The 115,343-nt window shown below is 60.6% G+C and carries 91 protein-coding genes, 1 tRNA gene, 1 pseudogene and 2 riboswitches (2 of these 95 cut by a window edge); of the genes and pseudogenes, 51 read left to right on the top strand and 42 right to left on the bottom strand.

Features of this window, described 5'->3' with window-relative positions:
- Both F7R06_RS00750 and F7R06_RS00745 read right to left on the bottom strand, forming a co-directional pair.
- Positions 1-675 carry the 5' end (the start) of a sensor domain-containing phosphodiesterase gene (locus tag F7R06_RS00750; protein ID WP_090322606.1) on the bottom strand. The gene continues 2,220 nt to the left of window position 1, outside the view, so the window shows 675 of its 2,895 coding nt (coding positions 1-675); it begins with the start codon at positions 673-675; its stop codon lies beyond the left edge, outside the window.
- Between the two features lie 241 nt (positions 676-916).
- Positions 917-1,888, bottom strand: a complete 972-nt coding sequence (locus F7R06_RS00745) for an isopenicillin N synthase family dioxygenase (RefSeq protein ID WP_090322607.1) — start codon at positions 1,886-1,888, stop codon at positions 917-919.
- A 416-nt stretch (positions 1,889-2,304) separates the two neighbouring features.
- On the opposite strand from F7R06_RS00745, the gene hutH reads away from it, so the two are divergent.
- From hutH to hutC, 9 genes are all read left to right on the top strand, one after another.
- Positions 2,305-3,834 (top strand): histidine ammonia-lyase, encoded by a 1,530-nt coding sequence (hutH, locus tag F7R06_RS00740; protein ID WP_090322610.1) that lies wholly within the window; start codon positions 2,305-2,307, stop codon positions 3,832-3,834.
- Between the two features lie 77 nt (positions 3,835-3,911).
- Positions 3,912-5,108 carry an alpha-hydroxy acid oxidase gene (locus F7R06_RS00735; protein WP_090322613.1) on the top strand — a complete coding sequence of 399 codons (1,197 nt, stop codon included), beginning with the start codon at positions 3,912-3,914 and terminating at the stop codon, positions 5,106-5,108.
- Between the two features lie 4 nt (positions 5,109-5,112).
- Positions 5,113-6,489: an FAD-binding oxidoreductase gene (locus F7R06_RS00730; RefSeq protein ID WP_090322615.1), complete on the top strand. Its 1,377-nt coding sequence runs from the start codon at positions 5,113-5,115 to the stop codon at positions 6,487-6,489.
- Between the two features lie 130 nt (positions 6,490-6,619).
- The gene (locus F7R06_RS00725) at positions 6,620-7,456 is read left to right on the top strand and encodes a transporter substrate-binding domain-containing protein (RefSeq protein ID WP_090322617.1); all 837 of its coding nucleotides are present in this window, start codon (positions 6,620-6,622) and stop codon (positions 7,454-7,456) included.
- 73 nt (positions 7,457-7,529) lie between these two features.
- Positions 7,530-8,189, top strand: a complete 660-nt coding sequence (locus F7R06_RS00720) for an amino acid ABC transporter permease (RefSeq protein ID WP_090322620.1) — start codon at positions 7,530-7,532, stop codon at positions 8,187-8,189.
- Positions 8,186-8,857 (top strand): amino acid ABC transporter permease, encoded by a 672-nt coding sequence (locus F7R06_RS00715; RefSeq protein WP_090322622.1) that lies wholly within the window; start codon positions 8,186-8,188, stop codon positions 8,855-8,857. Before F7R06_RS00720 ends, F7R06_RS00715 begins: the two co-directional genes overlap by 4 nt.
- A gap of 104 nt (positions 8,858-8,961) precedes the next feature.
- Positions 8,962-9,762 (top strand): amino acid ABC transporter ATP-binding protein, encoded by an 801-nt coding sequence (locus F7R06_RS00710; RefSeq protein WP_162842391.1) that lies wholly within the window; start codon positions 8,962-8,964, stop codon positions 9,760-9,762.
- Positions 9,759-10,895, top strand: coding sequence for a histidinol-phosphate transaminase (gene hisC, locus F7R06_RS00705; protein WP_090322628.1), 1,137 nt, complete (start codon positions 9,759-9,761; stop codon positions 10,893-10,895). The genes F7R06_RS00710 and hisC overlap by 4 nt, the downstream gene beginning before the upstream one ends.
- Positions 10,895-11,632: a histidine utilization transcriptional repressor HutC gene (hutC, locus tag F7R06_RS00700; RefSeq protein WP_090322630.1), complete on the top strand. Its 738-nt coding sequence runs from the start codon at positions 10,895-10,897 to the stop codon at positions 11,630-11,632. The genes hisC and hutC overlap by 1 nt, the downstream gene beginning before the upstream one ends.
- 24 nt (positions 11,633-11,656) lie before the next feature.
- On the opposite strand, the gene F7R06_RS00695 is transcribed toward hutC, so the two are convergent.
- A complete protein-coding gene (locus tag F7R06_RS00695) occupies positions 11,657-12,607 on the bottom strand; it encodes a LysR substrate-binding domain-containing protein (protein ID WP_090322633.1) in 951 nt (316 codons plus the stop codon).
- A 212-nt stretch (positions 12,608-12,819) separates the two neighbouring features.
- On the opposite strand from F7R06_RS00695, the gene F7R06_RS00690 reads away from it, so the two are divergent.
- The 3 genes from F7R06_RS00690 to F7R06_RS00680 all read left to right on the top strand — a co-directional run bounded on the left by F7R06_RS00690 (position 12,820) and on the right by F7R06_RS00680 (position 15,881).
- Entirely contained in the window at positions 12,820-13,596 is a 777-nt protein-coding gene (locus tag F7R06_RS00690) for an ABC transporter substrate-binding protein (RefSeq protein WP_090322635.1), read from the top strand.
- A 70-nt stretch (positions 13,597-13,666) separates the two neighbouring features.
- Complete coding sequence (locus F7R06_RS00685; protein WP_090322637.1) at positions 13,667-14,740, top strand: aromatic ring-hydroxylating dioxygenase subunit alpha; 1,074 nt, start codon at positions 13,667-13,669, stop codon at positions 14,738-14,740.
- Between the two features lies 1 nt (position 14,741).
- On the top strand, positions 14,742-15,881 hold the full coding sequence (locus tag F7R06_RS00680; RefSeq protein WP_090322640.1) for an FAD-binding oxidoreductase: 1,140 nt from the start codon (positions 14,742-14,744) through the stop codon (positions 15,879-15,881).
- Between the two features lie 399 nt (positions 15,882-16,280).
- Here F7R06_RS00680 and F7R06_RS00675 read toward each other — a convergent pair.
- The 6 genes from F7R06_RS00675 to F7R06_RS00650 form a co-directional block, all read right to left on the bottom strand.
- Positions 16,281-16,356: transfer RNA gene (locus tag F7R06_RS00675), tRNA-Gly, on the bottom strand.
- Positions 16,357-16,419: 63 nt separating this feature from the next.
- Entirely contained in the window at positions 16,420-16,980 is a 561-nt protein-coding gene (pgsA, locus tag F7R06_RS00670; RefSeq protein ID WP_047529703.1) for a CDP-diacylglycerol--glycerol-3-phosphate 3-phosphatidyltransferase, read from the bottom strand.
- Positions 16,981-17,012: 32 nt separating this feature from the next.
- A complete protein-coding gene (gene uvrC / locus F7R06_RS00665; RefSeq protein WP_090327357.1) occupies positions 17,013-18,836 on the bottom strand; it encodes an excinuclease ABC subunit UvrC in 1,824 nt (607 codons plus the stop codon).
- A gap of 1 nt (position 18,837) precedes the next feature.
- Positions 18,838-19,479, bottom strand: coding sequence for a response regulator transcription factor GacA (gene gacA, locus F7R06_RS00660; RefSeq protein ID WP_008015884.1), 642 nt, complete (start codon positions 19,477-19,479; stop codon positions 18,838-18,840).
- 126 nt (positions 19,480-19,605) lie between these two features.
- Positions 19,606-20,049 (bottom strand): GNAT family N-acetyltransferase, encoded by a 444-nt coding sequence (locus F7R06_RS00655; protein ID WP_090322641.1) that lies wholly within the window; start codon positions 20,047-20,049, stop codon positions 19,606-19,608.
- Positions 20,049-20,807 (bottom strand): carbon-nitrogen hydrolase family protein, encoded by a 759-nt coding sequence (locus F7R06_RS00650; RefSeq protein ID WP_090322644.1) that lies wholly within the window; start codon positions 20,805-20,807, stop codon positions 20,049-20,051. Before F7R06_RS00650 ends, F7R06_RS00655 begins: the two co-directional genes overlap by 1 nt.
- Positions 20,808-20,966: 159 nt before the next feature.
- Between F7R06_RS00650 and F7R06_RS31190 the strand changes: the two genes are divergently transcribed.
- The 12 genes from F7R06_RS31190 to F7R06_RS00595 all read left to right on the top strand — a co-directional run bounded on the left by F7R06_RS31190 (position 20,967) and on the right by F7R06_RS00595 (position 35,870).
- A complete protein-coding gene (locus F7R06_RS31190) occupies positions 20,967-21,095 on the top strand; it encodes a hypothetical protein (RefSeq protein ID WP_281198270.1) in 129 nt (42 codons plus the stop codon).
- 348 nt (positions 21,096-21,443) lie between these two features.
- Positions 21,444-22,532 carry a 3-deoxy-7-phosphoheptulonate synthase gene (locus F7R06_RS00645; RefSeq protein ID WP_090322645.1) on the top strand — a complete coding sequence of 363 codons (1,089 nt, stop codon included), beginning with the start codon at positions 21,444-21,446 and terminating at the stop codon, positions 22,530-22,532.
- A 316-nt stretch (positions 22,533-22,848) separates the two neighbouring features.
- The gene (locus F7R06_RS00640; protein WP_090327359.1) at positions 22,849-23,730 is read left to right on the top strand and encodes an esterase/lipase family protein; all 882 of its coding nucleotides are present in this window, start codon (positions 22,849-22,851) and stop codon (positions 23,728-23,730) included.
- Between the two features lie 106 nt (positions 23,731-23,836).
- On the top strand, positions 23,837-24,118 hold the full coding sequence (locus F7R06_RS00635; protein WP_007984657.1) for a peptidylprolyl isomerase: 282 nt from the start codon (positions 23,837-23,839) through the stop codon (positions 24,116-24,118).
- A gap of 134 nt (positions 24,119-24,252) precedes the next feature.
- Positions 24,253-26,121, top strand: coding sequence for an extracellular solute-binding protein (locus F7R06_RS00630; protein WP_090322648.1), 1,869 nt, complete (start codon positions 24,253-24,255; stop codon positions 26,119-26,121).
- Positions 26,121-27,182, top strand: coding sequence for a microcin C ABC transporter permease YejB (locus tag F7R06_RS00625; RefSeq protein ID WP_090322651.1), 1,062 nt, complete (start codon positions 26,121-26,123; stop codon positions 27,180-27,182). Before F7R06_RS00630 ends, F7R06_RS00625 begins: the two co-directional genes overlap by 1 nt.
- Positions 27,182-28,204 (top strand): ABC transporter permease, encoded by a 1,023-nt coding sequence (locus F7R06_RS00620; protein ID WP_090322654.1) that lies wholly within the window; start codon positions 27,182-27,184, stop codon positions 28,202-28,204. The genes F7R06_RS00625 and F7R06_RS00620 overlap by 1 nt, the downstream gene beginning before the upstream one ends.
- A gap of 13 nt (positions 28,205-28,217) precedes the next feature.
- Positions 28,218-29,795, top strand: coding sequence for an ABC transporter ATP-binding protein (locus F7R06_RS00615; protein ID WP_090322656.1), 1,578 nt, complete (start codon positions 28,218-28,220; stop codon positions 29,793-29,795).
- Between the two features lie 160 nt (positions 29,796-29,955).
- Positions 29,956-31,371, top strand: a complete 1,416-nt coding sequence (locus F7R06_RS00610) for a sigma-54 interaction domain-containing protein (RefSeq protein WP_090322658.1) — start codon at positions 29,956-29,958, stop codon at positions 31,369-31,371.
- A gap of 287 nt (positions 31,372-31,658) precedes the next feature.
- Positions 31,659-33,050: a GntP family permease gene (locus tag F7R06_RS00605; RefSeq protein WP_090322660.1), complete on the top strand. Its 1,392-nt coding sequence runs from the start codon at positions 31,659-31,661 to the stop codon at positions 33,048-33,050.
- Between the two features lie 7 nt (positions 33,051-33,057).
- Positions 33,058-33,831 carry a 3-hydroxybutyrate dehydrogenase gene (hbdH, locus tag F7R06_RS00600; protein ID WP_090322663.1) on the top strand — a complete coding sequence of 258 codons (774 nt, stop codon included), beginning with the start codon at positions 33,058-33,060 and terminating at the stop codon, positions 33,829-33,831.
- An 83-nt stretch (positions 33,832-33,914) separates the two neighbouring features.
- On the top strand, positions 33,915-35,870 hold the full coding sequence (locus tag F7R06_RS00595; RefSeq protein WP_090322666.1) for an acetoacetate--CoA ligase: 1,956 nt from the start codon (positions 33,915-33,917) through the stop codon (positions 35,868-35,870).
- Between the two features lie 379 nt (positions 35,871-36,249).
- Here F7R06_RS00595 and F7R06_RS00585 read toward each other — a convergent pair whose 3' ends face one another.
- Positions 36,250-37,359 (bottom strand): PilT/PilU family type 4a pilus ATPase, encoded by a 1,110-nt coding sequence (locus F7R06_RS00585; RefSeq protein WP_090322669.1) that lies wholly within the window; start codon positions 37,357-37,359, stop codon positions 36,250-36,252.
- Positions 37,360-37,489: 130 nt separating this feature from the next.
- On the opposite strand from F7R06_RS00585, the gene F7R06_RS00580 reads away from it, so the two are divergent.
- Together F7R06_RS00580 and F7R06_RS00575 are read left to right on the top strand one after the other, a co-directional pair.
- Positions 37,490-40,027 carry a hybrid sensor histidine kinase/response regulator gene (locus F7R06_RS00580; RefSeq protein ID WP_090322672.1) on the top strand — a complete coding sequence of 846 codons (2,538 nt, stop codon included), beginning with the start codon at positions 37,490-37,492 and terminating at the stop codon, positions 40,025-40,027.
- A gap of 65 nt (positions 40,028-40,092) precedes the next feature.
- Positions 40,093-40,368, top strand: a complete 276-nt coding sequence (locus F7R06_RS00575; protein ID WP_007933743.1) for a peptidylprolyl isomerase — start codon at positions 40,093-40,095, stop codon at positions 40,366-40,368.
- A 114-nt stretch (positions 40,369-40,482) separates the two neighbouring features.
- On the opposite strand, the gene F7R06_RS00570 is transcribed toward F7R06_RS00575, so the two are convergent.
- From F7R06_RS00570 to F7R06_RS00535, 8 genes are all read right to left on the bottom strand, one after another.
- Entirely contained in the window at positions 40,483-41,415 is a 933-nt protein-coding gene (locus tag F7R06_RS00570; RefSeq protein WP_090322675.1) for a sugar kinase, read from the bottom strand.
- A gap of 86 nt (positions 41,416-41,501) precedes the next feature.
- Positions 41,502-42,719 (bottom strand): amino acid deaminase, encoded by a 1,218-nt coding sequence (locus F7R06_RS00565; protein WP_090322677.1) that lies wholly within the window; start codon positions 42,717-42,719, stop codon positions 41,502-41,504.
- A gap of 39 nt (positions 42,720-42,758) precedes the next feature.
- The gene (locus tag F7R06_RS00560) at positions 42,759-43,523 is read right to left on the bottom strand and encodes an IclR family transcriptional regulator (RefSeq protein ID WP_090322683.1); all 765 of its coding nucleotides are present in this window, start codon (positions 43,521-43,523) and stop codon (positions 42,759-42,761) included.
- A 171-nt stretch (positions 43,524-43,694) separates the two neighbouring features.
- Positions 43,695-44,084, bottom strand: a complete 390-nt coding sequence (locus F7R06_RS00555) for a RidA family protein (protein WP_047529738.1) — start codon at positions 44,082-44,084, stop codon at positions 43,695-43,697.
- Between the two features lie 30 nt (positions 44,085-44,114).
- Entirely contained in the window at positions 44,115-44,912 is a 798-nt protein-coding gene (locus F7R06_RS00550; RefSeq protein ID WP_090322687.1) for an amino acid ABC transporter ATP-binding protein, read from the bottom strand.
- A complete protein-coding gene (locus F7R06_RS00545; RefSeq protein ID WP_090322690.1) occupies positions 44,909-45,571 on the bottom strand; it encodes an amino acid ABC transporter permease in 663 nt (220 codons plus the stop codon). Before F7R06_RS00545 ends, F7R06_RS00550 begins: the two co-directional genes overlap by 4 nt.
- An 8-nt stretch (positions 45,572-45,579) precedes the next feature.
- On the bottom strand, positions 45,580-46,242 hold the full coding sequence (locus F7R06_RS00540) for an amino acid ABC transporter permease (RefSeq protein WP_090322692.1): 663 nt from the start codon (positions 46,240-46,242) through the stop codon (positions 45,580-45,582).
- Positions 46,243-46,293: 51 nt separating this feature from the next.
- A complete protein-coding gene (locus tag F7R06_RS00535; RefSeq protein ID WP_047529745.1) occupies positions 46,294-47,142 on the bottom strand; it encodes a transporter substrate-binding protein in 849 nt (282 codons plus the stop codon).
- A 404-nt stretch (positions 47,143-47,546) separates the two neighbouring features.
- Between F7R06_RS00535 and F7R06_RS00530 the strand changes: the two genes are divergently transcribed.
- A complete protein-coding gene (locus F7R06_RS00530) occupies positions 47,547-48,278 on the top strand; it encodes a hypothetical protein (protein WP_245706701.1) in 732 nt (243 codons plus the stop codon).
- Between the two features lie 133 nt (positions 48,279-48,411).
- On the opposite strand, the gene F7R06_RS00525 is transcribed toward F7R06_RS00530, so the two are convergent.
- The 5 genes from F7R06_RS00525 to cobW all read right to left on the bottom strand — a co-directional run bounded on the left by F7R06_RS00525 (position 48,412) and on the right by cobW (position 57,111).
- Complete coding sequence (locus F7R06_RS00525) at positions 48,412-49,971, bottom strand: TerC family protein (RefSeq protein WP_090322698.1); 1,560 nt, start codon at positions 49,969-49,971, stop codon at positions 48,412-48,414.
- A gap of 415 nt (positions 49,972-50,386) precedes the next feature.
- Positions 50,387-51,049, bottom strand: coding sequence for a vWA domain-containing protein (locus tag F7R06_RS00520; RefSeq protein ID WP_245706741.1), 663 nt, complete (start codon positions 51,047-51,049; stop codon positions 50,387-50,389).
- Between the two features lie 2 nt (positions 51,050-51,051).
- On the bottom strand, positions 51,052-52,050 hold the full coding sequence (locus F7R06_RS00515) for a magnesium chelatase ATPase subunit I (RefSeq protein ID WP_090322705.1): 999 nt from the start codon (positions 52,048-52,050) through the stop codon (positions 51,052-51,054).
- Positions 52,051-52,197: 147 nt separating this feature from the next.
- Positions 52,198-56,040, bottom strand: a complete 3,843-nt coding sequence (gene cobN, locus F7R06_RS00510; RefSeq protein WP_090322708.1) for a cobaltochelatase subunit CobN — start codon at positions 56,038-56,040, stop codon at positions 52,198-52,200.
- 3 nt (positions 56,041-56,043) lie between these two features.
- Positions 56,044-57,111 (bottom strand): cobalamin biosynthesis protein CobW, encoded by a 1,068-nt coding sequence (gene cobW / locus F7R06_RS00505; protein ID WP_090322712.1) that lies wholly within the window; start codon positions 57,109-57,111, stop codon positions 56,044-56,046.
- Positions 57,112-57,210: 99 nt separating this feature from the next.
- A riboswitch (cobalamin riboswitch) is annotated at positions 57,211-57,422 on the bottom strand.
- 125 nt (positions 57,423-57,547) lie between these two features.
- A riboswitch (cobalamin riboswitch) is annotated at positions 57,548-57,773 on the top strand.
- A 119-nt stretch (positions 57,774-57,892) separates the two neighbouring features.
- Here cobW and F7R06_RS00500 point away from each other — a divergent pair.
- From F7R06_RS00500 to cobM, 4 genes are all read left to right on the top strand, one after another.
- Complete coding sequence (locus F7R06_RS00500) at positions 57,893-58,087, top strand: CbtB domain-containing protein (RefSeq protein ID WP_090322714.1); 195 nt, start codon at positions 57,893-57,895, stop codon at positions 58,085-58,087.
- A gap of 11 nt (positions 58,088-58,098) precedes the next feature.
- Positions 58,099-58,803, top strand: coding sequence for a CbtA family protein (locus F7R06_RS00495; RefSeq protein WP_090322716.1), 705 nt, complete (start codon positions 58,099-58,101; stop codon positions 58,801-58,803).
- The gene (locus F7R06_RS00490; RefSeq protein WP_090322719.1) at positions 58,800-59,213 is read left to right on the top strand and encodes a cobalamin biosynthesis protein; all 414 of its coding nucleotides are present in this window, start codon (positions 58,800-58,802) and stop codon (positions 59,211-59,213) included. The genes F7R06_RS00495 and F7R06_RS00490 overlap by 4 nt, the downstream gene beginning before the upstream one ends.
- 81 nt (positions 59,214-59,294) lie before the next feature.
- Positions 59,295-60,041 carry a precorrin-4 C(11)-methyltransferase gene (gene cobM / locus F7R06_RS00485; RefSeq protein ID WP_090322722.1) on the top strand — a complete coding sequence of 249 codons (747 nt, stop codon included), beginning with the start codon at positions 59,295-59,297 and terminating at the stop codon, positions 60,039-60,041.
- 164 nt (positions 60,042-60,205) lie between these two features.
- Here cobM and nfuA read toward each other — a convergent pair whose 3' ends face one another.
- Positions 60,206-60,790, bottom strand: a complete 585-nt coding sequence (gene nfuA, locus F7R06_RS00480; RefSeq protein WP_024781251.1) for a Fe-S biogenesis protein NfuA — start codon at positions 60,788-60,790, stop codon at positions 60,206-60,208.
- A gap of 294 nt (positions 60,791-61,084) precedes the next feature.
- A complete protein-coding gene (locus tag F7R06_RS00470) occupies positions 61,085-63,382 on the bottom strand; it encodes a fatty acid cis/trans isomerase (protein WP_090322724.1) in 2,298 nt (765 codons plus the stop codon).
- A gap of 155 nt (positions 63,383-63,537) precedes the next feature.
- On the opposite strand from F7R06_RS00470, the gene metH reads away from it, so the two are divergent.
- Positions 63,538-67,248, top strand: coding sequence for a methionine synthase (gene metH / locus F7R06_RS00465; RefSeq protein ID WP_090322726.1), 3,711 nt, complete (start codon positions 63,538-63,540; stop codon positions 67,246-67,248).
- A gap of 68 nt (positions 67,249-67,316) precedes the next feature.
- Here metH and F7R06_RS00460 read toward each other — a convergent pair whose 3' ends face one another.
- Positions 67,317-73,946, bottom strand: coding sequence for an NEL-type E3 ubiquitin ligase domain-containing protein (locus F7R06_RS00460; protein WP_090322729.1), 6,630 nt, complete (start codon positions 73,944-73,946; stop codon positions 67,317-67,319).
- 178 nt (positions 73,947-74,124) lie between these two features.
- Between F7R06_RS00460 and F7R06_RS00455 the strand changes: the two genes are divergently transcribed.
- Positions 74,125-74,343, top strand: a complete 219-nt coding sequence (locus F7R06_RS00455; protein ID WP_090322732.1) for a DUF2970 domain-containing protein — start codon at positions 74,125-74,127, stop codon at positions 74,341-74,343.
- A 6-nt stretch (positions 74,344-74,349) separates the two neighbouring features.
- On the opposite strand, the gene F7R06_RS00450 is transcribed toward F7R06_RS00455, so the two are convergent.
- A complete protein-coding gene (locus F7R06_RS00450) occupies positions 74,350-75,435 on the bottom strand; it encodes an ABC transporter substrate-binding protein (protein ID WP_090322734.1) in 1,086 nt (361 codons plus the stop codon).
- 523 nt (positions 75,436-75,958) lie between these two features.
- On the opposite strand from F7R06_RS00450, the gene F7R06_RS00445 reads away from it, so the two are divergent.
- Together F7R06_RS00445 and F7R06_RS00440 are read left to right on the top strand one after the other, a co-directional pair.
- The gene (locus F7R06_RS00445) at positions 75,959-77,617 is read left to right on the top strand and encodes a nitrite/sulfite reductase (RefSeq protein ID WP_090322737.1); all 1,659 of its coding nucleotides are present in this window, start codon (positions 75,959-75,961) and stop codon (positions 77,615-77,617) included.
- Entirely contained in the window at positions 77,601-78,095 is a 495-nt protein-coding gene (locus F7R06_RS00440; RefSeq protein WP_090322739.1) for a DUF934 domain-containing protein, read from the top strand. The genes F7R06_RS00445 and F7R06_RS00440 overlap by 17 nt, the downstream gene beginning before the upstream one ends.
- A gap of 49 nt (positions 78,096-78,144) precedes the next feature.
- On the opposite strand, the gene F7R06_RS00435 is transcribed toward F7R06_RS00440, so the two are convergent.
- Entirely contained in the window at positions 78,145-82,002 is a 3,858-nt protein-coding gene (locus F7R06_RS00435; RefSeq protein WP_245706702.1) for a dermonecrotic toxin domain-containing protein, read from the bottom strand.
- Between the two features lie 236 nt (positions 82,003-82,238).
- On the bottom strand, positions 82,239-83,261 hold the full coding sequence (gene sohB / locus F7R06_RS00430; protein ID WP_090322743.1) for a protease SohB: 1,023 nt from the start codon (positions 83,259-83,261) through the stop codon (positions 82,239-82,241).
- Positions 83,262-83,461: 200 nt separating this feature from the next.
- On the opposite strand from sohB, the gene F7R06_RS00425 reads away from it, so the two are divergent.
- The 6 genes from F7R06_RS00425 to F7R06_RS00400 all read left to right on the top strand — a co-directional run bounded on the left by F7R06_RS00425 (position 83,462) and on the right by F7R06_RS00400 (position 90,104).
- Positions 83,462-84,172, top strand: coding sequence for a histidine phosphatase family protein (locus tag F7R06_RS00425; RefSeq protein WP_090322745.1), 711 nt, complete (start codon positions 83,462-83,464; stop codon positions 84,170-84,172).
- 64 nt (positions 84,173-84,236) lie between these two features.
- Entirely contained in the window at positions 84,237-84,551 is a 315-nt protein-coding gene (locus F7R06_RS00420; protein WP_090322748.1) for an SCP2 sterol-binding domain-containing protein, read from the top strand.
- A gap of 294 nt (positions 84,552-84,845) precedes the next feature.
- The gene (locus F7R06_RS00415) at positions 84,846-86,693 is read left to right on the top strand and encodes an amidohydrolase (RefSeq protein ID WP_162493944.1); all 1,848 of its coding nucleotides are present in this window, start codon (positions 84,846-84,848) and stop codon (positions 86,691-86,693) included.
- 211 nt (positions 86,694-86,904) lie between these two features.
- Positions 86,905-87,768 carry a LysR family transcriptional regulator gene (locus F7R06_RS00410; protein WP_090322755.1) on the top strand — a complete coding sequence of 288 codons (864 nt, stop codon included), beginning with the start codon at positions 86,905-86,907 and terminating at the stop codon, positions 87,766-87,768.
- Between the two features lie 105 nt (positions 87,769-87,873).
- A complete protein-coding gene (locus F7R06_RS00405; protein ID WP_090322758.1) occupies positions 87,874-89,019 on the top strand; it encodes a sterol desaturase/SRPBCC family protein in 1,146 nt (381 codons plus the stop codon).
- Entirely contained in the window at positions 89,016-90,104 is a 1,089-nt protein-coding gene (locus F7R06_RS00400) for an SMP-30/gluconolactonase/LRE family protein (RefSeq protein WP_090322760.1), read from the top strand. Before F7R06_RS00405 ends, F7R06_RS00400 begins: the two co-directional genes overlap by 4 nt.
- Before the next feature lie 52 nt (positions 90,105-90,156).
- Here F7R06_RS00400 and F7R06_RS00395 read toward each other — a convergent pair whose 3' ends face one another.
- A complete protein-coding gene (locus tag F7R06_RS00395) occupies positions 90,157-90,345 on the bottom strand; it encodes a hypothetical protein (RefSeq protein WP_090322763.1) in 189 nt (62 codons plus the stop codon).
- A gap of 107 nt (positions 90,346-90,452) precedes the next feature.
- Positions 90,453-90,686: a DUF465 domain-containing protein gene (locus tag F7R06_RS00390; RefSeq protein WP_090322766.1), complete on the bottom strand. Its 234-nt coding sequence runs from the start codon at positions 90,684-90,686 to the stop codon at positions 90,453-90,455.
- Between the two features lie 217 nt (positions 90,687-90,903).
- Here F7R06_RS00390 and F7R06_RS00385 point away from each other — a divergent pair, with 217 nt between their 5' ends.
- Complete coding sequence (locus tag F7R06_RS00385) at positions 90,904-91,425, top strand: DUF4142 domain-containing protein (RefSeq protein WP_090322768.1); 522 nt, start codon at positions 90,904-90,906, stop codon at positions 91,423-91,425.
- 54 nt (positions 91,426-91,479) lie between these two features.
- Here F7R06_RS00385 and F7R06_RS00380 read toward each other — a convergent pair whose 3' ends face one another.
- The 4 genes from F7R06_RS00380 to F7R06_RS00365 form a co-directional block, all read right to left on the bottom strand.
- Complete coding sequence (locus tag F7R06_RS00380; RefSeq protein WP_090327362.1) at positions 91,480-91,668, bottom strand: hypothetical protein; 189 nt, start codon at positions 91,666-91,668, stop codon at positions 91,480-91,482.
- A gap of 135 nt (positions 91,669-91,803) precedes the next feature.
- The gene (gene uvrA, locus F7R06_RS00375) at positions 91,804-94,440 is read right to left on the bottom strand and encodes an excinuclease ABC subunit UvrA (protein ID WP_090327365.1); all 2,637 of its coding nucleotides are present in this window, start codon (positions 94,438-94,440) and stop codon (positions 91,804-91,806) included.
- Between the two features lie 155 nt (positions 94,441-94,595).
- Positions 94,596-96,707 (bottom strand): hybrid sensor histidine kinase/response regulator, encoded by a 2,112-nt coding sequence (locus F7R06_RS00370; RefSeq protein ID WP_090322770.1) that lies wholly within the window; start codon positions 96,705-96,707, stop codon positions 94,596-94,598.
- A gap of 158 nt (positions 96,708-96,865) precedes the next feature.
- On the bottom strand, positions 96,866-97,555 hold the full coding sequence (locus F7R06_RS00365; protein ID WP_047529816.1) for a GntR family transcriptional regulator: 690 nt from the start codon (positions 97,553-97,555) through the stop codon (positions 96,866-96,868).
- Between the two features lie 140 nt (positions 97,556-97,695).
- Here F7R06_RS00365 and F7R06_RS00360 point away from each other — a divergent pair, with 140 nt between their 5' ends.
- The 7 genes from F7R06_RS00360 to F7R06_RS00330 all read left to right on the top strand — a co-directional run bounded on the left by F7R06_RS00360 (position 97,696) and on the right by F7R06_RS00330 (position 104,993).
- The gene (locus tag F7R06_RS00360) at positions 97,696-98,781 is read left to right on the top strand and encodes an ABC transporter ATP-binding protein (protein ID WP_090322773.1); all 1,086 of its coding nucleotides are present in this window, start codon (positions 97,696-97,698) and stop codon (positions 98,779-98,781) included.
- Position 98,782: 1 nt separating this feature from the next.
- A complete protein-coding gene (locus F7R06_RS00355) occupies positions 98,783-99,700 on the top strand; it encodes an ABC transporter permease (RefSeq protein WP_090322776.1) in 918 nt (305 codons plus the stop codon).
- The gene (locus F7R06_RS00350) at positions 99,697-100,485 is read left to right on the top strand and encodes an ABC transporter permease (protein ID WP_090322779.1); all 789 of its coding nucleotides are present in this window, start codon (positions 99,697-99,699) and stop codon (positions 100,483-100,485) included. The genes F7R06_RS00355 and F7R06_RS00350 overlap by 4 nt, the downstream gene beginning before the upstream one ends.
- Before the next feature lie 17 nt (positions 100,486-100,502).
- The gene (locus F7R06_RS00345; RefSeq protein WP_090322782.1) at positions 100,503-101,561 is read left to right on the top strand and encodes an extracellular solute-binding protein; all 1,059 of its coding nucleotides are present in this window, start codon (positions 100,503-100,505) and stop codon (positions 101,559-101,561) included.
- A 76-nt stretch (positions 101,562-101,637) separates the two neighbouring features.
- Positions 101,638-102,834, top strand: coding sequence for an amidohydrolase family protein (locus F7R06_RS00340; RefSeq protein ID WP_090322784.1), 1,197 nt, complete (start codon positions 101,638-101,640; stop codon positions 102,832-102,834).
- The gene (locus F7R06_RS00335) at positions 102,831-104,318 is read left to right on the top strand and encodes an amidohydrolase family protein (protein ID WP_090322787.1); all 1,488 of its coding nucleotides are present in this window, start codon (positions 102,831-102,833) and stop codon (positions 104,316-104,318) included. Before F7R06_RS00340 ends, F7R06_RS00335 begins: the two co-directional genes overlap by 4 nt.
- Before the next feature lie 12 nt (positions 104,319-104,330).
- Positions 104,331-104,993 carry a flavin reductase family protein gene (locus tag F7R06_RS00330; RefSeq protein WP_090322788.1) on the top strand — a complete coding sequence of 221 codons (663 nt, stop codon included), beginning with the start codon at positions 104,331-104,333 and terminating at the stop codon, positions 104,991-104,993.
- 131 nt (positions 104,994-105,124) lie between these two features.
- On the opposite strand, the gene F7R06_RS00325 is transcribed toward F7R06_RS00330, so the two are convergent.
- The 5 genes from F7R06_RS00325 to F7R06_RS00305 all read right to left on the bottom strand — a co-directional run bounded on the left by F7R06_RS00325 (position 105,125) and on the right by F7R06_RS00305 (position 111,910).
- Positions 105,125-108,223 carry an error-prone DNA polymerase gene (locus tag F7R06_RS00325; protein WP_162493936.1) on the bottom strand — a complete coding sequence of 1,033 codons (3,099 nt, stop codon included), beginning with the start codon at positions 108,221-108,223 and terminating at the stop codon, positions 105,125-105,127.
- Complete coding sequence (locus tag F7R06_RS00320) at positions 108,199-109,614, bottom strand: Y-family DNA polymerase (protein WP_090322792.1); 1,416 nt, start codon at positions 109,612-109,614, stop codon at positions 108,199-108,201. The genes F7R06_RS00325 and F7R06_RS00320 overlap by 25 nt, the downstream gene beginning before the upstream one ends.
- A gap of 7 nt (positions 109,615-109,621) precedes the next feature.
- The gene (gene imuA / locus F7R06_RS00315) at positions 109,622-110,239 is read right to left on the bottom strand and encodes a translesion DNA synthesis-associated protein ImuA (protein ID WP_090322795.1); all 618 of its coding nucleotides are present in this window, start codon (positions 110,237-110,239) and stop codon (positions 109,622-109,624) included.
- Positions 110,239-110,856 carry a transcriptional repressor LexA gene (lexA, locus tag F7R06_RS00310; protein ID WP_090322797.1) on the bottom strand — a complete coding sequence of 206 codons (618 nt, stop codon included), beginning with the start codon at positions 110,854-110,856 and terminating at the stop codon, positions 110,239-110,241. The genes imuA and lexA overlap by 1 nt, the downstream gene beginning before the upstream one ends.
- A gap of 109 nt (positions 110,857-110,965) precedes the next feature.
- Positions 110,966-111,910, bottom strand: coding sequence for a LysR family transcriptional regulator (locus tag F7R06_RS00305; protein ID WP_090322799.1), 945 nt, complete (start codon positions 111,908-111,910; stop codon positions 110,966-110,968).
- A 103-nt stretch (positions 111,911-112,013) separates the two neighbouring features.
- On the opposite strand from F7R06_RS00305, the gene F7R06_RS00300 reads away from it, so the two are divergent.
- Complete coding sequence (locus F7R06_RS00300) at positions 112,014-113,756, top strand: amidohydrolase (protein ID WP_090322801.1); 1,743 nt, start codon at positions 112,014-112,016, stop codon at positions 113,754-113,756.
- Positions 113,757-113,864: 108 nt separating this feature from the next.
- Positions 113,865-114,602, top strand: coding sequence for a TorF family putative porin (locus tag F7R06_RS00295; RefSeq protein WP_090322803.1), 738 nt, complete (start codon positions 113,865-113,867; stop codon positions 114,600-114,602).
- 103 nt (positions 114,603-114,705) lie between these two features.
- On the opposite strand, the pseudogene F7R06_RS00290 reads toward F7R06_RS00295, so the two are convergent.
- Positions 114,706-114,846, bottom strand: a pseudogene (locus F7R06_RS00290) (gamma-butyrobetaine hydroxylase-like domain-containing protein); the annotation flags it as partial.
- On the bottom strand, positions 114,839-115,343 hold the end of the coding sequence (locus F7R06_RS00285; protein ID WP_090322809.1) for an MFS transporter. The gene runs 734 nt beyond the window's last position; the window shows 505 of its 1,239 coding nt (coding positions 735-1,239); its start codon lies off the right edge, out of view; the stop codon is at positions 114,839-114,841. The pseudogene F7R06_RS00290 and the gene F7R06_RS00285, both read right to left, overlap by 8 nt.

The following is a 115,343-nucleotide window of genomic DNA, read 5'->3' as shown; positions in this document are numbered from 1 at the left end:
GCCGGTCAACGACAGGCGCGAGCGGTCCAGGTATTCGTAGTTTTCGGCCTCCAGGGCGTCAACGTCGATGATGTCGACGTAATACGGGTAGTCAATCTTGCCCGTGCGTGGGTCATACAGCGCGAGATAGAAGTTCTCGGCATCGATCAGGCTGGCCAGCAGCCGGTGCACCCCTACGAGAAATACTGAGCGATCGCGGGTCGAACTGGCCAGGTAGGTAATTTCATACAGCACGCGCTGGGTAATTTGCGCACGGGCCAGGGTATTGGTCTGTAGCTCAATGCCCAGGCGCAGGGCAAGCTCGGCGAGCGCAGGTTGCGCAGGATCATCGACTGGCGCCAACAACCAACCCAGTACACCTTCCCCTCTGCCGGTCGGCCAGCGTTGCAAGCGCCGGCTCGAGCAAAAGGCTTCAAACGCTTCGTTTGCGACGCTGGATGGCCACTGCATCCCTGGGTCACCCTGCCCGACCAAATGCATTTGCTCACCGGCGCGGTAAACCGCCCACCCGGTGGTGTGGGCCCAGTGACGCGCTGAGTCCAGCAATTGTTCGATCGTGTCCTCGTTGCCCGCGTATGCCATCCCGACCGTATCCGAGTTCCCTTTCAATTGAGATGCGGCCACGTCGCAGTCTTTCGATTGCTGCGGGGAGTCTGTCAAAGGACGAAAACTCATCAGCGCTCCCTGAGCCAAAAACTGGCGATACCTGTTTGCCTGTTATTGGCAATGCCAGTGAGCCTTCCGTTTAAAGCCTGCTGAGGTTTTTTTCAATAGATTTATTCGCTTTGTGCCAACGATGGCGCGCAATTCCTTGATAGGAGGAAGCTCCCTCGGCCTCATGCCTCACATTCGGCCTCAGGAGACTTCCTCAAACACCTCATTTCCAAACCTGCGCGTCCCCCAGAAACTGGATCCTCTACTTGGCACTGGCTTTTTTACGATAGGCCATCGAGTCATCGATACGCTTGAGAATGTAATCACCCGCGGCCACCGGCGGATACAGACTCTGGGCCGGGTCAATGCCCAAGTCACAAGGATCGACAACCGCACTGTAGGTCGGGTCATAGAAGGTCGCGATGGAGTAGCGTTCATGACCTGAGCTGTTGATCACTCGGTGCAGGGTTGAACGAAAACGATCATTGGACCAATGCGCCAGCAGATCCCCGACATTCACGACCAGGCTACCCGGGATCGGCGTGGCTTCGATCCAGCGATTGGAGCCCAGTTCGCGGACTTGCAAACCACCGCTGTTATCTTGATAGAGCAAGGTGATGCAGCCGTAATCGGTGTGCGGGGCCACACCGAACTGGTCGGCCTCAGCCTTGGGCGGCTGCGGAGGGTAATAGACCATCTGCGTACGCTGCAGCGGTTTTGTGTATTTATCCGTGAAAAAACCCTCTTCGATTCCCAACCCGACCGCCACGGCGCGTAACAGATCAGCGCCGGCCTTACCGATTTCCTCATAGTATTCAGCCAATGCCTCACGCAGCTGTGGCATGAATGCGGGCCACTGGTTCGGCCCACGCAAGGCCTCGCCGGCAAGAACGCAAGGATCATCTTCCGCCAGCTCAAGACCCATACTGAAGAACTCTTTGTGGTCCGGCTTGGTGGCTTCATACATGGTCGCCCCACCCAGTGCATGCCAGCCTCGATGGCGGTTATTCACTGCCACCTGGCGTTTGACCTCAACCGGAAAGGCAAAAAACTGCCCGGCAGCGGCCATGGCTTTGTCAATCACCGTTTGCGGTACGCCGTGATTGATGATGTAGAAGAAGCCGGTCTCGCTACAGGCTTTTCGGATGGCGTCACCGGCTCGACGAATACTCGCCTGATCACCTTCGCGGACACCGGACATATCGATCAGGGGCAGATTGGCGCTAGAGGTCATGTTAACTCCTGGGTGCATCGTGCATACCGTGGTGGGAGAACAGGGTGCGTCAGCGAATGACGAACCGGTATATACAGGATAAAGCATTTACTGTGCCGCTTATCCAGGCAGGCGGCGGCGATCCTCGGGCTAAAGCGAAAAGCACTTTCCGATAACAGAAAAAGATGCCAATCGATCTGTTACCCGCCTGTTTCCATTGCCCCATCAGGGCGCGCAGAGTTCCCATTTGGTGCAACTTTTGGTTACAGGCCTGCCCAATGAGGCGCCTGTAATTGTCTTTCAGTCTTGGGTTAACAGGGTCTGGAACGCTGACCGGCGAGCGAAATTGTGACTTTGGCCTGCATCTTGCCTTACCTGTATATACAGGAGCATATAGCTACACTGTTTCCCACCACCCTGACCTCAGGACACTCTCAATGTACGCATCGCTGCAGCTCAAACCCGGTCAACTCACCCTCGATCAATTGCGCGCCATTTACCAGCTGCAAAGTCCTTTCGAACTGGACCCGGCCGCACGCGACGTTGTCGAAGCCAGTACCCGTACAGTAGACGAGATCATCGAAAACCAGCGCACGGTCTACGGCATCAACACCGGTTTCGGCCTGCTGGCACGAACCTCGATCCCCACCGATTCGTTGGCCAAACTGCAACGCAACCTCCTGCTGTCGCACTGCACGGGCACCGGCCCTCTATTGGATGACGCCAGTGTCGGCTTGATCATGGCGCTCAAGATTGGCTCCCTTGCCCGTGGCTTTTCCGGGATTCGCTGGGAAGTCATTCAGGCCCTGAGCAAGCTCTATGCCGCCAGGGTTTATCCGTGCATACCGTCACAAGGCTCGGTCGGCGCTTCCGGCGATCTGGCACCACTGGCGCATATGTCCGCCGTGTTGATCGGCGTCGGTCGGGTGCGCCATGAAGGCCGTGAAATGGATGCCGTCGAAGGCCTGGCGATTGCCGGTCTCGAACCCATGGTGCTGGGCCCGAAGGAAGGCCTGGCGCTGATCAATGGCACCCAGGTTTCGACGGCGCTGGCCCTGCGCGGTCTGTTCGCCTGCGAAAAGCTGTTCAGCGCAGCGGTGGTCGCCGGCAGCCTGAGCGTGGAAGCCCTGAAGGGCTCAGACGTGCCTTTTGATCCACGCATCCAGGCGGTTCGTGGACAACCAGGGCAAATCGACGTGGCAATGTTCTACCGTGATCTGCTGGCCACGAGCGAGATCCGTGAATCCCATCGCGACTGCGACCGGGTGCAGGACCCTTACTCGCTGCGTTGCCAGCCTCAGGTCATGGGCGCGTGCCTGGACCACATGCGCTTCGCCGCCGGGGTCTTTCTGCGTGAAGCCAACGCCGTTTCGGACAACCCGCTGGTGTTCTGCGCCGACGGCGACGTGCTCTCCGGCGGCAACTTCCACGCCGAACCGGTGGCCATGGCCGCCGATGTACTGGCTTTGGCCATCTCCGAGATCGGCGCCCTGTCCGAGCGGCGAATCGCACAACTGGTTGATCCGGCACTGTCGGGCCTGCCGGCCTTTCTGGTGCGCGAAGGCGGCCTGAACTCCGGCTTCATGATCGCCCAGGTCACCGCTGCCGCCCTCGCTTCGGAGAACAAGACCCTGGCGCATCCAGCGTCAGTCGATAGCCTGCCAACCTCAGCCAACCAGGAAGATCATGTCTCGATGGCGACCTTTGCGGCACGTCGATTGCTGGACATGGCCGGCAACAGCAGTGCGGTGGTCGCGATCGAACTGCTGGGCGCAGCTCAAGGCGTGGATTTGCATGCGCCATTGCAGACTTCGGAAAAACTCAGAGAGGTGCTGACGATGATTCGCCGTGAAGTGGCTCACTACGATGAAGATCGCTATTTCGCCCCGGATATCGCCACGGCGCGAGCCTGGGTCGAGAACGCGGCGTTCACTCGCTGGTTGCCCGCAGAACGCCTGCATGCCTGATTCGTACAACTGAGCTGAACCCGTTCGCCGCCTTTTTGCGGCGAACGCCGACTCTTACGTAGCCGATGGGATATGCCATGCGCCGCTATTATTCAGGCCCGGACTATCGTCGAGCCCATAGCATTGCCGAGCTGGCAGTGATGGCCCGCCGACGCTTGCCGCATTTCGCGTGGGAATACCTGGAGGGTGGTGCCGAAGAAGAATTGACCTTGCGCCGCAACCACCAAGGCTTCGCGGACATTGCCCTGCTGCCGCAGACCCTGGTGCCCTGCTCGGTAACGCACCCCCAGCGCTTGCTGCTTGGTCGAGAGCTGCCGTTGCCCATGGCGATCGGTCCCACCGGCTACAACGCCATGCTTTATCGCGATGCCGATATTCACCTGGCCCGCGCTGCAACGGAGCGCGGCCTGCCCTTTACCCTGAGTACCGTTTCCACCAGCTCTCTGGAGCAAGTGGTCGCGGCGGTGCCGGAGGTGAATCTCTGGTTCCAGCTCTATTGCCTGCGTGACCCAAAGGTCCAGGAAGACCTGCTCCTGCGCGCGGCCGCCGTGGGCTGCAAGACCTTGTTGCTGACCAGCGACGCGGTACTGCTGGGCAACCGGGAGTGGGACAAACGAAACTTCATCCGCCCCCGGCAACTGAGCCTGCGCAACAAGCTCGACGTGTTGAATCATCCACGGTGGATGGCCCAGACGCTGTGGCCACATGGCCTGCCAAATCTGGGCAACATCGAACGCTATCTGCCATCCGGGAAACGCACTATCGAAGGTGCTGCCCATTTCATCGGCTCGCAAATGGACACCGGTCTCGATTGGGATGCCCTCGCCCGCTTGCGCGACCGCTGGCCACAACGGTTGTTGCTCAAAGGGGTGCTGCACCCGATGGATGCCGAGAAAGCCATCGCACTGGGTCTTGATGGCGTGGTGGTCAGCAACCACGGCGGCCGGCAACTCGATGGCGTCCCTGCAAGCATCGACTGCCTGCCAGCGATTGCCGCCGTCGCCAAAGGCAAGCTCACGCTATTGCTCGACAGTGGCATCCGCCGTGGCACCGACATTCTCAAAGCCTGCGCTCTGGGTGCTGACGCGGTTTTGCTCGGGCGCGCTACCTTGTATGGAGTGGCAGTCAGCGGGCAGGCAGGTGCCGGACATGCACTCGACCTGCTTGCACAAGAGTTGCGCCTGGCCCTGTCACTGCTCGGAACACCCGACCTGAACCAGCTTCACCGTCGCCAGCTGTCCGCGACGCCCTCCACATCCTTCACCGTGAGTTGAACCGATGAACGATTTGCAACAGACCCTCGAACAATTGCGCCTGGCGCTGGGTGATGCCGCAGTGGTGACCGGTGCCGATATCAGTCAACGGCACTACAGCGACTGGACCGGCCACGCGCCGGCCTGTCCTGCCGCGCTGTTGCTGCCGCGCACCACGGAGCAGGTCGCAAGCGCCTTGCGCATCTGCAATGAGGCAGAGCAATCGGTGGTGCCCCAAGGCGGCATGACCGGGTTGGCCGGTGGCGCAGTGCCTCGCGAGACAGACATCGCCCTGTCCCTTGAGCGCCTGCGCGGCATCGAAGAAATCGACCCGGCGGCAGCAACCATTAGCGTCTGGGCCGGCACTACGCTGGAGGAGATTCAGCAAGCGGTTCTCGAGGCCGGCTTTGTGTTTCCCCTCGATCTCGGCGCGCGTGGTTCATGCCAGATCGGCGGCAACATCGCCACCAATGCTGGCGGCAACGCCGTCATCCGCTACGGCATGACTCGAGACCTGGTACTCGGCCTGGAGGTGGTCCTGGCCGATGGCCGGGTGCTCAACCTGCTCAACAAAATGATCAAGAACAACTGCGGTTATGACCTGAAACAGTGCTTCATCGGCAGTGAAGGCACTCTTGGGGTGATCACCCGCGCGGTATTGAAACTGGCGCCGACACCCGGCGAAACCACCACCCTGCTTTGCGCCCTGCCCGACTACCCCAGCGCGGTCAACCTGCTGCGCCGGGTGCAACGCAGCGTCGGTACGCCGCAAGCGTATGAATTGATGTGGCAAGACTTCTTCCGCCTGGGGGTCTCCTGGCTGGAAAACCCGACCGTACCGATGTCGCTGGATCATCCGCTGTATGTATTGCTCGAGTCGGCCGGCCCCCGGAACCTGCTTGAAGAAACACTGGAGCAGGCCTTTGCCGCCGGTGAAGTGGTTGACGCGGTACTGGCCAGCTCCCAGACCCAGGCTCGGGCACTCTGGAAAATCCGTGAAGCAACCGGCGAGTTTCCCCTGCGCATGACCCCATTGAACTTCGACGTCAGCCTGCCGATCGGCCTGATCGGCGACTTCGCCGAACGCTGTCGCCAGCGCCTGGGGCAACGCTGGCCGGCTAACCACAGCGTGTATTTCGGTCACATCGGTGACAGCAACCTGCACCTGACTCTCGACTGTGCCTCCTTGCCCCAGCCGGCCCCCATCCTGGAGGTCGAAGAGCTGGTTTACAGCGCGGTCGGCGAACTGGGCGGCTCGGTCTCGGCCGAACACGGCATCGGCCTGCTCAAACGCGAGTTTCTCCACCACTCAGTCAGCCCCGAGGCTCGCCAGGCGATGCAGCAACTCAAGGATTGCTTCGACCCCAAGGGCATCCTCAACCCGGGAAAAATCCTCGGTTGAGTGACGATTCAAGCTGTATATACCGCTGTGGCACGTTAACTGCTTTAGCAGCATTGATTGACCTGCAACACATAACCAGAACCAACACACACACCATAAGCCTCACTGCACCTGATGAAGGAGTTACACCATGCAACTCGATTCTCTGTTCAGTAAAAAATTCAACAGCCTGTGTATCGCTTTGGCCCTGACTGGCGCCTGCATGGCAGCCCAGGCCGATCAACTCGCCGACGTGAAAAAATCCGGTGAACTGGTGGTGGGCACCGAACTGCAATTTGCGCCTTTCGACTTCACCGAGAACGGTAAACAGAAAGGCCTGAACTCCGAGCTGTTCGAGCAGTTGGGCAAAGAATTGGGGGTCAAGGTCAGGTTCATGGACCTGCCATGGCCGAGTGTGTTGCCAGGGCTGGAAGCCAAGAAATTCGACATCGTCGCCGGTCCTATCATCGTGACCAAGGCACGCAAGGAGCGTTACCACTTTGTCATGCCGATCGCCGAGGCAACCGTAGCGTTGCTGGTCAGCGCCAAGGACAGCCCCGTCAGCAAACCTGAAGACATCGCCGGCAAAGTCGTGGGCGCCGGCAAAGGTTCGGCGCAACTCGAAGAACTGAAAACCTTCGCTGCCACCCTGCCGAAAAAGGTCGATGTGCGTGAATACATCGACAACAACCAGGCCTACGCAGAACTGGGGACCAAGCGCATCGTCGCCGTCGCCAACTCACTGCCGAACATCTCCTACGTCGCCGCCCAACACCCGGACAAGTACAAAGTGGTGATGCCTCCCTTTGGCAAGAAATCCTACTTCGCCTACCTGGGACGCAAGGATGACGACGCCAACAGCCTGATCGCCGCTCTCGACGCCGCCATGCTGAAAATGCACGAAGACGGTCGTCTTGCCGCCCTGCAGAAGAAATGGCTGGGTACCGAGATGGACGTGCCAAAAGCCGACTTCGAGCCCACCTGGTAAACAAGGATTGCAGGGTTCATGAACGGATCGCCGGCTCAGCCGAGCCGGCGATTTATCCACTGGAGGCACGACGATGTTCGATTGGCCTTTACTGCTGCAAAACCTGCCCCTTCTACTGGACAGCCTGCTGGTGACCCTCGAGATTTCCGTCGCGGCACTGGCCATCGGCTTTGTCATCGGCGTTATTGTGGGCAGCCTGCGTCTTTCCCCCCTGCCGCTGCTCAGACGTTTGGGGGGAGCTTATATATTCGTGTTCCGTGGCATACCGCTGCTGGTGCAACTGCTGTTCATCTATTACTTCCTGCCGCGTATCGGCCTGCCCAACGTTTCGCCCATGGTGGCGGCGGTGATCGGGCTGTCCCTGGCGGCCGGCGCCTATATCGCTGAAATCATGCGCGGTGGCTTTCTCGCCATCCCCGGCGGTCAGTTGGAAGCGGCCGGTCTACTGGGTCTGAGTTCAGGGCAAATGCTGGTGCGCATTCGCGTCCCTCAAGCCGTGCGCCTGACACTGCCGGCACTGGTCAATGAAATGATCCTGCTGATCAAGGCTTCGTCGCTGGTGTCGGTGGTCGGTCTGGCCGACCTGACCCGCACAGCGCAGAACATTGCGGCCAGCGACTACATGTTCGTTCAGGACTACCTGATGCTGGCCGGCTTCTATTGCCTGATCAACATCCCGCTGGCGTTCTTCGGCGGCCTGCTGGAACGCCATCTGAAGGAGCGCACGGCATGATCTTCGACCCCACGATCATCACCCATCACCTCGCCGACATCGGCCAGGGCTTCATGGTTACGCTCGGCACCTGGTCCGCCGGTGTCGCACTGGGTCTATTGCTGGGCTTATTGATTGCCGTCGCGCAACTGTTCGGCAACAGCCTGGTGCGCGCGCCGTTGCGAGTGTTCATCGAGATGATTCGAAGTACGCCGTTTCTGGTCCAGTTGTTCCTGGTGTACTACGGCGGCCCGTCTTTCGGTTTGAGCCTGGACCCCATTCCGGCCGGCATCCTCGGTTTGGGCATTTATGGCAGTGTTTATTTCGCGGAAATTTTCCGTACCGGTTTTGAATCCGTCGCCCGCGGGCAACTGGAAGCCGCCGACTGCCTGGGCATCACCCGCCTGCAATGCATCACGCGCATCCAGATCCCACAAATGCTGGTGATCATCCTGCCCGCGCTGGTCAATCTGATCACCATCCTGTGCAAGGAAACCGCCGTGCTGTCGATCATCACCATCCCCGAACTGACGATGGTCCTCACCGGCATTGGCTCGGAAACCTTCGCCTTTGTCGAAACCCTGCTGGTGCTGTGCATCGGCTACCTGCTCTTGGTGGAAGCCTGCTCGCGGCTGGGCATGCTGCTGGAAGTACGCGTAGGGCGATTCATGCAGAAGCAGCCGCAATGAGCCACCTCCATTCGACACCGACTGCTGCACCACACTCATCCGTATTGAACGAATCAGGTGAAGCGATGAAGACTTCAAAAACACTCTCCGACAACAGCGCGCCGATGCTGAAACTGCACAATGTCGGCAAGAGCTTCGGCAACCTGCGTGTGCTCAAGGGTATCGACTTGCAGGTCCGGCATTCTGAAGTGGTGTGCCTGATCGGCCCTTCCGGCTCGGGCAAAAGCACCCTGCTGCGCAGCATGGCGTTTCTTGAGGAGTACGACGAGGGCGAAATCTATATCGAAGGCCAGTTGCTTGGCTGGGTACCGGACAACGGCAGAGGCCGCAAGCGCGCGGCGCAGTCGCAGATCAATCAGGTGCGGCGCAATGTTGGCATGGTCTTTCAGCAATTCAACCTGTGGCCGCACATGACCGCCCTTGGCAATGTCAGTGAAGCCTTGCTGCGTGTGCGAAAGCTGTCCGCCGATGAGGCTCGGCAACGCGGCATGGCGATGCTGGATAAAGTCGGTCTGGCCCATAAGGCCTCGGCCTATCCGGCGCAGTTGTCCGGTGGCCAGCAACAGCGCGTGGCGATTGCCAGGGCATTGGCCATGGAGCCGCACATCATGCTGTTCGATGAACCCACCTCTGCCCTCGACCCGGAACTGGTCGGTGAAGTACTGCAGGTCATGAAAACCCTCGCCAAAGAAGGCATGACCATGGTGGTGGTCACCCATGAGATGGGTTTCGCCGCTCAGGTCGCCGACTCGGTGGTGTTCCTCGATCAAGGCCAAGTGGTCGCTCAGGGTACCCCTCACGAAATCTTTCACAACGCCGAACAGCCACGTCTGCAGCAATTCTTGCAGAACTACCTGGACCGCAACGCCTTCTGGCAGGACACCAAAGAGGTTAGCCCGGTATGAATTCCAACGACCTGAATCTGCTGGCCCGCGCCGAAGTGCGTGACCTGGCCAGCTACAACGCGGGCCTGGGCTCGGACGCGGTGCGCAAGCGCTTTGGCCTGACCCGCATCGCCAAACTGGGCAGCAATGAAAACCCGATGGGGCCGGCACGCGCCGTCACCCCCGCGATGACCCAGGCCTGCAGTGAGATCGCGCTGTATCCCGATGCCGGTTGCCAGGCATTACGCGCCGCACTCTCGAAAAAACTCGACGTACCAGAAGATCAATTGGTCTTCGGCAATGGTTCGGAAGATTTACTGAGCGTTATCAGTCGCGTGTTCCTGGACCATGACGATGAAGTCGTCACCGTGGTGCCGTCCTTTGGACTGCATTTCATCTACCCAATGGCTGCCGGTGCCCGGGTAGTGGGCGTGCCGATGACCGATGAAGGCACGTTCGATGTGGCGGGCATGGTCGCCGCGCTCACGCCCCGCACGCGTTTGTTGATGTTTTCCTGTCCGTCCAATCCGGTGGGTTGCACCCTGAGCGCCGACGAATTGCAGCAGTTGCTCGGCGCATTGCCCGCACAGTGTTTGCTGGTATTCGATGAGGCCTATTACGAATACGCCAGATGGGAGGCCGACTATCCGGATTGCCTGGGCTTGATTCAGGCCAGCGGCAAACCCTTCATACTGCTGCGGACCTTCTCCAAGGCATACTCCCTGGCGGGCTTGCGAGTTGGTTACGGAATCGTCAGCGATCCACTACTGGCCGATTTGATCAACCGCGTTCGCACGCCCTTTAACGTTAACCGCGTGGCCCAAGCCGCGGCGGTTGCTGCGCTGGCCGACGATGAATACCTGCAAGCCTGTCTTTCCCATGTCGCCAGCGAACGCCGGAGGGTGGCCGTCGCGCTGCAAGAGCAAGGCATCGTGACGGCACCCTCCATGGCAAACTTTCTGTACTTCCGCACGCCTTATCCTGCCGAAGACATCAATCAGGCACTGCTACGCGAAGGCGTCATCATCAAGCCATGGCGCGAAGCCGGCTATTCTCAGCACTTGCGGGTATCCATCGGAAGCTGTGAGGATAACGACCTTTTTCTCCAGGCACTGGCAAAAGTACTTGCCGCACAAGCATTACGGACCGACTAATGATTAAAAATGCACCGCAAGCGCTCTATCAGCGCGCGAAGGATTTTGTGCAAGGCCAGCTTCGCGCGGGCGTTTGGAAACCCGGCGACCTGATCCCTTCAGAGAACCGCTTGGTGCAAGAACTGGGCATGTCGCGCATGACCGTCAACCGGGCATTGCGCGAACTGACTGAAGAAGGGCACCTGGTGAGGATTTCAGGCGTAGGCACCTTCGTCGCCGAAAGCAAACCGCAATCGAATCTGCTGCGAATCACCAACATCGCTGACGAAATCCTCGCTCGAGGTCACAGCTACACCTGCCGCGTCCTGCACCTGGGACGCGAGGCGGCTTCCATGCCGGTGGCCGCCGCCCTGGCGCTGCCCACCGGCTCTTCGGTTTTTCATCTGGTCTGTGTGCATTGCGAAGAAGGCGTGCCGGTGCAGCTCGAAGATCGTTACGTCAATCCCGAGCTGGTGCCGGATTTTTTGCAGCAAGACTTTGGCGAACACCTGCAACCCGCCAGATACCTTCTGCAAATCATCAGGCCCGATGAAATGGAGCATATCGTCGAAGCCAGCCACCCCAGCAGCGACGAAAGCAAACACATGCAAATCGATGCCAATGAACCCTGCCTGGTCCTCATGCGCCGGACCTGGAGTCAGGGCAAAATTGTCACCTACGTGCGCCTGATCCATCCCTCCTCACGCTATCGCCTGGGAAGTCGCCTGCCGGTAAATGGCGCACACAGAGACAGTTAAGGCCTGTGTATTGAACCCTGTGTGTCACTCTTCTTGAGCCCCTGATCGGGTCAACAGCTGCTCATTGATTGCCATCTGATCCCGCCCACGCGCTACCAGCCATCGATGGAAATCGCGGCAGTGAGCCTTGTCGAAAACATCCTTGGCCCCGACTAAAAAATAGGATGACGGCAATTGCAACGCCTGGGCGAATGGCATTATCAAACGCCCATCCGTTAACGCATCGGTAATCATTGAACATTGCGCCAACACTACGCCCTGTCCCGATATCGCGGCCTGAACAGCCATTGATGACAACGAATAGACACGATAACCATCGCGTATTTGTGAACTGTCAACTGCTTGGGCGCTGAACCAATCACGCCACGAGGGCGGAGAGGCGAACTTCGGCAACCAGTCAATCGACAACAGTGGATAGGCCAGCAAGTCGGCCGGAGTCCTTAGCGGTGCATCGGCTCGCAACATAGTTGGACTACAGACCGGAACGACGCAATCGCGGAACAGTTCAATAGCGTGCTCGGTAGACTCATAGTCCCCGTAAGTGACCCGAAAATCGATTTCGTAGCCATCGGGCGCGGGCTCCGCATGGCTGCCGTCGAGGAAGAGATTGAGTTCCGGGTGATCGCTCTGCCAAGTGTAGATAAGCGGCGCCAACCAATCTGACAATAAGGAGGGCAATGCACTGATGCGTAAGTTGCTGGCGCTCTTCGACCTCTCGACGTCTACCTGGGCAATGCGCAGTATTTCAAACGCTGCCACGCAGCTGTCGTGATATCGCTGGCCCGCCGCCGTCAAGCGAATGCGCTTGCCTACTTTGAAGGTCAAGCTCAAACCCAGGCTGTCTTCCAACAAGCGCATTTGCTGACTGACGGCACCGGCAGAGATGCCGAGGCGCCTTGCAGCTTCGACAATTCCACCATAGCGGCCTACGGCCTCGAAAACCTGTAAAGCACGCAGGGAAGGCAAGCTGTTCATAAGCGTCTCTGGTAACGAACTCGCCGATTAATACTTTAGCTCAGCTACACGAAGCAACAGTTTTTAACATCTTTTCGAATATTCAGACTCTCGTATTCTGGTCCTGTCACTGCCGGCTCCGAAGGCAGTGAACAACACAGTCAGGCAACGGCCATAACGTTGCTCAAGCAACATACAGCGCAAAACCCTATGACAGACAAAGGAAAATAAAAATGAAAAAATTTGTCCTTGCGGCTTTATTCGCATTCGCTTCCGCTTCCACCGGCGTCCAGGCCAAAGACCTCAGTGTCATTCGATTCGGTGTAGATCCGACATTTGCACCCTTCGAATCAAAAGCACCAGATGGGCAATTGGTCGGTTTCGATATTGATCTTGGTAACGCTATTTGCGCTCAACTCAAGGCTAAGTGTGTCTGGGTTGAAATCGCTTTCGACAGCATCATCCCGGCACTCAAGGCGAAAAAGTTTGATGGCATCCTTTCGGCGATGACCGTAAACGAAAAGCGCAAAGAAAATGTCGCGTTCTCTGACAAGCTTTACAACTCACCCAATCGTCTCATCGCCAAGTCCGACAGCGGTCTGATTCCCACCGTAGAGTCGCTCAAGGGCAAGCGAATCGGCGTGGCCCAAGGCAGCACCCAGGAAGCCTACGTTAGAGCCGCCTGGGCGCCGCACGGGGTCACCATGGTCTCTTACACGAACCAGGACCTACTGTACCCAGACCTTGTCAGCGGTCGTATCGATGCCACCTTGACTGATGCGGTAGTAGCGGATATCGGCTTTTTGCAAACACCCAGAAACACTGGTTTTGCCTTTGCGGGCGATACCGTCCAAGACGAAAAGCTACTAGGAAGTGGAATCGCGATAGGCCTGCGCAAGGAAGACCAGGAGCTGATTAACGCGATCAATGGCGCGCTGGCGGAAATGCACAAAAACGGCACCTACGACGCGATTCAGAAGAAGTACTTCACCTTCGATATTTATGAATGAAGCATGAGCAAAGGTCGTTAACCATCCTCGCCTGTAAAAGGCCAACAACAAAATAATAGGGAGAGAGCCCATGTTTTTACGAAACGCATGGTATGTAGCTGCCAGTGAAGCTGAGCTAGGCGAAGAGTTGTATCCCGTCACCCTTCTTAATGAACCTGTGGTGCTTTACCGCAAGAGTGACGGCACACCGGTAGCCCTCGAAGATGCCTGTCCACACCGCAAGCTCCCGTTATCGATGGGCCGTCGCAAGGGGGATAACATCGAGTGCGGCTATCATGGACTGACCTTCGACTGCTCTGGCAGCTGTGTCCGTGCTCCTGGTAGCCGACGCATTCCACAAGGAGCCAAGGTTCGCAGTTATCCTCTGGCAGTACGCTACGGTTTGATCTGGATCTGGATGGGCGATCTCGAACTGGCAGACGAAACGAAAATTTGCCATGTGCCGGAATGGGGTGACCCGGCATGGGGACTCAATCGTGGCGATAGCATGGTCATTCCTTGCAACTACCTTTACATGACCGACAACCTGCTCGATCCGGCTCATGTAGCGTGGGTGCATCAATCCTCTTTTGGTAACTCCGCCTGTGCAGAAGAACCGCTGCAAACGACAGTAACGGATGCCGGCGTGATAGTTTCTCGCTGGATGCGCGATGTCGAAGTGGCACCTTTTTATGCCAAGTTCGTCAAGTTCAAAGGCAATTGCGATCGCAAGCAGCACTATGAGGTGCACTACCCCGCACAGGCCATTATCAAGGCCTTGTTCACCCCGGCAGGGACAGGTTCCGACGAAGGTGCACTGCACGAACATGTGTTCCTCATGAACTCCTACAACTTCATGACACCCATCGACGAATCGAACACGCGTTACTACTGGTTCCAGGTGCGTAATTTCGATACCGAAAACGAAGATGTTTCCCGCCAGTTTGACGAAGACGTGCGCCACGCCTTCGCCGAAGATCGAGTAGTTCTGAGTGCCGTACACAAGGGCATGGCCAATAAACGCAGCCCCAACATCGATCTTGCCTCCGACTCAGGGCCGCTACGTTTTCGTCGCAACCTAAGTAAGTTAATTGCTCAGGAACAGCATGGCAGCTTGATTCCGCTGACCGAACAACACACCGCGGAACAAAAGATGGAGGCGTGAGATGGGCACTGAATCTCGGACACAGCACCCTCCTCAAGGCTTTAAAAGTTTTCGGGTGATTGAGAAGACACAAGAAAGCGCCGTCATCACCTCCTTCGTCCTGACTGCGGTCGATGGCGTTTCCAACCCTGGCTTTCGCCCGGGGCAGTACCTCATCGTTCGCCTCATGCTGGACGGCGGTGTCAAGGTGCTGCGCAACTACAGTCTCTCCGGGGACGCTAACGACAGGTCGCGCATACGCATTTCGGTCAAGCGCGAACCTGCACCTTTCGACCGACCCGAACTGCCGCCGGGCCAAGGCTCCAATCACCTGCACGACCATGTGCAGGTCGGTGATTTACTCGAGATCGCTGGCCCCACGGGCACCTTCGTGCTGGACGAAGAGAGTTCGAAGCCCGTGGTGCTGTTCAGTGGTGGCGTGGGACTCACGCCGATGCTGAGCATGCTTCATCAACTGAGTAATCGTTCGTCGCGGCCGGTGTATTTCATTCATGCCTGTGAAAATGGTGCAGTGCATGCTTTTCGCGACGAGGTGTTGTCACTGGCCAGCCGTCGCCCAGGGATCAGCGTGCACTTCTGCTACCGTAACCCTGATGCCGACGACCAGGCCAATGATGCCTTTCACAGCCAGGGCCTGGTCAGCCGGGATACCTTGCAACAGCTGCTTCCGCTGGATGACTACGACATCTACCTCTGTGGCCCCAGGCTCTTTATGCAGGCGAACTGGCGCCTGCTACGCAGCCTTGGGATCGCCGGCGAGCGCATCCATTATGAATTCTTCGGCCCTGCGACCATCCTCGAAGAAGACGACGTCATACCAGTGACGTCATCAATACCCGCGGTAACCGAGCCCAAGACACCGATCGGGACAACTGAAGGTGCACCGATCGTAGAGTTTCTTCCGACGGGCACCCGTGTGGTCTGGAATCAGAACTGCCAATCACTTCTCGAACTTGCTGAAGAGGCCGGTCTGACGCCGCCATTCAACTGTCGGGCCGGCCTGTGTAATACCTGTCAGGTCACCCTTCGAGAAGGCTCCGTCGAGTATTTCGAAACGCCGCTGGACACTCCTGAAGACGGCAATATTTTGCTTTGTTGTACACGGCCGACCACTGCAGTAACGGTGGATTTTCGGCAGTGATATGCCCTATTACGATCACCACCGCTCAAGGTCGAGGCCGGTGGGGTCGTTGAGGCGGATATCAATCCAGCGAAGCTCGAGACCGCCAAACAGCTGGGTGCTACCGACTTCGTCAATTCAAAGGAAAGGTCGCGGTGAGTTACCGTCATCTGAGGGTCTTCTCCTCGCCTGCTACCTGCCGCCTCGTCTCGATCAAATGACGAGAGATGTACTGATCCGGCAATGCTTTATCTATCGGGACACTGCTACGCGCGAACCCGGATTTCAACGTACTGATTGATGTACTTGAAATGCATGGCTGGCCGAAGCCGATAAAATTCGCCGGACGAAAAAAAAGAGGCCTAAGCCTCTTTCTTTTTTAGCCCTACAGTCTTCAATGAAGCGCTGCCAGGCAATGTTTGGAGCGGGAAACGAGACTCGAACTCGCGACCCCGACCTTGGCAAGGTCGTGCTCTACCAACTGAGCTATTCCCGCGTCTTGGTGTGGCGCATTCTATAGAATCTGGAAGCCCCGTCAACCCCTTGATTCAAAAAAGTTTTATTTCTTTTCCACGTCGGTCTTCAGATGTGGCCACGCTGCCCGTAAGTATTGGACCATGGACCACAAAGTCAGGCCTGCAGACACCATCAGCAAGGCATACCCCATCAGAACCCAGAAGCTGAAATCCGACGGATTGGCCAGCAGGATCACCAGCGCCAGCATTTGCGCGGCGGTCTTCCACTTGCCCAGGTTCGACACCGCGACGTGAGCGCGGGCACCGAGTTCCGCCATCCACTCCCGCAAGGCAGAGACGACGATTTCGCGACCGATGATGACGGCAGCCGGCAGCGTCAGCCAGAGGTTGCCGTGTTCCTGCACCAACAGCACCAATGCAACGGCAACCATCAACTTGTCGGCTACGGGATCGAGAAAAGCCCCGAACGGCGTGCTTTGCTCCAGACGGCGGGCCAGGTACCCGTCCAGCCAGTCCGTGGCAGCGGCAAATGCGAAGACAGAGGCTGATGCCACGTAGCTCCATTGGTAAGGCAGGTAGAACAGTAAAATGAAGATCGGGATGAGCAGGACGCGTAGAACGGTAATCAGATTAGGGATATTCATCGGCACAACTGGCTACGAGGTGAGGTGGCATTCTACTCGCTGTGCAGATTTGCATAAATCAACTCTGCGAGCTTTTTACTGATCCCGGGTGCTTTGGCGATCTCGTCGATGCTGGCACGAGACAGCTCCTGCAATCCACCAAAATGTTTCAACAAATCGCGGCGACGTGTCGGTCCAACGCCGGCAACGCCCTCCAGTGTAGACGTACGCCGGGTTTTGCCACGACGGGCGCGGTGCCCGGTGATAGCAAAACGGTGAGCTTCGTCGCGAATCTGCTGGATCAAATGAAGCGCGGGGGAATCACCGCGCAACGTGAACTCATGAGCGGCATCATTGAGGTACAGGGTTTCGAAACCGGCCTTGCGCGTCGCACCCTTGGCCACGCCAAGCAGGATCAGATCCGGCACCGCCAACTCATTGAGCACGTCGCGCGCCATGGACAACTGCCCCTTGCCGCCATCCACCAGTAAAATGTCCGGCAGCTTGCCCTCCCCGTCTTTCAGCTTGCTGAAGCGCCGAGTCAGCGCCTGATGCATCGCCGCGTAGTCATCGCCCGCCGTCACGCCTTCGATGTTGTAGCGACGGTAGTCGGACTTGATCGGCCCCTCAGGGCCGAACACCACGCAGGAGGCGACGGTCGCCTCGCCGCTGGAGTGACTGATGTCGTAGCACTCAAGGCGCTGAGGCGGTTCGTCCAGTTTCAGCACCTGCGCCAGCGCTTCAAAGCGCTCGGCAACGTGCTGGCGGTTGGCCAGGCGCGCGCCCAGTGCCTGTTCGGCATTGGTCACTGCCAATTGCTGCCAGCGCGCTCGTGTGCCACGCACCCGGTGACTGATGGTCAGTTCGCGACCGCGCAGCTCAACAATGGCCGCAATAAGCGTCGGGAAGTCTTCGTGAACCACGTTGACGATCAGCTCGCTCGGCAAGTCGCGTTCCGGGCTGCTGATGAAATACTGGCCGAGAAACGCCGCCATGACTTCGGAAACGTCCTCTTCAATACCGACCTGCGGAAAGAAGTTCTTGCTTCCCAGCACTCGCCCACCGCGCACGCTGATCAAGTGAACGCAGGCACCGCCGGGATTGACGAACGCCGCGATCACATCGACATCGCCCGTCCCGCCTTCCATGCTTTGCTGATCCTGTACCCGACGCAGTAATGCGATCTGGTCACGCAGTTCTGCGGCGCGTTCGAACTCGAGATTGATCGCCGCCTCTTCCATTGCAGCGGACAACTCGTCACTCAGTGCATTGCTGCGGCCTTCCAGGAACATCACCGAGTGTCGCACGTCTTCGGCATACACCTCGGGCTCCACCAGACCGACACAAGGCGCCTTGCAGCGTTTGATCTGGTATTGCAGGCAAGGCCGCGTACGGTTCTTGTAGTAACTGTCTTCACACTGCCGGACGAAAAAGGCCTTCTGCAACAGGCTCAGGCTTTCGCGAATGGCGCCGGCACTGGGGTAAGGACCAAAATATTTGCCCTTGGCCTTTTTCGCGCCGCGATGGATGCTCAAGCGCGGGAACTGGCCGTCGGAAAGGAAAACGTAGGGGTAGGATTTGTCGTCACGCAGCAGGATGTTGTACGGCGGACGCCATTCCTTGATCAACGTCTGCTCAAGCAACAGGGCTTCGGTTTCATTGGCCGTGATGGTCGTTTCGACCTGGGCGATTCGCGCCACTAATGCAGCGGTCTTGGGTGCCAGGCCGGTTTTACGGAAGTAACTGGACAGGCGATTCTTGAGGTTCTTGGCCTTGCCGACATAGAGCAGGCGGGCATCGCTGTCGAACATGCGATATACGCCGGGACGCCCACTGACGGTCGACAGAAAGGCGCCGGGATCAAAATTATCAGTCATTTCAGAGGCTGGCATCGACCATGCCGTGACGAACCGCCAACAGCGTCAACTCGACGTCACTGCTGATCGAAAGCTTTTCGAATATGCGGTAACGGTACGTATTCACGGTCTTCGGCGACAGGCACAGCTTGTCGGAGATGATCTGGACTTTCTGGCAACCGACAATCATCAGCGCGATCTGGATTTCACGCTCCGACAAGGCATCGAAGGGCGAGTCGTTGGTCGGTTGAAAGGATTTGATCGCCAACTGCTGGGCGATCTGCGGACTGATATAGCGCTGCCCGGCGAACACCAGGCGGATGGCCTGGACCATTTCCGGCAACCCGGCGCCCTTGGTCAGGTACCCGGCAGCACCGGCCTGCAGCAGCCGTGTAGGGAACGGATCTTCCTCGCACACGGTCACGGCTACGACTTTGATGTCCGGATGACTGCGCAACAATTTGCGAGTGGCTTCAAGACCGCCAATACCGGGCATTTTGACATCCATCAACACCACATCAGGTTTCAGCTCACGCGCCTTGAGCAGGGATTCCTCCCCCGATTCAGCCTGGCCGACTACTTGCAGGCCATCGATGTCAGCCAGCATTCGTGTAATGCCTGTACGAACGAGATCATGGTCATCGACTACTAGAACCCTAATCAAGCAGACACCTCGCGATATGGTCTTATTGGGTTGCCGACACCTTAGCAAAAAGCAACTGGCAGACCTAGCGCCAAGCGCTATATAAAAAGTTTCAATTCATCTTGAAAGGCCTGTGGCATGCGTGTTTCAGCGATGCGAACCATCGACATCGCGCTGCATTCTCAGGAAACATTCGTCCGTGCCCACCACGTGTAGGCCCTTTCTTTCATACAAAGTTCGCGCCGGATTACTTTCAAAGACCGTCAAGCGCAATGCCGGGCGTCGTTCCTGGCGAGCCATGGCAAATACCTGATCGATCACCCAGGAGCCAGCGCCCTGCCCCCGGTACGTTTCGAGAATGTGCAGTTCGCGAATGTACAGGGCCCTGGCATCCCGACTCAGGCTGACAAAACCCACTCGACTGTCGTCATGCATGATGATCCAGTTTTCACGCCCCGCCCAGGCGACATCGAACGCCTCGTCCTGCCATAACAAGTCGTGCCAAATGTAATAGCGCAGCATGTTCCTTCGGGTCAGGTCGCGGGCGAAATCGATATCACCCGCAGTCGCCGCGCACCATTCGAAGCCCATCAAGCCTCCATGACCGACACCACTTGTCCGTTCCAGCCGTCAGCGTCGCGACGTGCAACGACGATCAAGTCGCCAGTACCCGGTGCGGCAGCAATCAACGAACCGTTCGCCGACCAGATTGCGCTGCGCCCTGCGGATTCCCAACCTCCCGTGGCACCCCCATGGTTAGCCATCAGCACGACCATCGAATGGGTTTGCGCATAGCCTTTCAACAACCCCGTATCCGGGCCATAGCCCTTCTCCGTGATCAACACCCCGGCAGCGTAAACATCGGCACCCTTCTCTGCCGCCGCAGCGGCATGGGAGGCATGGGTGAAGTCTGCACACACCGCCAGGGCGACGGTATCGGCACCGACAAGCAGCGTCTCGCCGCCATATCCAGGTGCGAATGCGACCTCTTCTCCCAGGTGCAAATGCTGCTTGCTATAAACCCCCAGTGAACCGTCGGTGCCCATCACAAGCGCTCCGATCAATACCGGAGCAGTGTCCGACAGACGAATCGGCATCCCGACCACCGTCGTCACCCCGACTTCCTGCGCAAAATCACGCAGTGGTTGCAACGCGGCAGCGTCCGGCGCGAGCGCCAACTCACCCGCGAGCCCGCGCTCGTAACCGGTCAACGACAACTCCGGAAACACCAGCAATTGCACCCCTTGCTCGGCCGCCACCTTCATGAAGCGTTGATGCCGGGCGATGTTGCCCGCAAGGTCGCCAGCAATGGATGACGATTGCGCGGCAGCGATGATCAGAGGCGGCATGTTCCGTCCTTATGACGTGATGTTTTCGAGAGCGCAGAGTGTGTCACAACCTCCAGCGCGCTCAAGTGATAGAAAATGCCCTGAATCATCGATAGCAATTTCTGATTGAATCCTCGTGCCTGGCTCTAGTAAGCTCGGGCAATGCATCGGAGACACACCATGATCAACGCCCTCTCGCCGCTTAGTACCGTCAGCGCCCTGCGCTCGGTTGCGGCTGCCCGGGTGAACGACATGTGTGCTCCGGTCAGCTTTTATTTTGGGTATTGGTTTAGCCACTGGCGCGCCTGATACCCACACGGCGCCCACTTTAAACGGGTCGCCACCAGAGAATTCTCAACCCCCGGTCGGCCTCCCGACCGGGGGTTTTGTTTTTCTGGCCCGGAACAAACAGCCCCAAACACTTTTAGCGACACCCGACAACTTGAGGATCAACGCAATGAACTACGCCACTTATTACCGTTACGACAGCTTTACCGCCTGGCGATTTACCACCCTCCGCTCGGGACAGCCTGCCGCCTCCGATCGGTCACCCACAGGTGGCAAGCACACACACGTAGCCAATCCGGCCAACTGTCGAACACCCCAGTAGGGCCGAGTGCGCGGGAACAACCCGCCATCCGCCCAGGAAGCCTGAACATGAATTCGTCCGTCTCTACTCTGCCACTGTCTACCCTGAGTCCTGCCAATGAAGCGCTGACCCTGCGTCTGCCAAGCTCGTTGCAACTCAAACAGCAATTGCCCCTCACCAGCGCCCTGACCCAGCAAGTCGCAGCCCACCGCCAGGCGGTTCGGGCGATCCTCGACGGTGAAGACTCCCGTCTGCTGGTCATCGTCGGCCCCTGCTCGATCCATGATCCTGAGTCCGCGCTCGAATACGCCGGCAAACTGGCTCGACTCGCCGCCGACGTCAGCGACGAGATGCTCCTGGTGATGCGTGCCTACGTCGAAAAACCCCGGACCACCATCGGCTGGAAAGGCCTGGCCTATGATCCGCACCTGGACGGCAGCGACGACATGGCCGGCGGCCTGACCCTGTCTCGCCAACTGATGCGCGAAATGCTCCTCATGGGTTTACCGGTTGCCACCGAGTTGCTGCAGCCCATGGCTGCCGGTTACTTCGACGACCTGCTGAGCTGGGTGGCCATTGGCGCCCGCACCACGGAATCGCAGATCCATCGCGAAATGGCCAGCGGCCTGGGCATGCCGGTCGGTTTCAAGAACGGCACCGACGGCGGAGTCGGGGTCGCCAGCGACGCCATGCGCTCGGCAGCGCATCCGCATCGTCATTTCGGCGTCGATAGCCAGGGACACCCGGCGATCATCCAGACTCCGGGCAACGCGGACACTCACCTGGTATTGCGCGGCGGTCATGGCGGGCCGAACTACGACCGGGCCAGCGTCGCCAGGGTGCAGGCTGATTTGACCCGGCTGAAGATCCCGGCACGGATCATGGTCGACTGCAGCCATGCCAACAGTGCAAAAGATCCGCTGCGCCAACCGGCAGTGTTCAACGATGTACTTGAACAACGCCTGCAAGGTGATCGCTCGCTGATTGGCATGATGATCGAAAGTCATTTGTTCGAAGGCTGCCAGCCACTGAGCCCGTCGCTGAAATACGGCGTTTCAGTCACCGACGGTTGCCTGGGCTGGGATGGTACTGAAGAGCTGCTGCGTCAGGCAGCTGGACGCCTGCGCGTGAAGCGCGGCATTCAAGCAATGGCATGAATCTCGCCCGCCGACCAGTTTTCATTCGGGAACTGGTCGGCGGGGCGATTCGCTGCATCCACCGAAATCGCGACCTCCCTCGACGGCACGGAAAAACGACTGGCGACAGGTAGGTCATTTATTCAAACGCACTCGGCGCGGGTTGAATGGATGGCCGGACATTCCGATCCAGACCTCATCCACATCCGAACTCTCATACTGCTTCTATTCCGTTTTCATCAGGTTAGCGCGGCTTTTTCATACATCGCCGAGGCATTGGAGTGCTTTAGAGTGAGGCACCAATCACCTCCCTGAAAGGCTGAAATAAGGTATGAACATGCAACGGAATGCAGACACTCAATATCCTATCCTGCTGGTCCACGGGCTCTTCGGCTTCGAGCGAATCGGCACCTTCGAGCTCTTTCATGACATCAAGCAAGCGCTGCGCAATGCTGGCGCGAGGGTGTTCGTGCCGCACCTGTCGGCAACCCACAGCAACGAAACGCGGGGCGAGCAGTTGCTGTCGCAGATCGAACGGGTTCTGGAAGGGGCTGGCGCGAATAAAGTCAACCTGATCGGTCACAGTCAGGGCGCACTCGCCGCGCGCTACGCGGGAGCGGTTGCACCATACGCCGTGGCTTCGGTGACGTCGGTCAGTGGCCCCAACCATGGCTCGGAATTGGCCGACTACCTGCGCAAGGCATTAACGCCCGGACGTCTGCCGGAACAGGTGGCGGAGACGATCGTGAACCTGTTCGCAGACTTTCTCTCTTTAATCAGCGGCAATCGTCAGCTGCCGCAAAATGCCATTGCCGCTCTGAACGCCCTGACCACCGAAGGCGTGGGCGCCTTCAATGAAAAGTACCCCCAGGGGCTGCCGAGAACCTGGGGCGGCAAGGGGCGCGAACTGGTCAACGGCGTACGCTACTACTCCTGGAGCGGCATCCTTCAGGGAAACATCCTGGACGAGGGAGCCCATGCACTTGATCCGCTGCACGGTTTCTTGCGGGCCTTCTCTCAATATTTCACCACCGAAGCGGCGCAGAACGATGGCATGGTCGGCCGCTACAGCTCCCATCTGGGCACTGTCATCCGCTCCGACCATGCGCTGGACCATCTGGGCACGCTCCGCCAGCCCGCTGTTCAGATCGGCAAAAAAGTCGACCCCGTCGACCTCTATGTACAACACGCCGAACGTCTTAAAAAAGCCGGTCTCTGACCATCACACCGCCGTCCAGGCGACTCGAAGGGAACTTTGAGGAGAAATAGCCTACCGAATCCGGTAGGCTCAACACTTTTCCGAATATTGAAAGGAGCATTTTCCCATGGCTAAAGCCACTGCCCGTCATATCCTTGTTGCCAGCGAAGCCAAGTGCAACGAACTCAAGGCCCAAATCGAAGCTGGCGCAGACTTCGCCGAAGTTGCCAAAGCCAACTCCACCTGCCCTTCCAGCCGCCAGGGCGGTGACCTGGGTTCCTTCGGTCCAGGCCAGATGGTCAAGGAATTCGACACCGTGGTGTTCAGCGCACCGATCAACGTGGTGCAAGGTCCGGTCAAGACCCAGTTCGGCTACCACCTGCTGGAAGTGACCAGCCGTCAGGACTGATCGACACCCGAGCTCTGCGCGCAACGGCCCGCCTTTTGGTGGGCCGTTGCGTTTGCGACGCGTAACAGGCTGGCGAGGGACGCGCCTCTAGCGTACAAATTGTCGTTAACGACCACCCGGCTCTAAGGCTGACAATGCGACTGGCTTTCCCGACTTTAATATTCACTGCCGTGGCCTTGCTGTTGGGCGCCGCAGGCGTGAATGCCGCACCGCAACATGCGTTGACCGTCTATGGCGAACCGGCCAAATACCCTGCCGGCTTCAGCCATTTTGCCTACACCAACCCCCAAGCCCCCAAGGGTGGCACCATGCGTCGTTCGGCGATCGAAATCGGGCAATTCGATCATGTATTGCCGTACATCGACAAAGGCATAGGCGTCTCACAGATTGACGGCCTGATCTATTCGCCCCTGGCCCAGCGTTCGCTGGATGAACCCTACACCGTGTACGGCCTGGTGGCGCAACAGATGGAGCGCTCCGATGACGGTTTGTCCCTGCGCTTCTATCTGAACCCCAAGGCGTGCTTTGCCGATGGCAAGCCGATCACTGCCGAAGACGTGCGCTACACCTTCGATCTGCTGATGACCCAGGGCAGCCTGCGCTATCGCACCCAATTCGCAGACGTCAAGGGCGTTGAGGTCGAGGGGCCCTTGACCATTCGCTTCAACTTCAAAAACAACGAAAACCGCACGCTGCCGCTGGACATCGCGACCTTGCCGGTGTTTCCCGAGCATTGGTGGAAGACCCGCGACTTCGCCGGTGGCGGCGGTTACGAGGCACCACTGGGCAGCGGACCCTATCGAGTGAGCAAGGTCGACTCCGGCCGCAGTATCACCTTCGAGCGCAACCCTGACTGGTGGGGCAAGGACCTGCCCGTCAGCCGCGGCCTCTACAATTTCGATCATTTCAGCATCGAGTACTTCGGCGACACCGATGTCGCGCGCCAGGTGCTGCGCGGTGGTGCCTATGATTACAACCGCGAGTTTTCCGCCACCGGTTACTCCATCGGTTATGAAAGTCCGGCATTGAGCGACGGTCGCCTGCAAAAAGCACATCTGGCCACTGAAGCGCCGCAACCGAGCCAGGGCTTTGTGTTTAACCTGCAAAAGCCCATGTTCCAGGATCGCCGGGTGCGTCAGGCACTGGCCATGCTCTGGGATTTCGAATGGAGCAACCGGCAGATGATGCGCAACATGTACATCCGCCAGCAGAGTTTCTTTTCCAATACCATCCTCGCCGCCCGGCAACTGCCGGACGCCGGCGAACGGGCGATTCTCGAACCCCTGCGCGGGCAAGTGCCCGACGAAGTGTTCACCACCGTGTTCGAAGCGCCAAAAACCGATGGCAGTGGCGTGATCCGCGACAAGCAGCTGCAGGCCCTGGACCTGCTGGAACAGGCCGGCTGGAAACCGGATGGCGATCAATTGGTCAACGCTGACGGGGAGCCGCTGAGCTTCACCTTCCTGGTCAGCCAGAACGGCATGGACCGTTTGCTGCTGCCCTACAAGCGCACCCTGAAACAGATCGGCATCGACATGAACATCCGCCGCATCGACTCCTCGCAGTACGTCAATCGCCTGATGAGCCGCGACTACGACATGATCGTCACCGGCTACCCGGTCACCACCTCTCCGGGAGGCGAACTGCTCAACTATTTCGGCTCGGCGGCGGCCACCGACCCCGGTTCCAACAACTACATGGTCCTGAAGAACCCGGCCGTAGACACCCTGATCAGCGGGCTGATTCGCGCCAACACCCAGGCTGACATGTTGCGCTACGCCCATGCCCTGGACCGGGTGTTGCAGTGGAACTACTACTGGATTCCCAACTACTACCCGCCGGGCACCTCCACCGTGTGGTGGAATCGCTTTGGCATACCCGACGTGCAAGCGAGCAATGACGAAGCCATCGAGAGCTGGTGGGAAGTGAGCACCACGCCACTGACCAACCAGCAGATGACCGCCGAGCGCATTCGCCGTGGCAGACCCGGAGGACCACACTGATGTGGGCTTACATACTGCGGCGCCTGCTGCTGATCATTCCGACGCTGGTCATCATCCTTCTGGTCAACTTCGTGATCGTCCAGGCCGCGCCCGGCGGGCCGGTCGAACAGGCCATCGCCCACCTGCAAGGCATCGGCGGGGTCAGTGTCGGCGGTGGCGCCCGCGAAGCCTCCAGCGGCAGCTCGCGGGCCAGCCGCGGCCTCGATCCGCAACTGATCAAGGACATCGAAAAACAATACGGTTTCGACAAGCCGGCCCACGAACGCCTCTGGCTGATGCTCACCAGCTACGCGCGCCTGGACTTCGGCAAGAGCTTCTTCCGTGGCGCCACCGTCACCGACCTGATCCTGGAAAAAATGCCGGTGACCATCTCCCTCGGGCTCTGGGCGACGTTGATCACTTACCTGGTATCGATCCCGCTGGGCATCCGCAAGGCCGTGCACCACGGTAGCCATTTCGATATCTGGAGCAGCACTGCGATCATCATCGGCTACGCGATGCCGGCGTTCCTGTTCGCGATGTTCCTGATCGTGGTGTTCGCCGGGGGTACATCGCTGAACTGGTTCCCGGTGCGCGGGCTGGTCTCGGACAATTTCGAGTCGCTGTCGACCCTGGGCAAGGTCGTCGACTACTTCTGGCACCTCGTACTGCCGGTGACGTCACTGGTGATCGGTGGTTTCGCAACCCTGACGATCCTGACCAAAAACTCATTCCTCAACGAAATCACCCGACAGTACGTGGTCACCGCCCGCGCCAAGGGCTTGAGCGAGCGCCGCGTGCTGTACGGCCATGTGTTCCGCAATGCGATGCTGCTGGTGGTATCGGGGATTCCCCAGGCGTTTATCAGCGTGTTTTTTGCCGGTTCGCTGCTGATCGAAGTGATTTTCTCCCTCGACGGCCTGGGCCGCATGAGCTACGAAGCGGCGGTTTCGCGGGACTATCCGGTGGTGTTCGGATCGCTGTTCATCTTCACCTTGTTCGGCCTGCTGATAAAACTGGTGGGTGACCTGTGCTACACCCTGGTCGACCCGCGCATCGACTTCGCCGCGAGGAACGCCTGATGTTCAAGCTTTCGCCGTTGGGCCGTCGTCGCTTCGAACGCTTCAAGAAGAACCGTCGTGGCTGGTGGTCGCTGTGGCTGTTTGTCGGTCTGTTCATGTTGAGCCTGGGTGGCGAACTGATCGCCAACGACAAACCGTTGATCGTCAGTTACCAGGGCTCGTTGTACTTCCCGGCCCTCAAGCGCTACACCGAGCAGGAGTTCGGCGGGCAACTGCCGTTCCAGGCCGACTACCGCAGCGACTACGTGCAGAACCTTATCAAGAAGGACGGAGGCTGGCTGCTGTTCCCGCCCATTCCGTTCAGTGACGACACGCCGAACTATGACCTGAACAAACCGGCTCCGAGCCCGCCCACGAGCGTGAACTGGCTGGGCACTGACGACCAGGCGCGGGACGTATTGGCACGGGTTATTTTCGGCGCGCGGGTGTCGATTCTGTTTGCCTTGATGCTGACATTCGTCAGCGCGCTGATCGGCATCGCTGCCGGGGCCCTGCAAGGCTACTACGGCGGCTGGGTCGACCTCATGGGTCAGCGGCTGCTGGAGGTCTGGTCCGGGTTGCCGGTGCTATACCTGCTGATCATCCTGTCGGGCTTCGTCGAACCGAATTTCTGGTGGTTGCTGGGGATCATGGCGCTGTTTTCCTGGTTGGCGCTGGTGGACGTGGTGCGTGCCGAATTCCTGCGCGGGCGCAATCTTGAATACGTCAAGGCCGCCCGGGCGCTGGGGCTAAGCGATCGCAAGGTGATCGTGCGGCATATCCTGCCCAACGCCATGAACGCGACGTTGAGTTACCTGCCGTTCATTCTCACCGGCGCCATTTCCACCCTGACGGCGCTGGATTTCCTCGGCTTCGGCATGCCCGCGGGCAGCGCCTCCCTGGGCGAACTGATCGGTCAGGGCAAGCAGAACCTGCAAGCGCCATGGCTGGGGCTGACGGCGTTTTTCACCCTGGCGTTGATTCTTTCGTTACTGGTGTTCATTGGCGAAGCGCTGCGCGACGCCTTCGATCCCCGATCCTGATGCGGATATTGATATGACCAACCTGATCGAAATCCGTGACCTCAGCGTGGCCTTCAGCGGCCAGACTGTGGTGCGCAATCTGTGTCTGGACATCCGCCCCGGCGAATGCCTGGCGCTGGTGGGCGAGTCGGGCTCCGGCAAATCGGTAACCGCGCACTCGATCCTGCAATTGCTGCCCGAGGGCGGCACCGAAAGCCGTGGCAGCATCCGCTATCGAGGCCGTGAACTGCTCGGCGCCCCCTCCAGGGTGTTGCGCGAGTTGCGTGGTAACCGCATCGCGATGATTTTCCAGGAGCCGATGACCTCGCTCAATCCGCTGCACAGCATCGAAAAGCAGATCGGCGAAACCCTGCTGGTGCACAAGGGCCTGGCCGGCAAGGCGGCGCAAGCGCGGATTCTGGAGTTGCTGCATCTGGTCGGCATCCAGAAACCCAAGGAGCGGCTCAAGGCTTATCCCCATCAACTGTCCGGCGGCCAGCGTCAACGGGTGATGATCGCCATGGCCCTGGCCTGCGAACCGGAATTGCTGATTGCGGACGAACCCACCACGGCCCTGGATGTGACCGTGCAGCGCAAGATCCTGCTGCTGCTCAAATCCCTGCAACAACGCTTGGGCATGTCATTGCTGTTGATCAGTCACGACCTCAACCTGGTACGCAGCATCGCCCAGCGGGTGTGCGTGATGAAGGCCGGCGAAATCGTCGAGCAGGCGCCCTGCGAAACGCTCTTCACCGAACCGCAGCACCCTTACAGTTGCATCCTGCTCAATGCCGAGCCGGAAGGCGAAGCCCTGCCCCGGGACGAGCGCGAAAAGGTCCTGGAGGTGCAGGACCTGCGGGTGCAGTTTGCCGTCAGCGGCGGGTTGTTTCAGCGCAAGACTTACCTCAAGGCCGTGGACGGCATCAGCCTGAATGTCCAGCGCGGCAAAACCCTGGGCATCGTAGGCGAATCCGGTTCCGGCAAATCCACCCTCGGCCAGGCCATCCTGCGCCTGCTCGACTCCGAGGGCAGTATTCGCTTCCAGGGTCACGCATTGAATGGCTTGACGCAGAAACAGCTGCGGCCATGGCGCAAGAAAATGCAGGTGGTGTTCCAGGACCCCTTCGGCAGCCTCAGCCCACGGATGTCCGTGGCACAGATCATCAGTGAAGGCCTGGAAGTGCACAGCCAGTTGAGCGCCGACGAATGCGAAGCCGAAGTGATACGGGCACTGCAAGAAGTCGGCCTCGACCCGCAGAGCCGCCATCGCTATCCCCACGAGTTTTCCGGAGGCCAACGTCAACGCATTGCCATCGCCCGGGCACTGGTGCTGAAACCGGCGTTGATCCTGCTGGACGAACCGACCTCGGCCCTGGACCGCACCGTGCAAAAGCAAGTGGTGGCCCTGCTCCGCCAGCTTCAGGAAAAACATGGCCTGACCTATCTGTTCATCAGCCATGACCTGGCCGTGGTCCGCGCCCTGGCGCACGACATGATCGTGGTCAAGGACGGCAAGGTCGTCGAAAGCGGCGCCAGCCACGACGTTTTCGACTCGCCACAGCACCCGTATACCAAGGAGCTGTTGGCGGCGGCGCATACGGGGCAGGCATGATCCGGCGCATGTCGATAGACCGGTTCGCCGCCATCGCGGGCAAGCCCGCTCCCACAGAGTTTCTGTTACGTCCGAATTCAGCGGTAGCCTCATACCCTGTGGGAGCGGGCTTGCCCGCGATAGGGCCGGCACTGACAACACACCATCAGGATCTGCACCCATGAACACCACCGAAAGCCTCAAGGACTACCAGCGTGTACGGCTGCTGGCGATCCGCTCATTGTTCGAGATTATCGAGCAGTCGAGCGAGGGCACGGTGATTGTCGACCGCGACGCCAATATCGTGTGGATGAACGAGCGCTACGCCAAGCGTTTCGGCCTGCAGTCGGCGCAAAATGCGATCGGCAAGGCCTGCGAAAGCGTAATCCCCGGCAGCCTGTTACGCGAAGTGGTGCGCACCGGACGCCCGATTTTGCTCGACATGCAGGACACCCCCAAAGAACCGTTGGTGGTCATGCGTCTGCCGATTCAAGACGATGCCGGCGAGGTGATCGGCGCCATCGGCTTTGCCCTGTTCGACGAACTGCGCAGCCTGTCGCCCATGCTCAAGCGCTACATGAGCATGCAGGAAGAACTGGCATCGACGCGCTCACTGTTGCGAGCGCGGCAGACCAAATACAACTTCGCCCATTTCATCGGCACCAGCGCCGCCAGCCTGGAAGTCAAACGCCGCGCCCGCCGCAGCGCCAGTACCGATTCGCCGGTGTTGCTGCTCGGTGAAACCGGCACCGGTAAGGAATTGCTGGCGCAGGCAATCCACAATGCTTCGCCGCGCGCGCACAAGGCGTTTGTCAGCATCAACAGCGCCGCGATCCCCGAATCGCTGCTGGAAGCTGAATTCTTCGGCACCGCGCCCGGCGCCTTTACCGGCGCCGACCGCAAGGCACGTGCCGGCAAATTGCAGATCGCCCAGGGCGGGACGCTGTTTCTCGACGAGATCGGTGACATGCCCCTGCCGCTGCAAAGCAAACTGCTGCGGGTGCTGCAGGAAAAGGAATTCGAACCAGTAGGTTCCAACGACGTGATCCAGAGCGATGTGCGGGTGATTGCCGCGACTTCAACCGATCTGGAAGCCGCCATCAAGCGCGGCGAATTTCGCGCCGACTTGTATTACCGCCTCAACGTCCTGCCCATCCAGGTTCCGCCGCTGCGCGACCGCCTCGACGACCTGCCCGCCCTCAGCGAAGCGATCCTTGAGGAGCTACGCAGTCAACACGAACTCAACGGCGAGGCCTTGAATCTGTTGGGAGAGCACGCCTGGCCGGGGAATATCCGCGAACTGCGCAACGTGCTGGAACGGGCCGCATTGCTCAGTGACGACCTGCGGCTCACGGTGGCGGATATCCGCGCGGCAATCGGGACGTTTACACCCGTGCAGCGCATGGCGTTGGCACCAGTCGAACCGGTGGAGCATGAGACCTTCAGCGCTGCCCGGGCACGCTTTGATCGGGAATTGATTGAGACCACCCTGGCGCAATGCGGGGGCAAGGTAATTGAAGCGGCGGCGCGGCTGGGGCTAGGGCGATCTACGCTGTACAAGAAGATGCTGGCGTTGGGGATTGCGGAGTCTCCATAAAGAGACTCGCATCTCCATTATTAGACAAAACATCGCGAGCAAGCTCGCTCCCACAGGTTTATTGGATCGAAAGCAAGAATGCGATCAACTGTGGGAGCGAGCCTGCTCGCGATGAGGCCGATCCTGCAAACAAATGTCTCAATATAGAGACAAAAGTCCAGGCTCAGCTAAAAAAAATCTATATATCTCTTTATATTTCAGACACTTAAGCATCTGGCACACAATTCGCTATAGCGCTCTCCTACAAAAGATCCACCCTACAAAAATAACAACCCAGGAGACACACCATGAGTGTGATCATTGCCTTGGCAGCTCTCGCGCTGTTGATGCTGGCTGCTTACCGTGGCTACAGCGTTATCCTTTTTGCCCCGATCGCCGCCCTCGGCGCCGTTCTGCTCACCGACCCCTCTGCTGTCGCGCCCGCGTTCACCGGCGTGTTCATGGAGAAAATGGTCGGTTTCATCAAACTGTATTTCCCGGTGTTCCTGCTCGGTGCCGTGTTCGGCAAGCTGATCGAGTTGTCGGGTTTCTCGCGCTCGATCGTCGCCGCGGCCATTCGCTTGCTGGGCACTCGCCAGGCGATGCTGGTGATCGTGCTGGTTTGCGTCCTGCTCACTTACGGCGGCGTGTCCCTGTTTGTCGTGGTGTTCGCGGTCTACCCCTTTGCCGCTGAAATGTTCCGCCAGAGCAACATCCCCAAGCGCCTGATTCCAGCGACGATTGCCCTCGGCGCGTTCTCCTTCACCATGGACGCCCTGCCCGGCACCCCGCAGATCCAGAACATCATTCCCAGCACCTTTTTCAACACCACGGCCTGGGCCGCGCCCTGGCTGGGCTTGATCGGTACGATCTTCGTGTTCTGCGCCGGCATGCTGTTTCTGCAGCGCCAACGCAACAAGGCCCAGCGCGCCGGTGAAGGCTATGGCACCAAACTGCGCAACGAGCCGGAAACCGCCGCCGACATCAAGCTGCCCAACCCATGGATCGCCCTCTCGCCGCTGCTGGCCGTAGGCATCATGAACCTGCTGTTCACCCAGTGGATTCCACAGTGGTACGGCAAGACCCACAGCCTCGCGCTGCCGGGCATGGCGGCGCCTGTGACCACCGACATTGCCAAACTGACGGCGATCTGGGCGGTGCAGGCGGCGCTGCTGGTGGGCATCGTCATGGTGCTGGCGTTCGGCTTCCAGGCGATCCGCAGCAAACTCGCCGAAGGCAGTAAAAGCGCGGTCAGCGGTGCGTTGCTGGCGGCAATGAACACCGCGTCGGAATACGGCTTCGGTGCGGTCATTGCTTCGCTGCCGGGTTTTCTGGTCCTGGCTGACTGGCTCAAGAGCATTCCCAACCCGCTGGTCAACGAAGCGATCACCGTGACCCTGCTGGCCGGCATCACCGGTTCGGCATCGGGCGGCATGAGCATTGCGTTGGCGGCCATGTCCGAACAATTTATCGCCGCTGCCCACGCCGCCAACATCCCCCTGGAAGTGCTGCACCGCGTGGCCGCAATGGCCAGTGGCGGCATGGACACCCTGCCGCACAACGGTGCGGTGATCACCCTGCTGGCGGTCACCGGCCTGACCCACCGCGAGGCTTACAAAGATATTTTCTGTATTACGCTGATCAAGACCCTGGCGGTTTTCGTGGTGATCGGCACTTTCTACGCCACTGGCATTGTGTGAGGTATTCATGACGACTCTTTCGGGCAAGACCGCACTGGTTACCGGTTCCACCAGCGGCATTGGCCTGGGCATCGCCCTCAGCCTGGCCAAGGCCGGCGCCAACCTGATCCTCAACGGCTTCGGCGACGCCTCCCAGGTGATAGCCGAAGTGGCGCAGTACGGCGGCAAGGTCGGCCATCACCCGGCCGATGTCAGCGACCCGGCACAGATCGCCGAGATGATTGCCTATGCCGAACGGGAATTCGGTGGCATCGACATTCTGGTCAACAACGCCGGCATCCAGTATGTGGCGCCGGTGGAAGAGTTCCCCGTGGAGCGCTGGGATTCGATCATCGCGATCAACCTGTCGTCGGTGTTCCACAGCACTCGCCTGAGCCTGCCGGGCATGCGCGCCAAGGGCTGGGGCCGGGTGATCAACATTGCTTCGGTGCATGGCCTGGTCGGATCGGTGGGCAAAGCGGCTTATGTCGCGGCCAAGCACGGGGTCATCGGCTTGACCAAGGTGGTCGCCCTGGAAACCGCTACCAGCAACGTCACCTGCAATGCCATTTGTCCTGGCTGGGTGCTGACACCGCTGGTGCAGAAGCAGATCGATGACCGCGCCGCCACCGGGATTGATCCGCAACAGGCACAGCATGATCTTCTGGCCGAAAAGCAGCCATCGCTGGAGTTCGTGACGCCGCCGCAACTGGGGGAACTGGTGCTGTTCCTGTGCAGCGAAGCGGGCAGTCAGGTGCGCGGTGCGGCATGGAACATAGACGGTGGCTGGTTGGCGCAGTAAGGCACCGCTGCCCGTTGTGGCGAGGGAGCTCGCTCCCTCGTTACAAATGCCCGTTTGAATTCATGAATAAGAAGAGGCAAACCATGTCCGACATCCTCTGGCAACCGAGTGCCAAACGCATCGGCAAGACCCGCATCGAGGCCTTTCGACGCTTCATCAATCAGCGGCACCACCTGCACATCGATGACTACCCTGCCCTGCACCAATGGTCGATCGATCAACGCGCGGACTTCTGGCAGGCCATCGTCGACTTCTTCGATATCCGCTTCCATCAGCAACCCGACGCGGTGCTGGTTGAAGGCCCGAAAATGCCCGACGCCCAGTGGTTCCCCGGCGCCACCCTGAACTTCGCTGAACACCTGCTGCGCCGTCGCGACGATGCCGTGGCCGTCGTGGCCGTGGCAGAAAATGGTCAGCGCGAACACTTGACCTGGGGTGAGCTGGCCGAGCATGTCGCCGGCTTTCAAAACGGTCTGATCGCCGCCGGTGTCGGCCTCGGCGACCGGGTGGCCGCGTGCATGCCCAACACCTGGCAAACATTGGTGGCGATGCTCGCCACCACCAGCCTCGGGGCGATCTGGTCCTGCTCTTCGCCGGACTTCGGCACCCAAGGCGTGATCGACCGTTTCGGCCAGATCGAGCCGAAAGTGCTGGTCACCTGTGCCGGCTATCGCTACGCCGGCAAGGAGATCGACCAGACCGTCAAGGTCAACGAAATCCTCGAACGCCTGCCATCGCTGCAGCAGTTGATCGTAGTGCCCTACGCCCGGCCGCAGGCTCGCATCGAAGACTTCCGCACAGCCGCCAATGTGACGCTGTGGGACGATTTCTACGACCCCGGCGGCGAGCCGGATTTCGTCGCCGTGCCCTTCGCCCATCCGCTGTACATCCTCTATTCCAGCGGCACTACCGGCGTGCCCAAATGCATCATCCACAGCACTGGTGGCGTGCTGCTGCAACACGTGAAAGAGCACGGTTTGCACAGCGATCTCGGCCCCGGCGAACGCTTGTTTTACTACACCACTTGCGGCTGGATGATGTGGAACTGGCTGGTCTCGGCCCTGGCAGTCGGCAGTGCCGTGGTGCTGTACGACGGCTCACCGTTTCATCCCGATCCCGAACGCTTGATCGACCTGATCGATGACGAGCGCATCAGTGTTTTCGGCACCAGCCCCAAGTACCTCGCCACGCTGGAAGCCAACGGCGTCAAACCCCGGCAAAGCCATGACTTGAGCAGCCTGAAAACCCTGCTTTGCACCGGTTCCGCGCTATCGCCGCAGAGTTACGACTACGTCTACCGCGATTTCAAGGCTGACGTGTGCCTGGCGTCGATGTCGGGCGGCACTGATATCGTCTCCTGCTTTGTCAACGGCAACCCGTTGCAACCGGTGCGGCGCGGCGAGATGCAGGGCAAGAGCCTGGGCATGGCGGTTGAAGTGTGGAACGACGAAGGCCGACCGGTCATTGGCGAAAAAGGCGATTTGGTGTGCGTCCGACACTTCCCGGCGATGCCCATCGGCTTGTGGAACGACCCCGACGGCGAAAAGCTGCGGGCGTCGTATTTCAGCCAGTTCCCCGGCGTCTGGGCGCAAGGCGACTACGCCGAACAACTGCCCCACGGCGCGATGTTGATCCACGGCCGCTCCGACGCCGTGCTCAACCCCGGCGGCGTGCGTATCGGCACGGCGGAAATTTACCGCCAGGTGGAAAAAATTCCGCAAGTACTCGACAGCGTGGCCATCGGGCAGCAGTGGCAGGATGACGTGCGAGTGGTGCTGTTCGTGCGGCTGCGTGAAGGCGTCGAACTGAATGAAGCGCTTGAGCAACAGATTCGCCAGACCATCCGCGCCAATACCACGCCACGCCATGTACCGGCGAAGATTGTCGCGGTCACGGATATTCCGCGGACCATCAGCGGCAAAATCGTCGAATTGGCAGTGCGCAATGTGGTGCATGGGCAAAAGGTGAAGAACACCGATGCACTGGCCAATCCCGAGGCTTTGGCGCAATTCCGCGACCGCCCGGAGCTGCGGGATTAAAGTGCTCCAATAAGGCCTGCTCGCGAGGGCGGCGTGTCAATCAATGTCAAAGTTGAATGTGCCGCCCTCATCGCGGGCAAGCCCGCTCCCACAGGAATTGCTTGTCAGATGCAAAATGCGCATACAACCACTATCCCTGTAGGAGCGAGCCTGATCGCGATGGTTGTGAACGATAACGCGGGGAGCCTGATACTCCGCGGCGGTGTCCAGTTCATCGCGAGCAGGCTCGCTCCCACAGGGGATTGGCGGTGCATGCACATACCGCGCCCGCCACAAAACCTGTGTATGTGGATTGCCCGCGATAGCGTCGGTTCAGTCGACGTAGTCACCAGCTCCCCCAGCCATATTGGCCAGGCTCACCCCAACCGGCGAATGAGCGTTAGTCCACCAGTCCCCACTCACCCGTTGGTGCATCCAGACCTGTCGATCCCTCCGCATGCAACTTCAAGCGCAAGCGCAGGTTGTTCGCCGAATCCGCATGCTTCAACGCTTCGACCTGATCAATCGCACCCTCTGCGACCAACTCAAACAGCGCCCCGTCAAACGTCTGCATCCCCAGGCTCGTCGACTTTTCCATCACGCCCTTGAGCTCGGAAAACCGGTTACGCCGAATCAGATCGCCAATGGTTGGCGTGCCCAGCATCACCTCCACCGCCGCCCGCCGCTGCCCCTCCCGGGTGCGAACCAGGCGTTGGGATACGAACGCCTTGAGGTGGTTGCCCAGGTCATTGAGCAATTGCCCGCGGCGCTGCTCGGGAAAGAAGTTGATGATGCGATCCAGCGCCTGACTGGCGCTGTGGGCGTGCAGCGTGGAGAGCACCAGATGCCCGGAATCGGCAAACGCCAACGCGTGCTCCATGGTTTCGCGGTCGCGGATTTCGCCGATCAGCACCACGTCCGGCGCCTGGCGCAGGGTGTTTTTCAATGCGGCCTGAAAGCTGCGGGTGTCGACACCGACTTCGCGCTGGTTGATGATCGATTTTTTGTGCCGATGAAGGTACTCGATCGGGTCTTCGATGGTGACGATATGCCCATGATCGTGGCGATTGCGGTAGTCAATCAGTGCCGCCAGCGAGGTAGACTTGCCGGAGTCGGTGGCACCGACGAACAGCATCAAGCCCTGCTTGAGCATCACGGTTTCGAGCAGCACTGGTGGCAATTTGAGATCTTCGAAGCGTGGAATGTCGAGTTTGACATTACGCACCACCATCGACACATCGTTACGCTGTTTGAAGATATTGAGCCGAAAGCGTCCGATGTCCGGCAGGGAAATTACCAGGTTCATCTCCAGTTCCCGTTCGAACTCAAGTCGCTGTTCGGCGTCCATAATGGACGCGGCGATGGCCGCGAGTTCTCCGGGCCTGCACGGCTGATCCGCCAGCGAGGTGAGAACACCGTCGAACCGCGCACAGGGTGGTGCGCCCGTGGACAAGTAAAGGTCGGCGCCATTGCGGCTGGCCAGTTGTCTTAATAACGCGTCGATTTCCATGGCAAAACACACCTACGATGCATTCAATGAATAAAAATGACCCGAACCTCTGAGGCGCCGGGTCATCCAGCGTCTACCGCTCAGCCAGCTTAGTAGACGCCGTCACACCGACTTGAAGCAGGACACCTTGATGAACGCCTCACCAACCGGCAGCGATGCCCAGGCCCTGATTGCCAGACTGGACTGGGAAAGCAGCCCACTAGGCGCGGCCAGTACCTGGCCACAGAGCCTGAAAACCGCCGTGGACATCGTGATTCATTCACCGATGCCGATGCTGTTGCTCTGGGGGCCGCAGTTGACGCAAATCTACAACGACGGCTTCGCCCTGCTCGCAGGCAACAAGCACCCGTACGCTTTCGGACAGCCAACACACGATATCTGGCCAGAGTTAAAGGATTTTACCGACCCGATTTACCGAGCCGTCCTACAAGGACAGGTGCGGACCTACAGCGAACAACGCTTCACCCTGCAGCGCGATGGCAAGGATTCCGACTTCTGGCTCGACCTGACCTACAGCCCCATTCGCGACGAAAGCGCCGAGGTGGCCGGGATTCTGGTCACGGCCATCGAAACCAACGAGCGTCGACGCATCGCGCTTGAACTGGAACAGCGCTCGGCTGCCAGCCTCAAGGCCCAGCAAGAAACCGAGGAACGCCTGCAACTGGCCCTCGCCGCCACCGACGCGGTCGGCACCTGGGACTGGGACATCAGCGAGGACCGCTTCCTGGCCGACGCCCATTTCGCCCAATTACACGGCATCGACCCGGCCATGGCCAGCCAGCTGCCGATCACCGAGTATCTGCACGGCGTGCACCCGGAAGACCGTGCCTTGATCGCCCGCAGCATCAAACATTGCATCGCCCATGGCACCGAATACGCCGAGGAGTACCGCCTGCTGCAACCCAACGGCGAATTGCGTTGGGTATTTGCTCGCGGTCGTTGCTACAAGGACCACCATGGCCGGCCGATCCGTTTCCTGGGCGCGGCCCTGGACCTCACCGAACGCAAAAACACCGAGCAGGCCCTGCGCCAGAGCCAGACCGAGCTGCAACTGATCATCAACGCCATGCCGATCCTGATCAGCTACGTCGACCGCGAGGAACGCTTTCGCCTGAACAATGCCGCTTATCTGGACTGGTACGGTCTGACCCCTCAGGAACTCTATGGCCGCACCATTCGCGAGGTGCTGGGCGACGAGGCCTACGCCCTGCGCGCCGAGCACATCGCCGAGGCCCTGTCCGGCAGGTCCTGCTGTTTCAGCATCAACACGCCGCACCGTGATGGCAGCATCCGTCATGCACTGATGAACTATTTGCCGCGCCACGGTGCGGACGGCGCGGTAAACGGTTTTTACATCTTCGTGATCGACGAAACCGAGCGTAAACAGACTGAAGAAGCCCTGCGCAACCTCAATGAAACCCTCGAAGAGCGGGTCAGCGCCCGCACCCGGCAACTGGCCGAAGCCAATGAAAAACTGCTCAAAGAGATGTTCGAACGCGAGCGCGCCGAAGAAGCCCTGCGCCATGCCCAGAAGATGGAAGCAGTCGGCCAGCTCACCGGTGGCATCGCCCATGACTTCAACAACATGCTCACGGGGATCATCGGCAGCCTGGATCTGATGCAACGCTACATCGCCGACGGCCGTGCCGCCGAGATCGCCCGTTTCACCGAGGCCGCGGTGTCCTCGGCCAACCGCGCCGCCGCGCTGACCCATCGTCTGCTGGCGTTCTCCAGGCGTCAGTCGCTGGACCGCAAACCGCTGAACCCCAACGACCTGATTCACTCCCTGGAAGACCTGTTCAGCCGCACCAAGGGTGACCATATCGCGCTCAAACTGCGCCTGGCCAAAGACGCCTGGATGGTCAGCACTGACGTCAGCCAACTGGAAAACGCCCTGCTGAACCTGGTGATCAACGCCCGGGACGCCATGCCCGATGGCGGCGAGTTGTGCATTGAAACCGCGAACGTCCACCTCGACGGCAGCGACATCACCACCCTGGAACCGGTCAAGGCCGGGGATTACCTGATGATCGCCGTCAGCGACAACGGCACGGGCATGACCCCGAAGGTGCTGGCCAAGGCGTTCGATCCGTTTTTCACCACCAAACCCATCGGCCAGGGCACCGGGCTGGGCCTGTCGATGATTTATGGTTTCGCCCAGCAGTCCGGCGGCCATGTGACCCTGTTCAGCATGCCCGACCAGGGCACCAGCGTGCGCCTGTACCTGCCGCGCCTGCACGGCATGGAACCGCAAGACGTGTTATCGCCGGTCATCAGCGAGGCGCCCTCGGCGATTGCCGGTGAAACCGTGGTCCTGGTGGAGGACGACCCGGCCGTGCGCATGCTGGTGTTCGACCTGCTCAAGGAGCTGGGCTATCACGCCTACGAAGCCGAAGACGCGAAGAGCGCCCTGCCCTTGCTCGAGTCCGAACTGCGGGTCGATTTGCTGGTGACCGATGTCGGGTTGCCCGGCATGAATGGCCGGCAACTGGCGGAAATTGCCCGTCAGCACCGACCTGAACTCAAGGTGCTGTTCATGACCGGTTACGCGGAAAAAGCCGCCGAGCGTCAGGGTTTTCTTGAGGAAGGCATGGACATGGTGGCCAAACCGTTTTCGATTGATCTATTGGCCACCAAGATTCGCACGATGATCGGCCAACCCCACTGAGATAGGGCATAATCGCGCGCCCCGCTTCACCACCCACGCCACCACCGTTGCAAGGTACCCGCCCCATGAAAGCCCAAGCCCGCCATATTCTGGTGAAAACCTCGGAAGAAGCCGAGCAGCTCAAACAACGCATCGCCAAGGGCGAAGCCTTCGATGTGCTGGCCAAGAAGTATTCCACCTGCCCGTCCGGCAAGCGCGGCGGTGACCTGGGCGAAGTGCGGCCGGGGCAGATGGTCGGCGCCATCGATGCGGTGATTTTCAAGAAGCCGCTGCGGGTGGTGCACGGCCCGATCAAGAGCAAGTTCGGTTATCACCTGGTGCAGGTGTTTTACCGGGATTGATCGGTTGGCTGGTGGGCCTTTTCGCTGGCAAGCCAGCGCCTGCAGGTCCCGCTTCGTTCCTGTGGGAGCTGGCTTGCCAGCGAGCCGATTGCACAGCAAGCGGTCATCCACCTTCTACTTTGGAATAAGCGCCCCCGGCACCTGGATCACCCGACTCGCCAACCGGTGCCCCGCCTCGGCCGCTTCGACCGGGCTAGCGCCCTTGAGCCGCGCCGCCAGGTACGCCGCACTGAACGAATCCCCCGCCGCCGTGGTGTCCACTACTCGCTCGACTTTCTGCGCCGGCACTTCGAACGCCTCCCCCTCACACCGAATCAGGCACGCCTCGGCGCCACGCTTGAGCACCACTTCGGGCGTGCCGATCTGCTCATAGGCGTCAAACACCGCCGCGCAATCGGAGAAGTGGAACAGCGCCTGTTCGTCATCGACGGTCAACAACGCCAGATCGACATAAGGCAGCACGCTGCGGTAGGCCGCTCGCGCTTCCTCGACCGAGCCCCACAGCCGTGGCCGGTAGTTGTTGTCGAAGACGATTCGGGCGTCGCGCTGCCGGGCCTGGATCAGGGTTTCCAGCAATTTTTCCCGGCCCTTCACGCCCAGTACCGCCAGGGTAATGCCGCTGAAATACAGCACGTCATAGTCTAGAAGCGCCGCCAGGATCGGCGCGGCGGCCGGCGTAGTGAAGCAATCACGCACCGCAGCTTCATTGCGCCAATAGAGGAAACGACGCTCGCCAGCGGCGTCGGTCTGGATGCAATACAGCCCTGGTAAACGTCCGGGCAGGCGCTGGACCATGCCCAGGCCGATGTTTTCCTCGGCCCAGCTCCGGCACATGGCATCGCTGAAACTGTCATCGCCCAAAGCTGTGACGTAGTCCACCGTGCCAGCGCCGGCCAGTTCTCGGGACAGGTACACCGCAGTGTTCAAGGTATCGCCACCGAAGCTCTGTTGCAGGCTGCCATCTGCACGGTGTTGCAGCTCGATCATGCATTCGCCGATCAGGGCGATGCGCGGGGCGTGGGGACCCAGGGTGTTGAGGGTGTTCATGGTTGTGGGGGTCTCTGGTGTTCTTTGTTGTCTGGTCGGGCCTCTTCGCTGGCAGGCCAGCGAAGGGCTCTGCGCAGTCTCAAACCTTAGAAACAGGTTTCCATGGTTTCGATGACGTTCAATTGCTCATCCACCAGACACCCCGTGCGCCACTTGTCGAACGTCAGGCACGGGTGCGAAGTGCCGAATGAAATGATGTCGCCTACCCGCAACTCGACGCCCGGCGCCACGGTCATGAATGCATGCTGGTCCATCACCGCCGTCACCTTGCAGGCACTCACGTCGTCGCCTTTGGCGGGCAGCACGCCGGCCTTGTAACGCAGCAACGGCACCGGCAAACCGGCGTCGTAGGCCACGTCACGCTTGCCCAGGGCAATCACCGCGAAGCCCGGCTCCGGCAGCGACTGCACGTGCGCCCAGACTTCCAGCGCCGGGCGCAACCCTTCGTGCAGGTCGCTGCGGCGGTCGAGTACGCAGCATTGCGCCTCCTTGTAGATGCCATGGTCGTGGGCGACATAACTGCCAGGACGCAGCACGCTGAGGAAGCGCCCTGCAGCGTTCTGCGCTTCGAATTCCTCGGCGATCAGGTCATACCAGGCCGAGCCCGAAGCGGTGATGATCGGCTTGGCGATCGCGAATGCGCCGCTGTCCTGCAACTGCACCGCCAGGCGCACCAGGGAACCGGCGAACGCGCGAATGCCGCTGATGGCGTGATCACCATGAATCACCCCTTCATAGCCTTCGATCCCGGTCAGGGCCAGTGCCGGTTGCGCGGCGATGGCTTTCGCCAGGTCGATCACTTCCTGTTCGCTGCGGCAGCCGCAACGCCCGCCGACCACGCCGTACTCGATCATCACGTTCAGGCGCACACCGCGCGAGGCGAAATAGGCACCGAGGTCGGCAACGTTGTCCGGGTGATCGACCATGCAGTAGAAGTCGAACGTCGGATCGGCCAGCAGATCGGCGATCAGCGCCATGTTCGGTGTGCCGACCAGTTGGTTGGCCATCAGCACCCGACGCACACCATGGGCATAGGCGGCGCGGGTTTGCGTGGCGCTGGCCAGGGTAATGCCCCAGGCACCGGCGTCCAGCTGCCGACGAAACAGCGCCGGGGTCATGCTGGTCTTGCCGTGGGGCGCGAGCTCGGCGCCGCTGTTGCTGACGAAATCCTGCATCCAGCGAATGTTGTGCTCCAGCGCTTCACGATGCAGCACCAGCGCGGGCAGGCTGACGTCACGGACAAGACTGGCGCCCGTGCGGGCAAAACCCTTTTCCACGGCGGCGGTATTTTCGGCAGTAATCATGGTCGAACTCCTCACATTCGCGGCCGCAAGCAGCCGCTGTTATTCGTTGATACGACGGGCCAGGCTGTTGGCGCTTTCGATCAGCACCCGGCGGTAGTCGTCGTAATTTTTCTTGGCATCGGCCCGGGGGGCGACGATGCACAGGGTCGCGATGGCCACGCCGCCGGGGTCTTTGACCGGCGCGGCGAAGCAATGGGTAAAGGTGTCGGCGACGCTATCGAAGGAGAAAAAACCATCGATGCCGGCCTGACGGATCTCCTTGAGAAACTGCTCCAGCGGCAGGCGTTCACCATCGGGCAGGATGAAGTCGTCATGGTCGATCAGATCGATGATTTCCTGGTCGCTCAGGTGCGCCAGCAACAGGCGCCCGGACGCAGTCCAGGGGATCGGTGCGTTTTCGCCGATGTCCGAGGAGATACGGAAATGCCGCTCCCCCTCTTTCATCAACGCCACAGTGTATTTGCGCCCGTTGAGCAGGCACATCTGCGCGGTTTCATGGGTTTGGCTGACGATTTCCTGCAAGGCGTGATCGGCCTCGCGGGTCAGGTCGAAATGGCGCAGATGCGCCTGTCCGAGAAAGTACAGCTGGCGCCCGAGGTAAACGTGACCGTCCTTGCCCACCGGCTCCAGAATCCGTCGCTCCAGCAACGAGGCCACCAGTTCGTAGACCGTGGATTTGGGGCTGCCGATGCCACTGGCGATTTCATTCGGTCGCAGGGGCTGGCCGATCTCCTTGAGGAAATCGAGGATGTCGAACGCCCGGTCCAGACCGCGCGCCCGGCGTTTGATGGTGTCTTCGGTCATGTCAGTGGTTCCCATTCAAAGTGCCGGGAGTTTACCGAGAGTGCGGTAACGACTGTTAGGCCGTCTTCGCTGGCAAGCCAGCTCCCACAGGTGTTGATGGTGTATCTGCAATCTGTGCCAGCCTGCAGAGCCTGTGGGAGCGTGGCTTGCCCGCGATGGGCGCGACTCGATTCATGCCTTTTTCTTGTACGCGATGCAGTCGATCTCGACCTTGCAGTCGACCATCATGTTCGCCTGCACGCAGGCCCGGGCCGGGGCGTGTTCGGGTTTGAAGTACTCGGAGAAGACCTTGTTGAAACTGGTGAAATCCCGCGGGTCCTCCAGCCACACGCCAGCACGCACCACATCTTCCAGGCCATAACCGGCCTCTTGCAGAATCGCGATCAGGTTCTTCATGGTCTGGTGGGTCTGCTCGACGATGCCGCCGGTGATGATCTCGCCATCCACCGCCGGCACCTGCCCGGAAACGTGCAGCCAGCCATCGGCTTCAACGGCTCGGGCGAACGGGCGAGGCTGACCGCCAGCGGCGGTGCTGCCGGTGCCGTAACGAGTAATGCTCATGAGTGTTTCTCCTGATTGAAAATCGAATGTTTAAAAGCGCGTGTTCTTGAGGAATTCCGCCAGGCGTGGCGATTTCGGACGCTCGAACAGTTCCTTGGGCGGCCCCTGCTCTTCGATGCGCCCCTGATTCATGAACACGATCTTGTCCGAGACTTCGAACGCGAAGCGCATTTCGTGGGTCACCAGCAGCATGGTCATGCCGTCTTCGGCCAGACCCTTGATGACGTTGAGCACTTCGCCAACCAGCTCCGGGTCCAGCGCCGAAGTCACTTCGTCGAACAGCATCAGGCTCGGGTTCATCGCAATCGCCCGGGCAATCGCCACGCGCTGCTGCTGACCGCCGGACAGCTGGCCAGGATAGTGATCGCGACGTTCCAGCAAACCGACGCGTTCCAGCCATTTTTCCGCCAGCGCCACGGCCTCGTCCTTGTGCAGTTTTTTCACCTTGAGCAAGCCCAGGGTGACGTTTTGCAACGCGGTGAGGTGCGGGAACAGGTTGAATTGCTGGAAAGCCATGCCAGTCATGGCGCGATGACGGGCGATGACTTTTTCCGGGTGGCGGATGCGTTTGCCATTGACCTCGTCATACCCGATGGATTCGCCGTCGAGCATGATCTGCCCACCCTGAAAGTCTTCAAGCATGTTCACGCAGCGCAGCAGCGTGGTCTTGCCCGAGCCGCTGGAGCCGATCAGCGTGACCACGTTGCCGCGCTGCATCGTCAGGTCGACGCCCTTGAGCACTTCCAGCGGGCCGTATTGTTTGTGCAGGCCGCGAATGTCCAGCAGAGGCTGTCCGCTCGGGACGTTGGATTGTTGTACTTGAGTCATGGCAGGGCCACCCGCTTTTCAATGTGCCGGCCGAGTAATTCGATGCCGTAGTTGATGACAAAAAACAGAAAACCGGCGAACAGGTAAAACTCCAGGGTCATGAAGGTCCGGGCGATGATCTGCTGGGTGCTGAGCAGCAATTCGGCCACGCCGATCACCGACAGCAGCGTCGAGGCCTTGACGATCTCGGTGGACGAGTTGACCCAGGTCGGCAGGATTTGCCGCAGTGCCTGGGGCAATAGCACGTAACCGAGGGCCTGATAGAACGTCAGGCCGATGGCCTTGCTCGCTTCCATCTGCCCACGGGGCAATGCTTGCAGTGCACCGCGCACGATCTCGGCGACGTGGGAACCGCAAAACAGCGTCAGGCCTAGTGCACCTGCCTGAAACGCGCTGATCTGCCAGCCCAGCGCCGGCGCCATATAGAAGCAGGCCAGCACCAGCACAAACACCGGGGTACCGCGAATCACGTCCACGTAGAAACGAAACGGCGCGCGCATCCAGAACCTGCCGTAGGTCAACACCAGACCGGCGAATACGCCAACCACCGTGCCGAGCAAGATCGCCAGGGCCGATACCTGAACACTGGTCAGAAAGCCTTGCCACAGCACTTCCCGCGCGACCCACAACTCATGCAACCAACTGGGGGATTCGTACATGGGGCCTCCTATCGGCGGATCGCCAGGCGCTGCTCGAGGTAACGCAGCATTATGGCAATGAGGTAACAGGCCGCGACATAGAGCGCCGTGGTCACCAGCCAGGTTTCGATCACCCGGTAGCTCTCGACGTTGATCTTGCGCGCGTAATAGGTCAGCTCCGGCACGGCAATCGCGGCGGCCAGCGAAGTGTCCTTGAACAGCGAAATGAAGTTGTTCGACAAGGCCGGCAACACATTGCGCAACATCACCGGCACGGTGACGTAAGCCTTGACCTGCCACTCGCCCAGGCCGATCGCCAGCCCCGCTTCACGCTGGCCCTTGGGGATGCTCAGCAGCCCGCCACGGAACACTTCGGTCAGATACGCCCCGGCGTACAGCGACAGCGTGATGATGAACGAGGGAATCTTGTCCAGCCGAATACCGAGGCTCGGCAAGGCAAAGTAGATCAACAGAATCAACACCAGAATCGGCGTGTTGCGAATCACCGTCACATACACCGATGCCAGCACCCGCAATGCGCGGTGCTTCGACAGCAAAGCAAACGCCATCATCAGGCCGATCACGCAACCGATGGCGATAGACACCAACGCCAGCTCGAGGCCCAGGCCGAGCCCCGCCAGCAAGGTGTCGAAATCGCGCCACACGGCGGCAAAGTTCAACTGATAGTTCATGGTTGGCAGTACCTTGAGCGGGGCGCATTTCGGCGCCCCACTCTCACGGGATCATTTGAATTCGACAGGGAAGCCAATCGCCGGAGTAGGCAGATCGACACCAAACCACTGCTTGAACGACGCCGCGTAAGCCGGGAACTCAACACCGGTCATGGCTTCATGCAGCGTGGTATTGACGAAGTTCAGCCAATCCTGATCGCCGCGTTTCACGGCACACGCGTAGGTCTGCGGGCTCCAGGCGTAGGCCGGGCTGCGGTAGCGACCGGGGTTTTGCACCATCAGGTATTTCACCGAGGACTGGTCGGTGGCTGCCGCGTCGGCACGGCCCGAGTTCACCGCTTGGTACATCAGGTCCACGCTGTCGTACTGATCGACCTTGGCCTTGGGCAACGCCTGATGCACCAATTCCTCGGCATAGACGTTTTGCAACACGGCCACGGTGAGGCTGTCACCGGCGGCCTTCATGTCATCGATTTCCTTGTACTTGCTATTGGCTGGCAGCAACAGGCCAACCCCTTCGCGGTAGTACGGCAGCGTGAACGCCACTTGCTGGGCACGGCTGGCGGTCACGGTGATGAACTGGCAACTGATGTCGACCTTGTCGGTCAGCAGGTTGGGAATCCTCGCATCGGACGACTGCACCACGTACTCAACCTTGCTCGGATCGTTGAACAAGCCCTTGGCAATCATGTGCCCGATATCGATATCGAAACCCTGCAACTTGCCATCCGCCCCCTGAAAGTGCCACGGCGCGTTGGTGCTGCCGGTACCCACGATCAGTTTGCCGCGGGCCAGAACGCTATCGAGCTTGCTGTCGGCCGCCTGGGCCACGCCCACGGCAGCAGCAGAGGCTGCGAACAGAAAAACACACGCTTTGAACAAGGAAGGTCGGCGATGCATGGCAAGCACTCCAGGATGATGTTTATTCCGCTATACCGGAACTTGGTATGTAACAACGGAATAGACAGCAGAAAGTGTGCCACAGCCTCGCAGAGAAAACCTAGTGCAACTGAAAGTTCAGTTGAATCAACGGCATGCACGGAAACGCCGTCGCTGGCGTTACCCGGTCACTCAACGAGCGGGTGCTACCGTTGGCTACAGGTCGTGGGCAATGCGCTTCGTTTGAGTGCGCGGGAAGCAGTACGTGTCACGCAAACCGACACTCACGCGGCAGGGCGGTGGGTACATCAAGCAGTCAAAACCCTTGCCAACCTGTCAACTCTGACAGTAGACGCCCCGCAAGCCCTGAGGAAATACTGGCTCGGCATGTCACTTATAAACATCGCCTCTCCAGGGAATTAAATGTGAATACAGCAAGGATGTTTTTTATAACTACCGCACTCGGGGCTTTTTTATCGGGTTGCGACATCGAACAGACCAACAGCATTGCCACGGTAAACGAAGAATGCGCGAGCCTCGTCAGCGCAAAGTACATTGGCCAAAACGGTGCGGAAGTTTGTGTCACGACGCCACTGTCCAAAAGCGACACATCCATTGCGGGAACTATCGTCGGCGTCGACTCGGCGGGGCCGTTCATGGTAACGGCGTTAACAAGCGACGGAGATATCCTGAGACAGGCAACCACGCTTGCCAACGGAGATTTCACGATGACTCAGTTGAACCTCTCGAGCCTGCCAGGCAAGGGGATTTCGTTCTCGGTGTTTGTAAATGGAATCAGTTCGCCTCCTACCAGACTGGTCGTTGGGCAAGAGCCTGCGGTCAAGTGCGTTCGCGGCACACCGAACTACCCGTTATGCGGAACCTATCCGGGTGCAATTTTCTTCCCGATTAAAAATTCCGTTACCACCCTCTTTTCGGTTCCATCGGGCGATACCTTTCGCGCGCCAACGCTGTTGCCGCATTTTGTTGGCTTGAACGTTATTAACTGGCGGCCAGGCAAAGCCATCGGCCGCTTGCCCAATGTCCCTGCGCCACTCAAACCCGGAGAGGCGCAAACCGTTTATGCGACGGTAAACATTAACGAAGAATCGTTCGCCTACCCGGTGACCCAGACTGTTTTGCCAGGCGACAAGTAACACGCCAACAGACCGACACGGAGTGAACACCGCCACGACATCTGGGCCTCATCGGTCAAGCCGTGCCTACAGATACATCAACAGCCTGTAGGCACGGATATGCCAGCGCAGTGCCCTCGGGCCCGCCCCAACATCACCCGTCGACACGCGCCAGAAACACTCGCGTCACCCGCCGCTCTTCGACCTTGAGGACGGTCATGCGCCAGCCCTGCCACTCATGGCTGTCACCGATCATCGGCAGGCGATCCAACAAGCTCATCACCAATCCGGCGAGGGTTTGATAGTCGTCCGTCGGTGGCGCGGCAAATCCTGTGCGTTGCCGCACCCGCGCCAGGTTCAAGGCGCCACTGACCACAAACCCGCCATTGTCCTGGAGCACATCCGGGCCTTCGATTTCGCTGGCATCGGGTAACTCGCCGGCAATCGACTCCAGAATGTCGGTCATGGTCAGCACGCCGACGAAATCCCCGAATTCATTGACCACAAAGGCGATGTGGGTCGATGCCTTGCGCATCTGCTCCAGGGCATTGAGGATCGAATAACTGTCCAGCAAGTTGATGGTCTGGCGCGCCAGATGCGCAAGATCAGGCTCGTTACCGGCCAGGTATTCCTTCAGCAGTTCCTTCTTGTGCACGAAGCCCAGCGGCTCATCCACGGCACCGTCACGAATCAATGGCAGACGCGAATAGGACGAATGCATCAACCTTGTACGAATGCCCTCGGCGTCATCGGCCAGGTCGATATGATCGACGTCGGCGCGCACGGTCATCAGGGTACGGATCGGCCGTTCGGCCAGTTGCAACACGCCGCTGATCATCACCCGCTCGCGACGGTCGAACAGTTCTTCAGTCGGTGCTTCGCCGTTGTCCAACAGGTCGGCAATGTCTTCACCGACCTCCTCCACGGCCAGTTTGCGACCACCCAGCAAACGCATTACTGCATGAGCCGTGCGCTCGCGCATCGGTCGCAGGCCCTGCATCGAGCGCTTGCGGCGAGCCCGGGCAATCTGGTTGAACACCTCGATCAGGATCGAGAAACCGATGGCCGCGTACAGGTAGCCCTTGGGAATGTGGAAGCCCAGGCCCTCGGCGGTCAGCGCAAAACCGATCATCATCAAGAAGCCCAGACACAGCATGATCACCGTCGGGTGCGCGTTGACGAAACGGGTCAGCGGCTTGCTCGCGACGATCATCAGGCCGATGGAAATGATCACCGCGATCATCATCACCGCCAGCTCATCGACCATGCCCACAGCGGTAATCACCGCATCGAGGGAGAACACGGCATCGAGCACCACGATTTGCGCCACGATCGGCCAGAACAAGGCGTACGCCGTATGGGAGGAGCGCTGGCCGACATGCCCTTCGAGGCGTTCGTGCAGCTCCATGGTGGCCTTGAACAACAGGAACACACCGCCAAACAGCATGATCAGGTCACGGCCAGAGAAGCTCTTGTCGAACACCTCGAACAGCGGTTGGGTCAACGTCACTAGCCACGAGATACTCGCGAGCAAGCCCAGACGCATCAACAACGCCAGGGACAAACCAATGATGCGCGCACGGTCGCGCTGCTCTGGCGGCAATTTGTCCGCGAGGATCGCGATAAACACCAGGTTGTCGATGCCCAACACCAGTTCCAGCACAATCAGCGTCAACAAACCCAGCCATGCGGTGGGGTCAGCTATCCATTCCATGTAAACGTCTCGATCTCGTCAGTGAATTCAGAATGCCGGGCACGGCAAGGCGCGGCGCAATGGCCGTGAAACTGCAAAAACAAGGGCGTTTGAATGGTCGAAGACCGGGTGTATGGCGTGCGTCAGGAGCGCGCATTGGCGCGAAGGGAAAGGGTAACCGGGGGGCTCCGTGAAGGTGTTCATGCAAATCCTGAATGGAAAAAGGACTTGGATCGTACAGGTGATCGGGATAATTCCTACAGCCGAAAATCATTTCAAAATCTGTAGAAATCAGGAAAGCGGGATGTCCGGGGGCTACGTCGCGAGCATGGGGCATCCGCTGTCAATCGAGTCTTTGCTACACCCGGACCATTGTGGGAGCGACCTTGCTCCGGTCGACGTTCCGACGATGACGCAAGCCCGCACACCGCACCTCTCAGCCGGGAAGCAACCCATCGATATGCCGATACTCAGCCTGAAGCTGCGCCGCCAGGACCCGGCTGCGCCCGAGGCGAATCGGCCCGCGCTCGATGTCGATGACCAGCCCCGGACAATCGAGCGCGGGCAACGTCGGCCAGTCCTTCAAGCGGCCATCGGTCACTATCAGCAACCGTTGCTGCTCCGCAGGGAAGCGCTTGTGCCGCGCTCCCAGCCAGCGCCCCGCTTCACTCAACGCCGCCAGCAACGGCGTGCCACCGCCGGCACCAAGCCCATCGAGCCAGTGACGCAATCCGCTGGACGCCTTCAACCCTTGCACCTGCCATTTCGGCAGCGATCCGCTGGCGGTCAGCAGGGCCAGCCGCGCGCGTTGGCGGTAAGCATCGTCGAACAGCTGTGCCAGCAAGCCTTTGGCATCACTCAAGGCCTGATGGCGTCGCGTCGACGCCGACGCATCGACGATCACCAGCCACAGCTCATGGGCTGAACGGGTACGCAGATGGAACAACAAGTCGTCGTGCTGACGTGGCCGACCGTTCAGCAATGTGCCGGGCCAGTTGATCGAACCGTCGCGCGCGGCATGACGTTTGCCCTGCTTGCCGTGGTCGAGGCGTCCGGCGCGGGGTCTGGCATTCGCCCCCGCGTCAGAGCGAGGGCGAATGCCTAGGGCTTTTTTGGCCAGCTCGGCACTTCACGACGAGCACCGACCGGCAGCGCCTGGGCAGGCATTTCGCCCCACTGTCCCTGGCCTGAGTCCGGGTTTGGCTGTTGACTGGCGTGGGACTGCTGCTGTTGTGAGGCCGGTGGCGTTGGCTCACGACGACGATGGCGCAATGCAAATTCGGCGACCGCATCGATATCTTCGACGGCGATGGCACCCACCCCACGCCAGGCGGCATGGGCCCGCGCCGCCCGCAACCAGACCAGGTCGGCGCGCAAACCGTCGACCCCGGCGGCAAAACAACGCTCGGTAATCTGCGCCAGGGCGTCATCGTCCAGGGCAATGCTGGTCAATGTGCTGCGTGCCTGCTGGCAACGCTCGCGCAACGCCTGCTGGCGGCTCTCCCACTCGGCGCAGAAGCCGTGCGGATCGCTGTCGAAGTCCAGGCGCCGCCGGATGATCTGCCCGCGCTCGGCCGGCGCGGTGTGGCCACCGAGGGCGACGTTCAAGCCAAAACGATCGAGCAGTTGCGGGCGCAGCTCACCCTCCTCCGGGTTCATGGTGCCGATCAGTACGAACTTCGCCGAATGCCGGTGGGAAATGCCGTCGCGCTCGACCAGATTGGTGCCACTGGCCGCCACGTCGAGCAGCAGATCGACGAGGTGGTCGGGCAGCAGATTGACCTCATCGACGTAGAGCACGCCGCCGTCGGCCTTGGCCAGCACGCCCGGGGAAAATTGCGCGCGACCTTCGCTCAATGCAGCGTCGAGATCGAGTGTGCCCACCAGGCGTTCTTCGGTGGCGCCCAACGGCAAGGTGACAAACTGACCGCTGGCCAGCAGGTCCGCCAGGCCACGGGCCAGGGTCGACTTGGCCATGCCGCGCGGGCCTTCGATCAACACACCGCCGATCTTCGGGTCGATGGCGGTCAGGCACAGCGCGAGTTTCAAATCGTCGGCGCCGACCACGGCGGAGAGCGGGAAATGGGGGGTGTCGGTCATTGTTCAATCTCGGTCATGGTCGGTGATTTCACAAACACCTTGACCCCTGTGGGAATGAGCCTTCTCGCGAAAGCGCTGTGTCAGTGGCTATTGAGGCGACTGACGCTGCATCGCGAGCAAGCTCGCTCCTACAGGGTCGGCGGTGTTTCAACTGTCTTCTTCTATATCCAGCAACAGATTCTCCAGTGCCTCGCGATACGCGCCCGGCTCTTTCCACATCCCCCGCTGTTGCGCTTCGAGCATGCGTTCGGTCATGTCGCGCAAGGCATGGGGATTGTGCTCGCGAACGAAGTCACGGGTGTTGGCGTCAAGCAAATAGGCATCCGCCAGCAGCGCGTATTGGTGATCGTCGATCAATTGCGTGGTGGCATCGAAGGCGAACAGGTTGTCGACCGTCGCGGCCATTTCGAACGCGCCTTTGTAGCCGTGACGTTTGACGCCGTCGATCCACTTCGGATTGGCCGCCCGGGAGCGGATGACCCGGTTCAGTTCTTCCTTGAGCGTGCGGATTTTCGGCAGGTCCGGCTGGCTATGGTCGCCGTGATAACTGGCCGCCGTTGCACCACTGAGATTTTCCACGGCGGCCAGCATGCCGCCCTGGAACTGGTAATAGTCATTGGAGTCGAGCAAATCGTGTTCGCGGTTGTCCTGGTTTTGCAGCACCGCTTGCACCTGGCTCAGGCGCTGGGCGAACTGCTCGCGGGCGGCGGTGCCTTCGTCGGAGCCACCGTAGGCATAGCCGCCCCAGTTCAGATACACCTCGGCCAGATCCTCGCGGCTCTGCCACAGGCGACCGTCGATGGCGCCCTGCACACCCGCGCCATACGCGCCAGGCTTGGCACCGAAGATGCGCCAACCGGCCTGGCGTCTGGCCGCGTCTTCGTCCAGCCCCGATTGCAACAACGCTTCACGCTCGGCGCGCACCTTGGCCGCCAGGGGGTTGAGGTCGTCCGGCTCGTCCAGTGCGGCAACCGCCTGCACGGCGGCGTCGAACAGGCGGATCAGATTGGCAAAGGCATCGCGGAAGAAACCCGAGACACGCAACGTCACGTCGACCCGCGGGCGGTCGAGCAAACTCAGCGGCAGGATTTCAAAATCGTCGACCCGCTGGCTGCCCGTCGCCCACACCGGACGCACGCCCATCAGCGCCATGGCCTGGGCGATGTCGTCGCCGCCGGTGCGCATGGTCGCGGTACCCCATACCGACAGGCCGAGCTGACGCAAGTGATCACCATGGTCTTGCAGGTGACGCTCAAGGATCAGATTGGCGGACTGGAAACCGATGCGCCATGCGGTGGTGGTCGGCAGGTTGCGCACGTCCACCGAGTAGAAGTTGCGCCCGGTGGGCAGCACATCCAGGCGCCCGCGACTCGGTGCGCCGCTGGGGCCGGCCGGAACGAAGCGCCCGCTCAGGGCATCGAGCAGGCCGCGCATTTCGGCGGGGCCACAGGCGTCCAGTCGTGGTGCGACCACCTCGCGCAGGTTATCGAGGATGGCCTGCACCTCGGTCCAGCCGGCCTCCTGTAGGCGCGAACTTGCTCGCGATGGTGTGTCAGTTGGCATCAATGTGGCTGATAAACCATCGCGAGCAGGCTCGCTCCTACAGGAGACATTCAGCGCCTGCGAAATCAGTTGTGTGGCGAACAGTTCCAAGCGTTCGCGGGTGTCGCCGGCTGTGCGCCAGACTTCGTCGGTGACGGTTTGCAGTTCGACTGGACGCGGCCCGCTCCACGGCTCGGCCAGCACACAATCGAGCGGATCGAAGCCCATTTCAAAGGCTTTCGCCAACGCCCTTGGCAGGCTTGACTGCGCACCACGCCCATCGCCCCGAGGAATGCGCAGCAGTGCGAGCAAGGTGTCAATGCGCAGGCGCCCGGACGGTGACTCGCCGAACACGTGCAGGCCATCGCGGATTTGCGACTCTTTCAAATCACATAGGTAGGTATCCAGACGTGGCAACCAGATCGCCGCGTCGGCGTCGCTGTCGAGTTGTTCGTCCAGTTGCAGTTCGCGGTCGATGTGCGTGTCGCGCACCAGTTGCAGGATGTCGCGCTGCAACTCGCGGGCACGCCGCGGATCGAGCAGTTGCGCTTCGTAGTACTCATCCGCCAACAGCTCGAGATGGCGCAACGGGCCGTAGGTTTCAGCGCGGGTCAGGGGTGGCATCAAGTGATCGATGATCACCGCCTGGGTACGCCGCTTGGCCTGGGCGCCCTCACCCGGATCGTTGACGATGAACGGATAAATATTCGGCAATGGTCCGAGCAGCGCGTCCGGCCAGCAGTGTTCGGAGAGCCCGACACCCTTGCCCGGCAGCCATTCGAGGTTGCCATGCTTGCCGACGTGAATAACGCCGTGGGCGCCGTAGGTGTTGCGCAGCCAGAAGTAAAACGCCAGGTAGCCGTGGGGCGGCACCAGGTCCGGGTCGTGATACACCGCGCTCGGGTCCACCTGATAGCCCCGCGCCGGTTGAATGCCGACGAAGGTCAGGCCGAAACGCACCCCGGCAATCATCATCCGTCCGCCGCGACACATCGGATCGCTCTCGGGCGCGCCCCAGCGTTGCAGCACCGCTTGGCGGTTGGCTGCGGGCAGCGCGTTGAACATTTGCAGGTAATCGTCCATGGCCAGGCTCTGCTGGCAAGGACGCTGGTCGAGGGTATCGAGATCGTTGCTGACGCCGCCGAGCAGTTGCTGGATCAACGCGGTGCCGCTGTCGGGCAACTGTGCCGGCAACGGATAACCTTCGGCATACAGTGTGCGCAGGATATTCAGTGCCGCCGCCGGCGTATCAAGGCCGACACCATTGCCGATACGTCCATCGCGGGTCGGGTAGTTGGCGAGGATCAGCGCAATGCGTTTTTCGGTATTCGGCAGCCGCGCCAGATCGATCCAGCGCCGCGCCAGTTCGGCGACAAAGTCCATGCGCTCCGGTTGCGCGCGGTAGCAGACTACATCGGACTGACTGCGCTCACTGCGCCAGGCCAGATCCTTGAAGCTGATCGGTCGGCTGATGATCCGCCCGTCCAGTTCCGGCAGGGCGATATGCATTGCCAGATCACGCGGGCCGAGCCCTTGTTCACTGGCGCGCCATCCCGGTTCGTTATCCTGGGCGCAAATTGCCTGAATCACCGGGATGTTGCGGCGAAACGGACGCAAATGCGGAGCTTCAGGACTCGACTGGGCGAAACCGGTGGTGTTGAGAATTACCGAGGCGCCGACCTCGTCCAGCCAGTCCTCGACCACCGACAGGCAGCCGGGCTCCTTCAAACTGGCCAGGGCGATGGGCAACGGGTTCAACCCCGCTGCCTGTAAACGCTGACAGAAAACATCGATGAAAGCGGTGTTCGCCGCCTGCAAGTGCGAGCGGTAGAACAGCACCGCCGCCACGGGTTGGTCGGCCCGCCATTCGGCTTGCCAATCGCTCAGTTGCGCGGGACTTTTGTGCGGGTGGTAGATCGCGGTGCGTGGCAGGACTTGCGGCTCGGACCAGGCGTAGTCACGACCCAGCCAGCGATTGGCCAGGCAGCGAAACAGGTCCAGCGCATTGCCCATGCCTCCCTGGCGCAGGAAGTGCCAGAGCCGCTCGCGGTCCTGTACGGTCACTGTGCTGAGGTCGCTGAGTTCCGGATCGGGACGGTCATCGCCCGGCACCAGAATCAGCTGCACCCCACGCCGGGAAAGCTCCACCAACCGCTCGACGCCATAACGCCAATAGGCGATGCCGCCGTGCAGCGAAATCAGAATGACCTTGGCGTGGCGCAGCACTTCGTCGACGTACAGATCGACCGAGGCATGGTTCTGCACCTGCATCGGGTTGGCCAGGCGCACGGTCGGGTAATCGTCGGGCAACTGCTGCGCCGCTTCGGCGAGCAGCGCCAGACTGGAGTCACCGCTGCACAGGATCACCAGTTCGGCGGGGGTTTGCCCAAGGTCGGCAATGTTGTCATCCGACACGAAACCGCCGGGCTGGGTCCTGAGCAGGTGCATGGTTTACACGCTGAGCGCGGCACGCAATTGCGTTTCGAGCAATGCGGCGTCCAGGGCCTGGCCAATCAACACCAGACGCGTGGTGCGCGTTTCTTCAGTGCTCCACTGACGGTCGAAGTGCTTGTCGAAACGAGTGCCCACGCCCTGGATCAGCAGGCGCATCGGTTTGTTCGGGATCGCCGCGAAACCCTTGACCCGTAGGATGCTGTGCTCGACCACCAGTTGCGTCAGTGCGTCCATCAGCAGGCTTTCGTCAGAGGCCGGCAGCTCGATGGAGATGGAGTCGAAAGCGTCGTGATCGTGGTCGTCATGATCGTCATCATCGTGGTGATGATCGTGATGGCTGTGGCGGCTGTCGATGTGCTCTTCGGAGCCGGCGCCCAGGCCGATCAGCACGTCCAGTGGCAGGCGACCGCTGCTGGCTTCGATGACCTTGACCGCTGGCGGCAACTCTTCGGCGACTTCCAGGCGGACGCGGGCCAGGTCTTCCGGGCTGATCAGGTCAGCCTTGTTGAGGATCACCAGATCAGCGCTGGACAACTGGTCGGCGAACAGCTCGTGCAGCGGCGATTCGTGATCCAGGTTCGGGTCGAGTTTGCGCTGTGCATCCACCTGATCCGGGAACGCGGCGAAAGTGCCGGCGGCCACGGCCGGGCTGTCGACCACGGTGATCACTGCGTCGACGGTGCAGGCGCTGCGGATTTCCGGCCACTGAAAAGCCTGGACCAGCGGCTTTGGCAGGGCCAGGCCCGAGGTTTCGATGAGGATATGGTCAAGATCGCCGCGACGGGCGACCAGTTCGCGCATCACCGGAAAGAACTCTTCCTGAACGGTGCAGCACAGGCAGCCGTTGGCCAGTTCGTAGACCCGGCCATTGGCTTCTTCTTCGGTGCAACCGATGGAGCACTGTTTGAGGATTTCACCGTCGATGCCCAGTTCGCCGAACTCGTTGACGATCACCGCAATGCGGCGCCCTTGAGCGTTGTCGAGCATGTGCCGCAGCAAGGTGGTTTTGCCCGAGCCGAGGAAGCCGGTAACGATGGTGACGGGGAGTTTGGCCAGTGTTTTCATCGAATGCCCTTTGGCAAGGTGGCGGGCATACGGGACGAGTACCGGCAACGCCTGTGCGCGCCGGAAGCGTTCGCCACCGGATCACCCCGCCCGGTTGTAGTGAGAAACTGTATCGAGGCAGGTCTCCTGGCTGACGGTGTGCCAGTCGCTTGACTGGCGTTGGCTGCGCCTTCCCGCGGGCTCAGGACTTGAGCGTGCAGTGGCGTGGCAGCGAACATCACCGTTCACAGTTGCGGGGGCAGCCGCGGCTTCGACCGCGTTCCCTTCTTAGCTTCGACAAACGCCGAAGAACCTCGAAAGCGCAAGGCTACGCATCGTATTGGGGCGGGTCAATGTTCATGCTGAGTTCTACAGCGCTTCAACGCCGTCATCGCGAGCAACTCCGCCCCGAGTTGAGAACGCTTGCCAATTGACGCCCCACCCTTGCCCATGCTCTCCTACACGCCTTGTTACGGGTGCCCTTCACAGGGTGAAACGGGAAACCGGTGAATCATGTGCTTTACTCTTAAGCCATGTCAGTCCGGTGCTGCCCCCGCAACGGTAAGCGAGCGAAGCGTCAGATCCACTGTGCCCGTGCGGCATGGGAAGGTGATGCTTGCAGGTTCAGGCGATAGCCAGCACCCCTCGTGAGCCCGGAGACCGGCCCGTAACACAAAGTGAACCTTACAATCACTGAATGACAACCCGCGGTGGGCGGGCGCTGTTCGAACCTCTGCGCGCTCGCTCGTGCAGGGATTTGCATGCGCTCTCATTCCCCGCTGACAGAACTGAGGGAAGCGCCATGTCGATCATCAGCACCACCGGCCACAGCACCACCACGAGCAGCACCACAACCCTGACTCAACGCCTGACCGCCGCCGTTTGTGCGTCGATCCTCGGCGCGTGCCTTGTGTATTTCGCCGGTTTCTCGCACATCGAGGCGATTCACAACGCCGCTCACGATACCCGTCACAGCGCCGCCTTCCCGTGCCATTGAGACCTGCCGACATGATCAAGCGTATCGCGCAAACCGCAGGGTTCACGGGGTTGCTGGCCGCCCTGCTGCTGACTCTGCTGCAAAGTTTCTGGGTCGCTCCGCTGATTTTGCAGGCCGAAACCTACGAAAAAGCGGAACCTGCGTCGGTCGAAATGCATGAACACGCCGCTGGCGTCGCCGCTCACACCCACGATGCCGAAGCCTGGGAGCCGGAAAACGGCTGGCAACGCGTGTTGTCGACCACCGGCGGCAATCTGGTGGTGGCTGTCGGTTTCGCCCTGATGCTCGCCGGCCTGTACACCTTGCGCGCGCCGACCAAAACCTCACAGGGGCTGCTCTGGGGCCTGGCCGGTTACGCGACCTTCGTGCTCGCGCCGACCCTCGGCCTGCCGCCTGAACTGCCAGGCACCGCCGCTGCCGATCTGGCGCAACGGCAAACCTGGTGGATTGGCACTGCCGCCTCAACCGCGGTCGGCATCGCATTGATCGTGTTCAGCCGCCACTGGCTGATGAAAGTCCTGGGTACAGCCATCATTGCCGTCCCCCACGTGATTGGCGCGCCGCAGCCGGAAGTGCACTCGATGCTGGCACCGCAAACACTGGAAACCCAATTCAAAATTGCTTCGCAGTTGACCAACGTCGCATTCTGGCTGGCCCTGGGCCTGATCAGCGCCTGGCTGTTCCGCCGCAAGCTCGATGACCAATACCACGCATGACCGATACCGGCACAGCGCCGACCCTGGTGGTCGGCCTGGGCTGCCAACGAGGCTGCCCCGTCAGTATTTTGCGGGCGCTGCTTGATCAAGCGTTGCAAGCGCATCAGATCGGACTGCATCAGATCAAGGCCCTGGCGAGTATTGATTTGAAGCGCGACGAACCAGCCCTTGTCGAACTGGCCGAGCAACTCTCATTGCCATTGACGTATTTCAGCAGCGCCCAGTTGACCGGCTATGAGCCACAACTCAGTCATCATTCGCAGATCGCCTTCGAGCGTACCGGCTGCTACGGTGTAGCGGAAAGTGCCGCCCTGGCCCTGGCCGAACAGTTGACCCAGACGCCGGCCAAGTTGCTGATTACCCGACAAAAATATGCCCAGGCCACCCTGGCATTGGCCAGCTCGACGTAAAATCCCGATAATCCGCGCGTTCAATCATGAGCAATCTTCATCTGGCACCCTGCCCAGACCCTTTTCCCACAGGAATCGACGATGACCGTCTACTTCATTGGCGCAGGTCCAGGCGACCCCGAGCTGATCACCGTCAAAGGCCAGCGACTGATTCGCAGCTGCCCGGTGATCATCTATGCCGGCTCGCTGGTGCCCGCCGCTGTATTGCAAGGGCATTGTGCCGAACAGGTGGTCAACAGCGCCGAACTGCACCTGGAACAGATCATCGACCTGATCAAGGCCGCCGACGCCAAGGGTCAAGACGTGGCGCGCGTGCATTCCGGCGACCCGAGCCTCTACGGCGCGATCGGTGAGCAGATTCGCTACCTGCGCGAACTTGGCATTGCCTTTGAAATCATTCCCGGGGTCACCGCTACGGCGGCCTGCGCGGCGCTTTTGGGGGCGGAACTGACCCTGCCCGATGTCTCACAAAGCGTAATCCTGACCCGCTATGCCGACAAAACGGTGATGCCGGCCGGCGAAGAACTGGGCAGCCTGGCGCAACATGGGGCAACCATGGCGATTCATCTGGGGGTCAATCATCTGGAAAAAATCCTGGCCGAATTACTGCCACATTACGGCGCTGACTGTCCGATCGCGGTGATTCACCGGGCGACCTGGCCGGATCAGGACTGGGTGGTGGGAACGCTTGAGGACATTGCCGGGAAGGTTCAGGCCAAAGGGTTTCGGCGCACGGCATTGATTCTGGTGGGACGGGTGCTGGGCAGTGACCATTTCAGCGAGTCGTCGCTGTATCGCGCCGGGCATGCGCATTTGTACCGCCCCTAAAGCACTTGTGGCGAGGGAGCTTGCTCCCGCTGGACCGCGAAGCGGTCCCAACATCAGCCAAGGCATTCATCACGGAAAAATGCATCGGCTGTATTGTGATGGCTACGCCATCAAACGGGAGCAAGCTCCCTCGCCACAGCGCCGTTTTTTTCGCAGCGAACGCCTTAGTAGTAGGCGTTTTCTTTCTGCGTGTGGTCAGTCACGTCACGAACACCCTTGAGCTCGGGGATACGCTCAAGCAACGTGCGCTCGATGCCTTCCTTCAGGGTAACGTCCGCCTGGCCGCAGCCCTGGCAACCGCCGCCGAACTGGAGAACGGCGATGCCGTCTTCAACCACATCGATCAGGCTGACCTGACCTCCGTGGCTGGCCAGCCCCGGGTTGATCTCGGTTTGCAGGTAATAGTTGATGCGCTCGTTGATCGGGCTGTCGGCGTTGACCATCGGGACTTTGGCGTTTGGCGCCTTGATGGTCAGCTGGCCGCCCATGCGGTCGGTGGCGTAGTCGACGACCGCATCGTCCAGGAAAGCTTCGCTGAACGAATCGATGTAAGCGGTGAAGCTTTTCAGCCCCAGAGCGGTGTCTTCAGGTTTTTCTTCGCCCGGCTTGCAGTAGGCAATGCAGGTTTCGGCGTACTGGGTGCCAGGCTGGGTGATAAAGATGCGGATGCCGATGCCCGGGGTGTTCTGCTTGGAGAGCAGATCAGCCAGATAATCATGGGCGGCGTCGGTGATGGTTATAGCGGTCATGGTAACTCCTCGCAGGCTTGGGCGCAGTTTACGCCAATCATCGCGCCGGACAAAGTCCTAGTATTTTTGTCGGGAAAGAACCGAAGCTGCCTCGCTCTCCGGTTCGCCGTCAATCCATACTTTAAGCCACCGATAGCTGCATTTTTCCACCCATTCGTAGCTTAGCCATGATCCTGGCCCGATGATGGCGGCACAAGCCGCGAACATCACATAGGTACAGTCTGTTGCGCTCGGGAAAGGATTTCGACACGGCGTCTATAGCGTCCGGCATCGGCCCATCGTGTCAAAGGTCGATCAAAGGTTCTCGTAGCGGTTCATGTCCAGCACGCCCTCTTCCACCGGATCGGTTTCGTGGATGTAGCGGCTCAGGTCATGGAAGTACTCCCAGAACTGCGGGTGACTGCGCCTTACACCCCAGCGCTCGACAATCTTCTCGAAGCTGTCGGCGTCCCTGGCGTTTTCCATGGCGTCGACAAAGGCCGGGACTTGCTCGGCGGGAATGTTGAACATGAAGTTCGGGTAGCTGCTCATGACCCCCGGATAAATGGTGAGCGTGTCGAGCCCCGGCTGATAGCGCAGCGACTCGCCCAGCAGGAACGCCACGTTGCTGTGCGCGCGGTTGCGCAGCAGGCTGTAGACCACACGCTGGCCGCTCGCGGCCTCGACGCGCAACATGGTCGCTTCGGGCAATTGGTCGATGACCTTGAGTCCGGCCGCCGGGCGTGAAGCCAGGCGACTCAAGGCCTGTTCGGCGCCTTGCAGGTCCGGGTCGATGTTGGGTCGCGAGCAGTAGGCACCGTCACAGCGATTGATCGGGTCCGGATTGGCGTTGAGCTCACCATAGCGCGCCAGCAACTGCATGGCGAAATCGCGCTTGGGGTCATCTAGATCGAGTTTCAGCGCCGTCGGCGTGTCGTCGTCGATCGATTCGTAATCCAGCCACATCTTGAATTTGCCACTGCTCTGGTACCAGTCATCCAGGTAACGGTCGCGTGAATTGGCCGGCATCAGGCGCAGGAAGTTCTGCTCGGCGCCATTGCGAATCAGGTCGAAATACAGGCGCGTCTGGGCTTGATGCGAGACGTTGCCGAACACGTCGAAATTCACCGCCAACTGATAGTACGTGCGCTCCAGCAACGGGAAGTCGAACAGCCAGATGGTTTGCGGCACGTCACCGATCAGGCCCTTGGTCACCGAAGCACTGTCGAAATGGCGAAAGATGCTCAACAACGCGTTGTCATTACCGGCCCACAGGCTCGACCAACTCGGCGGCGGCAGTTCGGCGTAGCTTTCCCGGCGCAGGGCTTCGTACTCGTTGCGCTTGTCGCGGTAGTCGTGCCAAAGGCTCAGGACGCTGCCCACGTCGTCGTTCTGCCCCGGCATTGCCAACAAAGGCGTCGCCTGGCCGCGGTAGTTAGGGTCGGTGATGTAGAGGTCGTGTTCCGGAGCCTGGAACAATGCCCAGAAATTATCGCGAATCACATCCGTGGCAATCTGGCCCCGGCAGACCGGACCGCGAATAAAGGTGCGTACGAAATACTCGGCGTTATCGAGCATGAACTGATAACGCGCCTGAGCCGGGATGGCTTCGAACGTGGTAAACGGATTGGCCCGGCGTTCCGGCCCGTAGCCCGGTAGCGCGTTGACCTGCCAGTTGCCGTTGTAGAACAGGCTCTTTATGCGCGCCATCTTCGCCGCACTCAGCGGATAGGTGATGTGGGTCTTGTGCACGATCACGCCCTGCACCGGCCACAGGCGGTAATAGAACTGACTGCCGGGATCGTCATTCGGTCGGCGGGTATTGATCAGGTCGATAGGCTGGCCGCTTGGCGTGCGTGAACGCACCCACTGGAAGAAATGCCCGGGTTCGCCGTCCTTGAAATAGAGGTGCGCAAGAAACCAGTGCTCGAACAACCAGCGCCCCACCAGGCTTTGCCGTGCACCCGGCGCATTGAGCAGGTTCTCCCACTGCACCACCTGTATGGCCTCATTCGCGCTGGGCTCCAGGCCTTGCTCATCGATGGGCGCGCCGGAGGCGAGCCAGCGTTGCAAGGTCTGATATTGCTGATCGGTCAGGCCGGTAACGGCCAGCGGCATGCCCTGTTTCGGGTGGGAGCCGGCATAGCCATCGAACTCCGCCGGCATGGCACACATGTTTTCCCGGTTCAGCCCAAGGACAATGTCGTCGGGCAACCTGGCATAGGGCTGCATGGGCGCCTGATGGCCCAATTCGAGCATCCGCGCCATCAGCGCGGCCTGACTGCCCTGGGCGTCAAGTACCGAATAGAAGCCCTTTTGCTGCCAGGCACGTTTGCCGAAGGCGTCATAAAACAACCGGGTCGGGGCGGCGGCCTGACTGCGATTACCGTCATAGACCAGGGATTTGTTCGCACCGCGAGCGGCGCCCTCGCCGCTGGCCAGGTTGAGCTGGCAGGGAGAGTCATAGCAGGCGTGGCAGGCCACGCACTTTTCAGTGAAGATCGGTTGAATGTCGCGAGTGTAGGAAATGCCCGTAGAAACAGCGGGACTTTGCGCTACGGCGCCCCAGCTTATAAACAGCAACGCAATGCTGATGACGACGCGATACGACATGTCCCTGGTCCCGATCGTTAAAAAACGCCGCGATTCTACCGGGCCGGCCGCCCTGTCAACATGAGCGATATTCACGTTAAATCCGGATATGCTCCAAAAGCGCACAGGTTTGCTATTATCCCGGGCCTTCGTCATGGCCTTACCGAGTAGTCCAAATGTCCGATCGCAGCGTTCGCCTTCAAGCTCTCAAGCACGCCCTCAAAGAGCGCATTCTGATTCTCGATGGCGGCATGGGCACGATGATCCAGAGCTACAAGCTTGAGGAGCAGGATTACCGCGGCAAACGCTTCGCCGACTGGCCGAGCGACGTCAAAGGCAACAATGACCTCTTGGTCCTGACGCGCCCGGATGTGATTGCCGGTATCGAAAAAGCCTATCTGGATGCCGGCGCCGACATTCTGGAAACCAACACCTTCAACGCCACTCAGATTTCTCTGGCCGATTACGGCATGCAGGGCCTGGCGTACGAGTTAAACGTAGAAGGTGCACGGCTGGCCCGCAAGGTGGCCGACGCCAAGACCCTGGAAACCCCGGACAAGCCGCGTTTCGTCGCCGGCGTGCTCGGCCCGACCAGCCGTACCTGCTCGCTGTCGCCGGACGTGAACAACCCTGGCTACCGCAACGTGACTTTCGATGAGCTGGTGGAGAACTACACCGAGTCCACCAAAGGCCTGATCGAAGGCGGCGCCGACCTGATCCTGATCGAAACCATATTCGACACCCTCAACGCCAAGGCCGCGATCTTTGCCGTGCAAGGTGTGTTCGAAGAACTGGGCATCGAATTGCCGATCATGATCTCCGGCACCATTACCGACGCCTCCGGCCGAACCCTGTCCGGCCAGACCACCGAAGCGTTCTGGAACTCCGTGGCCCATGCCAAGCCGATCTCGGTCGGCCTGAACTGCGCCTTGGGTGCCAGCGAGCTGCGCCCGTACCTGGAAGAACTGTCGAACAAAGCCAACACCCACGTCTCGGCGCACCCGAACGCCGGCCTGCCCAACGAATTCGGCGAGTACGACGAACTGCCTGCGCAAACGGCCAAGGTCATTGAAGAGTTTGCCCAAAGCGGCTTCCTCAACATCGTAGGCGGCTGCTGCGGCACCACGCCAGGCCACATCGAAGCCATCGCCAAAGCCGTGGCCGGTTATAAGCCGCGCGAGATTCCGGAGATCGCCAAGGCTTGCCGCCTGTCGGGCCTGGAGCCGTTCACCATCGATCGCAACTCGCTGTTCGTCAACGTCGGCGAGCGCACCAACATCACCGGTTCGGCCAAGTTCGCCCGCCTGATCCGTGAAGACAACTACACCGAAGCCCTGGAAGTCGCCCTGCAGCAGGTCGAGGCCGGCGCCCAGGTGATCGACATCAACATGGACGAAGGGATGCTGGATTCGAAGAAGGCCATGGTGACCTTCCTCAATCTGATTGCCGGCGAACCGGACATCTCCCGCGTACCGATCATGATCGACTCCTCCAAGTGGGAAGTGATCGAAGCCGGCCTCAAGTGCATCCAGGGCAAGGGCATCGTCAACTCCATCAGCATGAAGGAAGGTGTCGAGCAGTTCATACACCACGCCAAACTGTGCAAGCGCTATGGCGCCGCGGTGGTGGTGATGGCCTTCGACGAAGCCGGCCAGGCCGACACCGAAGCGCGCAAGAAAGAAATCTGCAAACGCTCCTATGACATTCTGGTCAACGAAGTCGGGTTCCCGCCGGAAGACATTATCTTTGACCCGAACATCTTCGCCGTGGCCACCGGTATCGAAGAACACAACAACTACGCTGTGGACTTCATCAACGCCTGTGCCTACATCCGCGACGAGCTGCCGTATGCGCTGACCTCGGGCGGCGTGTCCAACGTGTCGTTCTCGTTCCGTGGCAACAACCCGGTGCGCGAGGCGATTCACTCGGTGTTCCTGCTGTACGCGATCCGCGCCGGCCTGACCATGGGTATCGTCAACGCCGGTCAGCTGGAGATCTACGACCAGATCCCGGTGGAGCTGCGCGATGCGGTGGAAGACGTGATCCTCAACCGTACCCCGGAAGGCACCGACGCCCTCCTCGCCATCGCCGACAAGTACAAGGGCGACGGCAGCGTCAAGGAAGCCGAGACCGAAGAGTGGCGCAACTGGGACGTCAACAAGCGCCTGGAACATGCGCTGGTCAAGGGCATCACCACCCATATCGTTGAAGACACCGAGGAGTCCCGTCAGTCCTTCGCCCGCCCGATCGAAGTGATCGAAGGCCCGCTGATGGCCGGCATGAACATCGTTGGCGACCTGTTCGGCGCCGGCAAGATGTTCCTGCCGCAGGTGGTGAAATCCGCCCGCGTGATGAAACAGGCCGTGGCCCACTTGATCCCGTTCATCGAGCTGGAAAAGGGCGACAAACCGGAAGCCAAGGGCAAGATCCTGATGGCCACGGTGAAAGGCGACGTGCACGACATCGGCAAGAACATCGTGGGCGTGGTGCTGGGGTGCAACGGCTACGACATCGTTGACCTGGGCGTGATGGTTCCGGCGGAAAAAATCCTCCAGGTCGCCAAGGACGAAAAGTGCGACATCATCGGCCTGTCCGGCCTGATCACCCCGTCGCTGGATGAGATGGTTCACGTTGCACGCGAGATGCAGCGCCAGGACTTCCATCTGCCATTGATGATCGGTGGCGCAACCACCTCCAAAGCGCACACGGCGGTGAAGATCGAGCCCAAGTACAGCAACGACGCGGTGGTGTATGTGACCGACGCCTCCCGTGCCGTCGGCGTGGCCACGCAGTTGCTGTCCAAGGAACTGAAGGCCGGTTTCGTCGAGAAAACCCGCGAGGAATACATCGAGGTCCGCGAGCGTACCGCCAACCGCAGCGCCCGCACCGAACGCCTGAGCTACGCCGCAGCGATTGCGAAAAAACCGCAGTTCGACTGGAGCACCTACGAGCCGGTCAAACCAACGTTCACCGGCACCCGGGTGCTGGATAACATCGACCTGAAAGTGCTGGCCGAGTACATCGACTGGACGCCGTTCTTCATTTCCTGGGACCTGGCCGGCAAGTTCCCGCGCATTCTCCAGGACGAAGTGGTCGGTGAAGCCGCCACCGCGCTGTACGCCGACGCCCAGGAAATGCTCGCCAAACTGATCGACGAGAAACTGATCAGCGCCCGTGCGGTGTTCGGTTTCTGGCCGGCCAACCAGGTGCGCGACGATGACATCGAAGTCTACGGCGATGACGGCAAACCCTTGGCCAAGCTGCATCACCTGCGTCAGCAGATCATCAAGACCGACGGCAAGCCGAACTTCTCCCTGGCCGACTTCGTCGCGCCGAAAGACAGCGAAATCACTGACTACGTGGGTGGCTTCATCACCACCGCCGGTATCGGTGCCGAAGAAGTGGCCAAGGCGTATCAGGACGCAGGCGACGACTACAACTCGATCATGGTCAAAGCCCTGGCCGACCGTTTGGCCGAGGCCTGTGCCGAGTGGCTGCACCAGCAGGTGCGCAAAGAGCACTGGGGTTACGCCAAGGACGAAAACCTCGACAACGAGGCGCTGATCAAGGAGCAGTACACCGGTATCCGCCCCGCCCCGGGTTACCCGGCCTGCCCGGACCATACCGAGAAAGCCACGCTGTTTGCCCTGCTCGACCCAGAAGCCCGCGAAATGCAGGCCGGCCGCAGCGGTGTATTCCTCACCGAGCACTACGCGATGTTCCCGGCAGCGGCGGTCAGCGGCTGGTACTTCGCCCACCCGCAAGCGCAGTATTTTGCCGTGGGCAAGATCGACAAGGACCAGGTGCAGAGCTACACGTCGCGTAAAGGTCAGGAGCTGAGTGTGACTGAACGCTGGCTGGCTCCGAACCTCGGCTACGACGACTGAAGCGCCCATGAAAAAAGCCTCGCGGTGCCGGAAGAAACGGCACCGCGAGGCTTTATCGGCACAATCACCTAACTGTTGGAAGGTCCCGGTTTTGGCTCGGCGACCGACGAATGCTCAATCGCTTCGACTTCTTTTCGAGACAGCTCGATCAGCTTGGCATTGCGGGTAGCAGCCAGGTCGAACAGCTGGCTTATCAGCGCCTCATCATCAACCGCCTTACCCTCCTCTGGCGCCGTAGCCGCCTCGTCGATTTTCCTCACCTCCTCAGGGTATGTCTCGCGCAAGTAGCTCAGCCAGTAATCGCGCTGGATAAGGTCTTCGTAGAACGCATCGGATCGCTCGGCATTCATGACCGTAGTGCGAGCATCCGCCAGTTGTTGAGGCGATACGCCTGAGGCGTAGGTCATGTGTCTCGGCTGCCCGGGCAAGTCCAGTCCGTCGCTCCATCCCCGCGTCAATCCGATTCGATAACCCAGGCGCACCTCTGCCTGGTCCTGGCCGGCATGGACAGCGGCCTTGCTCGCCAGGTCATCGACCTTGTCCAGCCGGAACAGTTGCCTGGACAGGTTCAACAGCGCCCGACCTTTCGCCCCCGCACGCCCGACAGGAATGTCGAGCAAGGCGTTGTGGGTGAACATCGTGCTTTCCAGCGCACTGAAGGTGAGGATTCGACCGTCGACACAGGTGCCATGGGTATTGGAACTGGCGAACAGAACTTCTCTGAGCTCGGCATTACTCGCGGCGGCTTCAAGGACAGTCCACACCCGACGGGTCAAGTCAGCGTTCGCCACCTGGAATTCCCGCGTGTCCTGCAATCTTGATAGCAAATGAAAGAACGCCGCATTATCCGGCTCGGCCGCGAGCTGATTCCAGATCCGCGTTTTGCCGGCCAGATCCTCGGGGGCGGCGCTGGACAACCAGGGCTTGCTTTGTTCAGCGTCGGGCTGTTCATCCGGCAGTTCCTCATCCGGCTCGACGCTTTCACCCGACTCCTCGCCTTGACCGGCAGCATCATCGATCATTTCGTCCAGGTCCGAACGGGAAATGCCCAACACCGTGTCATGGACGCCAGCCTCGCGGTAACTTCTGAGTCGATCGAGACTTTCCGGCAACAGGTTGTAGTTATCGCTCAGATCGGTGCCGGCGATCAGCGTTTCATGGCTGCCATCCAGCGCCTGCTCAGGAATCGACGTGATGTCGTTGCCACTGAGGTTCAGGATCCCGAGGTGATCGGCGTCCAGCACGCCGTCGGGCCACTCGGTCAAATTGTTGTTGCGCAGGTCAAGGGCCTCAAGTTGCGAAAAATACGAGACATCGAAGGTATCCAGTTCGTTGTAGCTCAGGTCCAGCCAGCGCAAGCGTTCCAGATGGCTCAATGAGGAAAACAGCGACTCGGTGTCACGCAACCGGTTGGCGGACGCCGTCAGGCGTTCGAGCGTGACCATGGACTGGACCGGCTCGGGCACCACGTCCAGGTCATTACCGTTGAGTTCCAGGGTTTCCAGCCGGGTAAAAGCCTTGAGGAAGCCGTTGGAGCCTTGGGCGGAAAGCCTCGTCCCGGTCAGGATCAAACTGGCCACATGGGGCAAGTCCACCGGTAGCTCAGGGAGATCGCCCAATTGCAGGCCATTGAGACTCAGAACAGAGGTGGCACCGCCGTCACTGGCTATCAGGCCCTCGCCCCAGCATTCGAGAATGCGCAAGGCACCCAACCTGCGGCTGCGAGAGGAAATCACCCAACTCGGGCCACGGGACTCCCGGGTGTACAGCCAATCATTCAACCGACGCGTCAACGCGGCATGTGCCTGCTCCCAATGATCGATGCGCTGTCGAATCTGCACGTCGCTGGCACCGTTCGCGCGCATCCGCTCGATCACTTGGGTGGCTTCAGCCTCCGCGAGGCTCGGTCGCAGCCGTTGCAGGCGCCGGGCATTAGGCACAACGTCTGCCGCCGGCATTTCGGGCAGCGGCAACAGGTCGCCTGCTATCGAGAAGCCGCTCTCGGCGGGAGGGAACGTCGTGGGTATCGCCTCCCGGGCGAACCTTTCCAAAGCACCTGCGGGCAGGCCTTTGGCAATCTCCAGTCGCGCTCGGGCGGCTTTGAGCGCGGCCTTCGCTTGCTGATTCAGCGGTGCGCCATCGAGGTTGATTTTGAGCACGCTATCACCTTGCAGCACCGCTTCCGGCAGCGAGGCGATCTTGCTGTCGCGTAAATCCAGCCATGTCAGGTGCGGCAGATCTTGCGCACCGGTCGGCCACTCCTTTAGATCCGTCGCCCGCAGATTCACCGCCTTGAGCTGACCCATGGCGCTGACATCCAGCGTATGCAGCGGGTTGTCGCTCATGTCCAGGTATTGAAGCGAGGGCATACCCTCGAATCCCTGTTGCACCGCAGGGGTGACGACGATCCGGTTGCCGGAAAGATCCAGTCGGGTCAACTTCGCCAGATCGCCTGGCGCAACCGGCACGTCGGTCAATCCGCTGCCACGCAGGTCGAGTCTTTGCAGCTCGCTGAACACGCGCACAAAGCCACGCACCTTTTCGGCAGTGGCTTGGGCGCCATTCAGGTACATCGTCTGGACCTGCGGGAATGCCCCCTCCGGCAGTTCGGGAAACCCGCTCAGTTCCAGATTCGACAGATCCAGCACCGAAGCCTCGGCGGCGGCGCCATAGCGATTGAATGCGCCGTTACGCCAGCAGGCTCTGATTGAGACCGTTGCCATCGTTCGCTCGACCACCTCATGGACGTCCAGGCCCGCCTCCATCGAACGCAGGGTCCAATCGTTGAGTTGCCGGTCAAGCACCTGGTATTGCTCGCTCATGGCCTCGATCGCCTCGAATCTCGCCTGCGCGTGCGGCCATTGATTGAGAAACTGGCTGAACATATCTTCGGATGACCTGCCGAGACCATCGCCCAGACGCCTCAATTCAGTCCTGCAATAGCCCCGGACCATCTCGTCCAGATCGATCAGGTGCTGTGGATGGTTCTTGACGTACTCATAAGCGGGCGCTAAGTTTTCGCGAGAGAAATTCGACCAGTCCAGGGACAGGCCGGACCACAGCCGTTCATGCCCCTCGAAGAGGCCGTCGGGCAATGTTCTGATGGCGGTGCCTCGAAGATTCAGACGTTCAAGGTGAGGCAGCTCAAGAACACCGGCAGGCCACTGATCCATGTTAGGCGCCAGCACATCGAGCATGCGCAGGCGGCGTAGCGGGCTGACGTCCAAGGCCAACGGAACGCCCCAGGTTGAATACACACTGAGCTCTTCAAGCCTGGTCAAGGCACTCAGCCTCGCCGGCATGTCCGCCGCGTAGGGAGCCGTCGAATACAGGCTCAACCCCGTGAGCTCCTGCAATGAGCCCAAAGACTCGGGTACATTGCTGAAGCTGTTTCCTGTGGCATTGATCCTGAGGTTTTTCAGCCGGGGGAACCGTCCTGACAGCGCCTCTACAACAGCATCCGTAACCCACTGCCCACGGATATGCAGATCGGTGACGTGTGAAAAGTCCGCCGACAAGGGCGGAAGCGGATCATCGCAAACCAGTTCAAGGGTACTGAAACCGGGGTGCTGGGCGGCCAGTGGCGAGTTGCGCCAGCATTGCTTGATGTTGCGTGCGACGGCAGCCTTGCCCCCCAGCATCGAATGCAGGGCGGATTGCTCAGTCCCCACTGCGACCCACTGATCGAGCGTCGACTGAAGCTGCTCCCACTCACGTGCCCGCGCCTGCAGCAGGCTGTAGATCTGCGCGTCGGATTTCCCCGCCCGTAACTGCTCCAGGATGAACCCGTTGGCTTGTTGATCCGTCAGTGCCGGATAAACATCCTGCACCCGCGTCGTCAGCGAAGGATTGACGCCCTGTCCGCGACCGCTGGCGTAATACCCCAACTGGCGTTCATTGATTCGGACCGGCGGTTTGAACGCCCGGTTCCTGCCGCTGCGCTGCTCCAGCAGGCGGGCCAGTTCAACTCGATGCTCCGTGGCGTAGCGGACGATGGTCATGCGCAGATCAGCGCCCTGCCCCACATGCGGCATGCCCAGCGCCTGTCGGGCTTCATCCGGCAACGCATGCAGGATAGAGGCATAAAAACTGTCGCCATCGCGGGGTATTCCGTTGAGTTCTTCGCCTCGTTCGTCAAACGCCTGGTAGGCCGGCCCTTTCTTGACCAGATACTTGCGACTCGCAGCCGTCTGGCTACCAATTCCATCGATGAGCGGCCCGTCAACGTGGCCATCACGTATTTCCAGGCGCACCTCCCCAGACCAGCCCGGCAGCTTTTCCAGCGAGTGCAGCGCCAGCCATTGTGTGTCGGCCGATGCCATGCTCTCCAGGTGCAGACCGGCAAAGGCAGCACTGACACGCCCCTGTTGTACATACCAACGGGCTTGCTCCAGCATGTTCAAGGGAGCTCGTCCCGTTGTTTGCCAGCGAGCCAGCTCCTCGGCACTGGCATCCGCGAGCACGCGTTTCGCTGCGGACTCGCCGAGTCCAGGGCAAGCTCGCTGCAACTTCGCCACCGGTTCCGCCACCGTGCCGGGCGCTCCCGGATCGGCGACGAACAGTCGAAGCGCCTCCGTCCACTCAGGCGGCGGAGGCAGATGATCCAGGTGCATCTTGCGCAAGGCATTGTCGTCGACACCGCTGGCATCGGCGATCTTGAGCAACTGTTCGTCGGTCAGGTCCTCGGTGGTGTGACCCATGCGCCGCAACAGGGTCAGGCGATCCCAATCGAGGGGGCGCTCCATCGTATGGCGCCAGGCACCGTGCCCGTTATGTTCCAGTATCGGCTGCCAGGCCTGTGCATCGGCTGGATGCTTGATTCGCCATTGTTTCAGCGTCGGCTCAAAGGTTGTCTCGTAGGTTTTACCCGCCTGACGGATGAAGGTCCGGCCGTTCAGCCGATACAGACCAAGGGCGTCCGGGCCGGCGTCATGATCAAGCACCACGTCGCATTCGTAGGCACTCAGGTCGGGCTTCCATAAGCGGGTCTTGCCGTCGGGGCGCCGGACTTGTTCAAGATGCTCAATCACAGGCTCTGGTTTAACGGCGCCCAGCCGGGCCACACCTTGGCCCGCGCCCGCCATCACGCCAATCAGCGCCAGGTTTTCCGCCACCTCAATCAAATGCGCCTTGGCCGCAACGCGATCGCCCTCGCTCCACTCGATCACGCCCTCGAACGATTCGTACAGCAGTTGCCCAGCCATCACCGTCAACATGACCTCGCCCAGCACCGGTACGAACATCGACACCATGTTCAAGCCCAGCATGCCGAACTGCAGCAGATGATTGAGTTTTTCCGCCCGCGCCTTCGCATCGACATCCGCCGTGGGGACCGCATGACTGCGCGCATCGGCGATGACTTTGGCGCGGTTTTGTTCGTAGAGATAACTCCACAGGTCGGTGTTAGCGGACCAGATGCCCGCTACCCCTTCCCGGGTAGTGCCAACGGGATCGAGGTAGGGATCCTCGACCGGTTCCCGATCAAACGGTTGCTCGGGAGGCAACTCCTTGATGCCGGCGATGGTGGAAAATGGCGGAACCACCCGCGCGACCTTCACCCAGATGGAGTGCAACGGGTCGGTCGCGGCCCCCGCTGCCTTGCGGGTGAACTGGCTGAAGTAGTAAGGACGGTCAGCGTAGGCCACGAACTGGCTGAAAAAGCGTTGGTAGTCCGTAGGCTCACTCGCCGGCCGCGTCGCATCGCGGGCCGTGAACTGCTGCTTGAATGCCTCACGCAATTGCGCGGTACTGCAACGCCTGAGCGGTTGCACGGGATCGTGGGGGATGTAGACGATGAACTCGTCGGTATAGCGATACTGTTCGCTGATACTGAACACGACGCAGCCGGTCATTCTGCGCTTCATCAACATCAGGTCGCGAAACCACACCTGTTTATCACCCAGACGAGGGTGGACCTCACCGTCGATGACCGAGAGGATCATTGTGTAGTCGTCGGGTTCGATGTCCTTTTTCAACAAGGCCTGTTCAGCGGCAGCCCTCAACGCCGCTTTCTGGCTGGTGATGAAGTTGCGACGCAGGGATTTTTCGGCTTGCGTATCCGTCTGATGGAGAAACGCTTTCACATAGGTTTGATATTGGGCGCCGATATCCAGATCGCGGCATAACGACAGAAACTGGCTGACCGTCAGGCTAAGGGCGGTAGCCTGGAATGTGCCGGGGGTGGCGGTCTCGACAACGAACCCTGACTGCTCATGGAAAGCGCCCGCTTCACACTCGGATGCCTCGAAGTTGTGCAACGCGGCCTGCAACAACGAAAGCTTCAACACCTCGAAGGTAGAGATTTCGATCTCCAATACGCCGATGTCCAGAGGTCGCCTCAGACACAACAACGTCTTGTGGACGTCGACCTCTACGCCGAAGCGATCCTTGAGCGCCTCGGTCAGTAGGGGTTCGGCAAAGGTGTCGATGTCTTGTAACGTCGACATCGCCTTGTCCAGCACGGTCTGCGCGGCAAAACTTCGTTTATAGCTCTCTGCCAGCGCCCGTTGTTGTTCGAGGGAGGCCCCCAGATACCAATTGGGTGGCTGCGTGCCAGCCTCCTTTATTGCGGTCCTTCTTGCCGGCACGGCATCGATCAGCCAGCCGGGCGTCATTTGACTGATTAATTCGCTGTGGATGCTGCTTTTCCCAGGCCGCAGCGATTTCGACAGTGATGAACGAGAGGGTGAGATGGGCATGCTGTCGCTCCTGATAATTGGAGCGTCAGAACATCATTTCGTACAGGCCTGACAGCGGTAGATAAATATGGCGTCAGTGGCAATCAGTAACTGCCTGCTTCAATCGCGCAACGACAGGCCACGGCACGAGTCAGCAGATTGGCTATGCTTGAAGGATCTACCTTCAGACGGGGGATTTATGGACGATCCAGTCGACAACAAGCCGCCGACCTTCTGGCAAATGCTGCATAGCGTCATGGCAGCGGCGTTCGGGGTGCAAAGCGGGAAGAATCGGGCGCGGGATTTTACCCACGGCAAACCCAGCCATTTCGTGATCCTGGGAGTGCTGTTCACGGCCGTGTTCGCTCTGGCGCTGTTCGGCATCGTGAAACTGGTGCTGCTTATGGCCGGTCTCTGAAGCGAATCAGTGCATCAAGGTCTGCAGGCTGAACGGGTAACGGTATGAGATCGGCCGCCCCCTGGCCGACAGCTTGTGAAAATCCACACCGAAATTCTGAGCGCTGCCCATCGCCAGCAGTCGCCGGGCCTGTGCCCGATCAATTACCTGCAATAACGGAATCTGCCGGTCACGACCGCCATACTGGCTGACATCGACACCCTGGTCGTAGTCATGCAACTGCACCAACGCCCAGCCACCCAAACTGAAATGCCCGCCCAACAACACGCTCAATCGCTTATCGAGCAACGCACGCAAGGCGGCGGGTGAATTGTTGATGGTGCCGAACAGCGCATCCTTGCCGGGCTTACCGCCCGCTTCTTCGAAAGCCTGCATCGCGCCAAAACCCATTTCGTCGTTGGCCGTCCACACCAGGGATGTCTGTGGGTAGCGCTTGAATAGCAGCTTGGCCTGCTCATAGGCCCGTTCCCGGGTCCAGCCACCATAAACCAGCTGTCGCAGGCGCACTTCAGGGTGTTCGGCCAATGCCCTTCGCATGCCTTTCTCGCGCAACTGCGCGGATGGTGTGATTTTCAATCCCGAGAAGGCCAGCAGGTCAATGGCCTGGCCCGGGGCGGCCGGAGGGTGCAGGCGAATAAGCTCCTTGAGCATCAGGTAGCCGCCCTCCTCATCGTTGGGCACCAGGCTGCCCACCCAATCGGGATACTTGTCGGGACGTGCACCGAGCAAACGCATCTGGTCCGGGCTCAGAGCGTTATTGACCATGAACAGCTTCACACCGCTGCCCTTTGCCAGACGCAAGATTTCAGGGGCGACGCTTTCTTCGTTGACGAACACCAGATAATCGGGGCGACTTGGTCCCAGCAGGGCTTCTCGCGCCTGGCCGATGGTGATTTCGGAGGTACGGTCGGAATAGACGATGCGCAAGTCGATGCGCAGATCATCGGCGGCGGCCTGCATGAACTGCGAATAGCTGGTCCAGAAAACTTCCCTGGGTGTCCCCGGATTCAGGAACAGTACTGATTCCGCTTGGGCAGAAGGTCCCACGACCGTGCCCAGCGCCAGTAATGCACCACACAGAAACTTCAACATTGGTCGTCCGAGCCCCCGGAAATACGCCGCGCATTATAGCCAGCGAACGTCCGTAAAACGGCGTTTATTCCGGTTTTTGTCCGACAATCGTCAGAACGAGGCCCGGACGGGGTCGTTTACTGGTGACTCACCCAATATACCGCTGTGCCGACGACCAGAATGATCAGGAACAGAATCGCCCAGGCGTCGACCGTGCTATCACTTTTTGTCGCTTTAGTAGGGTTGCTCATTGCATCGCCTCTTGTCGGTTTTATCGGTGATTGCATAAAGACTCGATCACAGTAAAGACGACGATTGCCCGCACCACAAACAGGGTCATTGCCACAACGATTCTCATTAGGCGATTTGGTTCTTTACATATACTCAAACATCACTTTTGCGCATAACTGCAAACTGGTATCGTGCCCCGGCTCCGTGGGGAGTGCGCGGCCGTGCGCGCAGAATTGCCGAGGTATTATCGGATTCCAGCAAGCAAAAAAACGCCGCTGTTTCCGACCGGCCCAAGCCTGAGAACAGGACTTATATGTACGTATACGACGAGTACGATCAGCGGATCATCGAGGACCGCGTCAAGCAGTTCCGTGATCAAACCCGACGCTATCTGGCAGGCGAGCTGAGCGAAGAAGAATTCCGCCCCCTGCGCCTGCAAAACGGGCTTTACATCCAGCGCTTCGCGCCAATGCTGCGGGTTGCGGTGCCTTATGGCCAACTGACTTCGCGCCAGATGCGAATGATGGCCAGGATTGCCCGTGACTACGACAAGGGCTATGCCCACATCAGCACCCGGCAGAACGTGCAGTTCAACTGGCCGGCGCTGGAAGACATTCCGGACATCCTGGCTGAACTGGCTACTGTGCAGATGCACGCGATTCAGACCAGCGGCAACTGTCTGCGCAACGTCACCACCGACCAGTTCGCCGGTGTCGCCGCCGACGAGCTGATCGACCCGCGTCCGTGGTGTGAGATCGTCCGTCAGTGGACCACGTTCCACCCGGAATTCGCCTACCTGCCGCGTAAATTCAAGATCGCCATCAATGGTTCGACCTCTGACCGCGCCGCCATCGAAGTCCACGACATCGGCCTGGAGCCGGTGCATAACGCCGCTGGCGAGCTGGGTTTCCGTGTTTTGGTGGGCGGCGGCCTGGGCCGTACGCCAGTGGTGGGCGCGTTCATCAATGAGTTCCTGCCCTGGCAAGACCTGTTGAGCTACCTCGACGCCATCCTGCGGGTTTACAACCGCTACGGTCGTCGCGACAACAAGTACAAGGCGCGGATCAAGATTCTGGTCAAGGCGCTGACGCCAGAAGTCTTCGCCCAGAAAGTCGATGCGGAAATGGAGCACCTTCGCGGTGGCCAGACCACGCTGACCGAAGCCGAAGTGCATCGCGTTGCCAAACACTTCGTCGACCCGGACTACAAGGCGCTGGACAACCAGAACGCCAAGCTGGCCGAACTCGACCAGCAGCACCCGGGTTTCGCCCGCTGGCGCGCGCGCAACACCCAGGCCCACAAGCAGCCAGGTTATGTTGCCGTGACCCTGTCCCTGAAGCCGACCGGCGTTGCGCCGGGCGACATCACCGACAAGCAGCTCGACGCCGTGGCCGATCTGGCCGACCGCTACAGCTTCGGTCAACTGCGCACGTCCCACGAGCAGAACATCATTCTGGCGGATGTCGAGCAGGACAAACTGTTCACCCTGTGGGGCGAATTGCGTGAGCAAGGCTTCGCCACGCCGAACATCGGTTTGCTGACCGACATCATCTGCTGCCCGGGTGGCGACTTCTGCTCCCTGGCCAACGCCAAGTCGATCCCGATCGCCGAATCGATCCAGCGTCGTTTCGATGACCTGGATTACCTGTTCGACATCGGCGAGCTGGACCTGAACATCTCCGGTTGCATGAACGCCTGTGGTCACCACCACGTTGGCCACATCGGCATTCTCGGGGTGGACAAGAAAGGTGAAGAGTTCTACCAGGTCTCCCTCGGTGGCAGCGCCAGTCGCGACGCCAGCCTGGGCAAGATCCTCGGCCCGTCCTTCGCCCAGGACGACATGCCGGACGTGATCTCGAAGCTGATCGACGTATACGTGGAACAGCGTACCGAAGACGAGCGCTTCATCGACACCTATCAGCGTATTGGCATCGACCTCTTCAAGGAACGCGTCTATGCAGCGAATCATTAAGAACAACGAAGTCGTCGACGAAACCTGGCACCTGCTGCCCAAGGATTTCAGCATCGACGAGATCACCAACTGCGACGACTACATCGTCCCGTTGGCGCTGTGGCGCGAACACAGCCGCATGCTCAAGGCCCGCGACGGCGGCCTGGGCGTTTGGCTGGATGCCGATGAAGAAGCCGAAGAAATCGGCGAAGACGTGGCAAATTTCAAGGTGATCGCCTTGAATTTCCCGGCCTTCACCGATGGCCGCAACTACTCCAACGCCCGCCTGCTGCGTGACCGTTATGGTTTCAAAGGCGAACTGCGGGCGATTGGCGACGTGCTGCGCGACCAGTTGTTCTATCTGCGTCGCTGCGGTTTCGATGCCTTTGCATTGCGCGCCGACAAAGATCCGTATGAAGCGCTGGAAAGCCTCAAGGACTTCTCGGTGACTTACCAGGCCGCCACCGACGAACCGCTGCCGCTGTTCCGTCGCCGTTGATCGTGATGCCTTGAACCCTTTGCGGGGTTCAAGGCGTTTCACCTTTCGATCAAGGATTCGGAAGATTGGCCATCGGAATTGGCCGCCCCAAGGCGACCCAGTCCACGTAAAGCCGCACGCGGTCCTCCAGAATAGTGAACAGCCTGAACGGATTTTCCGCATCGGGCGTCCTCGCCTCCATGCACTGGCGTAGCCAGCCCCACAGCTCCTCTGAAGCCTCCGCTGCATTCAGCAATCGCCATACCCGGGCTTGCAGGATCAGGTAACCCACCTGGAAATCAGCCATCAGGCTCAATCCATCGATGACACGCAGAAACGCACCGCCCAATGGCCTGGCCGCCAGCCGTTGCCAGACCTGCTGCCGCGCCGCCCGCAACATTTCATCACCCTCTTGCAGCCACGGCATGGCACTGCCATACCCTGCACCCGGCTGGCTTAGCCACAGATTGATGCCCGTGCGTTCACGGTGGTCGACCAGACGCGACAGTGTCTCCTCGTCCGTCAGCGGATTGTCCCAGAGCCAGACCCGGTCCCGGGACACCGCCTGGTTCAGTATCGCCTGGGGAACCCGGCTGATCCGGTTGTGACGCAAGTCCAGCGAGGTCATGAACGGCTCATCGACGATACCGATCGGGCAGTGACTGATCCCGGTATTGCTCAGCTTCAGCACCCGTAGTGCCTTCATCCCCAATACGACAGGCGCAACGTCCAAAGGGTTGTCGCTCAGGTCCAGGTTCTGCAAACCGACCAAGTCGCTCAGTTGCGCAGCCGTATTCTCCTTGAACGTCAGAAACGTCGACTTGAGGTTGAGCGAAGTGAGCCGCTTCATTTGCCGGATCGCCGGCGGCAGGCGACCTTCCAGCACGCCATCCGGGTTGGGCAGACGCAGGTCGATACGCTCCAGATTCAACGTGCGCAGGTTAGGGAAACTTTCCAGAAACCCATTCAGAGATTCGCGTTCGACCAGGTGCAGCGCCTGCATCGACAGTTCGATGACTTCATCGAATCGAACGTTCATCACCGGCAAGCGGTGGTAGTCCTCAAACCCCAGATCGAGCCGGTAGCCGGCGAATACCCCCTCGGACATGACTTTATTGCCTTCGGGCGGGCACTTCTGCCAGAGGAGCATCAATTCGTCGGCCAGCTCTCTCCTGGTTTCGCGCTCGTACTCGATCACGTGCTCCAGCATCTCAGCATTGTGCGCCGCCACCTGCTGAGGGGTCATGCCCGCGGTGCCTTCATCGCCAACGGCAAGAAAATCCAGATCCATGTCATCGAGATCCGACACGGTCTGGTCGATCCAATGCACCAGATCGGTATGAAGTTGTCGCAATTGCAGGGTCAGGCGCTCCAGCAGCGCCTGCGCCCCGGCACCGGCGCCCGTCAACAACTCGTCGACCTGTGCATCGGTGAAGTCCGGGTAAAGCTCCCTGACCTGCAATCGCACGACTTCACGGCTCAGGGACGCCCCCTGAAGCGTATTTGGAAATCCGCCGCCGCGAAGTGCAGGGGTTTCGAAAGGCAATTTCGAATCCATTCTGCTGAGGCCAAGCATCAATTCGGTACGGGACAACGTTCGCTCGCCAAGGCGCAGGCGCAACTCGCCTGCCGGAGCGGGTGCGGGCAATGACAATGCGGTGCGCTCTTCGACGGACAACAGGTCAACCAGCGCAGTGAACAGGTCCGAGCCTTCACGACCAGGTTTCAACGCCGCAGACGGCCAATAGCGATCCGCGATCTTGATCAACCGTCGGCAATCGAGCGCAACAAGTGGGCCGCAGCGATCCAGCAGCCGGCCACCCTCCGCCCCTTCCAGCACCTCAATGCGCAAGGATGTCGGCCACCCAGGTAACCGTACCAGTGAATGCAAGGCCAGGACGTCAGACTCAGGGTGGACAATCGAGCGCAAGTACAGGCCTTCATAGGCTCGATTGAGCCTGACATGCTGCTGATATTCTCGCGCCTTGCCGTCCAGTCGCCTGAGCACTTTCAGCGCCTCGGCCACATCAACCGGGCGTTCGATCTCCACGCCCGAACGGTCGAGGATTTGCTCCACCACGGTTTTTGGCAAACAGGGGTACTCGCGCTGGAACAAGCGGACCCACTCATGACCCGAGTGCTGGAGCGCCTGATAGCGGGAGTTGAACAAGCCGGTGCGTGTCGCCGGATCGGCGATCGCTTCAAGCTCCCGGTCAAGTTTGAAGCGGGTGATGGTATCAGCCAGCAGCGGAGTCGGCGGGCGTCCGGCCAGCATCAAACGCAACATGTCGTCGTCGACCGTGCTGACACGCGCGATCTGGCTCAGGACCTCGTCGCTGAAGGAAGCGAAGGGTGTGCAGACTCCGCGCATGAGTTCCAGGCGTGTCGTGGGCGACGACAAAGCCGGCGCGGACGCGGGCTGAAGCGTTGTGTCGGTAACTGGCTGGATGCTCGACTCGCTGCTTGGCTCCGGTGACTCGTGCAGCGTTTCGGCCACATGGCCTTCGACCTTGAGTTCGGCAATCGATCTGGCCAGCGGCAGCGCATTGAGCAAGCCGAGGATCGTGCGCGTCACACCTTCCGAGCGCTTCTCGGGAGTGTCACCGTTGACGGCCTGGTTGATGCCATAACCGGCGTCGATGATCCCGGCCAGCACCAGCACGCCCTCGCCTCCGGGAATGAACAACGCCAAAGGGCCCAGGCGGTTGATCCACTGCACGAGCGGTTCCACCACCGCGCTCAAGTCGTCTCGGTTGACCTGGGCATCATCACGGATGTTGTTGACGCTGGCCATGGCTGCCTGCTTCATGGTCAGCACCAATTCAGCGAACGGGTCAGCGGCCGCGGGTGAGCGCTCGATGCCCACATAATCCTGCGGGTCCCAGAACCCGTCATTGTTGAAAAACCCGGCGTTCTTTTTCAACCAGTGCTCCCTGGGGAAGACCACCATGCCCTCCAGCGCAGTCAACACGCCCGCATGGAAGGTGCCGTCCTGGCGATCCTCTTCGACAAAGTGCGCAGCCAACGCCCGACTTGTCTCGGCCACCTTGCCTTGGGCCACGACCCATTGGCGCAGGTGCTGGATATCGACGAACTCATGCAGCGGTGAGGAGTTGCCCGGGATGTACAGCAAGACCCTGGAGCCGGTGTGCTGGCGAAAACACCAGAGATCGGTCGAGGTGTAACGGTAGATCGTCAGGCGACCGGCGACGATGGGCGAATGGACGCGGGTTGCGGCGCTCAATTGAGCGATGGTCAATGCCTCCCAGGTCTGCCGGGCCGGCAAACCGCACGCCAGCAGCGCCAGAGCCAGCCCTTCGCCGGTCAAGCTGCCTTCCTGATGTTGCAGGAACGCGCTCATGACGAAGGCGGCCTTGGCTGAGGTCCTCAGGTCGCAAGGTGCGGCGCCGGCGATTTGCTCATCCGAGGGCCAGGCGCTTTCGAGATAGGCCTGATAGCGGGTTTTCAGATTCAGCTGCCACACCCACTGCTTGAAGTCTGCTGGCCTGAGGGCGATTTGCGTGGTTGGCCCATAGACCTGCGGCACGGTTTGCCGATAAATGCCTTCGTAGGTGTGGTGGTTGCCATTGCCGTGGTCAGCGAATTCATCGACGTTCTGGACAATGCGAATGGACGGGCCGACGTCGGGTGGCGTGTAAAGACCGAAAACCGTTTCCGCGAAACGCCCGTCCCCGACGGTTTGATAATTGGACAGCAAGGCCTGCACCAGCGTCCGTGAGCTCGCGACCTGTCCTTGCTCGATCCCGTCCTGTGGCGGGTGCCCCCGGTAGTGGTAATCCAGTGTTGTCAGGTGGGCGGTCTGCGGGTCGATGTCCTCGCCCCATTTTTTCCGGATCAATTGTGTGCCGAATTGCTCGGGAGATTGTGGCAAAGCACTGCTGACCAGCGAATTCAATGCTTCGTGCATGGGCCGATCAGTTGTGGTGAGCGCAATGTGAGGGTCACGCGGTTGGTCATTCATGTGCATTCCATGGCAAATAAAAGGAGCACCAACATAACCAGCCGCCACGCCCTCGAAAACAGGACGGATCGCCGCCTGCCCTCGGAGAATTCGCCGCGTCCTGGAGGACAACCATGGAGATTGCCAGGCAAAAAAAAACCGGGGCAAATGCCCCGGCCTGATTTCTCTCGATTCCGCCTGAGTTACCAGAAGCGTTGCTGGGTCAATCGGCCCCACCAGCTCAGCAGGACGCGGTCGACCGAGCTGCTGGCCGCCATGCCGATGCGCTCCTGCAGGCTTTTTCGCTCGGCGTAGTGCAGGTGATAAAGCTCGGACTGCTTGGCGCGTTCGGCCAGATACTCGTCACTGGTCTTCAGTTCGTCCACCAGTTGCTTGTCCAATGCCGCGATACCGAGCCAGATTTCACCGGTAGCCACTTCGTCGATCGCCAGTTGCGGGCGATAGCGCGAGACAAAGTTCTTGAACAGTTGATGGGTGATGTCCAGGTCTTCCTGGAATTTCTCCCGCCCCTTCTCGGTGTTTTCGCCAAACACGGTCAGGGTGCGCTTGTATTCACCGGCGGTGAGCACTTCGAAGTCGATGTCATGCTTTTTCAGCAGGCGATTGACGTTGGGCAACTGCGCCACCACGCCGATGGAGCCAAGGATCGCGAAAGGTGCGCTGATGATCTTCTGGCCGATGCACGCCATCATGTAGCCACCGCTGGCCGCGACCTTGTCGATGCAGACAGTCAATGGCACGCCCGCTTCACGGATACGCGCCAGTTGCGAGGAAGCCAGGCCATAGCTGTGGACCATGCCGCCGCCGCTTTCCAGGCGCAACACGACTTCATCCTTGGGCGTGGCGAGGGTCAGCAGTGCGGTAATTTCATGGCGCAGGCTTTCAGTTGCCGATGCCTTGATGTCGCCATCGAAATCCAGCACGAACACCCGGGACCTGGCCTCGGTTTTTTTCTTCTGCTTTTTCTCGGTTTTAGCCTGGGACTTGCGCAAGGCCTTGAGCTGGTCCTTGTCGAGCAGGGTTTGCTCCAGGCGCTCACGCAGGCCTTTGTAGAAATCATTGAGCTTGCTGACCTGCAACTGCCCGGCAGCCTTGCGTCGACCTTTGCTGCGCAATGCCGCAAAACTGGCCAGGACCACCAAAATGGCGATCACCAGGGTCACGGTCTTGGCCAGAAAACTGGCGTACTCGGTGAAAAACTCCACAGGGACTCCTCAAACGATGCGCGGCATGAACGCGCGCGGATGACTCCAGCATACCCATGCGCCGGCCTTGCGACCAGCTGTGAAAGCTCTGGCAACGAGCGTCCAACGAGCATTTCAAACAAGCGTATGTTTTTTCATTGACAGCTCACCGCCATCCTCATAACCTCGCCAAACCTTCAACGTACCGGGACGACGCGGACGTGGGCAGTATCTATTTGATTCGACATGGCCAGGCCTCCTTTGGTGCAGACGACTATGACGTCCTGTCGCCTATCGGTATACGCCAGGCGGAAATACTTGGCCAACACCTCGCCGAACTCGGTATCCGCTTCGATCGATGCCTGTCCGGCGACTTGCGCCGCCAGCAACACACGGCCAACAGCGCGCTGGAACAGTTTGCTGCCGTAGGCCTGCCGGCTCCGATCCTGGAAACCGATTCCGCGTTCAATGAATTCGACGCCGACGCCGTGATCCGCGCCCTGCTCCCGGCCCTGTTGCAGGATGAGCCGGAAGCATTGGACATCCTGCGCAATGCCGCGCAAAACCGCGCGGAGTTCCAGCGCATATTCGCCCTGATCATCGATCGCTGGCTCGCTGGTACCTACGACACACCAGGTCTGGAAAGCTGGCCAGGCTTTGTCGAACGTGTTCAGGCCGGTCTGAACCGGATCCTCGAACAAGCCGGCAATCACCAGAAAATCGCCGTATTCACTTCCGGCGGCACCATCACGGCCCTGCTTCACCTCATTACGCGAATACCTGCCGCACAGGCGTTTGAATTGAACTGGCAAATCGTCAACACCTCGCTCAACCAATTGAAGTTTCGTGGTCGCGAGGTGGCACTGGCTTCCTTCAACAGTCATGCGCACTTGCAACTGCTGAAGGCCCCGGAACTCATCACGTTTCGCTGAGTCCGGACTATTGTGACCCTGGCTGTAATCACCCAGCTCTAATTACCCAAGAAAGGATCGAACCATGACCTCCGTAGCTGATGCCGTACAAGCAATGAAAGCCAAGTTCAACCCAGACGCTGCTGCCGGTCTGGACCTGGTTTTCGGTTTCCGCATCGACGACACCAAGAACTTCTCGCTGGTTGTCAAAGACAAAACCTGCGAGCTGAAAGAAGGCGAAAACCCGGACGCCCAGGTCACTCTGGTGATGGACGGCGAAACCCTGCAAGGCATCGTCAGCGGCGAAACCGACGGCATGCAAGCGTTCATGGGCGGCAAACTGCGCGCTGAAGGCGACATGATGCTGGCGATGAAACTGTCCGAACTGTTCCCGGGCTAAGCCTGTCGCTCCCAACCATCGGAGCACGCCCGATTGCCAACGAATCCCGCCCCCAGTGGCGGGATTCGTCGTTTCTGGCGCAAGCAATACGGCTAGCTGCGCAATAGCCGGCTATATTCCTTCTGGCCGCATGCGTCAGACATCGACCGATTGCCCCTCGATCCTTTTACGCGGAGCACTGCCATGAGCCCACCTGAAGAGCACGACGGCGTCAATCGCCGAAGTGTACTGCAAGGCCTTTCGGCAGGCGCCGCGGGTGCCCGGATCAGCCCGCTGTCAGCAGGGAGTAAAACCATGCCCGATACCCCCGCCGATCTCATTTTGTACAACGGACGCCTGCACACCGTTGATCGCAAGAAACCCCAGGCCAGTGCTGTGGCGATCAAGGACGGGCGCTTCGTGGTGGTCGGCAGCGATGCCCAGGCCATGGCTTTGCAAGGCCCCGCCACACAAGTCGTCGACCTGCATGGCCGTACTGTAATTCCCGGCCTCAACGACTCGCACTTGCACCTGATCCGCGGCGGCCTCAACTACAACCTCGAGCTGCGCTGGGAAGGCGTGCCGTCCCTGGTCGATGCCCTGCGCATGCTCAAGGATCAAGCTGACCGCACGCCAACGCCGCAATGGGTACGGGTGGTGGGCGGCTGGAGCGAATTCCAGTTCGCGGAAAAGCGTCTGCCGACCCTCGAAGAATTGAACAAGGCAGCACCCGATACCCCGGTATTTGTCCTGCATTTGTACGACCGAGCCCTGCTCAACCGGGCCGCGCTGAAAGTGGTGGGCTATACCCGCGATACACCGAACCCTCCGGGCGGCGAAATCCAGCGGGACGCCAACGGCGACCCCACCGGCATGCTGATCGCCCGACCCAACGCAATGATTCTGTACTCAACCCTGGCCAAGGGACCGAAGCTGCCGCTGGAATATCAAGTCAACTCGACACGTCAGTTCATGCGCGAACTCAATCGCCTGGGAGTCACCAGCGTGATCGATGCCGGCGGCGGTTATCAGAATTACCCGGACGACTATCAAGTCATCCAGCAACTGGCCAAAGCGCAACAACTGACCGTGCGCATCGCCTACAACCTGTTCACTCAAAAGCCCAAGGAAGAACTGACCGACTTCAAGCACTGGACCAGTACCTCGCAGTACGGTCAGGGCGACGACTTCCTGCGGCACAACGGTGCCGGGGAGATGCTGGTGTTCTCCGCCGCCGATTTCGAAGACTTCCTCGAACCTCGTCCTGACCTGCCGTCCAGCATGGAACAGGATCTGGAGCCGGTGGTTCGACACCTGGTTGAGCAACGCTGGCCTTTCCGCCTGCACGCCACGTACAACGAATCCATCAGCCGCATGCTCGACGTGTTCGAGAAGGTCAATCGCGATATTCCCTTTGCCGGTTTGCCGTGGTTTTTCGATCACGCCGAAACCATTACCCCGCGGAACATCGAGCGGGTCAAAGCCCTGGGTGGCGGTATCGCGATTCAGGATCGCATGGCGTTCCAGGGCGAATACTTCGTCGACCGCTACGGTGCCAAAGCCGCCGAGCACACACCGCCGATTGCCCGCATGCTGGCCGAGGGCTTGCCAGTGGGTGCTGGCACCGATGCCACGCGGGTGTCGAGCTACAACCCGTGGACTTCACTGTATTGGCTGGTCAGCGGCCGGACTGTCGGCGGGCTGGCGCTTCAACCTCAAGGCCTGAGCCGCGACACCGCGCTGGAGCTGTTCACCCATGGCAGCGCCTGGTTCTCGTCTGAACAAGGCAAGAAAGGCCAGATCAAGGTCGGGCAATTGGCGGACCTGATTGCGCTCTCGGCGGACTATTTCCACATCGAAGACGACGGCATCAAAGGCATCGAAGCGGTGCTGACCATCGTCGACGGCAAGATCGTGTACGGCAGCGTCGAGTTCGAGAAGCTCGGCCCGCCACCGATCCCCGTGGTGCCGGAATGGTCACCGGTGGCCAAAGTGCCGGGACACTGGAAGCCGCTGGCACCGCTGACGGCGCAAGTCCATCAATGCGTCGGCGCCTGTGCGGTACATGCACACAGTCACGAGCGTGCGCGGTTGTCGACTGCGCCGGTGAGCGACTTCCGTGGGTTCTGGGGCGCGTTTGGCTGTTCGTGTTTTGCGTTTTAAACGACGATCTCGCCAGCACTACCAATCCAATGGTGGGAGCGAGCCTGCTCGCGAAAGCAATGTGTCATTCAAGAGTGACGTCGGCTGACACGACGTCTTCGCGAGCAGGCTCGCTCCCCCAAATTGCGCCTCTTATGGCAGGGATCAGTCCAGGGTATCGGCGGGCCACCGAGACTCTTACAATGCGTGCACCTCTCGAACCGGCCACCCCATGGACATCGAACTCGCCCGCACCTTTCTGGAAATCGTCCGCCATGGCAGCCTTGCCGCAGCGGCCGAGAAGCTCCACGTCACCCAGACCGCGATCACCGCACGGGTACAGAAACTCGAAAGCCAACTGGGCAGCACCCTGTTTGTGCGCAACCGCGCCGGCGCCCGCCTGACGCCCAACGGCGAAGCCTTCGTGGTGTATGCCAATCAACTGGTGGCAACCTGGGAAGCCGCGCGACGGGACTTGCCATTGCCCGAGGGATATCACGATGTGTTGCACATCGGCGGCGAGGTCAGTCTGTGCAACCCGTTGATGCTCAGCTGGGCCGGCGAGCTGCGCAAGAAAATCCCCAGTCACGCACTGCGCATGGAAATCCGCGACGGCGAGAACCTGCTGCGCCAGCTGGAACTGGGGGTGCTGGACGCGGCGCTGGTTTATCAGCCCGAATACTGGCCACGCTTGCAGGTCGAACAAGTGCTGGAGGAAAAACTGGTCCTCGTGCGTCAGCCCGGGCGGGCCGAGCCTTACGTCTACATTGACTGGGGCCAGGACTTCCGGCGTCAGCACGATGCCGCACTGCCGGAAAAAGCCAAAGCCGCCCTGACCTTCAATCTCGGCCCGTTGGGCTTGCAATACATCCTGGAAAACGGCGGCAGCGGCTATTTCCGCACCCGCGTGGTGCAGAGCTACCTGGAGAGCGGCGTGCTGGAACAAGTCCCGAAAGCCCCGGAGTTCAGTTACCCGACCTATCTGGTCTACTCCCGCGACCGCGATTCGGAAACCCTGCAACGGGCCTTCGACCTGCTGCGCGACGTCATCCAGTCCGATGAAGACTGGTCGCAGCGCTGGAACCCGCTGATCTGAGTCCACCTTGCACCGGATCGTGGCACTTGTGTCATCGAGGTTGGCCAGCCAAAACGCCGGGATCGTCTACGCTGCTGGAGATAACAATAACGACAGGTGATTGCAGTGAGGCAGACCACCGAGGGATTCCGCAGCCGCTACCGCGCCAACATTCACCCGCTCTATAACCCATGGCTGCACGGTGCCTTCGTGCTGCTGTTCGGCTTGCTCGCCATCGCCGTTTTCTGGAGCAACGTGCACCAGGTACAACCGGCTGAATGGCTGGCGGTGCCGCTGACGTTATTGTTCTTCAACTTCGTTGTGTACAGGGTGCATCGGCACCTGGGCCATCAGAAAAAAAGTTACGCGCGACTGTTCTATTCCCGTCACGCCGGCGACCATCACAGTTTTTTCGCGCCGGGCCACATGACCTACGACAGCGCCCGCGACTGGCGGGTGATTCTGTTTCCCGCCTGGTTGATCGTGTTGCACACCCTGCTCATCACCCTGCCCCTCTGGTGGCTGCTCAAGCAACTGGACGTCAATGTCGCCGGGTTGGTCGGTGGTTTCCTGGTCCTCGGCTACCTGGCCTATGAAGTGTTCCATGCCTGCGAGCATCTGCCGCCGCACAACCCGCTGACGCGCCTGCCGTGGATCCGTCAGATGCGCCGCTTGCATGAACTGCATCACCGTCGCGAGCTGATGCAGGAGCGCAATTTCAACATCGTTTTTCCATTGATGGATTACCTGTTCGGCACCCTCTATTGGGAACCGGAGCCGGCGATCCCGCAGCCGACGAGCACGCCCATGACACGCATACAGCATCAGATCGAGATCGCCGGAACTCCCTTTGCCGTGCTGGCCTACGCCAGCAACGTGAGCCACTGGCCACAGTGGCATCCGTCGTCCCTCAGGATCAACGGACAAAAGGGCTCGCTGCACGCCGGCGCGCGCTTCGAGGAAGACATCCGCGCCGGTGGACGCGATGGGCATTTGAGTTGGGTGGTTGATGAATACCTGCCGGGGCTGCGCTGGCGTGCACAGGCGCTTGGCGACCATGGACTGTCGCTGGCACTGACTTACGAATGTGAAGTCCGGGGTGATAGCACGCGGTTTATCCGCACACTGGAGTATCAATTCAGTGGCGTGACGATGCGCCTTGCCAATCGATTGTTGCTCAAGCGCCGGATTGATCGTGAGTCAGCGGCCTCGATGCTGGCGCTGCGCGAGATGGCGGAAAAACACCTGGCCCTCGCGGAAGTCCGCGCGTGAGTCGCTCGATCCGGTTTCGCCATGGGTTACTGCTGGTGGTCATTGTCGTGGCTGCCTTCTTGTTGCTGATGCCAACCAGGGTCAAACCCGTGGCCTGGACGCCAGCACCCGCGCCCTCCCTCATCAGTGGCACCTACGCTGACAATCAGCGCCTCAAGGGCGTGGAGTCTGTCGGCGCTGCGGACATCGACGGCCCCGAAGCATTGCTGCTGGAAAGCGATACGCTGATCACCGGTTTGCATGACGGCCGGGTGATTCGCACCAGCCTTGACGGCAAGGTCACCAAGGTCCTGGCCGATACCGGTGGCCGCCCTTTGGGCCTGGTTCGCCACCCCAACGGCTTGCTGGTGATCGCGGATGCCGTCAAGGGGCTGCTGTCGCTGGACGCCCAGGGTCGCCTGGTGGCCTTGTCGACCGAGGCCAACGGCCTGCCCTTCGGTTTCACCGACGACGTCGCCATCGACAAGCCGGGGCACTATGCCTATTTCAGCGATGCCTCCAGCCGCTTCGGCTATGGCAAGGATGGTGAAGCGATCATCGAACACGGTGGCGATGGCCGCTTGTTGCGGTATGACTTCCAGACCGGCAAAACCTCCGTGCTCCTGGATAAGCTGGAATTTGCCAATGGCGTGACACTCGGGCCGGACGATGCCTATGTACTGGTCAACGAAACCGGCGCCTATCGGATCAGCCGTTACTGGTTGAGCGGCCCCAAGGCGGGCACCCACGATCTGTTCATCGACAACTTGCCAGGCCTGCCCGACAACCTGGCGTTCAATGGTCACGACCGTTTCTGGGTAGCGCTGTACGCGCCGCGCAACGCCTTGCTCGACTCCACGGCGGCCCATCCCTTCATACGCAAGGTGATCGCACGTGCCATGACCGTGCTGCCCAAACCGGTGGAGAAACGCGCTTTCGTACTCGGACTCGATGTCGAAGGCAGGGTCATTGCCAACCTGCAGGACGGCAGCAGCGGCAATTACTCACCGATCACGACCGCGCGCGAATATGGTGACTGGCTGTATTTCGGTTCGCTGACGGCGAAAAACATGGTGCGCTTGCCGCTGCGCGAGGCGTTGCAATAACAAACTGATCAAATGGCAGGAGCGGGTTTGCCCGCTCCCACAGGGTCAGGAGTCAATCGGAATCCAGGTCAATACCCTCGCGCCTTTTCGGCGGTTTGCCTGCTTCATCATCCGGCACTTCGTCGAGGCCGGGTTCTTCTTCAGGATTGACGGTATTGCGCCCCGGGCTCAAAGGCACGGGATGGGTGGGGATGGGATCGAAGGCTCCCTGTTCTTCGCTGGGGAATTTTGGATGAGTCATGGGGCACCTCGTCTGTCGCCGTAATGACGGACTCTGATCATTCGAGGTGCCGTCGTTAGCGCCGTTCCAGTTTTTCAGCCACCGATCGTCAGTGGCTCGTGGGGTCTTCAGGACGACGACTCGAGTTGTTTGACGATCTTGTCCTTGACCATCAGGCGCGTCTCCTTGAGCTTCTTCACTGCGTCATCACTGGACTTGGCCTGCTCTGCCTTGACCACTTCGGCATCTGCCTGCGAATACTTGTTAAGCAGCGAATCCAATAACGGATCCTTGGTGCGTTTCTGCTGGATTTCTTCCTTTGAGCGTTTCAGATCCTGATAAAGGTCGTGTGACACCGGCATGGAACACCTCCGTTTGTTGATCGGTAGCAACCGCGACTGATTGCGTTCGCCAACTATCAGAATGGCCTTGGTTGACCGGTTCTGTCGACCACCTGTCAGACCAGCGGTGTCCGTTCGTCGTCCTGTCGCAATCGCGATAAAACCTTTGCCCGCCTGCCAGCCTCCACAGCTTAACGATCATCCCGATCACCCATGAAAATTGCGTGGAGATGCACCTATGGACGGATTCAACCTGCGCCACCTCACTCTGGCCGTCGCCTTGAGCACCTGCATGGGCACGGCGTTCGCCGCGACTTCCAACGACTTTGTCGATCACGCCGCCGCAGGTGGCATCGCAGAGATCGAAACCAGCAAGCTGGCGCTGGAAAAAAGCAGCTCGGCCGACATCAAGGCCTTTGCCAACATGATGATCACCGATCATTCCAAGGCCAATGATGAACTGGCGGCCATTGCGAAAAGTAATGACATCAAGGTGCCGGACAACACGACACTGACCAACCAGGCCAAGGAAAAAATCCTCGACATGCGCGATGAATCCTTTGACGCGGCCTATGCCAACAACCAGGTCAAGGCCCACGAACAGACCATCGAGTTGTTCAAGAAAGAGGCCAACACGGTGACCGACGACAAGACCAAAGGCGGGATGGAACTCAAAGGCTTCGCGCAGAAAATGCTGCCGGGGCTGGAAAAACACCTGGATATGGCGAAAAAACTTCAGGCGGCACACCCAAGCAAATAGCCCCCTTCCACACAAAAAGGCCGCATCAAGGGATGCGGCCTCGTTGCATTCAACCTAACCGCCATCGGTATCAATGTCGGCGTCGGTCTCGTCACCCGGCTTGGGTCGATCCGGATCGGGCTTGAAACCCGGACTGAACTCATTGTCGTTATCGCTGTGAAGGTTTTTCTGGTCGACCGATTTGTCGGCGCTTTCCGGCTCGGCAGTAATTGCGTCGTCCTCTGGACCCCTTTTATCGCTCATGATGACCTCGTTCATCGCTGTCATTGCGGGGCTGGAACAGCCCGGCCATACAGGTTCGAAGCCATCTCGCGGGCGGCGTTCCATCCGTTGGCCGAATTGGCACAAGAAACACCGGCAGGAGCCCCCACCGCCCCTTCACGCCGCGCCAAGCACCCGCCCCAAAAACGGCGCGGTCCGGCTCTTCTTGTTCTTGGCGACTTGCTGCGGCGTCCCCGCAACAACCACTTTGCCACCCTGATCCCCTGCCCCTGGGCCGATATCGATCACCCAGTCACTCTGCGCCACCACGCGCATTTCGTGCTCGACGACAATCACCGTGTGCCCCGCCGTCACCAGGTTGTTCAATTGTTCAAGCAAACGATCGACGTCCCGTGGGTGCAGTCCGGTGGTGGGTTCATCGAGCACATAGAGCGTGGCCCCGCGCTGGTTGCGTTGCAGTTCGGTGGCCAGCTTGATGCGCTGGGCTTCGCCGCCGGACAGCTCGGTCGCCGGTTGACCGAGGCGCAAATAGCCCAGGCCGATGTCGCGCAACACCTCCAGCGAGCGGCGGATGGCCGTTAGTTCGGCGAACACTTCGACGGCTTCGTCCACCGTCAATTGCAACACCTGCGCAATGTTGCGGCCCTGCCAGGTGATCGCCAGTGTCTCGGGGTTGTAGCGGTCACCGTGGCAGGTCGGGCACGGTGCATAGACGCTGGGCATGAACAGCAACTCGACGCTGACAAAACCCTCGCCTTCGCAGGTCGGGCAACGGCCCTTGGCAACGTTGAAGGAAAACTGCCCGGCGTCATAACCCGCCGCTTGCGCCTCGGGTGTGGCAGCGTAGAGCTTGCGTACGTTGTCGAACAGCCCGGTGTAGGTCGCCAGGTTGGAACGCGGGGTACGACCGATGGGTTTCTGATCGACTTGCACCAGGCGTTTGATCGACGCCAGCCCCGCCGTCACCTGACCACCGCTGACCTGCGGCGTGTCGTCTTCCAGATTCAATTCCTGGGGTTCGCTGTCGGCGGCCGGGCGCCCGAGGTGTGCGCCGACCAGTTCCAGCAACGCCTGGCTGACCAGGCTCGACTTGCCCGAACCCGAGACCCCGGTCACCGCGGTGAAACAACCCAACGGAAACTCGACATCGAGATCATTCAGGTTGTTGCGGGTAATGCCTTCCAGGCGTAGCCAATCCCGGGCCTTGCGGCTGGTACGGGCCTGGCTGGCTTGCTCGGCAAACAGGTAGGCACGGGTTTGCGATTCGGCCACTTCAGCCAACCCGGCCGGTGGACCGCTGTACAGCACCCGCCCGCCATGCTCACCCGCCGCCGGGCCGACGTCGATCAACCAGTCGGCACGCTGCATGGTTTGCAGATCGTGCTCGACCACGAACAAGGTATTGCCGGCGGCCTTCAAGCGTTGCAGGGCGTCGAACAGCGCCTCGCCATCCGCCGGATGCAGGCCGGCCGACGGCTCATCCAGCACGTAGATCACGCCGAACAACTGCGAGCCCAACTGCGTTGCCAGGCGCAGACGCTGCAACTCACCCGATGAGAGCGTCGGCGTGCTGCGCTCCAACGCCAGGTAACCGAGGCCAAGGTCGGTCAGGGTACTGACCCGTTCCAGCAGATCCTGGGCGATTCGTTGCGCGGCCAGGCGCTTCTCCACCGACAGGTTCGGCGTATGGCGTACATCAGGAGCGTCGGCGTGGCCGCTGGCGCCGTGGGCGACGCGCTGCTCTCGGGCCTCGCGGGTCTGGCTGTGGGTCAGCACATCGCCCGCTTCATCACCCTCCTCCAGGTAATGCTGGGCCGCCACCGGCTTGAGCACCTCAGCGACTTGCAACAACGGCATCTGTGACAGCGCGCCGATGTCGTAGCCGGCAAAGGTCACCGACAGCGCCTCGCGCTTGAGCCGCTTGCCGTCGCACAACGGGCACGGGCTGCCGAGCATGAACTGCGAGACGCGCTTCTTCATCAGCGCACTCTGCGAATGGGTGAAGGTGTGCAGGATGTAGCGACGCGCGCCGGTGAAGGTGCCCTGGTAACTCGGTTCCATCTTGCGCTTGAGGGCGACCCGGGTTTCTTCCGGGGTGAGGCCGGCATACACCGGCACCGTCGGGGTTTCCTCGGTGAACAGAATCCAGTCGCGCTGTTTTTTCGGCAGGTCACGCCAGGGAACATCGACGTCGTAGCCCATGGTCACCAGAATGTCCCGCAGGTTCTGCCCCTGCCAGGCCAGGGGCCATGAGGCGACGGCACGCTGGCGGATGGTCAGGCTCGGGTCCGGGACCATCAGCGCCTCGGTGACTTCATACACCCGGCCCAGGCCGTGACATTGCGGGCAGGCGCCCTGGGGCGTATTGGGCGAAAAATCTTCGGCGTACAGCATCGGCTGGCCTGGCGGATAACTGCCGGCGCGGGAATAGAGCATGCGGATCAAGCTCGACAACGTCGTCACGCTGCCCACCGAAGAACGCGTGCTCGGCGTGCCGCGTTGCTGCTGCAGGGCCACGGCCGGAGGCAGGCCTTCGATGGAGTCCACATCCGGGACGCCGACCTGATCGATCAGGCGCCGTGCATAAGGAGCGACGGATTCGAAATAGCGGCGTTGCGCTTCAGCGTAGAGGGTCGAAAACGCCAGCGACGATTTTCCCGAACCGGACACCCCGGTAAACACCACCAGGGCATCGCGGGGGATATCGACATCGACGTTCTTGAGATTGTGTTCCCGGGCACCGCGTACCTTGACCATGCCGGAGGTTGGAGTGGAGGTGCGGTTTGAGGTCATCAGGTTGCCTTGATTGGATATTTGAAAAAACACCGGTCCTCGTGGGAGCGAGCTTGCTCCGGGCGGCGTTCCGACGAAAACGTCGGCACAGTCAACAGGAGGGTTGCCTGATACACCGCCCTCGCGAGCAAGCTCGGCTCACAGATGGAATGTGTTCAACCGTTGAGCACCGTACGAATCATCCGGGTCAGCGCGTCGGGGCCGTAGGGCTTGCCCAGCAAATGGGTATCGGGGCTGAGTTGGTGGTTGCGCGAGATAATGTCACGGGTATGCCCCGAGGTGAACAGCACCGTCACGGGTGGATTCTGCACCTTGGCCCACGCCGCGAGATCCGAGCTCTTGATCAGGCCCGGCATGACCACATCGGTAAATATCAGGTCCACTGCGACGCCTTCCAGCAACATCTGCATGGCGATGTCGGCATTGGCGGCCGTCAGCACCTGATAACCCTCTTCGCGCAACAATTCCACCGTTGAAACGCGCACCGCTTCATTGTCCTCGACCACCAGAATCCGTTCGTGGCCACCACGTTGCTGCACGTCTGCAGTGGTTGTCTCTTTGCCCACCGTGCGCAGGCTGCGCGGGAAGTACAACTGCACCCGGGTACCTTCGCCAACGACGCTGGACATTTCGATGTGCCCACCGCTTTGTTTGACGAAGCCGAATACCATGCTCAAGCCAAGCCCCGTGCCCTGGCCGTCGGGTTTGGTGGTGAAGAACGGTTCAAACGCCTGGGCGAGCACCTGCGGCGGCATGCCTGCACCGGTGTCCGCCACCGATACCCGTACATAGTCGCCGGCGACAATGCCCTTGCCCGTGCAAAATGCGCGATCAAGGCGAATGTTTTCCGCACTCAGGTCGATGGTCCCCTCACCTCTCATGGCATCCCGGGCATTGATGGCCAGGTTGAGAATGGCATTTTCCAGTTGATTGCGATCGACGAACACCGGCCAAAGGTGGGCGGACGCACTCATATGCACTTCGAAGGTTTCACCCAGCGCGCGCTGCAACAGCTCACCCAGGCCATCGAAAATCTGCTCAGGCGTATAAATGGCCGGGGACAAGGGTTGGCGACGGGCAAACGCGAGCAATTGCGAAGACAGTTTTGCCCCGCGTTCGATGGCGGCAATCGACGCCGCCACCCGGCGCTGGACATTGGCGTTGTTCGGCTCATGCCGGGCCAGCAAGTGCAGGTTGCCGGCGATCACCTGCAACAGGTTGTTGAAGTCGTGAGCCACGCCGCCAGTCAGGCCACCGATGGCTTCGAGCTTCTGCGATTGGCGCAGTTGTTCTTCCGCCGCCAGCCGCGCCCCGACTTCGTCGGCCACGCGTTGCTCCAGATTACGGGTGAACCTGAGCAAGGACTCTTCGGCGATCTTGCGTTCATGGATGTCGATCAACACCCCGGGGAAACGAAACGGCTCGCCCTGTTCGTTGAACTCGCAACAGCCACTGGCGAGTACCCACCGATAACTGCCATCAGGGCGAATGACCCGATATTCGGCATTGAAGGGTTCGCCAGTCGTCATCGATTGCCGGACCTGTTCCTGCAGCCAACTGAGGTCGTTGGGGTGGATATGCGCTTGGGCGATGTCTTGTGGCAGGTTGTCCAGCGGTTGTTCGGCGGGATAGGAAAAGGTACGGGCGAAACGCTCATCACCGCTCAACACATTGCTCTTCACGTCCCAGACAAACGAACCGAGCAAGGCGCCGGCATTCAACGCCAGGCGTACCCGTTCGTTGTCGGCGCGATAGGCATCTTCGGCGGCCTGTCGACGGCGTTCGGAAATCACCCGCTCCGTGGTCTCGACGACCATTGCCATGACCCCGGCGGGCTTGCCGTCATCATCGGCGACCGGGCTGTAATAGAGGTCCATCCACACGTCTTCGGGGATGCCGCTTCTGAGCAGCACCAACTCTTTATTGCGGTAGGACAACGTGCCGCCGGCCAGGCAGGTATCGACCACATGTCGATTGAATTCGGCGACTTCCGGCCAGCCCAGCTCGACCGGAGAACCCAATAGATAAGGATGCCGCCCGCCGGCAAACTCCGAATAGGCGTCGTTATAGATCATGTAGCCGGGCCGCCCCCAGAGCATCACCATCGGCAGTGGCGAGGCAAGCATCAGTTGCACCGAACTGCTCAGGCTCTTGGGCCAGGTGTCGATGTTGCCCAGCTCGGTCCCGCGCCAGTCGAACGCACGAATGCGCTCGGCCATTTCGCCGCCCCAGCCGGCACACCCGTGGCTATCCTCTAGAAACTGCATCGGTTGACCTTGTCCAGGAAATCACACCCGTTTGTTTCGAGCATCGCGGATGGCATTGGTTTCATAGAGGTATAGCTGATTCTCGCGGTCCATCCTGAACGACCAGAATCTGTGACTGGCAAACCCTGTGGGAGCATTTGCAGTATCAGACCGGATGATTACACCTCAATCAGGTGTTTAAGCGGGTGATAACCGGTTTTCAACGTGGCGGCCACATCCAGAATCGCCTTCTCGATGCCATTCAAATGCATGCAGGTCAGCTCGATCGCCGCGCTCTGGTTACCGGCTTCGATGTACTCGATCAACCGCAAGTGTTCGTCATCGCGACAGGCTTCGTGGCTATCGTCATCCAGCGCGGCAGCGTACAGCGAGGCGCGGGAGATCAGTTTCTGGAACCAGTCCAGCAACACCGGGTTGTTCAGGCTGCGGGCCAGTTTGATGTGGAACTCGCCGAGCAAATGGATCAGGCGCTCGTGATCGCCGCTTTGATGCGCTTCGTCCTCCAGCAGCAAGTGATCGCGCAGATCCTGGGTCACCGCGGTATCGCGGCGGCGGCACAGTTCGCTGACGATGCCGATTTCGATCAAACGCCGGGTTTCGAACAGCGAACGGATCTCTTCGTCGCTCGGTAACGATACCGACGCACCTTTATTGGGCTCGGTGGTGACCAGGCCATCGGCTTCCAACTGCTTGAGCGCGGCACGAACCGATGTGCGGCTGACATTGAAAAGTTCCGCCAGCGATGACTCGCCCAGCTTCATCCCGGGACGCAAGGTGCGCTTGCTGATCGCCTCGTAAACCCCTTGGTAGACACGGTCGACCGTGGTTTCCAGTTTCTTTTCCGCCATTCGATCACTCCTTCAGCGCCCTGCAATCAGCCCCAGGCGAATCAACAGCCTTTCAAAAGGGGGTTGCACGAGCAGATTAATCCGGGTATTTCTAAATTGCATCCAGATTTTGAATACAATAATTAGAGGAATGCACCATTATGGGTCATCCAGTTGCAATCGAAGTGCGTAACGTCTTTAAACGGTATTCCGACGATCCGGGGCTGGCTCCAGCCCTCGACAACGTTTCAGTCGACATTGCCGACAACGAGTTCTTCACCCTGCTCGGCCCTTCCGGCTGTGGCAAAACCACCCTGCTACGCACCATCGCCGGCTTCGAGCACGTCAGTGACGGCGAGATTCGCCTCGCGGGCGAACCGGTCAATGATTTGCCGCCGTTCAAGCGCCGGGTCAACACGGTATTCCAGAGCTACGCGCTGTTTCCGCACATGAGTGTTGCGCAGAATATCGCCTTCGGCCTTGAGATGCAGGGTCTTGATCACAAGCAGATTGCGCAGCGGGTCGACGAAATGCTCGCGCTGGTGCAAATGCAGCACCTGGCCAAGCGCAAACCGGCGGAATTGTCCGGGGGCCAGCAACAGCGCGTGGCTCTGGCACGGGCCCTGGCGCCGAAACCGAAAGTGCTGTTGCTCGACGAACCGCTGTCGGCCCTGGACCTCAAGCTGCGCAAGGAAATGCAGGTCGAACTCAAGCGCGTGCAGAAGGAAGCCGGGATCACCTTTATTTTCGTCACCCATGACCAGGAAGAAGCCCTGACCCTGTCCGATCGCATTGCCGTGATGTCCGCCGGCAAAATCCTGCAGATCGGCACGCCCAATGACATCTACGAACGGCCGCAGCATCAGTTTGTCGCGCAGTTCATCGGTGACATCAACTTCCTGCCCGGTCACCTCAAGCGCGGCCAGCAGAACGAAAAACTCTTCGTGCCCAATGGCATGCCGGTGGAAATCCCCTGCCCGGCCCAAAGCTTCGATGGCGCCAGCGTGCAACTGGCGTTCCGTCCGGAGCGCTCGCAACTGGTCGATCCGACGCAACCGCATCACCTGCGCGGGGTGATCGAGGCCGTGTTGTATGTCGGCACCGCAACCCTCTATCAGTGCCGCCTGAACAACGACATCAAGGTCATGCTGCGCGAGAACAACGAAGGCCTGAATCGCGGACGGGTGGTGGGCGATCGCGTCGCGGTCAACCTGCCGCCCCACGCCTGCCTGCTGATGGAGGCCTGAAATGAGCGTCAGCAGCACTTCTCCCGCCCTCAACCGTGCGCTGTTGCTCAGCCCGGTGGTTCTGACCCTGCTGGCCCTGATCGCCATCCCGCTGGGCATCATGGGCTACATCAGCCTATTGCCGCGCAACGTGTATGGCGGTGTCGACTGGCAGGCCAACTGGCAATTGCAAAGCTACGTGCAGCTGTTTTTCCAGGAAGGTTTCGACGGTGAACTGGAGCTGAACTGGGTCTACGCCCAGGCGCTGTTGCGCTCGGTGTTCCAGGCCGGTGGCACGACCGTGTTGTGCTTCCTCTTTGGCTTTCCGGTGGCGTTGTGGATGTCGAGCCTGACACCGCGCCGGCGCAACCTGATGGTCTTGCTGATCACCATCCCGTTCTGGACCAATCTGCTGATCCGCAACTACGCCTGGCTGATCATCCTGCGCGAACAGGGCTGGGTCGCCCAAACCCTCAATGCGCTGTTCCCCCAGGCCGGTGGCATCACCCTGCTCTACAACGACTTCGCGGTCAGCGTCGGGCTGGTCTACAGCTTCCTGCCGTTCATGATCCTGCCGATTTATTCGACCCTGGAAAAACTCGACTGGCGCCTGGTAGAAGCCGCCTACGACCTCGGAGCCAATCGCTGGCACGCGCTGAAGCGGATCATTTTGCCGCTGTCGATGCCGGGGGTGATTGCCGGTTCCCTGCTGGTGTTCGTGCCGAGCCTCGGCGCGTTCATTACCCCCGCGATTCTCGGCGGCGGCAAGACGCTGATGATCGGCAACCTGATCCAGCAACAGTTCGGCACCGCGCGCAACTGGCCGCTGGGCAGTTCGCTGTCGTTCCTGCTGCTGGGGATCATGATGCTGTCCCTGGTGCTGTACGCCCTCTATAGCCGCAATGCCGCCAAGACCCTGCGTCGGGGAGCCCAAGCATGATCGCCCTGCACCTGAAAAAACTGCCCCTGACCCGTGAAGTCAGTCTGTTGATGCTGGCTTATCTGTACCTGCCGATCCTGGTGTTGATTGCCTACAGCTTCAACGCCAACCGCTCGGCCACGGTGTGGACCGAGTTCTCCTTCGCCTGGTACGGACGGATTCTGGCCAACCCGTCGATCCAGACGGCGGCGCTGAACTCGATCATCGTCGCCAGCATTGCCACGGTCTGCGCCACGGCCATTGCCTTGCTCGCGGCGCTGGCCACCTACCGGCCGTTCTACGGACAGAAAATGGTCGAGGGCGGGATCAACCTGCCGCTGATCCTGCCGGAGATCGTCACGGCGGTCGCCACCCTGCTGCTGTTCATGGCGCTCGGCATCAAGCTCGGATTGCTGACGGTGATCATCGCGCACATCGGTTTCTGCATTCCGTTTGCGTACCTGCCGATCCGCGCGCGGCTCAACGACCTGGACAAGAGCCTGCTGGAAGCGGCGAACGATCTGTACGCCAACCCGTGGCAGGTGTTTCGACGGGTGACCTTGCCGCTGTTGTGGCCGGCGGTGTTGTCCGGTTCGGTGCTGGCGTTTGTGGTCAGCCTCGACGATTTCATCATGACCTTCTTCGTCGCCGGGCCGGGTTCGACCACCCTGCCGGTGTACATCTTCTCCGCGATCAAGGCCGGCGTGACGCCGGAGATCAATGCAATTTCGACCCTGATGCTGGTGATTTCCATCGTGCTGGTGGTGCTGGCCTTCTGGCTGGGACAGCGCGGTAAACAACAATGAGCCTGGAGCCTGTTTTTATGAACAAAAAAGTGAAAAGCATGCGTTTCGCCGTTGCCAGTCTGGCCTTGAGTTGCTTCACCGCTTTCAGTGCACAGGCCGCGGAGCCCAAGGAACTGTTCTTCTATAACTGGACCGATTACTACCCGGTCGACCTGCTGGCCAAGTTCGAAAAGGAGACCGGGATCAAGGTCACCATGGACGGTTATGACAGCAACGAAACCCTGCTGGCCAAGTTGCAGGCCGGGGGCGCGGCGTATGACGTGATCGTGCCGTCGCAGTCGATCATGCGCACCCTGATCAACCAGAACCTGCTGCTGGAAATCGACACTCCGACCCTGCCCAATTTCCAATACGTGAAACCGGCGTTCCGCGACCCGAGCTTCGACCCCGGCCGCAAATTCTCGGCACCGTACCTCTGGGGCACCACCGGGTTTTCCTATGACAGTGCGCGGGTGCCGGGCGGCAAACTCGACGACTCGTGGAAAGAGTTCTTCGAACCGCGCAAGGAACTGCAAGGCCAGCTCGCCGCGCTCGATACTTCCAGCAGCGTGATCAATGCCGCCAGCCATTACCTGAACGTCGACGAATGCAGCGAAAACCCGCAGGACGCCAAGCGCATCCTCGAACTGCTGCAAAAACAGAAACCGTTCCTGAAGATGTACAGCTCGGACAACACCGTCGATCGCATGGCCTCCGGTGAAGTGATCATGATGCAGAACTGGAACGGCTCCACCGCGCGAGCCACGTTGCAGAAGAGCACCATCAAGTACGTCTACCCGCGCGAAGGCCTGGCGATGTTCCAGGACAACTTCGCCGTCCCGAAAAGCGCCCCGCACCCTGGCAACGCGAAGATCTTCATCGACTGGATGATGAAACCGGAAAACGCCGCCGCCGTGTCCAACGCCATCGCCTACGCCAACGGCATCCAGAGCGACACGTTGATTGACGCCAAATGGCGCGTGATGGACGCCATCAACATGCCGGACGAATTCGCCTCGCGCCTGCGCCCCGAGAAAGAGTGCAGCAACAAGGCGCGGGAACTGCAGGACCGCATCTGGGCCAAGCTCAAGGGCTGACTTGAAACCCTGACGCGGCCATCGCTGGCAAGCCAGCGATGAGGCCCTCCCAAACACCACAGAATTCGAGGTTTAAATGATCCAACCCCGCTGGCTACGCAATGTACGCCCCTACGGTTCAACCGCCGAAGACCTGCTCATCGAAAACGGCCGGTTCACCCAACGTCGTCCGGCCTCAACCACTGAATTACTCGCCACCGACCTCGATGGCCAGAACCAACTGCTGACCCCGGCCCTCGTGGAAAGCCACGTGCACCTGGACAAAACCCTCTGGGGCCAGCCGTGGCGCCCCAACAGCGCCGGCCCGACCCTCAAGGACTACATCGCCAACGAACGGCGGATCCTGCGTGAAGTCCAAACCCCGATCGCGCAACGGGCCGGGGCCCTGCTGGAAAACTGCATCGCCCGTGGCTCGCTGACCATGCGCTGCCATGTCGACATCGACCCGGAGTTCGGCCTGCGCCACGTCGAAGCCATGCAGCAGCTGCGGGAGCAGTACCGCGACCTCATCGACCTGCAACTGGTGGTGTTCCCGCAAACCGGCCTGATCAGCCGTCCCGGCACCGCCGAACTGATGCGCGAAGCCATGGCCCTAGGCGTGGAGAACGTCGGCGGCCTCGACCCGTGCGGCATCGACAACGACCCCATCGCCCAACTGGACTTCGTGTTCAAACTGGCCAGCGAGTTCGACCGTGGGGTGGACATTCACCTGCACGACAAGGGCGAGCTGGGCCTGTGGCAAATCGCGCTGATCGCCGATTACACCGAACGCTTCGGGCGTCAGGGCCGGGTCATGATCAGTCATGCCTACTGCCTCGGCATGCTGCCGTGGAGCCAGGTCAAACCCGTGGCCGAACGCCTGGCGGCGCTGGGTATTTCGTTGATGAGCTCGGCACCGGCCGACTGCGCGGTGCCGCCGTTCCTGGCCCTGCGCGAAGCCGGGGTGAATGTCTGCCTCGGTTCCGACGGCATTCGCGACGCCTGGTCGCCCATGGGCAACGGCGACATGCTGGAGCGAGCAATGTTGCTGGCATTTCGTTTCGACCTGAACAAGGACGATGAACTGGCGGCGGCGTTCGACGCAGCGACGGTGAATGGCGCCCGGGCGCTGGGCGCTTCGGACTATGGGCTGGCGCTGGGCGGGCCGGCGGACTTTCTGTTGATGCCGGTGCAGACCCTGGGTGAAGCCGTGGTTTCGCGGCCGGTTCGCCAGGTGTATCGCGGCGGACGGTTGATCGCTTCGGGCGGTCGCTTGCTGGACAGTCGTTTGTGAATCGCATCGGGCTTCGAGCCAGTTGTGTGGTCGGCTTCGACGGCACGCAACACGTGCTGTGGCGCAATGGCGAGGTAGTGTTCGAGGGCTCGCGCATTGTGTTTGTAGGGCGCGGTTATCCGGGGCCGGTGAGTCAATGGATCGACTACGGCAATGCGCTGATCGGCCCCGGCTTCATTGATCTGGATGCCTTGGGTGATCTTGACTCCACGGTCCTGACCCTGGACAACGGCGACGAGCGCGACATGGGCCGGATGTGGTCGGCGGACTATCTGGCGCGCGGATCACGGGAGAGCTACAGCCCTGAAGAGGAAGTCTTCAAGTATCGCTATGCCTTCACCCAACTGATCCGCAACGGCATCACCACCGCCATGCCGATCACCTCGATGTATTACCGCCAATGGGCGGAAACCTACGACGAATTTGCGGCGGTGGCCGGTGTGGCAAGCGAATTGGGGCTGCGCACCTACCTCGGTCCTTGTTACATGAGCGGCATGAGTTACTGGCAGGCCGACGGTACGTTGGCGCATCACTGGGATGAAGCCCGAGGCCTGGCCGGACTTGAGGCGGCCGAACGGTTTTTCCGTGATTTCGACGGCGCCAACGGCGGCCTGATTCGTGGGGCGCTGTTGCCGGACCGCATCCAGACCTGTACGCCGGCACTGCTGCAACGCACCGCTGCGCTGAGCCACGAGCTGAACGCACCGATGCGTTTGCATTGTTGCCAGGGGCTCGGCGAAGTGGCGATGGTCGAGCAACTGCGTGGCGCCTCACCGCTGGGCTGGTTGCAGCAGCTTGGGCTTTTGAATCCGCGCAGCCTGCTGCCCCACGGCATCTACACCCAGGGCGATGACGACCTGCAGCGGCTGGTGGATGGCGGCGCGAGCCTGGTGCACTGCCCGGTGGTTTTCGCCCGGGATGGCGAGGCGCTCAACTCCTTCGGCCGCTATCGGGCCAAGGGCATCAACGTCGCCCTGGGCACCGACACCTGGCCGGCGGATTTGCTCGACAACATGCGCCAGGGCCTGAACATCGCGCGACTGATGGAAGGCGGCAACGCGCTGACCAGCACACTGGACATGTACAACGCCGCCACCCTCGGCGGCGCCAAGGCACTGGGCCGTGACGATATCGGTCGTCTGGCGCCGGGGGCCAAGGCTGACATCACCGTGTTCAGCCTGCGCGGTCTGCACCTGGGGCCGCTGTTCGACCCATTGAAGAACCTGGTGCTGGCCGGACGCGGCGACGACTGCATTGCCAGTTACATCGATGGCCGCTGCGTGATGCAGGACGGCCAGGTCCAGGGTGTCGACTACCCCGCCTTGCAACGCCAGGCCCAACGACAATTTGAAAAACTCATGCGCAGCCACAGCGACCGGGCCTTTGGCCAACCGGACTGGAAGACCTTGTTCCAACCGGCCATTCCGTTCGCCGACGACTACAGCGCGCAGGCGCCATTGAGCGCCATCGATCCACTTCTTTAGAGAATCCTGCCCATGCAAAGCTTCGACTTCAGCACGCTGAGTGCGCGAGACAAATACAAGATTCTGATCGGCAGCGTGGTGCCACGGCCGATTGCCTTGGTCACCACTGTCGACGGTGAAGGCCGGATCAACGCCGCCCCGTTCAGCTTTTTCAATGCACTCTCGGCCGATCCGCCGATCCTCGCCCTGGGCGTTGAAAACTACGGCGACCAGAGCCCCAAGGACACCACGCGCAACATCCAGCTCAACCAGGAATTCACCGTCAACATCGTCAGTGATGCACTGGTGGAAGCCATGAACGTCTGCGCCGTGCCCTTCGCCCCCGGCTTCGACGAACTCACCGCCGCCGGCCTCACCGCCATTCCCGGCACCACGGTCAAATGCCCGCGGATCGGCGAAGCGCCGGTCGCGCTGGAATGTCGCCGGATGATGGCGCTGTCCATCGGCCAGTCGCGGGAAATCATCTTCGGCGAAGTGCTGATGGCCCATGTACGCGACGAACTGATCGACCCGAAAACCCTGTACATCGATCAACTGGGGCTGGACGCGATCGGGCGGATGGGCGGGCATGGCTATGCGCGCACGCGGGATTACTTCGATCTGCCGACACGCTCGTTGCAGGCCTGGACGGAAGCGCCGGGGGGTGGGGAGCGGTTTTGGCCACTAGCCAAGTAGTACGCAGCGCATATCTCCTGCAGGAGCGAGCTTGCTCGCGAAAAACGTCAACGCTAATGCGGGGTGCCTGATGAACTGCGGTGTTCTTGCGCCCATCGCGAGCAAGCTCGCTCCTACAGGGGGATGCGTCGTTAGCGAAAATCCCGGCTACGCACGCTGATGCCATCCAACAGGGGGCTCAGGTCACTCAGACGCCCGGCAATCAGGTGGCGCACTTCGCCCTCTTTTTCCCAGCGTCCATCGACCTTGAGCAATTGTGAGCCGACCAGCACCTTGCGTTGCCGCTCGGCCAGGTCACGCCAGACCACCACGTTGACGTTGCCGAACTCGTCTTCCAGGGTGACGAAGGTCACACCGCTGGCAGTGCCTGGTCGCTGCCGACCGGTCACCAGCCCGGCGATGCTGACCGGCCGCCCGTGCTCGACCGCCAGCAATTCCTTGGAACTGCGGCAGCGCCGGGCCTTCAACTCGTCTCGCAACAACGCCAGCGGATGGGGCCCGAGGGTGGTGCCGAGACTGTTGTAATCGGCCAGCAGGTCCTCGCCCACCGTGGGTTTGGGCAGCGACACCGCGCTCTCTTCCTGACTGGGCAGGCCGGCAAACAGGCCAAGCTGCTTTTGCACCCCCGCCACGTCCCAGCGCGCCCGATGCCGATCACCGGCCAACCCTCGCAGCGCACCGGCATCGGCCAGTAGCTCCTGGGCGCGGGCATCGAGTCGCGCCCGTTCGCCAAGGTCGGCGACGTCGGCAAACGCACCGTTCGAGCGCGCCGCCTCGATACGTCGGGCATCGTCCTCGCGAAAGCCCTTGATCATGCGCAAGCCGAGACGAATCGCCGGTTGCGCACCGCTGAGCGGTTCCAGGCTGCAATCCCAGTCGCTGGCCCGCACGTCCACCGGGCGAATCTGCAGATGGTGGCGACGCGCGTCCTGCAGAATCTGGTCCGGGCTGTAGAAACCCATGGGCCAACTGTTGATCAGCGCACAGGCGAAGGCTGCCGGCTCGTGGCATTTCAACCAGCAACTGGCGTAGGTCAGCAGGGCAAAACTGGCGGCGTGGGATTCGGGAAAACCGTAACTGCCAAAGCCCTTGATCTGCTCGAAAATCTGCGCGGCGAATTCAGCCGTGTAGCCTTTTTTCTTCATGCCGGCGGCCAGTCGATCCTTGTGCGGCTCCAGCCCGCCATGACGTTTCCAGGCCGCCATGGAACGACGTAGCTGGTCGGCCTCGCCGGGGCTGTAGTCGGCGGCGACAATGGCGATCTGCATCACTTGTTCCTGAAACAGTGGAACGCCCAGGGTGCGCTTCAATACCTCCCGCAACTCTTCCGAGGGATAGCTTTCGAGTTCTTCCTTGTTTCGGCGACGCAGGTACGGGTGCACCATGCCGCCCTGGATCGGTCCGGGACGAACGATGGCCACCTCGATCACCAGGTCATAGAACTTGCGTGGCTTGAGCCTGGGCAGCATCGACATCTGTGCCCGGGATTCGATCTGGAACACGCCGATGGTGTCGGCGCGGCCGATCATGTCGTAGGTTGGCGCGTCTTCGGAGGGGATCGACGCCAGGCTCAGGTCCAGGTTGCGATGACGGCGCAGCAAATCGAAACAGCGACGAATCGCGCTGAGCATGCCCAAGGCCAGGATATCCACCTTGAGCAACCCGACCGCATCGAGATCGTCCTTGTCCCACTGAATGATGGTGCGCTCGGCCATCGCGGCGTTCTCCACCGGCACCAGATGGTCCAGCGGCTGCTCGGAAATCACGAAGCCGCCGGGGTGCTGGGACAGGTGCCGGGGAAACCCGATCAGTTGCCGGGTCAGGCTGAGGACCCTGCGCAACACCGGACTGTCGGGGTCGAATCCGCCTTCACGCAGGCGCTCCACGGGGGGAGCCTGATCGCTCCAGTGGCCACAGCAGTCGGCCAGGGCGTTGACCTGATCCGGCGGCAACCCCAGCGCCTTGGCCACATCGCGCACCGCGCCGGCACCGTGGTAACTGCTGACCACGGCGGTCAGCGCGGCACGCCCCCGGCCATAACGCTGGAACACATACTGCAAGACTTCTTCGCGGCGTTCGTGCTCGAAATCGACGTCGATGTCCGGCGGTTCATTGCGCTCCTTGGAGAGAAAGCGCTCGAACAGCATGTTCATGCGATCAGGGTCGATCTCGGTGATGCCCAAGGCGAAACACACCGCCGAGTTGGCCGCCGAGCCCCGGCCCTGACACAGAATCTTCTCGCGCCGGGCGAAGGCGACGATGTCCTGCACGGTCAGGAAATAGCTTTCATAACCCAGCTCGGCGATCAGCCCCAGTTCCTTGTCGATCAGGCCGCGTACCTTCTCGCTCGCCCCGCCGGGCCAGCGCTCGCGCATGCCGCGCTCGGTCAACTCGCGCAGCCAGGACGCTGCGCTGTGCCCTTGCGGCACCAGCTCTCGCGGATATTGATAACGCAGCTGACCGAGGTCGAACGTGCAGCGCCGGGCGATGGTCAGGGTTTCGTCGAGCAAGGCCGCTGGATAGAGATCGCGCAAGACGTCGAGACTGCGCAGGTGCCGTTCACCGTTGGGGTGCAGGCGCAACCCGGCATCGGCCACCGACAGGTGATAGCGGATCGCGGTCATGGTGTCCTGCAAGGCGCGCCGCCCGCGAGCGTGCATGTGCACATCGCCGCTGGCCACCGCAGGAATCCGCAGTTCCCTGGCCAGCGTCAGCAGCGCATCGAGGCGCCGGACATCGTCCTGACCACGGTGCAACTGCACCGCCAGCCACAGCCGTTCAGCGAACACCTGTTTCAGCCAGTCACCCTGTGCGAAGTCATCGACCGCGTCCGGCACCCACAGCGCCAGCAGCCCCGGCAACGGCTCGCTGAAGTCCTCGCGCAACACCTGATACTGGCCTTTTTGCGTACGGCGGCGGGCTCGGGTAATCAGTCGGCATAGCGCCTGGTAACCCTCGAGGCTCTCCACCAGCAGCACCAGTTTCGGGCCGTTCTCGATGCGCACTTCACTGCCGATGATCAGGGGCAGCTCCACGGACTTCGCCGCTTGCCAGGCACGGACGATGCCGGCCAGGGTGCATTCATCGGTGATCGCCAGGGCCTGATAGCCCTGCTTTTTCGCCCGCTGAAACAGCTCAAGGGCACTGGAGGCACCGCGCTGGAAACTGAAGTTCGACAGGCAGTGCAGTTCGGCATACCCGGCGCTCATGCGAACCAGCCCTGCAGCCACAACGGACCATCCTCGCCGACCGCACGATAAGCCCAGCCCTGCTGGCCGCTACGGGTTTCGATCAGGTAGTAGTCACGGCGTACGTCGTCGCCATCCCACCAGCCGGACTCGATGCGTTCCGGCCCCATGAGGATGCGCGTCGAGCCTTCGTGTACCGCCAGCGGTTCGGCCAGCAGCCAGCCTGGCCGTTGCACGCTCGGGAATCCGGCGCAGGGCTGGTGGTCGGCACTGGCCTGCCACGCACACTCCGGACGGTGATCGGCCTGAAAGCGCAAGCCGTGCACCGCGTCGTCCCCCAGCCGTGCGCGCAAGCGTTCGCGCAGTTGCTCCCAGGGCAAGGTTTGCTGTGGGCGATCGTCGAACAGCTCCTGAAACTGCGGAACGAAGCTCGGCAAGTCTTCGGCGCGCAGACGAAAACCACGCACCGGCGCCTCGACCTGCACTTGCTCCAGCCGCCCCCGCGCCAGTTCGAAGAGCATCGCCGGATCGCGTTCGGCGCTGAGCAGCCCCACCTTGATCAACGTGTCCGGCAAGCCGGCGTGTTCCAGATGCAGGTCGAAGCGTTGCACGCCGCTGTCGCGCCCGCAGAGAAACGCCGACAGGTCGCCGGTCAATCGACGCAGCGGAAACAGCAAGGCCTGATGGGATTGCACATCGAAGTTGAGCTCGATACGCACATCGAAGCGGTCCGGCGGCAGATAGAACGCCAGCGCCAGGCGCCGCAAGCCGAGCAAGGTGTCCAGGTGCTTGAGCACCGGAGCCTCGAAGCGTCGCGCCAGGCTGTGCCGAGGCAACGCCTGCACCTGGCTCAAGGTGCGCAGGCCCATGCGCGACAACGCGGTGGCGACGTTGGCCTCCAGTCCGATGCGGTCGACGGGCAATTGTCCGAGGTGATACTGCAAGGCTTGATCGTCGGGCACCACCAGGCCGTCATGGGCGTTGGCCAGCATCCGCGCCGCCGCCGGGTTGGGCGCGGCGACGATGCGGTGACGGAAACCCAACTCGCCGAGTTCGCTGCGCAAACGCGCCTCGAATGGCGGCCAGCCACCGAACAGCCCCAGGCTGGACTCGATTTCAAACACCAGCGCGCGCGGGTAATGCACGCTGACCTGGGAACTGAAGCGATACGCCCAGGCGGCCAGGAACTGCTGCCAGTGTTCGATTTCAGCCGTGTCGTATTCGGCCGTGGCAAAGCCCTTGCTCAAGGCCTGGGCGGCGCTCATGGACTGGCCGGGACGCAAGCCCAGCGCCCGCGCCGGGCCGTTGACCGCCTGCAACACCCGGCGCTGGGCCGGGCCGGTCAGCAACGCCAGCGGCGCTTCGGGGTCGGCGCGCTGACGCAGTACCGCGTCCAGCGCCAATTGCGGGAAAAGAATGCAGACCCAGCGCATGGCAACCTCAATGCCCCACGGCAAAGGCAATCGGCGCCGAACGGGCCAGGCCGCCCCGGCACTTGAGCACCCGCAATTGCGCAGGCTTGGCATCGATGGCGATGCGCAGGGCCGCTGGCGACGGGTTGATCGCTTCACTGATCGAGCGATAGGCGAACGCCAGGGTCGAGCCGGTTTCCGCCGCCACCTGCAAGCGACGCAGGGCGCGGTCATCGGCCTTGTGCGGCCAGCACAGCACCGCGCCGCAACTGCCCGAACGCAGGCATTGCTCGGCCGCCCACAGCGCATCGCGCTCACTGGCCTGGATGATCGACAACTGGCGCAGATCGACCCCGGCGCTCTGCCAGGCCTGGGGATACGGCACGTGGGGCGGCGCCACCAGCACAATGCGCTCGCCCGCCGCCGACAGCCGCGCCAGTGCCGGCCATACCAGTTGCAACTCGCCGACGCCCTGCCCGGCCAGAAGGATTTCGGTCAGCGCCGCTTCCGGCCAGCCGCCCGTGGGCAACGCCGCATCCAGCGCGGCATGCCCGGTGGGTTGCGGGCTGACGGCAGGCGGCGCAGGCCGGCCCTTCCAGACCTGGCCGCCATTGAACAGCGTATCCAGCGCAACGACGGCCCCCATCAGCCTTGCCTCACCAGACCGCAGAACACCCCTTCGATGGCCAGGTCCCGGTCGGCTTCGACGATGATCGGCTGGTAGGCCGGATTGCGCGGCAACAGGCGAACCCGGTCGCCGACCCGTTCGAAGCGCTTGATGGTGACCTCGCCGTCCAGGCGCGCCACGACGATCTGGCCGTTGAGCGCCTCGGGGTTGCGGTGCACGCCCACCAGATCGCCGTCGAGAATGCCGTCTTCGATCATCGAGTCGCCGCGCACCCGCAGCATGTAGTCCGGCACCCGGGAGAAGATCGACGGGTCAAGCAGCAGGCGGCTATGGATTTCGGCATCAGCGCCAATGGGCGCACCGGCCGCCACCCGACCGAGCACCGGGATGTCCAGCAACTCGGGGCGCGGCGGTTGCCCGAGCAGGCGAATGCCCCGGGCCTGATGCGGATTGACCTCGATAAACCCGGCTTCGGTGAGCGCCAGCACATGCTTGCGCGCCACGCTGCGGGAGGCGAAACCGAATGCCTCGCTGATCTCGGCGAGGCTCGGGGACTGACCGTGTTCGGCGATGCGCTCGCGGATAAAGGTCAGGATGGCGGTACGGCGGGGAGTTAAAGTCGTCATGGAGTACATTTGTACTCTTTTCGGTTTTTTCTTACAAGGATTTCTGCAGGAGCAGCCGGTCGACGCTCGATTGCTCGCGAAAAAACCGAGGCCGCCGCAGGGTATCAGGCACCCCGCGTTATCGTTGACGACCCTCGCGAGCAAGCTCGCTCCTACAGGGGTCAGCCAGATACGCGGTGATGTAATCGATAAACGCCAGCACTTTGGCCGTGGCCCGCCGATGGCTGGGGTACACCGCCAGAATGTGCGGGCCAAAGCTGTCGGGGTCGATGTCGTAGTCGGCCATCACCTGCACCAGTCGCCCATCGGCCAGGTACGGCGCGGCACTCCACAGCGGGGTGTGAAGCAGACCGCGTCCGGCCAGGGCATTGGCCAGCAACAGGTCGTAATTGTCGCTGCGCAATCGTGGCGTCTGGGGCTGCGGCAGGCTCAGCCGCTGGCCGTCGCGCTCGACCCACCAGAATTCGCGGCTGAGCAATGGGTGGCGATACAACAACCATTCGTGCTGATCAAGGGTTTGCGGGGTGACCGGCAGCCCCTTGCGCGCCAGATATTCCGGGCTGCCACACAACGCCAGGCGATTGCTCCCGACCACCCGGGCGATCAGCCCCGGCAAGTCGTCATGCCCTTCGCGCAACGCGAGGTCGTAGCCGCTTTCGAGCAAATTGACGAACGCATCGCACAGGTCCACTTGCAGGTCGATTTGCGGGTATTGCTCAAGAAAACCGCCCACCACCTGGTCGAGAAAAGCCTGTCCATAAGCCAGCGGTGCGGTGATTTTCAGACTGCCGCGCAAGCCATGCTGCAACTGCTCGATTTCCTCACCCGCCTCGTCCAGCCGCTGCAACACCTGACGCGCGGTTTCCAGGTAAAGCCGTCCGGATTCCGTGAGCGAAATCCGCCGGGTACTGCGCTCGAATAAACGCGCGCCCAGCTCCGTCTCCAGGTGATTGACCGCTTTGGTCAGGGCCGAAGGGGTCTTGCCCAACTGCTCGGCGGCGCGACTGAAACTGCCCAGTTGCGCGGTGACCACGAACATTTTCAGTGCCCCTAACTTGTCCATTCTTTTTCCATTCAGGCAAAAACGTTTTTCGTGAGTGAGGCGTTCTACCGACGGCGGCAAGCCACTAATCTGGCCATCAGACGCAATAACAAGGAAACATTCAATGAAAAGATTCATCCCGAATCTACTGATGGCGGCAATGAGTTTTGCCTCGTTGGAAGCCATGGCGGCGACTGATCTGGTGTTGTTCAACGGCAAGATTTTCACCGCCGACCGTAACCAGCCCAAGGCTCAGGCCCTGGCGGTACAGGACGGCAAGGTGCTGCAAGTGGGCAGCGATACGCAGATCAAGGCCTTGATCGACTCAGGGACCCAAGTCATCGACCTGGGTGGCAAGACCCTGATGCCCGGCCTCGTCGACAGTCATTCCCACGCGATTTTCGGCGGCCTGGAAATGGTCGCAGCAAACATGGAAGACGAGGTGGTCGAGCTCGACGAACTGGAAAAACGCCTGCGTGCCTGGCGTGACGACGGCAAGGCCCGGCATGGCGACGTCCTGACCGTGGCCGGCATGAGCTCGGCCTACTGGGCGCAGTCCGAAGCCTTGGGCAAGACATTCAATAGCGGCGAATGGGCCGACGTGCCCGTGGTGTTTACCGGCAGCGATCACCACACGGCCTGGGCCAACAATGTGATGCTCAAGCGCGCCGGCGTCGACGCGACGTTGCTGAAAAACCTGCCGGACGCCGAGAAAGGCACCATCGGCAAACTCGCCGATGGCAATCCCAACGGATTTCTGGTGGATGCCGGTTGGGACCGGGTGTCCTCGAAAATGCCGCCCCCGAGTGCCGCCGACATGCTCAAGGCGGCGCAAACCGCCGTGAGCTACAACAACAGCCTCGGCATCACAGCGTGGATGGACCCTGCGGCCAACGCCGCGCCTGGCGAACCGCTGTTCGCCCTCAAGCCCACGGAGAAAACCGTGGGCGTGCTGCCGGTGTACAAAGCCCTGTCCGAAAGCGGCGGCATGACCGCCCATGTCGCGGCACTGCTGGTGGCCAATCCGAAAAGCGTGCCGGCCGATCTCGACACGCTGGACAAGGTCCGCCAGCAGTTCCAGGGCATTTCCAACCTGACGCTGCCCGGCGTCAAGATCTTCGCCGACGGCGTGATCGAGTACCCGGCGCAGAGCGCGGCGATGATCGATCCCTATACCAACTCGCACAAACCAGGCGAACTGCTGATCGATCCCAAGCACTTCGGCGAGCTGGTCAGCGCCGTCGATCAACGGGGCTGGCTGGTGCACATCCACGCCATCGGCGACCGCGCGGTACGCGAATCGCTGAACGGCATTGCCCAGGCGCGCAAAGACCGGCAGAGCGGAGTGACCCACTCGATCACGCACTTGCAGATCGTCAATCCGAAAGAATTCGCCCGCTTCAAACCGCTCGATGTCATCGCTTCGATGCAACTGTTGTGGGCCAGTGCCGACGACTACACCACGGACATGATCAAGCCTTACGTCAGTGCCCTGGCGTTCCGTTACCAGTACCCGGCGCACTCCTTGCTCAAGCAAGGCGCGACCATCGCCGGGGCCAGCGACTGGCCGGTGTCTTCGCCCAACCCGTGGAACGCCATGGCCCAGGCCATGACCCGGATCGGGCCGATGGGGGTGCTCAACGCCGATGAACGCATTGACCGCGAGACCATGTTCTACGCCTATACCCTCAACGCCGCTCGCACCATTGGCCTGGACAAACAGATCGGTTCCTTGACCGCTGGCAAACAGGCCGACTTCATCGTGGTCGACCGCGATGTGTTCAGCGTCGACGAAAAAGCCCTGCACGACACCCAAGTGCTGCAAACCTGGTTCGCCGGTCGTCAGGTCTACGCACCAACCCTCTGATAAAAACAGCAACCCCGCCGCTGCCCGACTCCGTGTTTCTCGACACGGGGCCAGGCGCAGCCATGTCCGACTTCTGCCTATAACAATCACAATAGCGGGACGTACCCCATGAAAGCTTTCACCCTGTTCGCCCTCGGTTCCTTGAGTTTGCTGCCCTTAAGCAGCCAGGCCGTGCCCTTGAATGATGATTTCTCGTTGCTGCTGGACGTCAACCTGGCCAGCGACTACCGCAGCCGTGGCATCTCGCAAACCCAGAACGACCCGGCCCTGCAAGCCGGCGCAACCCTGACCCACAGCAGTGGGCTGTACCTGGGCGCATGGAGTTCCAACGTCGATTTTGGCGGCGGCCTGAAGACCCGACAGGAGATCGATTACTACGCCGGTTGGCTGTGGCAAGCCACCGATGCGGTCAATCTCGACCTTGGTTATCTCAAATACAGTTACCCGAAAGAGAGCCAGTTCAATCAGAGCGAGGTCTACGGCATTCTCAGCGTTTATGGGGTGAAGCTCGGCGCCTATTACTCCGACGATGCGCCGGGAATCGACAGCCAGCAGAACTCGCTCTACACCTACATCGGTTATGAAACCGAGTTGCCCTATGACACCGGCCTGAAACTGCGTTACGGCAACATGGACTTCAAGGACCCGACCCTGTATTCGAACTCGGGTGAAGCCGAGGATTCATACCGCGAATGGGAAGTCCGACTGACCCAAGAACTGGCCGGAGTTACGCTGGGCCTGAGTTACGTCGACACCAACCTGTCGAAGAGCCAATGCGCCAGCAATTGGGGGTTCGATGATGTGTGCAGTGCGACGGTGGTGGCGAGCGTCAGCAAGACTTTTTGACCAGCACGGATCCCTATGTGGGAGCTTGCTCGCGATAAGGCCCGTCCAGTCACTATCAATAGCGACTGTCAGGCCGCCATCGCGAGCAGGCTCGCTCCCACCGTTAGATTCCAGTGGGTTCGGGGGCGAGTTGTGCCAGATAGGGCCAGGGATAGATGCCGCGATCGTGGCCGTCGCTGAAGATCAGTTGCAATCCATACCCCTGCGAGTGCAAATCGATAACCCGAACCTGCGCATCAACCCGCGAAATCTTGAGCACTCCTTGGTATGAGCGTAAAGGACGCCAAACCAATTAACAGTGTGCCTACGGCACTGAGAATTGCCGTGAGGGAAAGGGTCTGGGAATAACCGACCATCCCGCCGACGACTCCGCTACCGAGAAAAATGAAGGGGTGTACGCCACTGGTAAAGAGTGTATCGACTGCCACCACTTTACCGAGGTCCTTTTCGGGAGACAGTGTCTGCATCGCTGTGGCCCATCCAGTCAACCAGGACGCTTCGACGACACCTACCAGAGTCGCCCCCAGTATCGCCATCCAGAACGAGCTTCCCATGCCGAGTAGTGCCATCGCGCCAGCCAGGAACAGGCCGCAGGTCACTGCAAGTCCGATCAGTCGTTCATGCCCGGAAACAAGCACCGTGACGATTGATCCAATGCACGCACCGAATCCCGAGGCGGCCAGACATACTCCCCACATTTCTTCGTTGAATCGATTGCTGATGGCATAGGGAGCGACAACC

The sequence above is a fragment of the Pseudomonas moorei genome, assembly GCF_008801475.1.
Classification (GTDB): domain Bacteria; phylum Pseudomonadota; class Gammaproteobacteria; order Pseudomonadales; family Pseudomonadaceae; genus Aquipseudomonas; species Aquipseudomonas moorei.
The sequence above is the reverse complement of the archived record's forward strand: the minus strand, read 5'-3'. Positions and strand labels throughout refer to the sequence as shown.

What these genes read in the sequence shown, in the direction of transcription:
- F7R06_RS00495 (WP_090322716.1), top strand. Translation starts at nt 58,099, where the DNA reads ATGATCAAGCGTATCGCGCAAACCGCAGGGTTCACGGGGTTGCTGGCC.
- F7R06_RS00415 (WP_162493944.1), top strand. Translation starts at nt 84,846, where the DNA reads ATGCCCGATACCCCCGCCGATCTCATTTTGTACAACGGACGCCTGCAC.
- F7R06_RS00385 (WP_090322768.1), top strand. Translation starts at nt 90,904, where the DNA reads ATGGACGGATTCAACCTGCGCCACCTCACTCTGGCCGTCGCCTTGAGC.
- cobN (WP_090322708.1), bottom strand. Translation starts at nt 56,040, where the DNA reads ATGCACCTGCTCAGGACCCAGCCCGGCGGTTTCGTGTCGGATGACAAC.
- F7R06_RS00640 (WP_090327359.1), top strand. Translation starts at nt 22,849, where the DNA reads ATGCAACGGAATGCAGACACTCAATATCCTATCCTGCTGGTCCACGGG.
- hutH (WP_090322610.1), top strand. Translation starts at nt 2,305, where the DNA reads ATGTACGCATCGCTGCAGCTCAAACCCGGTCAACTCACCCTCGATCAA.
- F7R06_RS00490 (WP_090322719.1), top strand. Translation starts at nt 58,800, where the DNA reads ATGACCGATACCGGCACAGCGCCGACCCTGGTGGTCGGCCTGGGCTGC.
- F7R06_RS00680 (WP_090322640.1), top strand. Translation starts at nt 14,742, where the DNA reads ATGGGCACTGAATCTCGGACACAGCACCCTCCTCAAGGCTTTAAAAGT.
- F7R06_RS00735 (WP_090322613.1), top strand. Translation starts at nt 3,912, where the DNA reads ATGCGCCGCTATTATTCAGGCCCGGACTATCGTCGAGCCCATAGCATT.
- F7R06_RS00435 (WP_245706702.1), bottom strand. Translation starts at nt 82,002, where the DNA reads ATGCACGAAGCATTGAATTCGCTGGTCAGCAGTGCTTTGCCACAATCT.
- F7R06_RS00560 (WP_090322683.1), bottom strand. Translation starts at nt 43,523, where the DNA reads ATGACCGAAGACACCATCAAACGCCGGGCGCGCGGTCTGGACCGGGCG.
- F7R06_RS00610 (WP_090322658.1), top strand. Translation starts at nt 29,956, where the DNA reads ATGAACACCACCGAAAGCCTCAAGGACTACCAGCGTGTACGGCTGCTG.
- F7R06_RS00620 (WP_090322654.1), top strand. Translation starts at nt 27,182, where the DNA reads ATGTTCAAGCTTTCGCCGTTGGGCCGTCGTCGCTTCGAACGCTTCAAG.
- lexA (WP_090322797.1), bottom strand. Translation starts at nt 110,856, where the DNA reads ATGTACTCCATGACGACTTTAACTCCCCGCCGTACCGCCATCCTGACC.
- F7R06_RS00685 (WP_090322637.1), top strand. Translation starts at nt 13,667, where the DNA reads ATGTTTTTACGAAACGCATGGTATGTAGCTGCCAGTGAAGCTGAGCTA.
- F7R06_RS00730 (WP_090322615.1), top strand. Translation starts at nt 5,113, where the DNA reads ATGAACGATTTGCAACAGACCCTCGAACAATTGCGCCTGGCGCTGGGT.
- F7R06_RS00715 (WP_090322622.1), top strand. Translation starts at nt 8,186, where the DNA reads ATGATCTTCGACCCCACGATCATCACCCATCACCTCGCCGACATCGGC.
- F7R06_RS00695 (WP_090322633.1), bottom strand. Translation starts at nt 12,607, where the DNA reads ATGAACAGCTTGCCTTCCCTGCGTGCTTTACAGGTTTTCGAGGCCGTA.
- F7R06_RS00330 (WP_090322788.1), top strand. Translation starts at nt 104,331, where the DNA reads ATGCAAAGCTTCGACTTCAGCACGCTGAGTGCGCGAGACAAATACAAG.
- F7R06_RS00710 (WP_162842391.1), top strand. Translation starts at nt 8,962, where the DNA reads ATGCTGAAACTGCACAATGTCGGCAAGAGCTTCGGCAACCTGCGTGTG.
- F7R06_RS00725 (WP_090322617.1), top strand. Translation starts at nt 6,620, where the DNA reads ATGCAACTCGATTCTCTGTTCAGTAAAAAATTCAACAGCCTGTGTATC.
- F7R06_RS00540 (WP_090322692.1), bottom strand. Translation starts at nt 46,242, where the DNA reads ATGAACTATCAGTTGAACTTTGCCGCCGTGTGGCGCGATTTCGACACC.
- F7R06_RS00410 (WP_090322755.1), top strand. Translation starts at nt 86,905, where the DNA reads ATGGACATCGAACTCGCCCGCACCTTTCTGGAAATCGTCCGCCATGGC.
- F7R06_RS00525 (WP_090322698.1), bottom strand. Translation starts at nt 49,971, where the DNA reads ATGGAATGGATAGCTGACCCCACCGCATGGCTGGGTTTGTTGACGCTG.
- F7R06_RS00570 (WP_090322675.1), bottom strand. Translation starts at nt 41,415, where the DNA reads ATGAACACCCTCAACACCCTGGGTCCCCACGCCCCGCGCATCGCCCTG.
- F7R06_RS00690 (WP_090322635.1), top strand. Translation starts at nt 12,820, where the DNA reads ATGAAAAAATTTGTCCTTGCGGCTTTATTCGCATTCGCTTCCGCTTCC.
- F7R06_RS00305 (WP_090322799.1), bottom strand. Translation starts at nt 111,910, where the DNA reads ATGGACAAGTTAGGGGCACTGAAAATGTTCGTGGTCACCGCGCAACTG.
- F7R06_RS00655 (WP_090322641.1), bottom strand. Translation starts at nt 20,049, where the DNA reads ATGGGCTTCGAATGGTGCGCGGCGACTGCGGGTGATATCGATTTCGCC.
- uvrA (WP_090327365.1), bottom strand. Translation starts at nt 94,440, where the DNA reads ATGACCTCAAACCGCACCTCCACTCCAACCTCCGGCATGGTCAAGGTA.
- F7R06_RS00300 (WP_090322801.1), top strand. Translation starts at nt 112,014, where the DNA reads ATGAAAAGATTCATCCCGAATCTACTGATGGCGGCAATGAGTTTTGCC.
- uvrC (WP_090327357.1), bottom strand. Translation starts at nt 18,836, where the DNA reads ATGACTGATAATTTTGATCCCGGCGCCTTTCTGTCGACCGTCAGTGGG.
- F7R06_RS00515 (WP_090322705.1), bottom strand. Translation starts at nt 52,050, where the DNA reads ATGACCGACACCCCCCATTTCCCGCTCTCCGCCGTGGTCGGCGCCGAC.
- F7R06_RS00635 (WP_007984657.1), top strand. Translation starts at nt 23,837, where the DNA reads ATGGCTAAAGCCACTGCCCGTCATATCCTTGTTGCCAGCGAAGCCAAG.
- F7R06_RS00615 (WP_090322656.1), top strand. Translation starts at nt 28,218, where the DNA reads ATGACCAACCTGATCGAAATCCGTGACCTCAGCGTGGCCTTCAGCGGC.
- F7R06_RS00650 (WP_090322644.1), bottom strand. Translation starts at nt 20,807, where the DNA reads ATGCCGCCTCTGATCATCGCTGCCGCGCAATCGTCATCCATTGCTGGC.
- hisC (WP_090322628.1), top strand. Translation starts at nt 9,759, where the DNA reads ATGAATTCCAACGACCTGAATCTGCTGGCCCGCGCCGAAGTGCGTGAC.
- F7R06_RS00370 (WP_090322770.1), bottom strand. Translation starts at nt 96,707, where the DNA reads ATGCAGTTTCTAGAGGATAGCCACGGGTGTGCCGGCTGGGGCGGCGAA.
- F7R06_RS00365 (WP_047529816.1), bottom strand. Translation starts at nt 97,555, where the DNA reads ATGGCGGAAAAGAAACTGGAAACCACGGTCGACCGTGTCTACCAAGGG.
- F7R06_RS00420 (WP_090322748.1), top strand. Translation starts at nt 84,237, where the DNA reads ATGACCTCCGTAGCTGATGCCGTACAAGCAATGAAAGCCAAGTTCAAC.
- F7R06_RS00355 (WP_090322776.1), top strand. Translation starts at nt 98,783, where the DNA reads ATGAGCGTCAGCAGCACTTCTCCCGCCCTCAACCGTGCGCTGTTGCTC.
- nfuA (WP_024781251.1), bottom strand. Translation starts at nt 60,790, where the DNA reads ATGACCGCTATAACCATCACCGACGCCGCCCATGATTATCTGGCTGAT.
- F7R06_RS31190 (WP_281198270.1), top strand. Translation starts at nt 20,967, where the DNA reads ATGATCAACGCCCTCTCGCCGCTTAGTACCGTCAGCGCCCTGCGCTCG.
- F7R06_RS00625 (WP_090322651.1), top strand. Translation starts at nt 26,121, where the DNA reads ATGTGGGCTTACATACTGCGGCGCCTGCTGCTGATCATTCCGACGCTG.
- F7R06_RS00500 (WP_090322714.1), top strand. Translation starts at nt 57,893, where the DNA reads ATGTCGATCATCAGCACCACCGGCCACAGCACCACCACGAGCAGCACC.
- F7R06_RS00585 (WP_090322669.1), bottom strand. Translation starts at nt 37,359, where the DNA reads ATGGAAATCGACGCGTTATTAAGACAACTGGCCAGCCGCAATGGCGCC.
- F7R06_RS00450 (WP_090322734.1), bottom strand. Translation starts at nt 75,435, where the DNA reads ATGTTGAAGTTTCTGTGTGGTGCATTACTGGCGCTGGGCACGGTCGTG.
- F7R06_RS00580 (WP_090322672.1), top strand. Translation starts at nt 37,490, where the DNA reads ATGAACGCCTCACCAACCGGCAGCGATGCCCAGGCCCTGATTGCCAGA.
- hbdH (WP_090322663.1), top strand. Translation starts at nt 33,058, where the DNA reads ATGACGACTCTTTCGGGCAAGACCGCACTGGTTACCGGTTCCACCAGC.
- F7R06_RS00595 (WP_090322666.1), top strand. Translation starts at nt 33,915, where the DNA reads ATGTCCGACATCCTCTGGCAACCGAGTGCCAAACGCATCGGCAAGACC.
- F7R06_RS00360 (WP_090322773.1), top strand. Translation starts at nt 97,696, where the DNA reads ATGGGTCATCCAGTTGCAATCGAAGTGCGTAACGTCTTTAAACGGTAT.
- cobM (WP_090322722.1), top strand. Translation starts at nt 59,295, where the DNA reads ATGACCGTCTACTTCATTGGCGCAGGTCCAGGCGACCCCGAGCTGATC.
- F7R06_RS00350 (WP_090322779.1), top strand. Translation starts at nt 99,697, where the DNA reads ATGATCGCCCTGCACCTGAAAAAACTGCCCCTGACCCGTGAAGTCAGT.
- F7R06_RS00345 (WP_090322782.1), top strand. Translation starts at nt 100,503, where the DNA reads ATGAACAAAAAAGTGAAAAGCATGCGTTTCGCCGTTGCCAGTCTGGCC.
- F7R06_RS00395 (WP_090322763.1), bottom strand. Translation starts at nt 90,345, where the DNA reads ATGACTCATCCAAAATTCCCCAGCGAAGAACAGGGAGCCTTCGATCCC.
- F7R06_RS00535 (WP_047529745.1), bottom strand. Translation starts at nt 47,142, where the DNA reads ATGCATCGCCGACCTTCCTTGTTCAAAGCGTGTGTTTTTCTGTTCGCA.
- pgsA (WP_047529703.1), bottom strand. Translation starts at nt 16,980, where the DNA reads ATGAATATCCCTAATCTGATTACCGTTCTACGCGTCCTGCTCATCCCG.
- F7R06_RS00555 (WP_047529738.1), bottom strand. Translation starts at nt 44,084, where the DNA reads ATGAGCATTACTCGTTACGGCACCGGCAGCACCGCCGCTGGCGGTCAG.
- F7R06_RS00380 (WP_090327362.1), bottom strand. Translation starts at nt 91,668, where the DNA reads ATGAGCGATAAAAGGGGTCCAGAGGACGACGCAATTACTGCCGAGCCG.
- F7R06_RS00295 (WP_090322803.1), top strand. Translation starts at nt 113,865, where the DNA reads ATGAAAGCTTTCACCCTGTTCGCCCTCGGTTCCTTGAGTTTGCTGCCC.
- F7R06_RS00455 (WP_090322732.1), top strand. Translation starts at nt 74,125, where the DNA reads ATGGACGATCCAGTCGACAACAAGCCGCCGACCTTCTGGCAAATGCTG.
- F7R06_RS00440 (WP_090322739.1), top strand. Translation starts at nt 77,601, where the DNA reads ATGCAGCGAATCATTAAGAACAACGAAGTCGTCGACGAAACCTGGCAC.
- F7R06_RS00320 (WP_090322792.1), bottom strand. Translation starts at nt 109,614, where the DNA reads ATGCGCTGGGTCTGCATTCTTTTCCCGCAATTGGCGCTGGACGCGGTA.
- F7R06_RS00340 (WP_090322784.1), top strand. Translation starts at nt 101,638, where the DNA reads ATGATCCAACCCCGCTGGCTACGCAATGTACGCCCCTACGGTTCAACC.
- F7R06_RS00550 (WP_090322687.1), bottom strand. Translation starts at nt 44,912, where the DNA reads ATGACTCAAGTACAACAATCCAACGTCCCGAGCGGACAGCCTCTGCTG.
- F7R06_RS00630 (WP_090322648.1), top strand. Translation starts at nt 24,253, where the DNA reads ATGCGACTGGCTTTCCCGACTTTAATATTCACTGCCGTGGCCTTGCTG.
- F7R06_RS00545 (WP_090322690.1), bottom strand. Translation starts at nt 45,571, where the DNA reads ATGTACGAATCCCCCAGTTGGTTGCATGAGTTGTGGGTCGCGCGGGAA.
- F7R06_RS00745 (WP_090322607.1), bottom strand. Translation starts at nt 1,888, where the DNA reads ATGACCTCTAGCGCCAATCTGCCCCTGATCGATATGTCCGGTGTCCGC.
- F7R06_RS00565 (WP_090322677.1), bottom strand. Translation starts at nt 42,719, where the DNA reads ATGATTACTGCCGAAAATACCGCCGCCGTGGAAAAGGGTTTTGCCCGC.
- cobW (WP_090322712.1), bottom strand. Translation starts at nt 57,111, where the DNA reads ATGAAAACACTGGCCAAACTCCCCGTCACCATCGTTACCGGCTTCCTC.
- metH (WP_090322726.1), top strand. Translation starts at nt 63,538, where the DNA reads ATGTCCGATCGCAGCGTTCGCCTTCAAGCTCTCAAGCACGCCCTCAAA.
- imuA (WP_090322795.1), bottom strand. Translation starts at nt 110,239, where the DNA reads ATGGGGGCCGTCGTTGCGCTGGATACGCTGTTCAATGGCGGCCAGGTC.
- F7R06_RS00470 (WP_090322724.1), bottom strand. Translation starts at nt 63,382, where the DNA reads ATGTCGTATCGCGTCGTCATCAGCATTGCGTTGCTGTTTATAAGCTGG.
- F7R06_RS00720 (WP_090322620.1), top strand. Translation starts at nt 7,530, where the DNA reads ATGTTCGATTGGCCTTTACTGCTGCAAAACCTGCCCCTTCTACTGGAC.
- F7R06_RS00460 (WP_090322729.1), bottom strand. Translation starts at nt 73,946, where the DNA reads ATGCCCATCTCACCCTCTCGTTCATCACTGTCGAAATCGCTGCGGCCT.
- F7R06_RS00605 (WP_090322660.1), top strand. Translation starts at nt 31,659, where the DNA reads ATGAGTGTGATCATTGCCTTGGCAGCTCTCGCGCTGTTGATGCTGGCT.
- F7R06_RS00445 (WP_090322737.1), top strand. Translation starts at nt 75,959, where the DNA reads ATGTACGTATACGACGAGTACGATCAGCGGATCATCGAGGACCGCGTC.
- F7R06_RS00575 (WP_007933743.1), top strand. Translation starts at nt 40,093, where the DNA reads ATGAAAGCCCAAGCCCGCCATATTCTGGTGAAAACCTCGGAAGAAGCC.
- F7R06_RS00645 (WP_090322645.1), top strand. Translation starts at nt 21,444, where the DNA reads ATGAATTCGTCCGTCTCTACTCTGCCACTGTCTACCCTGAGTCCTGCC.
- hutC (WP_090322630.1), top strand. Translation starts at nt 10,895, where the DNA reads ATGATTAAAAATGCACCGCAAGCGCTCTATCAGCGCGCGAAGGATTTT.
- F7R06_RS00390 (WP_090322766.1), bottom strand. Translation starts at nt 90,686, where the DNA reads ATGCCGGTGTCACACGACCTTTATCAGGATCTGAAACGCTCAAAGGAA.